Source organism: Streptomyces sp. NPDC004788, assembly GCF_053601115.1.
Window position 1 is genome coordinate 1 of record NZ_JBSGBF010000019.1, and the last position, 94,746, is coordinate 94,746.

The following is a 94,746-nucleotide window of genomic DNA, read 5'->3' on the forward strand; positions in this document are numbered from 1 at the left end:
AGATGTTCCGGACCGTGCCGCGGCTGAGGGTAAGGCTCTCGGCGCGGTCCGCTAGCGGACCGCTACCGCGCGCAGCCGGACCTCGGCGCGCCGCTCGGCGGCGGCGTCCTCGTCAGACTTCGCACGCTCCAGCGCGCGCTCGGCACGCTGGGCGTCGATCTCGTCGGCCAGCTCGGCGATCTCCGCGAGCAGAGACAGCTTGTCGTCGGCGAACGAGATGAAACCGCCGTGGACGGCGGCCACGACCGTGCCGCCCTCGCTCGTACGGATGGTCACGGGGCCCGACTCCAGCACACCGAGCAGCGGCTGGTGACCGGGCATGACGCCGATGTCGCCGGAGGTGGTACGCGCGATGACCAGGGTGGCCTCGCCGGACCAGACACTCCGGTCCGCGGCGACCAGCTCGACGTGCAGCTCAGCAGCCAAGGGTGGGCTCCTCGGGTCACCACCCGGCGGTGCTGCCGGGTGTTGGGATCAATTCTAGTGGGCGTGGAGAGGGGGGCGGGACCGATCCCGCCCCCTCTCGGAGAGCACGGGGCTCAGGAGACGCCGAGCTCCTTGGCGTTGTTCTTGAGGTCCTCAAGACCACCACACATGAAGAACGCCTGCTCCGGGAAGTGGTCGAACTCACCGTCGCAGATCGCGTTGAACGCGGCGATCGACTCGTCGAGCGGAACGTCCGAACCGTCCACGCCGGTGAACTGCTTCGCCGCGTGGGTGTTCTGGGACAGGAAGCGCTCGACACGGCGGGCGCGGTGGACAACGAGCTTGTCCTCCTCGCTCAGCTCGTCGATACCGAGGATCGCGATGATGTCCTGGAGGTCCTTGTACTTCTGCAGGATGCCCTTGACGCGCATGGCGGCGTCGTAGTGGTCCTGCGCGATGTAACGCGGGTCCAGGATCCGGGACGTGGAGTCCAGCGGGTCCACGGCCGGGTAGATGCCCTTCTCGGAGATCGGACGGGAGAGAACCGTCGTCGCGTCGAGGTGGGCGAAGGTGGTCGCCGGCGCCGGGTCGGTGAGGTCGTCGGCGGGGACGTAGATCGCCTGCATCGAGGTGATCGAGTGACCACGGGTCGAGGTGATGCGCTCCTGGAGGAGACCCATCTCGTCGGCCAGGTTCGGCTGGTAACCCACCGCGGAGGGCATGCGGCCGAGCAGGGTCGAGACCTCGGAACCGGCCTGCGTGAAGCGGAAGATGTTGTCGATGAAGAACAGCACGTCCTGCTTCTGCACATCGCGGAAGTACTCCGCCATGGTCAGACCGGCCAGGGCGACGCGCAGACGGGTGCCCGGGGGCTCGTCCATCTGGCCGAAGACCAGCGCGGTCTTGTCGAGAACGCCGGCCTCCTCCATCTCGACCATGAGGTCGTTGCCCTCACGGGTGCGCTCACCGACGCCCGCGAAGACCGACACACCCTCGTGCAGCTTCGCCACACGCATGATCATTTCCTGGATCAGAACGGTCTTGCCGACACCGGCACCACCGAACAGACCGATCTTTCCACCCTTGACGTACGGGGTGAGGAGGTCGACGACCTTCAGGCCGGTCTCGAACATCTCGGTCTTGGACTCGAGCTGGTCGAAGGCCGGGGCCTTGCGGTGGATCGCCCAGCGCTCGGAGCCCGCGACCGAGGACGGGTCCTCGTTCAGGACCTCGCCCAGGGTGTTGAACACCTTGCCCTTGGTGACGTCACCGACGGGGACGGTGATGGCCGCACCCGTGTCGGTCACCGGGGCCTGGCGGACCAGGCCGTCGGTGGGCTGCATGGAGATGGTGCGGACCAGGCCGTCACCGAGGTGCTGCGCGACCTCGAGGGTCAGCGTCTTCGTGCCGTCGCCGGACGGGTCCGGAACGTCGACGTTCAGCGCGTTGTAGATCTCCGGCATCGCGTCGACGGGGAACTCCACGTCGACGACCGGGCCGATGACCCGGGCGACGCGGCCCGTGGCGGCGGCCGTCTCAACAGTGGTCGTCATTACTTGTCACTCCCCGCGGTCGCGTCGGCCAGGGCTGCGGTGCCACCGACGATCTCGCTGATTTCCTGGGTGATTTCGGCCTGGCGGGCCGCGTTGGCAAGTCGGGTGAGGTTGGTGATCAGCTCACCCGCGTTGTCGGTCGCCGACTTCATCGCGCGCCGCGTGGCGGCGTGCTTCGAAGCCGAGGACTGGAGCAGCGCGTTGTAGATCCGGCTCTCGACGTACCGCGGCAGCAGCGCGTCGAGGACGTCCTCGGCCGACGGCTCGAAGTCGTACAGCGGACGGAGGGTGTCCGCCGGGCCGGCCTCCTTCGCCACCTCGTCGAGGCTGAGGGGCAGCAGCCGGGCCTCGACCGCCGTCTGCGTCATCATCGAGACGAACTCGGTGTAGACGATGTGGAGCTCGTCCACACCACCCTCGGCCGTGTCCTTCTCGATCGCCTCGATCAGCGGCTCGCCGATCCTCTTGGCGTCCGCGTACGTCGGCTCGTCCGTGAAACCGGTCCACGTGTCGGCCAGCGCGCGCTCACGGAAGTTGAAGTGCGCGACGCCACGGCGACCGACGACGTAGATGTCGACCGCCTTGCCCTCGCCCTCCAGCTGCTTGATGAGCCGCTCCGCCGCCTTGATGGCGTTGGAGTTGAAGGCGCCGGCCAGACCGCGGTCGCTCGTGAGGAGCAGGACCGCGGCGCGGGTCGGGTTCTCCGCCTCGGTGGTCAGCGCGTGCTTGTCGTTCGCACCCGTGGCGACCGCGGTCACCGCACGGGTGAGCTCGGTCGCGTACGGGGTCGACGCCTGCACCTTGCGCTGCGCCTTGACGACGCGGGAGGCGGCGATCATCTCCATCGCCTTGGTGATCTTCTTCGTCGCGGTGACGGATTTGATGCGACGCTTGTAGACCCGGAGCTGCGCTCCCATGAGTCAGGTCCCTTCCGTCGTCACTTCGAGACGTTGACGGCGGAGGCGTCGTCGCCGAGCAGCTTGCCGTCAGACGTCTCGAACTGCTTCTTGAACTCGGCGATGGCGTCGGCGACGGCCGTCAGCGTGTCGTCCGACATCTTCTTGCCCTCGCGGATGGAGGTCATGAGCGCCGACTTGTTCTGGCGCATGAACGCCAGCATCTCGGCCTCGAAGCGACGGATGTCCGCGACCGGGACGTCGTCCATCTTGCCGGTGGTGCCGGCCCAGATGGAGACGACCTGGTTCTCGGTCGGCATCGGCTGGTACTGAGCCTGCTTGAGCAGCTCGACCATGCGCTGACCGCGCTCCAGCTGCGCCTTCGACGCGGCGTCCAGGTCGGAACCGAAGGCGGCGAACGCCTCCAGCTCACGGAACTGGGCCAGGTCGACGCGCAGACGGCCGGAGATCTGCTTCATGGCCGGGTGCTGGGCGGAGCCACCGACTCGGGAGACCGAGATACCGACGTTCAGGGCCGGACGCTGGCCGGCGTTGAACAGGTCGGACTCCAGGAAGCACTGGCCGTCGGTGATGGAGATGACGTTGGTCGGGATGAACGCCGAGACGTCGTTGGCCTTGGTCTCGACGATCGGCAGACCGGTCATCGAACCGGCACCCAGGTCGTCCGAGAGCTTGGCGCAGCGCTCGAGCAGACGGGAGTGCAGGTAGAAGACGTCACCCGGGTACGCCTCGCGGCCCGGCGGGCGGCGCAGCAGCAGGGAGACGGCGCGGTAGGCGTCGGCCTGCTTCGACAGGTCGTCGAAGACGATCAGGACGTGCTTGCCCTGGTACATCCAGTGCTGACCGATGGCAGAACCGGTGTACGGCGCCAGGTACTTGAAGCCGGCCGGGTCGGACGCCGGGGCGGCGACGATCGTCGTGTACTCGAGCGCACCGGCCTCTTCGAGGGCCGCGCGCACGGACGCGATGGTGGAGCCCTTCTGGCCGACGGCGACGTAGATGCAGCGGACCTGCTTGTTGACGTCGCCCGAGCGCCAGTTGTCGCGCTGGTTGATGATCGTGTCGACGGCCAGGGCGGTCTTGCCGGTCTGGCGGTCACCGATGATCAGCTGACGCTGACCACGGCCGACCGGGGTCATGGCGTCGACGGCCTTGTAGCCGGTCTCCATCGGCTCGTGGACCGACTTGCGCTGCATGACGCCGGGGGCCTGCAGCTCGAGGGCGCGGCGGCCCTCGGTCGCGATCTCGCCGAGACCGTCGATCGGGTTACCGAGCGGGTCGACGACGCGACCCAGGTATCCCTCACCGACGCCGACGGAGAGGACCTCGCCGGTGCGCTGCACCGACTGCCCCTCCTCGATGCCGCTGAACTCGCCGAGGACGATCGCACCGATCTCGCGCTCTTCCAGGTTCAGCGCGAGGCCGAGGGTGCCGTCCTCGAACTTAAGCAGCTCGTTCGCCATGGCCGAGGGAAGACCCTCGACCTTCGCGATACCGTCGCCGGCCAGGCTGACCGTGCCGACCTCCTCGCGCGAGGCCGCGTCCGGCTGGTACGACTGGACGAAGTTCTCCAGCGCGTCCCGGATCTCCTCCGGCCGGATCGTGAGCTCCGCCATCTGGGTTCCCTGCTCTCCTTGTTGGGCCCGAAGTTTCTTAGGGGTCTGGGGGCGACCCCCAGGAATCTTCTGCAATCTCTGCACGGCCCAACCGGGCCGCTGGTCATGCTTGTTCAGTTCTGGCCGAGGTCAGCCGGCCAGGCGGCGGGTCGCCTCGTCGAGGCGCTCCGCGATGGTGCCGTTGATGACCTCGTCGCCGACGCGCACCGCGATCCCGCCGAGGACCGTCGGGTCCACGTCCAGGTTCAGGTGCATCTGGCGGCCGTACAGCTTGGCCAGAACGGCGCCGAGGCGCTGCTTCTGCTGGTCGGTGAGCGGCACCGCCGAGGTGACCACGGCGACCATCCGGTCCCGGCGCGCCGCGGCGAGCTTGGACAGGGACTCGAGTCCCGCTTCCAGGCTACGTCCCCGGGGCTGGGTCACGAGACGGACGACCAGGCGCTCGGTGACCACGTTCACCTTGCCGCCGAGCAGGCTGCGCAGCAGCTCGCCCTTGGCGGTGGCGGTGGCCTTCTTGTCCGTCAGCGCCGAGCGGAGCTCGTTGCTGGAGGAGACGATCCGGCCGAACCGGAACAGCTCGTCCTCGACGTCGTCGAGGCCGCCCGCCTTCTGGGCGGCGGTGAGGTCGGCGATGTTCGCCAGTTCCTCGACGCCGTCCACCAGGTCGCGCGAACGCGACCAGCGGGAGCGCACCATGCCCGAGACGATGTCGACGGCCTCGCCGCCGACCTGTCCGGCCAGGAGTCGCTGCGCGAGCTCGGCCTTGGCCTCGCCCGCCTGCGCCGGGTCGGTCAGGACCCGACGCAGCGACACCTCGCGGTCGAGCAGCGCGGTGACCGCGGCCAGCTCGCCCGCGAGCTTGCCCGCGTCCACCGACGTGTTGTCCGTCAGCGCGTCGAGGGCCTCACGTGCGGCACTCAGTGCCTCGCGGCTCGCTCCGTTCATCGCACGGCCTCGGCCTTCTCCTCGAGCTCGTCGAGGAAGCGGTCGATGGTCCGGCTCTGACGAGCGTGGTCCTCGAGGGCCTCGCCGACCAGCTTCGCGGCCAGGTCGGTGGCGAGCTTGCCGACGTCCTGGCGCAGCGTGGCGGTCGCGGCCTTGCGGTCGGCCTCGAGCTGGGCCTGACCGGCGGCGACGATCTCCTCGCGCTGGCGCGTGCCTTCCGCCTTCATCTGCTCGATGATCGCGGCGCCCTGCTCGTTCGCCTCCTGGCGGAGACGCGCGGCTTCGTGGCGGGCCTCGGCGAGCTGAGCCTTGTACTGCTCCAGCACACTCTGAGCCTCGATCTGGGCCGATTCGGCCTTCTCGATGCCACCCTCGATGGCCTCGCGGCGCTCGTCCAGAACCTTGTTGATGTTCGGGAGGAGCTTCTTGGCGAGGAAGCCGAAGACGATGACGAAGGCGATCAGGCCGATGACGAGCTCGTCGAGATGCGGGATGAGCGGAGGCTGCTCCTCCGCCGCTTCCGCAAGAAGCAGAGCGTTCACATCAGTGCCTTCCGTAAAAGAATCGGGCTGTCAGGGCCGGCTTACTTGTAGACGAAGCCCATGACGATGCCGATGAGGGCGAGCGCCTCACAGAAGGCGAAACCCATGATCTGGTTGGTACGGATCAGGCCGGCCGCCTCGGGCTGACGGGCGAGGGCCTGGGTGCCGTTACCGAAGATGATGCCGACGCCGACGCCGGGGCCGATGGCAGCGAGGCCGTAGCCGATGGAGGCGACGTTTCCGTTGACGGCGGCGAGAGTCTCGAGAGCGGACATGCCGGTTCTTCCTTCTCTTTCAAGGACCCGGTGGGGGTTGGCCACCGGACGACTGTTGGTAAGGGGGGTGGTGCTGCTGCCGGGCCGGCTCAGTGGTGCTCGGCGAGCGCGCCCTGGACGTAGCTGCAGGCCAGGAGGACGAAGACGTACGCCTGGACGGCCTGGATGAAGAGCTCGAAGGCGGTCATCACGATGACCATCACGAAGGACGCGCCGGCGTAGACGAAGCCGAGGCCGTTCATGAGGTACCAGGTGGCCAGCGAGAACATCACGATCAGCAGGTGACCGGCGAACATGTTCGCGAACAGTCGGACCGCGTGCGTGAAGGGCCGGATGAGCAGGTTCGAGAAGAACTCGAGCAGCATGATCAGCGGCAGGATCGCGCCCAGCGACTTGTCGTAGCCGAGGATGTTCTTCCAGCCGCCGACGAAGCCGTGCTTCTTGAAGGTCAGCGACACCCAGGTCACGTAGACGATCAGCGCGAGGGCCGCCGGGAAGGCGATCAGCGAGGTGACCGGGAACTGGGCGACCGGGACGATCGACCACAGGTTCATGATCCACACGAAGAAGAACAGCGAGACCATGAAGGGGACGTACTTCTGTCCGTCCTTCTTGCCGATGATCTCGTAGACGATGCCGCGGCGGACGAAGTCGTAACCGGCCTCGCCGACCATCTGCATCTTGCCGGGGATCAGCTTCGGCTTGTTGAACGCGGCCCAGAAGAAGCCGACGACCACGATCGAACCCAGGATGGCGAGCAGCATCGGCTTGGTGAACTCGAAGCTGCCCACGGTGAAGATGGGCTCGTACATGAACGTGTGCAGCCCCGGCGCCGGGAAGCCACATCCAGAGAAGATGTGGCAATCCGGGTCGAAGGCAAGCGTCTGGTCAGCACTCACCGCGGGCTCCTTCAGCGTGGCGCATAGGTACGGCAACCTCGTTGTGTCGGCGCGGCACGCAGCCGCGGGTCGGCACTGGACTGGTCTTACGGATAAGGGGGCGGCGGTTCGGCATCGAGCCTCGCGCTGGGTCAGGCGCCGCTTCGGATGCCCGCGCCCGCAGTGCCGCAGTTGGCACCGGACGATAGCAGGAAGCCGAACGCGTCTTTATCCCGGCCCTACCCTTCACGGCTTCGGCCCCGTTTTGTCGGGGTCGACATACATGATCTTGGCCTTCAGATAGGCCCGGGCCTGTGCGGCGACCCACACGATGGTGGTTCCGAGCAGCGTGAAGGCGAAGGCCTTGAAGTCGAACGCCGTGGTGTTCTTCAGCAAGGCCAAGAAGATGAAGAGCAGGAGCAGTTGGGCCGCGTAGAGCATGAGCAGCATCGGCTGGAACAACTGCGGAAGCTTCTTCGCCGTCCGCTGCAGAACCACCAGCCCGATGCCCATGAAGAGGATCACGACCGCGGTGCCGACGACGGCGCCGAGCGCGCCCTTGCCACCGGCGACCACACCGCTGACGACCGTGGCGATGACGCCGGCGGCGGCGGTGGGCACTGCGGTGAGCAGCAGGGTGCGTGCGTCGTTGGACGGCATGGCGGTGTCTCCGCTTGCTGGAGGGGGCGATGGTGTCGTCATGGACGAGCGTAAGCCCGGTCCGAGGTGGGTCTCGGGGCCTAAGGGACCGTCGCACTACGGTCTTTCGGCACTGTCGCCGGGTCTCGTGAACCGTATCACAAACTATTTGAATAGGTCTTTACCCGTGTGGTGTGCCAACTGTCACACGTGAGAGTGACCGCGCGCGTGTGTGCACGACAGGGCGTCGACTTGTCTGGTAATGGACCAGCGTGGGGCTTTCGTCAACCCCGCGCCCCGGCCTTACTCCGGTCGGAGAAACGCGAACGGTGGCCGATGGCGGTCGCTCCGTTGACTCCGGCGGGTACGGGCTCCAGCTCCTCCTCGACGCGGTCCTCCCCCGCGAGGTCCGCCGCCTCCGGCGCCTCGGGCCCGGTGTCGGGCACCGCCCGGACCCGGCGCCGGTAGCGCGGCGGGACGACCGCCTCGGCCCAGCGGGGGGCGCGCGGCGAGAAGCGCGGCAGCAGGAGCAGCACCAGGCCGACGGCGCTCAGCAGGACCACGCTGAGGACGATCCACATCGACGTCGAGTGCACCGAATAGGCCAGCGTGCCGAAGGCGATGAGCGCCGACCAGAAGTACATGATCAGCACCGCGCGGCTGTGCGAGTGCCCGATCTCCAGGAGCCGGTGGTGCAGGTGCCCGCGGTCGGCCGCGAACGGCGACTGGCCCTTCCACGTACGGCGCACGATCGCCAGCACCAGGTCGGCCATCGGGATCGCGATGATGGTCAGCGGCAGCACCAGCGGGATGAAGACCGGCAGGGCCGCGTGCGTCGCGGCCTTCGTCGACCCCTCGAAGATCTTCAGCGCGTCCGGGTCGACCTGACCCGTGATGGAGATGGCGGAGGCGGCCAGGATCAGACCGATCAGCATCGAGCCGGAGTCGCCCATGAAGATCCGCGCCGGGTGCATGTTGTGCGGCAGGAAGCCCAGGCACATGCCCATCAGGATGGCGGCGAAGAGCGTCGCCGGGGCGGCCGCCTCGATGCCGTAGCTGAACCAGATCCGGTACGCGTAGAGGAAGAAGGCCGCGGCGGCGATGCACACCATGCCGGCGGCCAGACCGTCGAGACCGTCGACGAAGTTCACGGCGTTGATGGTGAGCACGACCAGGGCGACGGTCAGCAGCGTGCCCTGCCACTGGGTCAGCGCGACCGTGCCGACACCCGGGATGGGCAGCCACAGGATCGTCAGACCCTGCATCACCATCACGCCGGCGGAGATCATCTGCGCGCCGAGCTTGATCAGCGCGTCCAGCTCGAACTTGTCGTCGAGGACGCCGATCAGCCAGATCAGGGCGGCGCCGGAGAGCAGCGCGCGCGGTTCGTTGGACAGCTCGAAGACGCTGTTGAGGTTCTGCAGGTGGTCGGCGACCAGCAGGCCCGCGCACAGCCCGAAGAACATGGCGATGCCACCGAGCCGCGGAGTCGGTTCTCGGTGCACGTCGCGGGCGCGGATCTCCGGCATCGCGCCGGTCGCGATGGCGAACTTCCGCACCGGACCGGTCAGCAGATAGGTCACCGCGGCCGTGACACAGAGCGTCAGCAGGTAATCACGCACGGGCTGCCCCACAGGAATCGCTGGCCATCTCAGCCCCACACCCTAGCCGGGCCGTCCCCATGGTCGAGGACACCCCGGGCCCGCGAACGGTTCCGCGCGGCCCGCTTTCCCGCCTATTCACCGGCCATACGGGGGAAATCGCCCGGCCAGCTCGCGTACTTCCGCGCGTACCCTCGCCGTCTCCTGCGGGTCGTCCCGCAACGCGGTGGTGAACAGTCCGGCAATTCTCGCCATCTCCGGCGACCCCATGCCCTGCGTCGTCACGGCGGCGGTGCCGAGCCGGATCCCGCGCCCGTCGCCGTACGGCAGCGCGCACGTGTCGAGCACCATGCCGGCGGCGGCGAGCCGGGCGCGCGCCGTGCGGCCGTCGACGCCGAACGGCGCGGGGTCGGCGGTGATCAGATGGGTGTCCGTGCCGCCCGTCGTCACCGCGAAGCCCTCGGCGGCGAGCGCGGCGGCCAGCACCCGGGCGTGCTCGACCACCTGATGGGCGTACGTGGTGAAGGCCGGCGTCGACGCCTCCCCGAAGGCCACCGCCTTGGCCGCGATGGTGTGCATCTGCGCGCCGCCCTGCGTGAACGGGAACACCGCCCGGTCGACGCGCTGCGCCAGCTCCTCGCCGCACAGGATCAGCCCGCCGCGCGGTCCGCGCAGCACCTTGTGCGTGGTGCCGCAGACGATGTCGGCGTACGGGACGGGGCTGGGCGCCGCGCCGCCGGCGATCAGGCCCAGGGGGTGGGCGGCGTCGGCGATCAGATAGGCGCCGACCTCGTCGGCGATGGCCCGGAAGGTGGCGTAGTCGAGGTGCCGCGGATAGGAGATGGACCCGCAGACGATCGCCTTCGGCCGGTGGTGCCGGGCGAGCGCGGCGACCTGCTCGTAGTCGACGAGCCCGGTCTCGGCGTCGAGCCCGTACGGCACGAAGTCGAACCAGCGGCCGGAGAAGTTCGCCGGCGAACCGTGCGTGAGGTGCCCGCCGTACGCGAGCCCCATGGCGAGCACCGTGTCACCGGGCCGCAGCAGCGCGGCGTACGCGGCGAGCACGGCCGACGACCCCGAGTGCGCCTGTACGTTCGCGTGGTCGGCCCCGAACAGCGACGTGGCCCGCTCGACGGCGATCCGCTCGACCGCGTCGGCGTACTCGCAGCCCCCGTGGTGCCGCGCCCCCGGATACCCCTCGGCGTACTTGTTGGCGAGCCGCGACCCGAGCGCGGCGAGCACCGCGGGCGACGTGAAGTTCTCCGCGGCGATCAGCTGCAGACTGTCCCCCTGCCGCCGCGCCTCGCCGAGCAGCACGTCGGCGACCTCGGGGTCCTGACGACGCAGTACGTCGAGCTCGTGCTCGGCTTCGGGTGGAGCGGTGACCGGCATGGGGGCACTCCGGGCGTGAGCGGGGCCTAGAAATCCACTGTAGGCACGCCTGGGCCGCCCCGCGCCCCGAGTTGGTGCACTGGGACTACCGACACGTCAAAACCCCGGCCAGACCCGCTCAGCGCTTCGCCGGGACGCCCGTCAGCGCCGTCACCACCGGGTCCAGCGCCTGCTGGATCTCGTCGCCGATCGAGCGGAAGAACGTGATCGGCGCGCCGTACGGGTCGTTCACCTCGTCCGCCTCCGCCGACGGGGCCAGGAGCCACCCGCGTAGAGCGGCGGCCGCGCGGACCAGGGCGCGGGCGCGGTCGACGGTGCCGTGGGTGCCGAGGGGGTCCGGGAGGGTGGCCGGGTCTATGGCGCGGACGAGGCGGGTGAACTCCTTCAGGGTGAAGGTGCGCAGGCCCGCCGAGTGGCCCATCGAGATGACCTGCGCGCGGTGGTCGCGGGTCGCGGTGAGGACCAGGTCGGCGCGGATGACGTGCTCGTCGAGGAGCTCGCGGCCCGCGAAGCCGGTGTGGTCGGCGCCGAAGTCCGCGAGGACGAGTTCGGCGTTGGCCTCCATCGGGGCGCCCTCGTGGCCCCAGGTGCCCGCGCTCTCCACGATCAGGCCGCCGCTCATGGGGTCGCCGAGCCGGTCGACGAGGGCATGACGGGTCAGCCGCTCGGTGATCGGCGAGCGGCAGACGTTGCCGGTGCTGACGTGGAGGATGCGGAAGGTACTGCGGTCGTGCTCGTGCCCCGCTATGCCACGCCCCTCAGGGGCGGTCAATTCGCCACCTCGAGGTCGGGTACCACCTTCCGGAGCTCCTCCGCGCTGAGCGCGCCCTGGCGCAGCAGCACCGGCACCTTGCCCGTGACGTCGACGATCGACGACGGCACGATGCCGGGCGTCGGGCCGCCGTCGAGGTACACGGAGACGGAGTCGCCGAGCATGCCCTGCGCGGCGTCGCAGTTCTCCGGCGACGGGTGCCCGGTGAGGTTCGCCGAGGAGACGGCCATCGGGCCGACCTCGGTGAGCAGCTCGATCGCGACCGGGTGCAGCGGCATCCGGATGGCGACGGTGCCACGGGTGTCGCCGAGGTCCCACTGGAGCGACGGCTGGTGCTTGGCGACGAGGGTCAGCGCGCCGGGCCAGAAGGCGTCGACGAGCTCCCAGGCCGCCTCGGAGAAGTCCGTGACCAGGCCGTGCAGCGTGTTCGGGGAGCCGATGAGCACGGGCGTGGGCATGTTGCGGCCCCGGCCCTTGGCGGCCAGGAGGTCCGCGACGGCCTCCGAGCTGAAGGCGTCCGCCCCGATCCCGTACACGGTGTCGGTGGGCAGCACGACCAGCTCGCCGCGTCGCACGGCGGACGCGGCCTCACGCAGACCCGTCGCACGGTCCGTCGCCTCGTTGCAGTCGTATCGCCGTGCCATCAGTCCCGCTCCTCCTCGTACACGTCGTGCATCTGCCTGGTCATGGGGTCGCCTTGCGCGCCGTCGCGAAACGCGGCCGGTTGTTCAGGTCGGGGTGGTCGGCGGCGTCCGCCCAGCCGGCCTCCTCGTTGAAGATCCACGGCACCTGGCCGCCCTGGGTGTCCGCGTGCTCGATGACGACGAGTCCGCCGGGCCTGAGCAGCCGGTGTGCGGTGCGCTCGATGCCGCGGATGGTGTCGAGGCCGTCCTCGCCGGAGAAGAGCGCCATCTCGGGGTCGTGGTCGCGGGCCTCGGGCGCCACGTACTCCCACTCGGTGAGCGGGATGTACGGCGGGTTGGAGATGACCAGGTCGACCTGGCCGTTGAGCTCGGGCAGCGCGGTGAGCGCGTCGCCCTGGTGCACGGTGACGCGCGAGCCCTGGGCGTTCTTCCGCGTCCACACGAGCGCGTCGTCGGACAGCTCCACGGCGTGCACGCGCGAGCGCGGCACCTCCTGGGCCATGGCGAGGGCGATCGCGCCGGAGCCGGTGCACAGGTCGACGATCAGCGGCTCGACGACGTCCATGGCCCGCACGGCGTCTATGGCCCAGCCGACGACCGACTCGGTCTCGGGCCGGGGCACGAAGACGCCGGGGCCGACCTGGAGCTCCAGGTAGCGGAAGAACGCGCGGCCGGTGATGTGCTGGAGCGGCTCGCGCGCCTCGCGGCGGGCGACGGCCTCCCAGTAGCGGGCGTCGAAGTCCGCGTCCTTGACGTTGTGCAGCTCCCCCCGCTTGACGCCGTGCACGAACGCGGCGAGCTCCTCGGCGTCGAAACGCGGTGAGGGAACGCCGGCGTCGGCCAGCCGCTGGGTGGCCTGGGCCACCTCGGCAAGCAGCAGGTTCACGCTGGTCCTCCGTGGTGCGGGTGGGGCTTTACAAGGTCGTGCGTCGTACGCCGGCTCGTCGTGTGCGGCCGCACGCGTCGCGGCCTTACGCGTCGCGGCCTTACGCGTTGGCGAGCTTGGCGGCCGAGTCGGCGTCGACGCACGCCTGGATGACCGGGTCGAGCTCGCCGTCGAGCACCTGGTCCAGGTTGTACGCCTTGAAGCCGACGCGGTGGTCCGAGATGCGGTTCTCCGGGAAGTTGTACGTACGGATCTTCTCGGAGCGGTCGACGGTGCGGACCTGGCTGCGGCGCGCGTCCGCGGCCTCGGCCTCGGCCTTCTCCTGCGCCGCGGCGAGCAGCCGGGAACGGAGGATGCGCATGGCCTGCTCCTTGTTCTGGAGCTGGCTCTTCTCGTTCTGGCAGGAGGCGACGATGCCGGTCGGCAGGTGCGTGATACGGACGGCGGAGTCGGTCGTGTTGACGGACTGGCCGCCGGGGCCCGACGAGCGGTAGACGTCGATGCGCAGGTCGTTGGCGTGGATCTCGACCTCGACCTCCTCGGCCTCCGGCGTGACGAGCACACCGGCCGCGGAGGTGTGGATGCGGCCCTGCGACTCGGTGGCGGGCACGCGCTGCACGCGGTGCACCCCGCCCTCGTACTTCAGCCGCGCCCAGACGCCCTGGCCGGGCTCGGTGGCGCCGTTGCCGCCCTTGGTCTTCACGGCGACCTGGACGTCCTTGTAACCGCCGAGCTCGGACTCGGTGGAGTCGATGATCTCGGTCTTCCAGCCGACGCGCTCGGCGTACCGCAGGTACATGCGCAGCAGGTCACCGGCGAACAGGGCGGACTCGTCGCCGCCGGCGCCGGCCTTGATCTCCAGGATGACGTCCTTGTCGTCGCTGGGGTCGCGCGGGACCAGCAGCAGGCGGAGCTTCTCGGTGAGCTCCTCGCGCTGCTTCTCCAGCTCCTTGACCTCGGCGGCGAAGTCGGGGTCGTCGGCGGCCAGTTCCTTGGCCGTCTCGATGTCGTCCGCCGACTGCTTCCACGCCTTGTACGTGCCGATGATCGGGGTCAGCTCCGCGTAACGCTTGTTGAGCTTGCGCGCGTTCGCCTGGTCGGAGTGGACCGAAGGGTCGGCGAGCTTCTTCTCGAGGTCGGCGTGCTCGCCGACCAGTTCCTCGACCGCTTCGAACATCGGGTGCTCCTGGGGTGAATTCGTGAAGGGCTGCTGCGGGAAATACTGCGGGGACGGCAAAGCGCCGGTCCGGTGCCCCCGTGCGGGAGCGACCCAGGACCGGCGCAGTGACGTGCTACTTCTTGGCCGCAGCCTTGCCGAAGCGGGCCTCGAAGCGGGCGACGCGGCCGCCGGTGTCGAGGATCTTCTGCTTGCCCGTGTAGAACGGGTGGCACTCGGAGCAGACCTCGGCACGGATGGTGCCCTCGGTCAGGGTGCTACGGGTGGTGAACGACGCGCCACAGGTGCAGCTGACCTGGGTCTCGACGTACTCGGGGTGGATCTCGCGCTTCAAGGTGTCTCCTAGTTCCGGGAGGGCTCCGGGTCGCCCGTGCGGGATGCACATGCGTGAACCGGGGCCGACGTACCAGTCTGCCAGGACCGGCCGCATCTCCCAAAACCGGGGTGGGTGCGGAACTATTCCCGGGCTTCCCCGAGCTCCCCCAGGGGCTACTTCACGAGGCCGCCGGCCTTGCCCGCGGCGGTGTCCCTGGTGGCCGACGCGGGGATCGGCCGGTCGGCCTTGAGGGCGTTCCAGACCTGCTGCGCCTGCGCCTCCAGGGGCACCACGCGGTTGGGGTCCACCGGGTCGTAGCGGACCGGCATCGTCACCATGTGGACGTCCTTGGCGCCGAGCCCGGACAGGCCCTTCGCGAAGCCCATCAGCTCGGCCGCGGAGTCGAGCTCGGAGTCCGGCGTGATGGCCTTGGTGGCGGTGTCGGCGACGTCGAAGAGCTTCTTCGGGTTCGAGAAGACGCCGACGCTCTTCACCTGGTCGATGAACGCCTTCATGAACGCCTGCTGGAGCTGGATGCGGCCGAGGTCGCTGCCGTCGCCGACGCTCTTGCGGGTGCGGACCAGGCCGAGGGACTGCTCGCCGTCCAGGGTGTGCGTGCCCGGGGCGAGGTCGAGGTGGCTCTTGGAGTCCTTGATGGCCTTGGTCGTGGTGATCTCGACGCCGCCGAGCTTGTCGATGAGCTTCTTGAAGCCGGTGAAGTCGACCTCGATGTAGTGGTCCATGCGGATGCCGGACATCGACTCGACGGTCTTCACGGCGCAGGCCGGCCCGCCGACCTCGTACGCGGTGTTGAACATGGCCCGGTGCTCACCGGCGACCTTGTTGCCCTTGGCGTCGGTGCAGCGCGGGCGGTCGATGAGCGTGTCGCGCGGGATGGAGACCACGGACGCCTTCTTGTGGCCCTCGTAGACGTGCACGACCATCGCGGTGTCGGAGCGGGCGGCGCCCTCGTCCCTGCCGTACTCGCCGTTGGCGCCGGAGCGGGAGTCGGAGCCGAGCACGAGGATGTCCATCGAGCCGTTGTCGACGTCGTCGGGCCGGTCCTTGCCGAGCTGCCCGTTGATGTCGACGCCCTTGAGGTTGCCGTTCAGCTTGACGTACACGTAGCCGAGCCCGGAGCCGCCGACGAGGACGACCCCGGCGGCGCCCCAGGCGGCGACGGTCGCGGCGCGGCGCCCCTTGGCGGGCGGCTTGCGGCGGTGACCGCCGCCGGCCCGTATTCGGCCCTTCGTCTTCTGCTCGCTCATCGCCATCCCTTAGCCATCGGTTCACCTTGGGTGACGGCGAACCACCCGAAAGGGTTGCATAGGAGGCTGTGGGGTTTCGGTGAGTGATCATCGCAAACACGACCGCGCCCACCGAGCGAACTCGGTGGGCGCGGTCGTTTGCGCAGGTCACGGCGAGGTTACGGAGGCAGAGCCTCGTGCTCTCGTGTGACGGACCTCTCGGCGTCAGTCGTTGTTGCCGCCGGGCGTCGTCTTCTGGATCTGCAGCAGGAACTCGCCGTTCGACTTCGTCTGCTTGAGCTTGTCGAGCAGCAGCTCGATCGCCTGCTGCTGGTCGAGCGCGTGCAGCACGCGACGCAGCTTCCAGGTGATGGCGAGCTCGTCGCTGCCGAGCAGGATCTCCTCCTTGCGCGTACCCGAGGCGTCGACGTCGACGGCCGGGAAGATGCGCTTGTCGGCGAGCTTCCGGTCGAGCTTGAGCTCCATGTTGCCGGTGCCCTTGAACTCCTCGAAGATCACCTCGTCCATGCGCGAGCCGGTGTCGACCAGCGCGGTGGCCAGGATGGTCAGCGAGCCGCCGTCCTCGATGTTGCGCGCGGCACCGAAGAAGCGCTTCGGCGGGTAGAGCGCGGTCGAGTCGACACCACCGGACAGGATGCGGCCGGAGGCGGGCGCCGCGAGGTTGTACGCGCGGCCCAGACGGGTGATGGAGTCGAGCAGGACGACCACGTCGTGACCCAGCTCCACGAGGCGCTTGGCGCGCTCGATGGCCAGCTCGGCGACCGTGGTGTGGTCCTCGGCCGGGCGGTCGAAGGTCGAGGAGATGACCTCGCCCTTCACCGACCGCTGCATGTCGGTGACCTCTTCCGGACGCTCGTCGACCAGGACGACCATCAGGTGGCACTCGGGGTTGTTGTGGGTGATCGCGTTGGCGATCGCCTGCATGATCATGGTCTTGCCGGTCTTCGGCGGGGCCACGATCAGACCGCGCTGGCCCTTGCCGATCGGCGACACGAGGTCGATGATCCGCGTGGTCAGCACGCCCGGGTCGGTCTCCAGACGGAGCCGGTCCTGCGGGTAGAGCGGCGTGAGCTTGTTGAACTCGGGGCGGCCGCGGCCGGACTCCGGCGCCATGCCGTTGACCGAGTCGAGGCGCACCAGCGCGTTGAACTTCTCGCGGCGCTCGCCCTCCTTCGGCTGGCGCACGGCACCGGTGACGTGGTCGCCCTTGCGCAGGCCGCTCTTGCGGACCTGGGCGAGGGAGACGTACACGTCGTTCGGGCCGGGCAGGTAGCCGGAGGTCCGGATGAACGCGTAGTTGTCGAGGATGTCGAGGATGCCCGCCACGGGGATCAGGACGTCGTCCTCGGAGACCTGCGGCTCGCCGCCGCCGGCGAACTCGTCACGGCCGCGACGGCCACGACGGTCGCGGTAGCGCCCGCGCCGGCCGCGCCGGCCGCCCTCGAAGTCGTCCTCGTCCTGCGGGCCCTGCTGGCCGCCCTGCGGACCCTGCTGGCCGCCCTGGCGCTGCTGGCGCTGGCCGCCCTGGCCACCGCCCTGCTGCTCGTCGCCCTTGCGGTCGCGCTGACGGTCCTGGCGGTCGCGGCGGTCGCGGCGGTCACCGCGCTCGCCCCGCTCACCGCGGTCGCGGCGGCCGCGGCCCTCGGCGCCGTCGACGGCGGCCTCGGCCTTGGCGTCGGCCTGCGGCTGCGCCTCGGTCCTGGCCTCGGCCGTACGGGCCTCGGTCTTGACGGCCTGCACGGCCTCGGCGGCCTTGGGCTCGGCGCCCTCCGGCGAACCGGCGGGGGCGGTGGCACGGCGGCGGCGGCGCTCGCCCGCGGGGGCGTCGTCGGCGGCCGGCTGGCCCGGGATCTCGATCTGCTGCTGGGCGACCGGCTCGGCCTTGTCGGCCTTCGGCGCGGCCTCGGCGGCGGTCTCGCCCGTACGGGCCTTGGAGGTGGCGCGGCGCTTCGGCTTGGTCTCGGCGGCGTCCGCGGACTTGGCGGACGCGGCGGCACCGGAGCCCCCGGCCTGCGCCTCCTTGATGACCTCGATCAGCTGGCCCTTGCGCATCCGCGCGGTGCCCCTGATGCCGAGGCCGGACGCGACCTGCTGCAGCTCGGCCAGGACCATGCCCTCGAGGCCGGTGCCGGAGCGGCGGCGCCGTGCGGTGGTGCCGGAGGCAGCACCTGCGGCGGGCGCGGCGGCGTCGACACTGTTGTCGGCAGTCACGCCCATCAGATCGGTGGTGTCGCTCACGAAGGGTCCTTCCCTGGAGCGGACGTCGGCCATCTGGCTCGGCGACCGGTTGTGCTGTCCGGCATCGGCCCTGCTTGGTGGGCCGTGTCGGGGCGGTGGTCCCGCCGGGTGCGGCGGAAAGAGAGAAAACGTGCTGGGTCCGGCCCGAGCGCCCCCTGCTCGGCCCTCACCAAGAGAAGAGCGAGGGGTGTCGTGCCGGTTCCGGAGCGTGCTCGAAACTGCTCAGGCAGGCTGCTCAGGCAGTGGAGGAGGCTCCCGGAAGAATTGGTGGTCCCTGATGGGGACACTCAGCACCGCGCCTTGAAGACGTCGGGTGCACAAGCTTGAGGTTAACACTACCGGCTCCAACAAACATTCCCCCTCTCCGTCACCGGCAATCCCGTGTCCGGCTCACCGGCGATCTCGTGTCCGCGCGGATCCCCGGCTCAGGAACCCGCGCGCACCGTGCGGGCCGCCCGGCGGGGACGGCCCCCGTGCGTCAGGGCGCGAGCGGCAGGACGCTCGCCCCGGAGTGGTCGAGGTCGAGCCGGTTGGCGGCCCAGCCCTCGCCCGCGAGCAGGGCGACCTTGTCGGCCGTTCCCGGCTCCGCCAGTGCGAGCACCGTGGGGCCCGCGCCGGAGATGACCGCGGGCACTCCGTCCGCCCGCAGCCGGTTCACAAGGGCGATGCTCTCGGGCATCGCGGGCGCCCGGTACTCCTGGTGCAGCCGGTCCTCGGTGGCCGCGAGCAGCAGCTCGGGGCGGCGGGTCAGGGCCTCGACGAGGAGGGCGGCCCGGCCGGCGTTGGCGGCGGCGTCCACGTGCGGGACGGTGCGCGGGAGCAGGCCGCGGGCGGTCTTGGTGAGGACGGGCTTTCCGGGGACGAAAACCACCGGAACGATGGAATCGTGGGGGTCCATCGTGATCGCCCGGGCGGCGCCGACCTCGGTCCAGGCGAGCGTGAAGCCGCCGAGCAGACAGGCGGCGACGTTGTCGGGGTGGCCCTCGATCTCGGTGGCGAGTTCGAGCAGGCCGGCCTCGTCGAGGCGGGCGTCGCCGCCTATGGTCACGGCGCGGGCGGCCATGATGCCGGCGCAGATGGCGGCGGAGGAGGAGCCGAGGCCGCGGCCGTGCGGGATGCGGTTGGCGCAGACGACCTCGAGGCCGCGCGGCTGCCCGCCGAGCAGGTCGAAGGCCGTGCGCATGGAACGTACGAGCAGGTGGCTCTCGTCACGCGGCAGGGTGTCGGCGCCCTCTCCGGCGATGTCGACGTGCAGCCCGGAGTCGGCGACCCGGACGACGACGTCGTCGTAGAGGCCCAGCGCCAGGCCGAAGGCGTCGAAGCCCGGGCCGAGGTTGGCGCTGGTGGCGGGGACGCGCACCCGTACGGCGGCGGCGCGGAACGCTGGACCGGCCATCGCTCGATGATCTCCTTGACGTGCGGGGTGACTCGAAGGAAGTACACGGAACCCGGGGGCCGTTCGCGCCTGAGGGCGACGACGGCGACAACACCGCACACATGTGGCGGGGCGGGTTCGATACAGCCTATCGAAGGAAGGTTCTGTGGCGACATAGGGCGCACAGGAGGCGCACGATGCGTGTCGCGGGGCAACCTGTGCATCTGTGTGGGTTCCTGATCGGGTTTTACCCCCGATCAAGAACCCACCCAGCGGTGCTTCGGTGGCGGCTCAGCGCCGGTTTCAGGCCAGGCCGAGGCGCTCGGCGGCGGCCGAGGCGTCGACCGGGACGGTGACCGGCTGCGGCGCGCCGGCGACGGCCCAGTCGGGGTCCTTGAGGCCGTTGCCGGTGACCGTGCAGACGATGGTCTGGCCCGGGTCCACCTTGCCCTGGGCGGCGGCCTTCAGCAGACCGGCGACCGAGGCGGCCGAGGCGGGCTCGACGAAGACGCCCTCCTGCGAGGCCAACAGGCGGTACGCCTGCAGGATCTCACGGTCCGTCACCTCGTCGATGAGGCCGCCCGACTCGTCGCGCGCGGCGATCGCGTACTCCCAGGAGGCCGGGTTGCCGATGCGGATCGCGGTGGCGATGGTCGCCGGGTCCTTCACGACCTCGCCGCGCACCAGCGGGGCGGAGCCGGAGGCCTGGAAGCCCCACATGCGCGGGGTGCGCGCGGCGAGGCCGTCGGCGGCGTACTCCCGGTACCCCTTCCAGTACGCGGTGATGTTGCCCGCGTTGCCGACCGGGAGGACGTGGATGTCGGGGGCGTCGCCCAGCATGTCCACGATCTCGAAGGCGGCGGTCTTCTGGCCCTCGATACGGACCGGGTTGACGGAATTGACCAGCGCGACGGGGTAGTTGTCGGACAGCGCGCGGGCCAGGTCCAGACAGTCGTCGAAGTTGCCGTCGACCTGGAGGATCTTCGCGCCGTGCACGAGGGCCTGGCCCATCTTGCCGAGCGCGATCTTGCCCCGCGGCACGAGGACCGCGGAGACCATCCCGGCGCGCACCGCGTAGGCGGCGGCGGAGGCCGAGGTGTTGCCGGTGGAGGCGCAGATGACGGCCTTGGCGCCGTCCTCCTTGGCCTTCGAGATGGCCATGGTCATGCCCCGGTCCTTGAAGGAGCCGGTGGGGTTGGCGCCCTCGACCTTGAGGTGCACCTCGCAGCCCGTGCGCTCGGAGAGGACCTGAGCGGGGACGAGCGGCGTGCCGCCCTCACGGAGCGTGACGACCGGCGTCGTGTCCGTGACCGGAAGGCGGTCCCGGTACTCCTCGATGATGCCGCGCCACTGGTGGGTGCCCTTGCTGGTCATGGGTCCTTACTCCCCTTCAACACGCATGATGCTGGCGACACCGCGCACGGTGTCGAGCTTGCGCAGCGCCTCGACGGTCCCGGAGAGGGCGGCGTCGGGCGCGCGGTGGGTGACGACGACGAGCGATGCCTCGCCGTCCTTGCCCTGCTGGCGCACCGTATCGATGGATACGCCGTGCTCGGCGAAGACCGTCGCGACCTGGGCGAGCACGCCCGGCTTGTCGGCCACGTCGAGGCTGATGTGGTACCGCGTCACCACGTCGCCCATGGGGCTCACGGGCAGCTGGGTGTACGCGGACTCGCCGGGGCCCGTCGCCTCGTTGAGACGGTTGCGGCAGACGGCGACGACGTCGCCGAGAACGGCGGAGGCGGTCGGCGAGCCGCCCGCCCCGGGGCCGTAGAACATGAGCTGCCCGGCGGCCTCCGCCTCGACGAAGACCGCGTTGTACGCCTCGCGGACGGAGGCGAGCGGGTGGCTGAGCGGGATCATCGCGGGGTGCACGCGCGCGGTGACGGACCCGCCGTCGGCGGCCCGCTCGCAGATCGCGAGCAGCTTGATGGTGCAGCCCATCTCCTTGGCGGAGGCGAAGTCGGCCGCGGTGACCTCGGTCATGCCCTCGCGGTAGACGTCGTCGAGGCGGACCCGGGTGTGGAAGGCGATCCCGGCGAGGATGGCGGCCTTGGCGGCGGCGTCGAAGCCCTCGACGTCGGCGGTCGGGTCGGCCTCGGCGTAGCCGAGGGCGGTGGCCTCGTCGAGGGCCTCGGAGTAGCCGGCTCCGGAGGTGTCCATCTTGTCGAGGATGAAGTTGGTCGTGCCGTTGACGATGCCCATCACCCGGTTGATCTTGTCGCCGGCGAGGGACTCGCGCAGCGGCCGGATCAGCGGGATGGCGCCGGCGACGGCGGCCTCGTAGTAGAGGTCCTGCCCGTGCTGCTCGGCGGCGGCGTAGAGGGTCGCGCCGTCCTGGGCGAGCAGCGCCTTGTTGGCGGAGACGACGGAGGCGCCGTGCTCGAAGGCGGTGGTGATGAGGGTGCGGGCCGGCTCGATGCCGCCGATGACCTCGACGACGACGTCGATGTCGCCGCGTTTGACGAGGGCGGTGGCGTCGGTGGTGAGCAGCTCGGCCGGGATGCCGGCCCGGACCTTGTCGGGCCGGCGGACGGCGACGCCGGCGAGCTCGACCGGCGCGCCGATGCGCGCGGCGAGGTCGTCGGCGTGCGTCGTCATGATGCGCGCCACCTCTGAGCCGACCACTCCACAGCCCAGCAGCGCCACCTTCAGCGGACGCGTACGCATCATCCGACCTCGTTTCTCGAACCTACTGATCCGTATCTCTACGGTTCTCTGCGTCGTATCCCCACGGGATCCCTACGGTGGAACCAGTCTCACGCACCGGACGTCCATTTCAGGGCTTTGTCCGGATGGCGAGACATGGATTCCATCACATGACTATTTTCGTCACCCGACGTCGAGACGCAGGAGATCTTCCTCCGTCTCGCGCCGCACGATGACGCGCGCCTCGCCGTCGCGTACCGCCACGACGGGCGGGCGCAGCGCGTGGTTGTAGTTGCTCGCCATGGAGCGGCAGTACGCCCCGGTGGCGGGGACGGCGATCAGGTCGCCGGGGGCCACGTCGGCGGGCAGGAACGCGTCGCGCACGACGATGTCGCCGCTCTCGCAGTGCTTGCCGACGACGCGGGAGAGCATGGGCTCGGCGTCACTGGTGCGGGAGGCGAGGACGACGCTGTACTCGGCGTCGTACAGCGCGGTGCGGATGTTGTCCGACATGCCGCCGTCGACGGAGACGTACGTGCGCAGCCCCTCCAGCGGCTTGACCGTGCCCACCTCGTACAGCGTGAACGCGGTCGGGCCGACGATGGCCCGGCCCGGCTCGACGGAGATCCGCGGCGTCCGCAGCCCGGCGGCCTCGCACTCGCGGGTGACGATCTCGGTGAGCGCCTTGGCGATGTGGTGCGGCTCGCGCGGATCGTCGTCCGACGTGTACGCGATCCCGAGCCCGCCGCCGAGGTCGATCTCGGGCAGCTCGACGCCGTGCTCGTCGCGCACCTCGGCGAGCAGCTGCACGACGCGGCGCGCGGACACCTCGAAGCCGGCCATGTCGAAGATCTGCGAGCCGATGTGCGAGTGGATGCCGATGAGTTCGAGCGAGTCGAGCGCGAGGGCCCGGCGCACCGCCTCGGCGGCCTGGCCGCCGGCGAGCGCGATGCCGAACTTCTGGTCCTCGTGGGCGGTGGCGATGAACTCGTGGGTGTGCGCCTCGACGCCGACGGTCACCCGGATCTGCACCCGCTGCCGCTTCCCCAGTGCCTGCGCGACGTGGGCGACGCGGACGATCTCCTGGAAGGAGTCGAGGACGATGCGCCCGACGCCGGCGCCGACGGCCCGCTCGATCTCCTCGGTGCTCTTGTTGTTGCCGTGGAAGGCGATGCGCTCGGCGGGCATGCCGGCGGAGAGGGCGGTGGAGAGCTCACCGCCGGAGCAGACGTCGAGGTTGAGCCCCTCTTCCTTGAGCCACCGGACGATGGCACGGGAGAGGAACGCCTTCCCGGCGTAGAAGACGTCCGCGTCCTTGCCGAAGGCGTCGGCCCAGGCCCGGCAGCGGGCACGGAAGTCGGACTCGTCGAGGAAGTAGGCGGGAGTGCCGAACTCCTCGCGGAGTTCGGCGACGCTCAGACCCCCGACGGTCAGCTGTCCCCGCTCGTCCCGGGTGACGGTCCGGGCCCAGACCTTGGGGTCGAGGTGGTTGAGGTCGGCGGGCGGCGCGGAGTAGTGCCCCTCGGGAAGGACATCGGCGTGACGGGGCCCGGCGGGGTGGGCGGAACGGCTCATGACGACTGGCTCTTTCAGATCTGGTCGGGTGCGCTGATGCCGAGCAGGGAGAGGCCACCGGCGAGCACCGTCCCGGCGGCTTCGGCGAGCGCGAGCCGGGAACGGTGGGCGGCCGAGGGTTTCTCGTCACCGAGGGGGAGGACGGTGTGCTGGAACGCGAGCAGCGCGTCGGCGACGCTCTCCAGATGCCGGGCGACCCGGTCGGGGGCGCGGAGGCGGGCGGCGGAGAGCAGGAGGTCCGGGTGGTCGCCGAGGAGGGTGAGGAGGCGCGGGGCGTCGACAGGACGCTCGTAGCGGGGGGTGACCCCGAGCTGCGCACCGTTGACCACGAGTCTGTGCGTCCGTGCGTGGGCATACCGCACCCGGAAGAGCGGATTGCGCTCGTGCTGGACGAGGAGGGGCGTGCCGGCGAGGGCGAGATGGTGCGCGGCGGGCCGGAGCAGGGCCCAGCGCGCGGCGTCGTCGCCGATGGTCTCGTATGCCTCGTAGGCATCGCAGGGCACCGGGAGTACGGGAAGCGGCTCACCGTCGGGGTCGAGGCGGGCGTCGGCACCCTGGGAGCGGAGCAGCCTCAGCACGGTCTCGGTGACCAGCGCGGCGCGGGGCTCGGCGGCGGGACGGAGTCGTGGGCGGGTGCCGGAGAGCGCGGTGGAGTGCCCGTACCGGAGGCCTTCGGCGAGTACGCGCCGGACGACGCGCGTGTCGTCCTGCTCGTCCAGGGTGAAGTTGAGGAAGCCGGGCCCGGTGATGTCGACGGCACGGATGCCGGGATGGGGGTGGAGCCGTTCCCTGAGGATCGCGGCCACGGCGCGGGCGTCGAGCCCGGCGGGCCGGGCGAGCCCGAGGGCCACACTGCTGGCGTAGTCGCCGACTCCCCCGGCCCGCGGCCGCTCGACCTTGACGCGCGGGGGCACCTCGACCCGGAGCGCACCTTCGTCGACCGCACGGCGCACGGCGTGCAGCACGGTGAGGGAGAGGTCCGCGGGGGTCACGGGACCAGCCTAGGGGAGGAGGGGGGAGGGAACGCGAACGGGTTTCGGCATGTGGGCGGTGCGGCGGCGGAGGCGGCCGTCGCTAGCCGTGCGGCCTCATGCTCCAGGCCCCCTGGCGTCCCTCTCCTGCGGCCGGCTCCTCACCGGCGTCCTGCCCACCCGCCTCGTCCCGCGGCCCGCGCCGCTCCCGCGGCTCCCGCGGCTCCCGCGGCTCCCGGTGCATGAGCTGCCGTACGACCCGGACGAGCTCGGCCGGCTCGAAGGGCTTCGCGAGGAACGCGTCGACTCCGGAGACACCGGCGCCGTCCGTCTCGTACTCGGTGCAGGCGCTGATGATCGCGACCGGCAGATGGCTCGTCCGCGGATCCTCCCGCAGCCGCGCGGCGGTCTTCAGCCCGTCGAGGCGGGGCATGACGACGTCGAGGGTGACCACATCAGGACAGACCTGATGCACCACATCCAGACACTCGGCACCATCGGCCGCGGTCACCACCTCGAACCCCTCGAGTTCGAGATTGACCCTGATCAGCTGACGGATCACCCGGTTGTCGTCCACAACCAGCACCCGCCCGGACACCCCTGACACACGTCGAGAGTAGGTCGCGGGGAGCGGCCGCGTCCGGCTTTTGCCCACTTCTGACCCGTGCGAGCGAACGCCGCCTCCGTGACGCCCCGGAAATACCTGTTCACAGGCACCCTCCGAGAGCTGGTAGTGTTCTTCCCGTCGCCGCGAGAAGCGGCGAAGCCCCCGTAGCTCAGGGGATAGAGCAACGGCCTCCGGAGCCGTGTGCGCAGGTTCGAATCCTGCCGGGGGCACTTCGCAGGAAGTGCCACACAGACCCCGTGATCAGCGGAAACGCTGGAAACGGGGTCTTGTTGTACGCGCTGCCGCCCCGGCGTTCAGGCGACGAGCGATGTACCGCATTCGTACGCGAGCCTCTGCCGCGCGAACACCCAGCGGTCTGACATCACAACTGCGTTCAGGCCCAGCCTGCGCCTTCCCATGGGGCCACAGCGCGCTTGTCGGCACCGGCCGCCAGCAGGGCGCGTGCAGCCCATGGAGCCACGGCGCCCGTATACGACCCAACCGCACGAGGCGGCCGAGGGGCCGGCGGGGCCGGGGCGGTGCTCGCGTGAACTGCTCGCACTCAATCGACCCGCATCAACCTGCATCAACCTGCACCGATACACATTCACCAGAATTGGAATCAAGCCCTCCCCTTTCTGTCACCCATCGTTTCCTTTGTGTCGGCGCTGTTTCATATCGAATGACCACCGGTAACACTTTGCCGAAAACATACTGTGACGGCCGTCACGCAACAATGGAGGGGTTACGGCCAAAGTGGCCACAACTCGCCTCCGGCGACCCTCACGTACACGCACATAACACCCCTGCGCGCTCCGACTATCGGACACCGCCCTGTGGATGATCGTCGATCGTCGTTGACTCGCCTTCGAGCTCTTGGCAAGAATGACGCCGCGTTCAAAGCCGCCACGCCAATGACCTAGTGGCGGCCCAAAGAATCGACGACCGCACACTGAATTAGCTCGAATGCCTCCGGGGCCGCCTGCGTCGGCCCGGAGGCCAGGGGGATTTCACGCATGGCGATTCACTCTTTTCCGGTCCTCAGCTACCGGGGCATACTTTCCGGTGACGTAAGTCCCGCTCAGGTCCTGGAAACACTGGCCGAGAACAGCTACTTCTATCTCGGCGACCTTGATCAGGCCATCTCGCCGCAGCTCTTCAAGAACCTTCAGAACGTCTCGCACGATTTCTTCGCTCTCCCGACGGAATCGAAGATGAGCCACTACATCGGCGACTCGGACAACCATCGCGGCTATGTCCCCGTCACCGAGAAGGGCGCGTACAGCGACGAGAGCATCCGGGCCTACGAGGCCTTCGACATCGGCTACGACTGCGACCCGCTGCCGGCCGAGCGCAGCCTCGGCTTCGAGCTCGTGGGGCCCAACCGCTACCCGGACGAGGTCGACGGCATGGCCAAGACCCTGCAGTCGTACTACGAGGCCAACTTCCGCATCTCCCGGGACATCCTGGAGCTGCTCGCGCGCGGCGCCCAGCAGGACAAGGACTACTTCGAGCCGTGGATCACCCGCCCGGCCTCGCAGCTGCGTCTGATCCACTACCTGGCCAACGACGTCCTCGTCGAGCGTGACGACACGACCATGGGCGCCCACACCGACTACGAGCTGTTCACGCTCATCCACCAGACCTCGCCCGGACTGGTGGCCTACGACCGCGCCACGCGGTCCTGGCGCGACATGCCGGTCTTCAAGAACACGCTCCTCGTGCTCGCCGGCGACATGCTGGAATTCCTGACCGGGGGGCGCCTGAAGTCGCTTCTGCACCGCGTCGCGACGACCGGCGAAGAGCGCTACAGCTTCCCCTTCTTCATGAACCTCGACTTCGAGACCGAGCTGAGCGTCCTGCCGGCCTTCGGGGAGAGCGACGAGAAGATCGTCGTGGGTCACCATCTGCTCGGCCAGCTCTACCGAGACTTCCCGTACATCAAGAAGCGTGTCGATTCCGGACAGTGGCCGGTGAACTTCGAGATCCCGGACCGCAACGTCTTCGAGCAGATCTGATCCGATTCGACACCCAGGAGAAATCCTTCATGCAAGGACTGCAAGGAAAGAACGTTCTCGTCACGGGCGGCGCCAGCGGTATCGGGCAGGCCACCGTGCAGAGGTTCGTCGAAGAGGGCGCGCATGTGGCGATCTTCGACCGCGATGTGCAGGCGATCGAAAAGACCCGGGCGGCGATCCCCCAGATCGAGACGGCGATCACCGTCGACGTCTCCGACGACGTCGCGGTGGCCGAGGCCTTCCAGGAACTGGACAAGACCTTTCCCCGGCTCGACGTACTGATCAACAACGCGGGAATCAGCGTCCGGCACGAGAGCTTCCGCTCCATCACGCCCGCCCAGTGGCGCAACGTGATCGGCACCAACCTCAACGGCGTCTTCTACGTCGCGAGCGAGGCCGTGCGGCGCATGTCCGAAGGCGTGATCGTGAACATGTCCTCGATCAACGCCCTTGCCTCGTTCCCGCACTACGCGGACTACAACGCCTCCAAGGCGGGGATCCTGGCGCTCTCCCGCACGATGGCCGACGAGCTCGCGCCGCGGATCCGCGTGCTCGCGCTCTGCCCGGGTGCGGTGCTGACGCCGATGCAGAAGGCCGAATACACCGAGGAGATGTTCGAGCAGGTCAACGCGAACATCCCGCTGGGCCGGCACGCCGACCCTTCGGAGATCGCGGCCTTCCTGGCATTCCTGGCGTCCGACGACGCCCGCTTCATGACCGGTCAGCACTACATCGTCGACGGCGGCGAGACTGCGAGGGCAGCCCTGTGACACGTACCGACACCCCCATGACGACCGTCGACCTCTCCTCGTGGTCGGACGTGGTCCGGCGTTACGCCGTACTGAGCAACCCCTACCACGAGTTCGAGCGTGCGGCGACGTTCGCCGAGGAGGCTATCGCCGCACTCGGTTACGAGGACGTCCGCGAGCTGCTCGACTTCAAGCGGAACGGTGCTCCCGGCGGCCGTCTGCTCCTGCGCAACGCCCCGGTCGACCCCGATCTCATTCCCACCACGGAGTCCACGGCGGACATCGAGAACGGGAAGGGCACCTACTACAGCGAGTTCACGCTGATCATGCTCGGCAAGCTGTTGGGCGAACCCTTCAGCTACAGCCAGGAGCGCAACGGCGCGATGATCCACAACGTGCGCCCGGCGAAGCACAACGAGACGAACATATCCTCGGACAGTTCGGCCATCGTTCTCGATCTGCACAACGAGAACATCTACCACCCGGTTCAGCCCGACTACCTGATGCTCAGCGGGCTGCGGAGGGACCCCGCCGGGGTCGCCAAGACACTCGCGATCGGAGCGGACGAGATCCTGCCGCTGCTGAGCGAGGAGGACATCGCCACGCTCGGCGAGTTCCAGTTCCGCACGAGCGTGGACTACAACTTCGGCAACAGCAACGCCGAGCGTGGCAACGGCCCGCTGATCCGCGTCCTGTTCGGCGACCCCGCGTCGCCCATGATCGCGTACGACGACGAGTACATCGCCGGCACGAACCCGCACGCCCAGGCCGCGCTCGACAGGCTGCGCAAGGTCCTGCACGAGAGCATGTACGAGGTGGATCTCGGCCCCGGAGAGATCCTCCTGCTCGACAACCTCAAGACCGTGCACGGCAGGACCGCCTTCAAGGCCCGCTACGACGGGACCGACCGCTGGCTGCAGCGCCTGCTCGTCTCCCGTGACCTGCGCCGTGCGGAAATGCTGCTCGGGGAGACGCACCGCACCGTCACTTGGAACTACGAGCCGGGGAAGTTCTATGGGTACGTCGACTACCGCTGAGCCTGTGCTGGAAGCGGAGAAGAAGACCGATCGCGTCGCCCTACTGGCGATCTTCTCGATCCCGCTCATCTGGGGCATCGGCTTCCCGCTGACGCACAACGCCGTGGCTGTGGTCGACCCGGGTCTGTACGCGTTCGCCCGCTCGCTGGTGGCCATGGTGGCCATGCTGCCGTTCGCCCTCCCGGTCGCCCTGCGGGCCAACCGCAAGGCGGTCCTCGGCGGCCTGGTGATCGGCCTGTTCAGCGCGCTCAACATCATCAGCCAGAGCTACGCGCTGCACTACCTCTCCTCGGCGAGCACCGCGTTCTGCGTGACGATGAGCATCGCGTTCATCCCCTTCATCATGCCCCTGCTCGGCCAGGGGCGGCCGTCGAAGATGGATCTCGCGTCCGTCGCCGTCGGTATCGTCGGCGCGCTGATCGTCCTCGGACCGGATCTGGACGACCTCTCCGTCGGCTATCTGTGGGGCGCGTTCGCCGCCTTCGCCATCGCCATGACCATCTGCCTGATCGGAAAGCTGACCTCCGGGCCGGGTGAGGTGAACCGACTGGCACTGGGCTTCTTCCAGATCCTGTTCGGGACGGTGGCGCTGCTCTACTTCCCGTTCCAGCGCGACCTGGAGCCGCTGACCCACACCAACGTCTGGATCGCGATCGTCTTCATGGGAGTCATGTCGACCGCCCTGGCGATCTACCTCCAGACCCGTTTCCAGCGGCGTGTCGGCAATGCGCGCACCTCCGTGATCTTCAATCTCGACCTGGTGTTCGCGAGCCTGTTCGGTCTCGTCAACCGCGAGGCGCTGGGCCTGTCGCAGATCGTCGGCGGCGCGGTCATCTTCCTCGCCTCGATGCTCGAAGGCACCCGGGACCTGCTCGTCAAGATGTTCCGGAAGGCACGCGGGCAGGAACTGCCCGGCTGAGGTGCCGAAGCGCCGAAGCGCCGGGGAAACCCGTCTCAGTGGAACACTGAGGCGGGTTTCTTCTTTCTTGCCGCCGTCGCCGCACTGCGCGGCGGGCGCGCCACTGTCGTCGAGGTCCGACGCCGGCCACAGCCGGAGAGCGGCTCGGCACTCCAACGGGGCAGCTCTGGCTGCGCGGCGGGCGGGCGGCGGGGAGTCTGGGGGGCATGGAACGCCAGGCCAGGGTCACAGTGCTTCCGCCGGACAACCGAGGGCTGCGCGAGGTGCGGGTCGGGGCAGAGACGGTCGACCGCGCGTGGTCTGTGCGGGACCTGCGGCGCATTCTGCGCAACCACGGCTACCCGCGGGACCTGGACCTGGAGGACAGGTCGCAGGTGTGCTGGTCGGGTGGCGGCAGCGACGTGTGGCCGGACCTTACGGGGCGCAGGCGCTCGACCATCGGGGTGATGGCGTTCGGGCTGGTGGCGTGCATGGCCCTGCTGATCGTCATCGGCGTTCCGGACGCCTTCGACGCGATGACGTTCGCGGGGCGGATGACGGGCTACCTGTTCATCCTCGGAGGGGTGACCGAAGGCGTGGCGGCCATCGCGACCTTCGACCACTGGGGGAAACGACGTCTGAACATCTCTGGGGCCATCGTCCTCGTCGGCGTTCTCATCGCGGTGACCGTCACGACCCTGCTCGTCTTCCTGTGGTTCCAGGAAACCGAAGCCACGATTTACACGCTGGCCTTCTTCCCGCATTTCTTCTGGTCCCTGTGGGCGCTGTGGGTGGTCGTTCGCGAGAAGGTCTGGCGTGGCACTCCGCACCCCACGAAAATCGCGACCGGGGTGGCGATCACGGCGATTCTGGCCGGGGGAAACTTCGCCTATTCAACCCTGTACCAGCCGACCGCCGCACCCGCGAACCTGGTACTGGAGGTGCACTACGGAACCCCGCGGAAAGACCTCGAACGGCCCGTCATCCACGTGCCCGTGACGCTTCACCTGAAGAACAGCGGGACCGTCCCGCTGTACATCCTTGCCGACGGCTGGAAGGTGTACGGGCGCACGGGATCGTATGCCGAGAAGAGCACCGAGCTGCAGAATCTCCAGAACGTACTGGAAGAGCGGGCGAATCCGGAGCAGGGACTGGGAGGGGACGTCGCCCGCCACGTCGAGTCCTTCGAGTGGTCGGTCCTCGGCACCGGCCCTTTCACCGGCCCCGGGTATCGGTTCGAACCGGGCCAGGAATACAGCACGCAGAAAATGGTCGAGGTGCCCAGTGCGGCGAAGTACGACGTGCTGGAAGCCAACGTCACCGCATCGGCCATGAGGAAGGACCACGGATCGGTCGACCTGGATGCCTTCGGAACCGCACACAAGTCGTGGGACAAGAAGTCGGTGTTCTACTGCGACCCGGAGGAATGCGGCTACTCGCTCTACTACCACGGTGAATTGAAGTACAGCAGCAACATGATCGCTGTTACGCGCAAGCCCCGTTACGTGACCTCGTGGTGGGGCGTCGGCACGGACGACTCCACCTGGGGCGCCTCCATTTCGACGTTCAGCGGGCAGAGGAGCTCAGAGGGCAAGGAATCCGAGCAGGAGGACCGCCGCTTCGACCTGCTTACCGTGAGGGGCCAGGCCTCCATCCCCTTCGCCGACGTCGTCCACCCGCGCGCCCCCTGACTCCCCCCTCAGCGCCCCCAACGCCCCCGTCCAGGCCGCTCAACATCCGCTCAACGGAGGCTCGACACGCGCCGTGCATGATCGGCCGGAACTTGATCGTGCAAAGGAACGAGGGGGCCGCGTTGACCGGGGGTTGGAGAAAGGTCGCCGTCGTCGGGGGCGGGCCCGCAGGGCTGTTCCTGGCGCGATTGATCCGTATGGCGAGGCCCGCCGTATCGGTCGACGTGTACGAGCGGAACGCTCCCGACGAGGCGTCCGGCTTCGGTGTGGTCTTCTCGGCCCGGACGATGTCCGAGCTGCGCAGGAACGACCAGGAGACCCACGCGCGCATCGTCGCCGCGAGCGTGGCCGTGTCGGACATGGAGCTGCGGCATCCGCGGGCCACGCTGCGGTACGGCGGGTTCGACTTCTCCAGCATCTCGCGCCGGGCGCTGCTGCTGATCCTGCGGGAGCAGGCCGCGAAGGCCGGCGCCACGCTCCACTTCGGGAAGCTCGTGGCGCCCGGCAGCCTCGACGAGGCCGATGTCGTGGTCTACGCGGACGGGGCGAACTCGTCCCACCGGGACGTGGATCCGGAGCGCTTCGGCACCTCCGTGCGGCACGGCTCGTCCCCGTACATGTGGCTGGGCACCCATGCCCCGTTCGACGCGGCGACGTTCGCGTTCGTCGAGACGGAGCACGGGCACTTCGCCGGCCACGCCTACCCGTACGCGGACGGCATGACGACCGTCGTCGTCGAGACCGATCCGGGCACCTGGAAGGCGTCCGGGATGGACCGCGCCGGGGACTTCTCGCGGAATCCGGGCGGCAGCGACGAGGAGGCCCTGGCCCAGCTCGGTGAGATCTTCGCGGAACATCTCGGCGGGCATCCGCTGATCGGCAACCGGAGCCGTTGGTCCACCTTCCGGACCGTGCACAACGAGCGGTGGTCCGAGGGCAACGCGGTCCTGCTCGGCGACGCCGCCCACACCGCGCACTTCACGGTCGGCTCCGGTACCAAGATGGCGATGGAGGACGCGATCTCGCTCGCGGCGGCGCTCCAGCGCAACACCGATCCGGGACCGGCGTTCGCCGAGTACGAGAGCGAACGCCGCGGCCCGGTGGCCCGCACCCAGGAGTGGGCGGAGCCGAGCATGCGCTGGTGGGAGACGTTCGGGCGGCGTCTGCACATGGCGCCCGCGCAGTTCGGTCTGCACTTCATGACCCGGACCTCCGCACTGTCCTACGAGGGGCTGCGCCGCCGCTTCCCCGACCGGGTCGACGAGGCCGAGGCCGCCTACCGGACGTCGGGCGGCGGCGCCGGATCCGCGCCGGCGGCGGCTGCCGGGGAGCTGCGGCCGAACGCGGTCACGGAACCCCTGCTGCTGGGTTCCGTCCGGCTCCGCAACCGTCTCGTCGAGGTGTTGCCGGAGGACTGCGGCGACCGGGAGGCGGCCCTGTGCGCCGCCGAGGCGCGGGGAGCCGCCCTGGTCCTCGCCAGGCAGCGGCCCGGGCTCTCGCTCGGCCTGCCCGTACCGCCGCACCCGGAGCCGGCTGCCGGTTCCGCCGACGGCGGCGCGGAAGGCGGTACGGAAGGGTGCGCTGCCCCGCTCTTCGGTGAGGTGGTGTGTCCCGCGGCCGACGAATGGGCGCCCGCGGGCGACGAACTGCTCGGTGCGGTACGGGCGTTGGTGGCCCGTGGCGTCGAGTGCGTACTCCTGACCACCAACCTGGAACGGCCCGTCGGCTGGCACCGGCTCCTCGGGCACGCCGGCCGGATCAGGACCGAGACCGGTGCCGCCGTGGCGGTCACGGTCCCCGCCGGGTGGGCGCTGGACCTGCCGGGGACGACCGCCGCCGACTCCTGGCCCACCCGGATCCATCTGGCACTGATCACCGGACGGATCGATCTGGTCGTCTCCTCTCCCCTGGCCGTTCCGCCGGCCGTTCCGCCGGCCGTTCCCCTGGCCTCTCCCCCGGCCGCTCCCGGCGCGGTGCTCTAGAGACCGTCGCCGTCCGGCCAGGCGCCGGGCGCCCCGGGCGGGTCCGGGTCCCCTGTCCCCGCCGCCCGGATCCCGTCCGGCCCCATCCGGCCGGCCAGGGCCCGTCCGTTCCGACCCCCACCCGTCGGACGGGCCCTGGCCGGCGCCCCTCCCACCCACGCTTCTCCTCCCGTGTCCCTGAGAACCCATGCCCTCCCTGAGGACCTGGGCCGATCGCTGATGCCCCATGACATTCGGTATGACCACATTTGACCGTAAGGATGACTTGCGCATGTCCGAGACCAAGGCACTGTCAGTCGACGAAGGCGGCAGGACCGAACCCATCGCGATCATCGGCATGGGATGCCGCTTCGCCGGTGGCGCCCACTCGCCCGAGGAATTCTGGAACATGCTCATCGAGGGCCGGGACGGCGTCTCGGAGATCCCCGAGGAGCGCTGGGCCAAGTACGTCGAGGCGAGCGCCGAGAACGCCGCGGCGCTGCGGAACACGACCCGGGTGGGCGCGTTCCTCGACGACGTGGCGGGATTCGACGCCGGCTTCTTCGGGATCCTGCCCCGCGAGGCCGAGCAGATGGACCCGCAGCACCGCCTCATGCTCGAGGTGGCGTGGGAGGCCCTCGAACACGCCGGCATCCCGCCGCACCTGCTCGCCGGTGGCGACACGGGCGTGTACGTGGGCATCGGCACCGAGGACTACGGCCGGCGGCTGATGGAGGACCTGCCGCGGATCGAGGCGTGGACCGGCATCGGCGCGGTCCACTGCGCCGCGGCCAACCGGATCTCGTACCACCTGGACCTGCGCGGTCCCAGCATGGCGGTGGACACGGCGTGCTCCGCCTCCCTGGTGGCGCTGCACCTCGCCTGCCAGGCGCTCGCCACGGGCGAGACCTCGCTGGCCATCGCCGGCGGCGTCAACGCGATGGTGCACCCGGCCGTCACGATGATCATGGACATCGCGGGTGCCTGCTCCCCCGACGGGCGCTCGAAGTCCTTCGCCGCGGACGCGGACGGATACGGCCGCGGCGAGGGCGCCGGCGCGCTCGTGCTCAAGCGCCTCTCGGACGCCGTCGCCGACGGCGACCGCGTCCTCGCCGTGGTCCGCGGCACCGGCATCATGCAGGACGGCCGCACCAACGGGATCATGCAGCCCAGCCGGGAGGCGCAGGCCGACCTGCTGCGGCACACCTACAAGACCGCCGGGATCGCCCCGGGTTCGATCGGTTACGTCGAGGCGCACGGCACCGGCACCAACGTCGGCGACCCCATCGAGGCCGGCGCCCTGGCCGAGGTCCTCAGCAGCGAGCGGCCCGACGGCGAGCCGCTGCTGATCGGCTCCGTCAAGACCAACATCGGCCACCTGGAGGCGGGCGCGGGCGTCGCCGGCGTCATCAAGGCCGTCCTGGCGCTCCAGCACGGCGAGATCCCGCCGAGCCTGAACTGCGCCGAGCTGAACCCGGCCATCCCGTGGGACACCAACGGCCTGAAGGTGGTCACCGAGCCCACCAGCTGGCCCGCCTCGGGCGAGCCGCGCCGCGCCGGAGTCTCCGGTTACGGCTTCGGCGGCACGATCGGCCACGTCATCCTGGAGGAGCCCGCCGAGGCCCCGGCCGGATCGGCGCGCTCGGAGGCGAAGGACGGCGGCGGCCGTCGGGCGCCGTGGCTGTTCCCGGTCTCCGGTGCCTCCAAGAAGGGCCTCGACGCCAACGCCTCGCGCCTCGCCGACTGGCTCGAGGAGGCGGGCGACGAGGTCTCCCTGGACGCCGTCGGCCACACGCTGGCCGCCCGCCGCACCCATCTGACCCACCGCGGCGCGGTGGTGGCCGAGGACCGTGCCGGACTCGTCGCCGCGCTGCGCTCGCTCGCCGCGGGCGAGGAGATCGCGGGCGTGACCGCTGGCACCGCCGAGGCGACGCCGAAGGACGCGGTGTGGATCTTCGCCGGGCAGGGCGCCCAGTGGATCGGCATGGGCCGCGACCTGCTCGCGGCGGAGCCCGCCTTCGCGCGGGTCATCGACGAACTCGGGCCGGTCTACCAGGAGGAGCTCGGCTTCACCGCCCGCGCGATCCTGGAGGGCGACACCCTGGAGGGCCCGGAGGTCGTCCAGCCGGTGACGTACGCCGTCCAGGTCGGCCTCGCCGCGGTGTGGCGCTCCCTCGGGGTGCGGCCCGCCGCCGTCATCGGCCACTCCATCGGCGAGCTGGCGGCGGCCGTCACGGCGGGCGGCATGCCCCTGCTCGACGGCGCCCGCCTGGTCTGCCGCCGGGCCCTGATGATGCGTCCGGCCGCCGGCAAGGGCGCGATGGCCCTCGTCAACCTCCCCTTCGACGAGGTCGCCGCGCGCCTCGCCGGGAAGTCCGGTGTCACGGCCGCCATCTCCGCCTCGCCGATCTCCACGGTGATCGCCGGCAGCGTCGCCGCCGTCGAGGAGACCGTGCGGCAGTGGGAGTCCGAGCAGGACCTCGTCGTCCGCCGGGTCCAGGCCGACATCGCCTTCCACTCCTCGGAGATGGACCCCTTCGCGGCCGAACTGCCCTCGGTGATGCACGACCTGACCGGCGGCCGGCCCGAGATCGCCTTCTACTCCACCTCGCTCGACGACCCGCGGGCCGAGGTCGACCTCGGCGCCTCGTACTGGCCCGGCAACCTGCGCAACCCGGTGCGCTTCTCCCAGGCCGTGGCCGCGGCCGTCGAGGACGGGCACCGGCACTTCCTGGAGGTGTCGAGCCACCCGATCGTCTCCCACTCGGTCAACGAGACCCTCGGCGAGCTCGGCGTCGACGACGCCACCGTGACCGGGACGCTGCGCCGCAACACGCCGGACCGCGTCACGCTGCTCGCCAACCTGGCCGCCCTGCACTGCGCCGGTGTGACCGCCGACCTCGACGCCCTGTTCACGGGCGCGGAGCTCGCCGAACTGCCGTCCGTGGCCTGGCAGCACCAGACGTACTGGAAGGACACGCAGCCCGGCGGCGGCCGGCGGGTGCTGCAGCACGACCCGAAGGTCAACACCCTGCTCGGCGGCGCGACCAGAATCGCCGGCAGCACGCCGCTGTGGCTGTGGCAGACCTACCTCGACGAGGAGAGCCGCCCGTACCCGGGCCACCACCCGGTGCACAACGTGGAGATCATCCCGGCCGCGGTGCTGATGAACACCTTCCTGGAGGCGCTGGCACAGGCCGGCGTGACCGCGCACGACGGCCGGCGCCCGGCACTGGTCGACGTGGGCCTGAAGGTGCCCGTCGCCGTCACCGTCCCGCGTGACATCCAGATCTCCTACCAGGACTCGACCCTGCGTCTTTCCTCGCGCATCAACGAGGAGGGCACGCAGGAGACCGAGGAGTCGTGGCTCACCCACACCACGGCCTCGATCGACCCGGCCGGCGGCGTCCTGGACGACCGCTTCGACCTCGAAGCGGCACGGACCCGCTGCGCCGAGGAGGTGAGCACGGACTACGTCCTGGAGCGGGTGGCCCAGATCGGTGTCGCCGGTATGGGCTTCCCGTGGGAGATCAAGGAACTGCGGCGCGGCGGCCCGCACGAGCTGTTCGCCGTGATCGACACCGGCGAGGAGGGCACGGCGACGTGGGCCTCGCTGCTCGACGGCGCCATGACGATCACCTCGGTGCTCTTCCTCGGCGAGCCGATCCTGCGGATGCCCTCGCACATCGCGCGCCTCGCGCTGATCGGCGAGCCGCCGCAGCGGGCCAACGTCCAGGTCACGGCGAGCGAGGCCGCGGACGGTGCCGACACCCTCGACGTGGTCGTCGCCGACATGGACGGCAACGTCATCGCGAACGTCACCGGGATCCGCCTCACCGTCCTGACCGGCGACCCGAGCGCCACCGCCTCGCCCCGCCAGCTGGTCCACGAGATCGTCTGGCGTCCGCTCGAACTGCCCGCCGCCCGCCCCCTGGACACGGTGGTGGCCGTCGGCGCGAACCCGGCGGCGCAGGCCGCGCTCGCCGAGGAGTGCGCGCGGGCCGGCCTGGAGTTCCACGCCGTGACCGGTCCGGACGGGCTCGACGCCCTGGGCGGACGGCTCACCGACACCACCGCGGTCCTGGTGGCCCCGGCGGCGCCGGCCGGCGAGGACGCCGTGGCGCGGGCCGCCCACGACACGGCCTGGAGCCTCGGGCGCGCGGTGCAGCGGATCGTCGCCGTCGCGGCGGGACGCCCGCGGATCTGGTCCGTCACGACCGGTGTCCGGGAGAGCGCGGACCGCGCGGCCCTGGCCCAGTCCCCCGCCTGGGGCCTCGGCCGGATCGTCGCGGCCGAGCACCCCGACCTGTGGGGCGGCATCGTCGACCTCGACCCGGCCGCGCCGGAGGCGTTCGGTCCGCTCGTCGAGGTGCTGCGCACCCGTCCCGAGGCGGACGTGATCGCGATCCGCGACGGCCTGCCGGCGAGCTCGGTCCTGCTGGCCGTGGACGGCAAGCCGGAGCGCGCCCCCGTCGAGTGCCGGCCGGAGGGCACGTACCTGGTCACCGGCGGCCTCGGCGCGCTGGGCCTGGAGGTGGCGCGCTGGCTGGCCGGCCGGGGCGCCCGCCGCCTGGTGCTGGCCGGACGGCGCCCGTTCCCGGAGCGTTCGGAGTGGGACGCCCAGCAGGACCCGACGGTCCGCGGCCAGATCGAGGCCGTACGGGCCCTGGAGGGCCTCGGCGTCACGGTGGCGGTCGTGTCCCTCGACATCTCCGACGTGGAGCAGGCGCGGAAGGTGCTCAGCTCGACCGAGCTCGGACTGCCGCCGATCCGGGGCGTGGTGCACGCGGCCGGTGTCGTCGACGGCCAGATGGTGGTGGACCTCGACGAGGACTCGCTCGGCAAGGTCCTGCGGCCGAAGGTGGACGGCGCGCTGGCGCTCGACGAGCTCTTCCCCGCGGGCAGCGTCGACTTCATGGTCCTGTTCTCCTCCTGCGGCTACCTCTTCCAGTTCCCCGGCCAGGCCTCGTACGGATCGGCCAACGCCTTCCTGGACTCGCTGGCCCGGCACCGGCGGGCCGCCGGCCACGACGACACGGTCAGCTTCGGCTGGACGTCCTGGCGCGGCCTGGGCATGTCGGCCTCGTCCGACTTCATCTCCGCCGAGCTCGCCGCGTTCGGGCAGGCCGAGATCTCGGCCACCGAGGCCCTGCGGGCCTGGGAGTACGCCGAGCGCTTCGGGGCCTCCCACTACGCCGTGTTCCGGCAGATCGCCATGGACGGCGGTCCGCGCCGGATCCCGCTGACGCGGGAACTCGCGGCCGTGGAGGACGGTTCCGAGGGCGACGCGGCCGAGGGCCAGGACTGGACGCAGTACGCGCCCGAGGAGCTGCTCGCGCTGCTCGTCGACGAGGTGCGCGTGCAGGTGGCCGGTGAGATCAAGCTGGCCCCCGAGGAGCTCGACCTGCAGCGCCCGCTGCTGGAGATGGGCCTCGACTCGGTGATGACGGTGGCCGTGCGCCGCCGCCTGGAGCGCCTGTTCCGGCTGAGCCTGCCCGCGACCCTGCTGTGGAACCGGCCCACGGTCCTCGCGATCGCCGAGTACCTGGTCGAGTGCCTCGCCCCGGCCGACTCCGCCGCCGAGGGCGACGAGGCCGCCGCGGCCGGCATACCGGCGCAGGCGGTGGCCGGCGCATGACCGCCGTGACGGAAGGGGCCGCCGGCACGTCCGGCGGCCCCGGCCCCCACAGTGCCGCCCGGCCGGCACCGGCACCGGAGCATGGAACGGCGGCGGAGGCCGGACCGGCCCCGCAGCCCGAAGCGGCGCCCCGTCCCGCAACGGCGCCGCACCCCGCAACCGCCCCGCAGCCCGGAACCGTGCCGTGGCCCGCCGAGTTCGCGGCTCGCTACCGGGCCGCGGGCCACTGGGCCGACCGGGCGCTCGGCCACTGGCCGGGGCAGTGGGCGCAGGAGTACGGGGACCGGACCGCGCTGGTGGACGGCGAGCTCCGGCTCACGTATCGCGAACTCGCCGCGCACGCCGACGCGCTGGCCGTGGCGCTGCGCGAGCGGGGCCTCGGCCGGGGCGACCGGATCCTGGTCCAGCTGCCCAACTCCTGGGAGTTCGTGGCCCTCGTACTGGCCTGCTTCCGGTCCGGCGTCGTACCGGTCCTGGCCCTGACCGCGCACCGCGAGCACGAGCTCGACTACCTGCTCCGGCACGCCGGGGCGAAGCTGCTCGTCGTACCGGACCGCTGGCGGGACTTCGACCACCAGGAGCTGGCCGCGCGCCTGGCCGCGGCCGTGCCGTGGGAGTGCGGGGTGCTCGTCAAGGGCGTCCCGTCCGACCCCGCGCACCTGGACCTGGCGCTGCTCCTGGCGCCCGGGCCCGACACCGCGGAGCGCGGCCGCGCGCTCGACGCCGACCAGCCGCACCCCGACGACGTCGCCCTGTTCCTGCTGTCCGGCGGGACGACGGGGCTGCCGAAGCTGATCGCCCGGACGCACAACGACTACGCGTACAACATCCGGCGCAGCGCGGAGGTCTCGGGCTTCGACGGGTCGACGGTGTTCCTGGCGGCGCTGCCGGTCGGCCACAACGCCGTGCTCGGCTGCCCGGGCATCCTCGGCACCCTGTACGGCGGCGGCACGGTCGTCCTGGTGCCGTCCCCGCAGCCGCGCACCGCGCTGGGCGCGGTCGAGGCGGAGGGCGTCACCGACGTGGCGGTCGTGCCGGCCGTCGCCCAGCAGTGGGTGGCGGAGGCGGCGAGCCGCCCGTACGACCTCACCAGCCTGCGCCTGGTGACCATCGGCGGTTCGGTGGTGGACCCGGAGCTCGCCCGGCGGGTGCGCGAGGGGCTCGGCGGACAGCTGCAGCAGCTCTACGGGATGGCCGAGGGCCTGCTCTGCTGCACCCGCCCGGACGACCCGGACGAGCTGGTCCTGGGCACCCAGGGCCGGCCGGTCAGCCCCGACGACGAACTCCTGATCGTGGACGAGGAGGACCGTCCCGTACCGCCCGGCGAGGTGGGAGAGCTGCTGACGCGCGGCCCGTACACCCCGCGCGGCTACTACCGGGCGGACGAGCACAACGCCCGGGCCTTCACCCGGGACGGCTGGTTCCGCACCGGGGACCTCGTGCGGCTGCACCCCGGCGGCAACCTGACCGTCGAGGGCCGGCGCAAGGAACTGATCAACCGGGGCGGCGAGAAGGTCTCCGCCGAAGAGGTGGAGAACCTCACGCGGCTGCTCCTCGGGATCGACCGCGTGGTCGCGGTTCCGGTGCCCGACGGCCGGTTCGGCGAGCGGGTCTGCCTGGTCGTGGTGCCCCGGCACGGCGTGGAGACACCCTCCTTGGGCGAGGTGCGGCAGCGCTTCGCGGGGCACGGCGTGGCGCACTACAAGCTCCCCGAACAGCTCGAGGTCCTCACCGACCTGCCGCTGACCCCGGTCGGCAAGGTCGACAAGAAGGCCATCCGCGAACGGCTCGCGACCCGCGAAGAACGCGAACGACGCGAGGAACGCGAACAGCGCGAACACCGCGAACACCGTGAACGACCTGAACGACTTGCGACAGAGGAGAAGTCATGACCGAACTGCACCCCGGTGGGGGGCTGCGCCTGGGCGGTGTCGACCACATCGCCCTCGTCACCTGGGATCCCGCGGCGACGTGCGACTTCTACACCAAGGTCCTCGACCTGCCGTTGGTCCACGCCATCACCGCGACGGGCTGGCTCAAGGAGGAGTTCCCGGACTTCGTCCACTTCTTCTTCGAGCTGGGCAAGGGCAACTACCTGGCGTTCTTCTACTTCTTCGGCCTTCCCGAGGAGGAGCCGCCCGGTGACCTCATGCACCGGTCCCGGCACCTGGCCTTCCACGTGGACACCGAGGAGGAGATGCTCGCCTGGCGCGAGAAGATCAAGTCGCACGGGGTGCGGGTCACCCACCCGATGAAGCACGAACTCCTCGAGTCGATCTACTTCGACGACCCGAACGGCATCCAGCTGGAGATCGCCCGGCCGCTCCGCCCCTTCGGCGAGGTCGACGCGCGGGACGCCGAGCTGACGCTCATGGCGCTGGGTGACGTGGTGGGCAAGCCCGACGTCACGGTGCAGGACATGTGGCGGCGCAAGGCGGAGATCGTCCGTACTCACGCGGGAAGGGAGAACAGCTGATGCCCGCCATCTACATACTCGACATCCCCGAGTTCGAGCCGATCCTGCGCACCGCCAGGATCGCCGGGATGGACCAGGAGGACCTGGACGGCTATGTGAAGGTCAGCACGTCCGATCCCGAGGTCGTCCTCGAGCGCCGGCACACCGACGTCCGGCCCGCCGTCTGGTTCGCCGCGCTGACCGGAGGACTCGAAGGGCAGATCGTGCGCTTCGACTTCGACGTGCTGCACCTTGCCGAGGTCGTCCCCTCATGACCGTCCAGCAGACCGCCGAGCGCACGGCGGCGGGGCCGCCCTGGCCGCCCGGACGGGATCCGGCCCCGCTGCTGCCCGGGCGTGCTCCGGTACGCGTGCTGGGCACGCCCGCGGCGGACGACGCGGACCCCGCCCTGCTGCGTGAGCTGCACCGGCAGCTGGTGATCGGCCGCCGGTTCAACGAGCAGGCGACGGCGCTGACCCGGCAGGGCCGCCTCGCCGTCTACCCGTCCAGCCGGGGCCAGGAGGCGTGCCAGGTGGCCGCCGCCCTGGCGCTGCGGCCGCGGGACTGGCTCTTCCCCACCTATCGCGACACCCTCGCGGTGGTGGCCCGCGGTGTCGATCCGGTGCGGACGCTCACCCTGCTGCGCGGGGAGTGGCACACCGGTTACGACCCCACGGAGCACCGGGTCGCCCCGCTGTGCACCCCGCTCGCGACGCACCTCCCGCACGCGGTGGGCCTGGCTCACGCGGCCCGGCTCGCCGGTGACGGCGTGGTGGCGCTGGCCCTGACCGGCGACGGCGGCACCAGCGAGGGCGACTTCCACGAGGCGCTGAACTTCGCCGGCGTGCTGCGGGCGCCCGTGGTCTTCCTCGTGCAGAACAACGGCTACGCCATCTCCGTGCCGCTGGCGAAGCAGACCGCCGCTCCGTCGCTCGCGCACAAGGGCGTCGGCTACGGCGTCCCCGCGGTCCAGGTCGACGGCAACGACGTGATCGCCGTCCACGGCGTGCTGTCGGCGGCCGTCGAGAAGGCCCGCGCCGGCGGCGGGCCGACGCTCGTCGAGGCGCTGACCTACCGGCTCGACGCGCACACCAACGCCGACGACGCCGGCCGCTACCGGACGGACGACGAGGTGGAGCGGTGGCGGGCGTACGACCCCGTCGTCCGCCTGGAGGACCACATGCGGGCGGCCGGTCTGCTCGACGAGGACGCCGAAGACCAGGCCCGTGCCGCCGCCGAAGCCATGGCGGGCGGGCTGCGGGCCGCGCTGGCCGGGGACCCGGACGCCGACCCCATGGAGATGTTCGAGCACGTCTTCGCGCAGCGCACACCGCAGTTGTGCGAGCAACGGAGCATGCTCGAAGCCGAGCTGGCGGCGGAATCCGGAGCGGAGCCGAGGGCCGGGGGGTGGGAGCGATGAGCGCGCCGACCACCATGGCCAAGGCGCTCAACACCGCGCTGCGCCACGCCCTGCGCGACGATCCGACCGTGCACGTCATGGGCGAGGACGTGGGCGCCCTGGGCGGTGTCTTCCGGATCACCGACGGACTGGCGGCGGAGTTCGGCGACGACCGGTGCATGGACACCCCGCTGGCCGAGTCGGGCATCCTCGGCACCGCGGTCGGCATGGCCATGTACGGCCTGCGCCCGGTCGTCGAGATGCAGTTCGACGCCTTCGCCTATCCGGCGTTCGAGCAACTGGTCAGCCATGTCGCGAAGATGCGCAACCGGACCCGGGGCCGGCTGCCGATGCCGATCACGATCCGCGTTCCCTACGGCGGCGGGATCGGCGGCGTGGAGCACCACAGCGACTCCTCGGAGGCGTACTACATGAGCACGCCGGGGCTGCACGTGGTGGCGCCGGCAACCGTGGGCGACGCGTACGGGCTGCTCCGGCAGGCCATCGCCTCCGACGATCCGGTGGTCTTCCTGGAGCCCAAGCGCTGCTACTGGTCGAAGGAGGACTGGTCGCCGGCCGAGCCGGTCGCCGCGGTGCCGTCGATCGGGCGGGCCGTCCTGCGCCGCACCGGGACCGCGGCCGTGCTCATCACGTACGGACCGAGCCTGGCGGTGTGCCTGGAGGCGGCCGAAGCGGCGCGCGAGGAGGGCCTGGACGTGGGCGTCCTCGACCTGCGCAGCCTGGTGCCGTTCGACGACGAGACGGTGTGCGCGGCGGTCCGCGCCACCGGGCGGGCCGTGGTGGTGCACGAGGCCTCCGGCTTCGGCGGGGCCGGGGCGGAGATCGCCGCCCGCGTGAGCGAGCGCTGCTTCCACCACCTGGAGGCGCCCGTGCTGCGGGTGGCCGGCCTCGACATCCCGTATCCGGCGCCGCTTCTGGAGCGGCACCACCTGCCCGGTGTGGACCGGATCCTCGACGCCGTCCGCCGGCTGCAGTGGCCGGACGCCCACCGTGGCAGCGGGAGCGGGACGCCGAGCGGTGGTGAGCGCTATGCCGTCGGTGCGTGAGTTCGTGCTGCCGGACCTCGGCGAGGGGCTGACCGAGGCCGAGATCGTGCGGTGGCTGGTCGCGGACGGTGACCTGGTCGCCGTCGACCAGCCGGTGGTCGAGGTGGAGACGGCGAAGGCGACCGTGGAACTCCCCTGCCCGTACGCGGGCGTGGTCTCCCATCTGTACGGCGGGGAGGGCGACGTCCTGGCCGTCGGGCAACCGGTGATCGCGGTCACCGTCGAGACGCCCCTGGCGGCGGCGGGCGGCTCGGGCAACGTCCTGGTCGGCTACGGGACCCGGGAGACGCCGAGGCGCCGCGGTGCGTCGGCGGCCGGGCCCGCCCGCCGGTCCGCGGGCGCGGGGCGGGTAGGCGCGCCCCCGGCGGGGCCCGCACCCGGTCCCCCCGCCCGGGCCGCCGGCGGGGGGGGCGCGGCGGCGGGGGCCGGCCCCCGTGACGTGATCTCGCCGCTGGTACGCGGGCTGGCCCGGCGGCACGGCGTGGATCTGCGCGGCGTGCCCGGTACGGGTCCCGGCGGCCTGGTCCTGCGCTGCGACGTCGAGACGGCGATCCGCCGGCAGGAGCAGGCACAGGCAGAGGTGCGGGAACAGCAGCACCACGAACAACGCCGGCCCGTGCGACAGCAGCAGGCGCAACAGCAGCGCGCGCAACGGCAGCAGGACGCCCGCTCGGACGCGCGGACGGGCGGCGTACGGGTGCCGCTGCGTGGCCGGCAGGCGGCCGCCGCGGCGAAGTTCGCCCGCAGCCGCCGGGAGATTCCCGACGCCACGTGCTGGGTGGAGGCGGACGCCACCGCCCTGGTGGCGGCCCGTGCCGCGCTGGCGGCCGAAGGGGGCTCCCCGATCGGGCTGCTCGCCCTGCTGGCCCGGATCTGCGTCGCGGGCCTGGCCCGCTATCCGCAGCTCAACGCGAGTGTCGACACCGAGCGCGGGGAGATCGTCCGGTGGTCGGGCGTGCACCTGGGCTTCGCCGCGCAGTCCGACCGCGGGCTGACGGTTCCCGTGGTCCGGGACGCCCATCTGATGGACACGGCGCGGCTGGCCGGGGAACTCGCCCGGCTGACCGCGGCCGCCCGGGAGGGCAGGCTCACGCCTGCCGAGGTCACGGGCGGGACGTTCACCCTGAACAACTACGGCGTGTTCGGTGTGGACGGCTCGACGCCGATCCTCAACCACCCGGAGGCCGCGATGCTCGGGGTGGGACGGATCGCCGACAAGCCGTGGGTGCACGAGGGGGCGCTGGCCGTCCGCAAGACCGTCCAGCTCTCCTTCACCTTCGACCACCGGGTGTGCGACGGGGCGGAGGCCGGCGGCTTCCTCCGGTACGTCGCCGACCGGGTGGAAAACCCCCTACGAATGCTCCGGGAGTTCTAGCCATGCAGGAGACACCAGGACCGTCCTGGATCAAGCGGTTCCACCCGGCGCCCGACGCGGCCGCCCGACTGGTGTGCTTCCCGTACGCCGGGGGCTCGGCCGGCTACTACCACGCCATGTCCGCCCGGGTGTTCCCGACGGCCGAACTCCTCGCGGTCCAGTACCCGGGCCGTCAGGACCGGTACGCGGAGAAGCCCGTGGCGGACATCGGGGAGCTGGCCGACGAGATCGCGGAGGCGCTGCTGCCCTGGGGCGGGGAGAAGCCGCTGGCGCTGTTCGGGCACAGCATGGGCGCGACCGTCGCCTTCGAGGTGGCGAGGCGCCTCGAACGCCGGGGCGTCACCCCGTCGGCGCTCTTCGTCTCCGCGCGGCGCGGTCCGTCCGCGCACCGGGACGAGCGGTTCCACCTGGCCACGGACGCGGGTCTGGAACAGGAGATACGGGCTCTCGGCGGCACGGGCGCCGACGTCCTGGACGACGAGGAGATCCTGCGGATGGTCCTGCCGGTGGTCCGCGGCGACTACCGGGCCGCCGAGACCTACCGTTACGCGCCGGGGACCGACGTGACCTGCCCGGTGGTCGCCTTCGCGGGTGAGGGCGACCCGAAGGCCACGCTCGCGGAGACCGGCGTCTGGGAGCGGCACACGACCGGCTCCTTCGACCTGAAGGTCTTCCCCGGCGGGCACTTCTATCTGAACGAGCACCTGCCGGCGGTCGTCGCCGCCGTGCTGCGGCAGCTCACCCCGGCCGGCGCCCTGCGGGGCTGACGGCGAGCCGCCGGCGCGGACCCGTTCCGGATCCGCGCCGGCGGCGGCTTCGCGTTCCCGGAAAACCGGACTCGTTCGTCCTTTTCCGCAAATACCTCGGCCCCTTGTTCACCATCCTGGCGAATTCCAGGAGACAAACGGTGGAACACGAGGTCGTCTTTCGCTAAATGCGCGCGGCAATCGTCTTCTCGGCGAGCCCGAGGAACCGGTCGAGGGCGGGTATGCCCTCCCGGCGGCGGCGCCAGGTCATGGTGGCCGGGACCCGGAAGTCCGCGTCCTGGAGCGGGAACGCCAGCAGCTCCCCGCGCTCGACCTCGCAGCGGACCGCCATCTCGGGCAGCAGCGCGAGCCCCATCCCCGCGGCCACACAGGCGCGCAGCGGAGCGATGCCGGAGACCTCCGCCTCCAGCTTCAGGCTGTCCGGGCCCAGCTCCGCGATGGCCTTGTCGAGCATCTCGCGGAAGCCGCAGCCCCGCTGGGTGGCCAGAAAGCGCTCTCCGCGCAGATCGGCCGCGTAGACGCGCTCCTGCTTGCTGAGCCGGTGGCCCACCGGTGCGGTGACGAGGAGCCTCTCCTCGAACAGCGCCTTGCTCGCGTACTCGTCGTCCTTGGGCGGCGCCTCGAAGGTGAAGCAGACGTCGAGGTCGCCCCGGCGCACCGAGTCGTACAGTTCTCGCCGGTTCCCCACGCCCACGGTGACGTTCACCTTGTCGTACAGCGCGCGGTACTCGGCGAGGATCGGCGGGATCGTGTGGGTGCAGAAGGTCTCCAGGCCGCCGATGGCCAGGTCTCCGGTGGGTTCCTGTGTGTCGAGGGTGCCCACCGTGGCGGCCTCGTCGACCAGCAGCAGCACCTGGTCCGCGTACTCGCGGAGCCGGACGCCGGCGCTGGTCAGGCGCAGTTTGCGGTTCGACCGCTCGAAGAGCTGGGTGCCCAACTCCGTTTCCAGCGCCTTGATCTGCTCCGTGACGCTGGACTGTGCGTAGTGAAGTTCCGCCGCCGCTTTCGTGAAACTCAAGCTTTGCGCGACGGCCCGGAATGATCTCAAATGGCGAATCTCCATGCGGCCGTGCTCCCCCCGTTCCGATGCATCGGCCTGCCCGATACCACGCATCGTAACTGCCCGCTTCCCTCAACGGCAGGAATAGGCCAGGCTCAGTAATCGAAGTCGTCCCGTATGGACGGCTTTTCTCTTGATTGATGATCAGATGCGCGATTCGCGGGAGTTACACATGGCAACGGCCACCCGGCCGAGCACACCGGCAGGTGCGCCCGGCTCGTCAGACGCCGGCGGCAGCCCGGCCCGGTCCCACCGAGGGCTCCTGGTGGGCCTCGCCCTCGGCTACTTCATGGTCCTCATGGACACCACCATCGTCACCGTCGCGCTCCCGGGGATCGGGACGAGCCTCAAGGCGGGTCTCAGCTCCCTCCAGTGGGTGTCCAACGGCTACACCCTCACCTTCGCCGCGTTCCTGCTCACCGCGGGCACCCTCTCCGACCGCTTCGGCGGCCGGCGCGTGTTCCTCGTCGGCCTCTGGACCTTCGGGCTGATCTCCGGCGTCTCGGCGCTGGCCAACTCGGTGGAACTGCTGGTGGTGCTGCGCGCCCTGCTCGGTGTCTCCGGCGCCCTGCTCCTGCCCACCTCGCTGGCCATCGTGGCGAACACGTTCGCCGACCCGGCGGCCCGGGCGAAGGCGCTCGGCAGCTGGGCGGCGATCACCGGTGTCGCCCTGGCGGCGGGTCCCCTCGTCGGCGGCGTGCTGACCGACGCCATCGGCTGGCGGGCCATCTTCCTGGTCAACATCCCGATCGCGCTGGTGAGCATCGCGATCACCGCCAAGAGCGCGAAGGAGACCAACCGCAGCACCGCCCGCGGCCTGGACCTGCCCGGTCAGCTGACCGCCATCGTGGCACTCGCGGCGCTGACCTTCGGCCTGATCCAGGGTGGTTCGGCCGGCTGGACGGCGCCCGAGGTGCTCGGCTCGTTCGTCGTGTTCGTGGTCGCGGCGGCGCTCTTCATCATGGTGGAGCGGCGCGAGGCCACCGAGCGGCACACGCCGATGCTGCCGCTGAAGCTGTTCAGCAGCAGCACCTTCTCGGCGGCGCTGTTCGCCGGTCTGCTGATCAACTTCGCCCTGTCCGGCGTGCTGTTCACGCTCTCCCTGCTCTTCCAGCAGGGCCGCGGCTACTCCGCCTTCCTCGCCGGCCTGGCCTTCCTGCCGCTGACGCTGCCCACCGCGTTCAACCCGATCTTCACGGGCCGGCTGGTCGCCCGGATCGGCCCGCGCAAGCCGGCCACGGCCGGCTTCGTCCTGATGGGCGTCGGCACCCTGGTCCAGGCGTTCACCACCTCCGGCTCGGCCGTGTCGGTGGCCGTGAGCTCGCTCGGGCTGCTCATGCTGGGCTTCGGCATCTCGTACGCGATGCCGTCGCTCGTGGTGTCCGTGATGGGTTCGGTGCCGCGTGAGCTGTCCGGCATCGCCTCCGGCGCCCTCAACTCGGCCCGTCAGACGGGCGCCGTGGTGGGTGTCGCCATCCTCGGTTCGATCCTGAACGGCGCGTCGTCGGTGCAGTCCGGCACCAAGGTCAGCGTGATCGCCTCGGGCGTGCTGCTGCTGATCGGAGCGGTCGTAGTCTTCGGGTTCGTGGGCCGGCAGAAGAAGGCGGCTGCCTAGGCAGCTGCCGGAAGAAGCACCCGCACGGGGCACCGGGAAGGCAGGGCGGCAAGGGGGCCGCTCCGGCTCATGCCGCCCGGTGCTCCGTGCGGTTCACACACGGGGGAAATTTCGATGGAAATCGGATTGCTTGGTCCGTTCGTCGTCTCGTTCCAGGGCAAGGAGGTGCAACCGACCGCCGCCAAACAACGCACGCTCCTGGCGCTGCTCGTGCTGTACGCGGGGCAGCTCGTCCTCACCGAGTCGATCGTCGAGGAGCTGTGGGGAGAGGATCCCTGCACCAGCGCGGCCGCCACGGTCCGCACGTACATTTTCCAGATCCGCAAGCTCTTCGCGCACCTGCTCGACGACTCGCGGCGTGATCCGCAGGAGGTCCTGCAGGCCGTCCCGGGCGGATACCTGCTGAAGATGCCCGACGCCGCCTCGGACGCCGACCGGTTCGAGAAGTCGGTCGCCGCCGGCCGGGAGGCCATGGCCTCGGGCGACTACGCCATGGCGGGCACCCGGTTCGAGAGCGCGCTCGGCCTGTGGCGCGGATCGGCGCTGATGGACGTCCGGATGGGCACCCGTCTCCAGGCCGCGGCGCAGCGCCTGGAGGACTCCCGGCTGGTCGTCCTGGAGCACCGGCTCGACGCGGACATGCAGCTGGGCCGCCACCGGGAACTCCTCGGCGAACTCTCCGGCCTGTGCGTGGAGCATCCGGTCCACGAGGGGCTGCACGCCACGTACATGCTGGCTCTCTACCGCTCCGACCGGCGGTGCGAAGCGCTCGCGGTCTACCAGCGGCTGCGTACGGCGATGATCGAGAACCTCGGCCTCGAACCGTCGGCCCGGATCCGCAACCTGCAGCAGGACATCCTCCGCTCCGGCGACAGGAACGAGCCCGCGCCCGAACTGACGGCGCTGCTGCGGTCGCAGTCCAGGACGATCGACGAACTCACCCTGCGCATCGCGGAGATAGAGAGCCGCCTGGGGCTTGGCGGCGCAGGGAACGCGTCGCGGGAGAGCGGGCACAGCCATGCGCGGTGAACCGAGGTACGCCTATCTGGGACCGGAGGGAACCTTCACCGAGGCGGCCCTTCGTCTGCTGCCCGAGGCGTCCGGAGCGGTGTGCGAGCCCCTTCCGACCGTGCGGTCGGCCCTGGACGCGGTGCGGTCGGGTGACTGCTTCGCGGCCGTGGTGCCCCTGGAGAACTCGGTCCGCGGTGTGGTGCCGGCGACGCTGGAGGAGCTGATCTCCGACGGCGCCCGGCTCCAGTTCGACGCCGAGATCGAACTGCCGGTGACCTTCGCGCTGATGGCGCGGCCGGGCACGCGGATCCAGGACGTCCGGCGGGTCCTCAGCCACCCGCACGCCCACGGCCAGTGCCACCGCTGGCTCGCCGAGCGGATGCCCGGCGCGGAGGTCTGCCTCTCGACGTCCACCGCCGCGGCGGCCCGCGAGATCGCGGAGTCCCCGCTGCCGCACACCCGTTACGACGCGGCGATCGCGGCGCCCATCGCCGCCGCCCGCTACGGCCTGTCCGTCCTCGCCTCCGGCATCGGCGAACGCCGGGACGCCGTCACCCGCTTCGTCTCCGTACGCGCCACCGGCCCGTCCCCGGCCCGCACCGGCCGCGACCGCACGTCCCTCGTGGTGACCGCCGACGGCGCCCGCGCGGGAGCCCTGGTGGACATCCTGGCCGAGTTCTCCACCCGCGGCGTCGGCCTCACCTGGATCCAGTCCTGGCCGACCGGCACCGCCCTCGGCAGCTACCACTTCTTCCTCGACGTCGACGGCCACATCGAGGACGCCGCCGTGGGCGACGCGATGATCGCCCTGCGACGCCGGGCCGTGGACATCTGCTTCCTGGGCAGCTACCCCCACGTGGGCGGTGAGCGAGCGCGGCCGCGCGACAGCGGTGCGGGCGGCGACGGCGAGGCGAGCCCCGAGGCCTGGCTGAGCGCGTTGCGGACGGGAGAGGTGCTGGCGGCCGGAGTGGGGTGACGCTCAGGCGGCACCGAGAGAACGGCAAGGACCGAGAGAACGGGAAGGACCGAGGGAACGGCAAGGGCCGCGCGGCATGGTGATCGCCGCGCGGCCCTCGGGTTCTACGGGTACAGACAGGTGGAGGTGCTTAGTTGACGTTGATCGCCGACCAGGCAGCGGCCACCGCGTTGTACTGGGTGCTGCCCGCGCCGTACAGGTCCTTCGCCGCCGAGAGGGTGGCGGTGCGGGCGCCGGAGTAGCCCGTGGTGGAGGTCATGTAGGTGGTGAGGGCCTTGTACCAGATCTTGTACGCGGCCTGGCGGCCGATGCCGGTCACCGTGGAGCCGTTGTACGTGGGCGAGTTGTAGGAGACGCCGTTGATGGTCTTGGCGCCGCTGCCCTCCGAGAGGAGGTAGAAGAAGTGGTTGGCCGGGCCCGAGGAGTAGTGCACGTTCAGGCGGCCGACGGACTTCGACCAGTAGTCGGCGGACTTGCCGTCCTTGCTGGGCTGGTCCATGTAGCGCAGCGGGGAGCCGTCGCCGTTGATGTCGATCTTCTCACCGATGAGGTAGTCACCCTGGTCGGTGGAGTTGTTGGCGTACCACTCGACCGAGGTGCCGAGGATGTCGGAGGTGGCCTCGTTCAGGCCGCCGGACTCGCCGCTGTAGCGGAGGTTGGCGGTGGACGCGGTCAGACCGTGGGACATCTCGTGGCCGGCCACGTCGAGCGACGTGAGCGGGTGGGTGTTGTTGATCCCGTCGCCGTAGGTCATGCAGAAGCAGGAGTCGTCCCAGAACGCGTTGACGTACGCGCTGCCGTAGTGGACGCGGGAGTAGGCGGCGACGCCGTCACCGCGGATGCCCGAGCGGCCGAGCTCGTTCTTGTAGAAGTCCCAGGTGACGGCCGCACCGTAGTGGGCGTCGGCGGCCGCGGTCTCGCGGTTGGAGGAGAGGCCGTTGCCCCACGTGTCCGTGGAGTTGGTGAAGAGCGTGCCCTGGCCGGTGGTGCCGCCGTTCAGGTCGTACGTCTTGTGGCCGCCGCGGCCGGCGTCGGTCAGGGTGAAGCCGGAGCCGCCGGTGGAGGTGCCGAGGGTGACCTGGCCGCTGTACTCGGTGTTGCCGATGCCGGTCTCGATGGCCTCGTAGGACTCGAGCTCCTTGCCCGTGTTGGCGTCGGTGATGACGTGACGCTTGCTCGGGGTGCCGTCGGCCTGCGTGCCGGTGACGATGGTCTCCCAGGCGAGGACGGGCTTGCCCGTGACGGCCCAGATGACCTTGCGGGCGGAGGAGGCGGTGGCGGCCTTGTTGCCGGCGGCGCCGGACTCGGCGACGGCGTTCTTGCCGACGGCGGCGGCGGCGAGGGCCGGGGTGGTGGAGGCCACGGCTATCTTCGCGCCGGTCGCCTTGGTGGTGGAGCGGGAGCCGTCCTTCTTCTGGTGCACGACGAGGTCGCCGCCGAGGACCGGCAGGCCCTCGTAGGTGCGCTCGTAGCGGGTGTGGACGGTGCCGTCGGCGTCCTTGACGACGTCACGGACGACCAGCTTCTCCTGGCCGGACAGGCCGAGGGCCTTGGCCGTGTCGGCCGCCGTGGCCTGGGCGTCCTGGATGGCGGCGGCGCGCTGGCTGCCGGAGAGGGTCAGCGCGGTCGCACCGGCCTCACGCTGGGCGGCGGTGTCGGCGGCGGTGGCCGATCCGGCCTGGACGCCGACGACGACCATGGCGGCGGAAGCGATCAGGGCGGCGGCGGTGGTACGACGGTGCGAGGACTGCAGGCGGGTCACGCGGGCTCCTTCGCTGTGAAGCGTGGGGGTTGCTGTGGGGGGTGGTGCGGAGGTGAGCGTGCCACTAACCAGCCCTGATTGACAGGTATGCAACAAGGATTTGACCTGCAGTTGTCCGAAGGGCGGCCAACTCCGTCCGCTATACGGGGAGGTGACCGCCTCAAGGGTCGTGCAGGGGTGCAATAGGGGTCGTGCAGGGTCGCGGAGAGGGTTTGTGAAAGGACGTTTCGGAACTCCGGCCGGCTCCTTCACGACCCCTCTCGACCCCCTCCGCGCCCCCTTCCGAGGCTCCCTCCGCGCCCCCTTCCGAGGCTCCCTCCGCGACCCCTTCCGAGGCTCCCTCCGCGACCCCCTCCGCGGCTCCCTCTGCGGCTCCCTCCGCGACCCTCTCCGCGGCCCCCTCGCCGCCCTCCCGGCGCCCTCCCGGCGTCAGTCGAAGACCGGGCCCGAGATCCGCGCCCGCTTCAGCTCGGCGAAGCCCGCCACCGACGCCGCGAGCAGCGTCGCCCGCCACAGCCGCGCCGCCTCCTCGCCCCGCGGCACCCGGGTGAGGACCGGACCGTTGAAGCCCAGCGGCTGCCCGTCCGGACCCGGCGCCGCGAGGACCGGGCTGCCGGCCTCCTCGCCGACGGCCGCCTGGCTCGCCTCGTGCGAGGCGCGCACCGCGCCGTCGTACGTGTCGTTCCTCGCGTACGGCATGAGCTCGCCGGCCGGCAGGCCCGCCGCCGTCAGCGCCTCCTCGATCACGTCGAGCTCGGGCGCCCGGCCGCCCGGGTGGTAGCGGGTGCCGAGCTCGGTGTAGAGCCGGCCGGCCGCCTCGTTGCCGTACTTGTCCTTGACCGCGGCCAGGGCCCGCACCGGGTACCAGCCCTTGGGGCCGAGCAGTTCCCGGTACTGCTCCGGGATCTGGTCCAGCCGGTCCTCGTTGAGGACGGCCAGGCTCATCACGTGCCAGCGGATCTCGGCGAGGCCCTGGCGCTCGGCCTCCACCAGCCAGCGGGAGGTCACCCAGGTCCACGGGCACAGCGGGTCGAACCAGAAGTCGACGGCGACGCGCGTCTGCTCTTCGGTGGTGCTCATTTCCGTTCCTCTCCTCCGTACGTACGACGACGGGGTCCACGTCCGCCGCGTGCCGCCGCGGCCGACGTGAACCCCTCACAACACTGCGTCAGTTCGTCGCCAGGCCCAGGACCACCGGCGCGGCGGCGAGCAGCGCCAGGACCACCGGGACCGGGGCGCCCTTGCCGTCCTTGGCGCGGATGTGCGTGATGAACGCGCCGAGGAAGTACAGGACCACGCCGACGCCGGCGGCGATGCCCAGCGGGCGGAACCAGATGCCGGCGATCAGGCCGATCGCGCCCAGGATCTCCAGGGTCGCGAGGCGGGGCAGCCAGGCGTCCGGGACGTTGACCTTCTGCATGCCGGCCACGATCTTCTCGTCGCGGACCAGCTTGCCGCGCGCCGAACCGACGAGGACCAGCGAGACCAGGATCGCCAGGACGACATATGCGATGAACACGGTTGCTCCTTGAGCGGGTGAGGGGGACGGGGATGGGGATGGGACGGGGACTGTCCAGGAGAGAGAAGGAGGTCAGGGGCGCGGGATCGCCTCGACCACGCTGCTCGGCGAGCGCGTCGGCAGGATCCGCGTGAGGGTGAAGCCGGCGGCGTCGAGCAGGGCGCGGAACTCCTCCGCGGTGCGCTCCTGTCCGCCGCTCAGCACCATCATGTTGAGGTCGATGATCTTGCTCGGCGAGAAGCCGCCGCCCTCCGGCACGACCGTGTCGACGACGAGCAGCCGCCCGTCGGCGGGCATCGCGCGCCGCACGGACTTGAGGATCTCGATGCTCGACTCGTCGTTCCAGTCGTGCAGGACCCACTTCATCGTGTAGAGGTCGGCGCCCTCCGGCACCTTCTCGAAGAAGCTGCCGCCGATCAGCTCGCAGCGGTCCGCGAGGCCCGCCTCGGCCACCCGGGCGCGGCCGTTGGCGACCACGTGCGGCAGGTCGAGGACGATGCCGTGGGCCTTCGGCTGGGCGCGGAGGATGGCGGACAGGAAGCCGCCCTCGCCGCCGCCGACGTCGACGATCGTGCCGTACGGGGTGAAGTCGAAGGCCTCCACGACCGCGTCGGCGACCATCGCCGTCAGGCCCGTCATGGCCTTGCCCAGGTGGTCGGCCAGCTCCGGCGTGCGCTCGAAGTACTCCCAGATCGGGTGGCCGTTCGCGGCCTCGAAGACCGGGGCGCCGGTACGGACGGACTCCGCGAGCAGGGCCCAGGTGCCGTGGTGGGCGGCGCCGAGCTCCAGCTGCACCAGGGAGGCGAGCGAGCCGGGGACGTCGGTGCGCAGCGTGTCGCCGAGCGCGGTGGTGGCGTAGCGGCCCTCGTCGTCGACGCTCAGGACGTCGACGCCTTCGAGGGCACGCAGCAGGCGGTGCAGGGAGCGCGGGTCGGTGCCGGTCGCCGCCGCGAGCTCGGCGGCGGTCCGGGGGGCCTCGGCCACGAGGTCGGGCAGGCCGAGCGCCGTTCCGGCGTGGACGGCCCGGGACACCCAGTAGCTGGTGACGATCTCGAACATCCGCTGGAAGTCGGGCTGCCGGTCCTGCTGCTCAGGTCCGCTGGTGCGTGCGTCCATGGGGAGGTCTGCTCCGGTGCTCGTGAAGGCGGGACAAGGGACGTGGAAGGGCGCGGGGGCGGGCGTCGGGCGCGCGACCGTACGGGGTGGCAGGGGCCACCCCGTACGGTCGTGCTGCGGTGCGCGCCGTGCGCTGTGCCGGCGCCGGTTGCTGGTACCGGTTGCTGGTAGGCCGGTGCCGCAGGTCAGGCGTCAGGCGTCAGGCGTCAGGCGTCAGGCGTCAGGCGACCGTGACGCCGATCTTGCCGACCGTGCCGGCGCCGAAGGCGGCGAAGCCCTGGCCGACCGCCTCCAGGGCGACGCTCTGGGCGATCGGCACCGTCAGGGCGCCGGAGACGACGGCGTCGGCGAGGCGCTGCAGGGTGGCCGGGTCGGGGTTGGCCATCACGGAGGTGACGGTGATGTCGAGCTCGGCGGCCGCCTCCGGGCCGAAGCCCAGGGTGGAGGCCAGCCGGCCGCCGCCGGCGACGAGCGCGGCGACCGCGACCGGGTCGCCGGCCAGGTGGGCCGCGGCGTGCACGCCGTTCGGGGCGATGGCCTTGACCTGGGCGGCCAGGTCGCCGGTGTGGTCGACGACGTGGGCGGCGCCGAGGCCCTTGACGAAGTCGGTCTCCTCGCCCGGCTTGGCGGTGGCGATGACGGTGGCGCCGGCCTTGGCGGCGAGCTGCACCGCGTACGCGCCGACACCGCCGGTCGCGCCGACGATCAGCACGGTCTCGCCCGGCTGCGGGGCGAGGGCGTCGACGACGCCGACGGCGGCCGAGCCGGCCAGGCCGAGCGCGCCGGCGTGGGCGGCGTCCAGGCCCTCGGGGGCGGCGGCGATGCCGTAACCCTCGCCCACCACCACGTAGTCGGCGAGCGCGCCGTCCTGGACGACGGGCTTCATCACGACGCCGAAGACGCGGTCGCCGGCGGCGCGCTGGACGCCCTCGCCGACGGCCTCGACGGTGCCGGCGAAGTCCTTGCCGAGGGTCACCGGGAACTTGTGCTCAAGGACGTCCTTCAGGAAGCCGTAGATGACGGCGCCGTCGAAGCCGTTGAGGGAGGAGTGGCTGACCTTGACGAGGATCTCGCCCGGCCCGGGGGCCGGCTTGGGCACCTCGGTGACGGTCGGGGCCGCGCCGAATTCGTCGATGGTCACTGCGCGCATGGGTGTTTCCTCTTTCCGATGAAACGGCGGAACGGTGAATGCGGGTGAAGCGGAAGATGAAGCGGGAGTGCGGCGGGAGGTGCGGCCGGAGGTGAACCGCTGCCCGGGTACGCCGACGGTCAGGCCACGGCCTGCTCGTACGAGGCACGCAGCACCGTCGCCGCGACCTCCAGCTCGTCCTCGTCACGCGGCGCGTAGAGCATCACGATGCTGTTCGGGAACTCCGCGCGCCGGGTGATGGGGTGGGGCTCGGTCCAGCCGAGCTCGGTGAGCGTGGCCAGCGCGTCCAGCGGCACGCACAGGTGCATGAACCCGGAGCGGTGGATGTGGCCGAACTCGTCCACCGACGGGTGCAGGAACATCTCGAACGGCCGGTTCTGCCGGTTGAGGCGGAGGGCGAGCGAGCCGGGCTCGGAGACCAGGCTGGGGCTGGTGAAGACGCCCGGCAGTTCCTGGGCACGGGCGATGAGCGCGTCGCGGATCTCCCGCGGCGAGAAGTCCTCGAGCTGGTCGTGCGGAATCTCCCGGCCGGTCGTCGCGGGACGGGTCCCCTTGCGCGGGGGCAGAACGCTCAGATCGACGGCCATGGGAATTCCTCCGGGTGCGGTGCCAGGTGCGACGAAGCCGCGCACTTTCCGTGCGCTGGTTACTTCTTGTTTCCGACTGAATTCTGGGCGATCCTTCTGCTGTGGCAGAAGACGGCACTTCAAAAATCCCTACGCACATGAATGTTCCCGAGCAGGTCGGAGAGGGTCTCACCACCTGTCAGCTACGGGATGTGCTCGACCGGGTCGGCGACAAATGGAGCGTCCTGATCATGGCGCTGCTCGGCGACGGGCCGCGGCGCTATTCGGAGCTGCGCCGCTCGATCGACGGCATCTCGCAGCGGATGCTCACCCTGACGCTGCGCAGTCTGGAGCGGGACGGTCTGGTGATCAGGACCGTCACGCCGAGCACGCCGCCGCGGGTGGACTACGAGCTGACGCCGGTCGGCCAGACCCTCTCCCGTGAGGTGGCCTCGCTCATCAAGTGGTCCGAGGAGCACCGCGAGTACATCAGCATGTCCCGGCTCACGTTCGACTCGGACTGAGCCCGTACGGCACGACGACGGCCGGCGACCCGCTCTCGGCGGGCCGCCGGCCGTCGTCGTGTCCGGTCCGCGACGTCAGGAGACGCGCATCTGGGCCATCATGCCCATCGCCGCGTGGTCGAAGATGTGGCAGTGGTAGAGGTACGTCCCCCGGTAACCGGTGAACGTGGCCTGGATCTTGACCGTCTCCCCCGGGTTCAGGTTGACGGTGTCCTTGAGCCCGACCTCCGGCCCCGAGGTGATCGGCTGCCCGTTCCGTTCGAGGACCCGGAACTGCACCAGGTGGACGTGGAAGTTGTGCGGGATGATCTTGTTGGCGTTGGTGACGGTCCAGATCTCCGTGGTGCCGTAGGCGATCTCGGTGTCGATCCGGTTCATGTCGTAGCTGGCGTTGTTGATGTAGCCCATGTCCGTGGCCAGGCCGTTCTCGTCCATGCTCAGGGTGAACGAACGGTTGACCGTGGCCGGCGGCAGGGCCGGGAAGGTGCGCATCTGGTACGGGATGGCGCCGAAGTCCTTCGCCCCCGTGCTGCCGATCCGGAACTGGAGCACCTTGGTGATCTGGTCCGCCGGGCCGCCGGGCATGGCGTCGGCCGCGTTCCTGAGCTCCACGGTGCTGTTCAGCGGGTACTCGTAGAAGTCGATGAGGATGTCGACGCGCTCACCGGGAGAGAGCATCACGCTGCTCATGTCCTGCGGCTTCTCCAGCAGTCCGCCGTCGGTGCCGATCAGCGTGAACGTACCGCTGGACAGGCTGAGGTTGAAGTACCGCATGTTCGAGGTGTTGAAGATGCGGAAGCGGTACTGCCGGCGTTCGACGTTGAAGTACGGCCACGCCTTGCCGTTGGCCAGGATGACGTTCCGGTTCATGAAGTCGTCCATGGCGTAGACGAGCTGGCCCTGGTCGTCGAAGCGGGCGTCGCGCAGCTGGATCGGCACGTCGTACGCGCCCGTCGGCAGGATGCTGTTGCTCTTCTCGACGTCGTCGGTGAGCAGGTACGTGCCGCTCAGGCCGCGGAAGACGTTCTCCGACTCCGCGTGGTGCGCGTGGTCGTGGTACCAGAGGTTCGCGTGCGGCTGGTCGTTCGGGTACGTGTAGGTCTTGGTGCCGCCGTTCGCCGCGATGAGGTCCATCGGGCCGCCGTCGCTGTCCGCCGGCACGTGCGCGCCGTGCAGGTGGACGGAGGTGGCGACGGGCAGGTTGTTCGTCTGCTGCACCACGGCCCGCACGCCCGACTTGGCGCGGATGACCGGGCCCGGGAAGCTGCCGTTGAAGGTACGGACCCGGGTGAGGCGGCCCGGCAGGATCTCGACGTCCACCTCCTTCATGGTCATCGCGTAGTAGTCCGCGGTGCCGGTGGAGGAGTACGGGGCGAGCGTCGGCGGGACCGGCATGGCCTGGGTGAACTTGGGCACGGTGGCCGGATCGAGGTCGGCCGCCTGGGCGGTGCCGCTCGCGACCGGTATCAGCAGGCCCGCGGCGCCGGCCGTACCGGCCACCGCCGCGCCCGCCTTGAGTACGTTTCGACGAGTGATCACGAAAATCCCCCATGATGCCCCCGGTGATACGGCCGAGACCGGCGTCCGGGAGTAGTCCGTCGTGAACGAGAGTCCGGCCACGGAGAATCGGGCCGGATCATGGCCATAATTCTCCGGTGGCCCCACGACTTGATCAATGGAGGAAGATTCAGGGTTACGTGCAATTCCGCAGGTCATGCACGTGCCGTGTCAGTTTTCGGCAAGCGAATGTCAAGATTCCGCCAGGACGGACCGAAGCCCGTCGGGCACCCTAGGCCGGAATTCGTCGTTCCATTGCCATGGTCTCGGCCAACGGCTCGGCGTACGAATCGGCGAACGACGCGGCGAACGACTCGGCGATCGACTCGTGGTGCCGGATGACCTCGGCGACGACGAAGCGCAGGAACTTCTCGGCGAGATCGGGGTCGAGCCGGGCCGACTCGGCGATGGCCCGCAACCGGGCGATCTGCCGGGCCTCACGGGCCGGGTCGGCCGGCGGCAGACCGTGCTCCGCCTTCAGCTCGCCGACCCGGCGGGTGTGGGCGAAGCGCTCGGCGAGCAGGTGCACGACGGCCGCGTCGAGGTTGTCGATGCCGGCCCGCAGCCGCGCGAGTTCCGCCCGCGCCTCCGCTGCTGTGGTCATGCCTGCTCCTCGCGGTGCAGGAACTCCGCGACCAGGAAGGCCAGGTCGAGCGACTGGCTGCGGTTGAGCCGCGGGTCGCAGGCCGATTCGTACCGCTCGAAGAGGTCGGGGAAGCCGAGGTCGTGGCCGCCGCCGACGCACTCCGTCACGTCGTCGCCGGTGAGCTCGACATGGATGCCGCCGGCGTGCGTGCCGAGCGACCTGTGCACCTCGAAGAAGGCGCGGACCTCGCCGAGGATGTCGTCGAAGTGCCGGGTCTTGTGGCCGGACGGGGCCTCGACGGTGTTGCCGTGCATCGGGTCGCAGACCCAGGCCACCCGGGCGCCGGACGCGGTGACCTTCTCGACCAGGCCGGGCAGCACGTCGTGGACCCGGTCGACCCCGAGCCGTACGACGAAGGTGAGCCGGCCCGGCTCGCGGTTCGGGTCGAGCCGGTCGATCAGCCGGAGCGCGGTGTCGGCGGTGGTGCTGGGGCCGAGCTTCACGCCGATCGGGTTGTCGATGCGGGAGAAGTACTCGACGTGGGCGCCGTCGAGGTCCCGGGTGCGCTCGCCGATCCACAGCATGTGGCCGGAGGTGGCGTAGACGCGGCCGGCCTCGGGGTCGTGGCGGGTGAGCGGGGCCTCGTAGTCGAGCAGCAGGCCCTCGTGGGAGACGTAGAACTCGGAGTCGTCGAAGGCGCGCGGGCTGGCGCCGGTGGCCTGCATGAACTTCAGCGCGCGGTCGATGCCGTCGGCGATGGCCTCGTACTGCTCGCGCTGCGGGGAGGTGGCGATGAAGTCGCGGTTCCACTCGTGCACCTGGCTGAGGGCCGCGTAGCCGCCGGCGGTGAACGCGCGGACGAGGTTGAGGGTGTTGGAGGACGCCTGGTACATCCGCAGCAGCCGCTCCGGGTCGGGGACGCGGGCCTCGGCGGTGAAGGCGAGGCCGTTGACGGCGTCGCCGCGGTAGGTGGGGAGGGTGAGGCCGTCGCGGGTCTCGGTGGGCTTGGAGCGCGGCTTGGCGTACTGGCCGGCGATCCGGCCGACCTTCACCACCGGCATGGCGGCGGCGTAGGTGAGCACGGCGGACATCTGCATCAGCGTGTTCAGCTTGCTGTGCACGGTCTCGGCGGAGACCCGGTCGAAGGTCTCGGCGCAGTCGCCGCCCTGGAGCAGCAGCGCCTCGCCGCGCGCGACGGCGGCGAGCCGGTCCTTGAGCCGGTCGCACTCGCCGGAGAAGACCAGCGGGGGCGCGGCGGCGAGCTCGGCGGTGACGCGGAGGAGGGCGGCGGGGTCGGGGTACTCGGGCTGCTGGGCCGCGGGCAGCCCGTCCCATGTGTTCACCAGTTCGAATTCAAGGGTCGGGGCCTGGGATTTCAAGATCTCCATGACGGAAGCTCCCGGAGAGGTGACGAGGCGGGGTGTGACGGTCCCGCCGGGCGCCGCCCGCGGAGGGGACGCCCGGCCGGGACCGCCGGGCTGCGGCGGAGGGGAGCGCCGCAGGTCTTGTGGGGTGTGGGAAGTCGGGCCGGTACGGGTCAGGCGCGCCGGGCGTGCTCGCGCGCGCCCGCGAGCGCCGCCTTCAGCGACTCGGCCGCCATCTGCTGGAAGCCGGCGAGCCGCGGGACGTGACCGGACTTGGTCATCTCGGCGTGCAGGAAGGTCAGGTCGTCCGCGAGCGCGATCATGCTGAACGCGGCCTTGAGGTAGGGCTCCTGGAAGTCGTACGCGTGCCGGGGCGTCCCCGGGCCGTACGCGCCGCCGCGCGCGGTGACCACGACGACGCGCTTGCCGGCCAGCGGGCCGGTGCCGGTCTCGGGGTCGACGACCAGCGGCGCGACGACGACCCGGTCGAGCCAGGCCTTGAACGTCGACGGCAGCGAGAAGTTGTGCATGGGCAGGCCCAGGAGGATCGTGTCGGCCGCGAGCACCTCGTCGACCAGCTCCCAGGTGATCTCCCAGCTCTCCTTCTCCTCCACCGTCCGGGCCGCCCCGCGCGCCTCGTCGAGGTCACGGACGCCGGCCGTCTCGATCCGCTGCATGACGGCCATCTGCGCCCCGTCGATGTGCGGCACGGGCGCGACCCCGAGGTCGCGGTACACGATCGTCCCGCCCTCGTGCGCGGCCCGCCACGACGCGGCGAACTCGGCGGTGACCCGGCGGGTGGTGGAGCCGAGGCGGGCGCTGGTGTCGATGTGGAGCAGGGTGGGCATGAGGTGGTCTCTCCTGACGGTCCGGTGCGGTGGGGAAAGGACGGGGCGAGGAGCACGACGCGAAGCCCGCGCCGGAAAGGCGGCACACGACCCGCCCACCGACCCGCGCGAACGCGAACACGAACGCGAACCGGCCGAGGCCCCGGCCCTCCCGGGAGGGCGGAATGCCCGGGGCCCCGAACGGGCCGAGGGCCGGGTGGCCCGAGGCCCGGGCGGGGCGAAGAGCCGGGTGGCCCGAGGCCCCGGGCGGGCCGGCTCGGCCGAGCACGGGCTCGGCCGGGCGGTCGGGGTGCGGCCCGGCGGTCAAGCCGGTCGCCGGGCCCGGAGGCGTGGAACTCCGGGCCCGGCCGAGAGGCCGAGGACCAGGCAGCCCGGAGACCGGGCCTCCCGGCCCCGGCCGGGAGGCCGGACGGAGGGTCCCAGCGGGACGGGGCCCGTCAGGCGGCCGTCCGTGCCCCCGACAAGGCGTACTGAGCGTCCGCCGACTCCGCGGTCGCGGAGCCGGCCACGGCACCGGCTCCCGGCACCGGCCCGGCGGCCGGGCCCGTGCCCGCGCCCGCGGGCGTGCCCGCGCCCGTACCGGCGCCCGCGCCCGTCCACCGCGGGTAGCTCCCCAGGAAGCGGGCTCCCGCGCCCACCGCCGGCAGGGCCGACAGGGCGCCGCGGACCGCCGGGTTCTCGACGTGGCCGTCGAGGTCGACGAAGTAGCGGTAGCTGCCGAGGCGTTCGCCGGTGGGCCAGGAGTGGATGCGGCTCACCGGGATGCCGCGGCCGGAGAAGAGGCCGAGGACGTCGGCGAGGCGGGACGGGCCGCCGTCGGGGGTGGTGACGACGAGGGAGGTGCGGTCGCGGGCGGTGCGGGCGGGCGGCAGCCAGGCGGGGGCGACCGCGACGAAGCGGGTGACCGCTCCGCCGCGGCGGCCGAGGCCCTCGGCCAGGATCCGGAGCCCGTACCGCTCGGCCGCCGGCGGAGCGGCGATCGCCGCCGTCCCGCCGCGCGCGCCCGCCGCCGCGGCCGCCGTGGAGTCGGCGGGCACGGTACGGGCGCCCGGCAGGTGCTCGGCCAGCCACCCCGCGCACTGCGCGAGCGCGTGCGGGTGGCTGACCACCTCCCGGACGTCCGCCAGCTCCGTGCCCTCCGGCGCCATCAGGGCGAAGGTCACCGCGAGTTCCACCTCGCCGATGATGTGCAGCTCCGCCTCGGCCAGCTGGTCCATGGTGGCGGGCACGACGCCCTTCACCGAGTTCTCCAGCGGGACGACGGCGACCGCGCAGTCACCGCGCCGTACGGCGTCGAGCGCCGCCGGCACGCTGGGGTACGGCCGACGGGGCAGCTCCTCCGCGTAGCCGGGCAGCCTGCGCAGCGCCGCCTCCGTGAAGGTGCCCTCAGGGCCCAGATAGGCGTATGAGGCGAAGGTCATGGCCGGGGCACCCGTCAGCTCTCGATCACCCGGTGGAACGCGACCGTGTCGAAGATGTCCTCCATGCGCACGGCCTTGCCGTCGCGGAACGTCCACGAGTGGACGAACTGCAGCGTCTCGGTGTGGCCGGAGCGGGAGGTGACGTCACGGACGCCGAAAACGACGACCCGGTCGCCGTTGTCGAGGAACTCCAGCGGCTGGAGCTTCATCCCGCCGAGCACGGTGGGGACGTGGGCCAGGAAGGCGCGGACGCCGGCGTGGCCGTGCTTGGTGCCGCCGAGGCCGTACTTGTCCATGCTCTCGGGGTGGATCCACTGCATGTCCTCGGCCATGGTCGCGACGAGCGCGTCGACGTCACGGTCGCGGAAGGCCGCGTAGGCGGCGTGGATCAGGTCCAGGTTGCTCACGGTGGAGGCCGTGCCGGAGGTCGAGGTGGGGGTCGTGGTGGTCATCTGCGCGTGCCTCAGGCCTTCTTCGCGTACTCGGGATACATGGACTCGACCGTGCGGCGGATGCCCTCGCGCCAGTCGACCTTGCACGGGCCGGTCAGCTGCTTCCGCAGCGTCGGGTCGAACTGGTAGGTCTCGCGGGTGACCTCGCTCGGCGCGAGCTTGGCCTCGACGCCGGTGAGCTCCTCCAGGTAGCGGACGCAGTCGGTCATGCCGACGGACTCGTCGCCGCCCCAGTTGGTGAGGGTGGCGGGCACGGTCGCCGCGTTCCACAGGTGCGGGACCTGCTCGATCAGGTCGTCGGTGTAGAGCAGGGAGCACCAGTTCTGGCCCTCGATCGGGACCGGGATGGGCTCGCCGGCGAGCATCCGCTTGAAGTAGATCATCGGCACGCCGCCGTAACCGCCGGGACCGTACGCGATGTTGAGGCGGGCGATGATGGTGGGCAGGCCGAGCGTCTGCGCGTACGCGCGGACCGCGCCCTCCGTGGCTATCTTGACGACCGGGTAGACCGGCAGCCAGTCGGCGACGCCGTCGACCGGGTCGGTCTCCTTGTACTTGTGGTCGAGCGTCTGGCGCTTGTAGAGCGCGCCGGTCGACACGTACAGGAACGCCTCGGCCGTACGGCAGTGGGTCATCAGGCGCCCGGCGGCAACCGTGTTGACCTCGATGGCCTTGTTGAAGTCGCCGTCCTCACCGCGGTTCACGGCGGAGTGGATGACGTGCGTGAAGTCCTCGGGCAGGCCCTTGAGGCCGTCCTCGCTGGTGTCGTTCATGTCCCAGCGGAAGGTGGTGATGCCGTGCTCGCGCAGCGCCTCCTCCGAACCCGGGGAGCCGAAGCGGCCCAGCGCCCAGACCTCGTTGTCCTTGGCCAGCGCCTTGGCGACCGGGCCGGCCACCTGTCCGGTGCCGCCGGTGACCAGGATCTTCTTGCCTTGCATGGTGGTTCGATCCCCTCAGATTGATCAGATGGTGGTACGGGTGGCCCGTGGGCCTACTTGCCGTCGCCGAGCGCCCGGTCGAGCTCCTTGCGGAGGATCGACTGGAAGCTCGCCACGTGCTGCGGACCCATGAGCGTGTAGTGCTCGCCGGGGACGTCGATGAAGTTGACGTCGTCGGAGTGCTCCTTCCAGCGGCTCAGCTCATTGTTGAGCCAGTCTTCCTTGGTCCCGCGCAGCGGGATCGCGTAGAAGACCGACATCGCGCGCACCCGGCCGGACGGGGAGTAGGTGCGGCCCAGGTTGGTGAGGCCGTCGGCGAGCTCGGCCCAGGCCGTGAACTTCGGCAGGTCCAGGTCGAGTTCGGCGAGCCGGGCCTGCGGCGCGTTGTCGATGAAGTACGCGAGCTGCTCCTCCTTCGACAGGTGGCGCAGCTGCGCCGGCAGCTCCAGCGACTGCTTCTTGTCGATCAGCGCCAGGAAGAAGGCCAGGTTGGCGGCGGTCTCGACGAAGTCGAGTTCGTCCATGCGGTACTTGATGTGCGGCGGCAGGTTGAAGCTGCCGACGAAGTCGACCTTCTCGCCCTCGGCCTCCAGGACCTTGGCCATCTCGAAGGCGACGGCGCCGCCGTAGGAGTAGCCGGCCAGCGCGTAGGGGCCGTGCGGCTGCTTCTCGCGGATGGCGGCCACGTAGGTGGAGACCATCTCCTCGAAGCTCTCGAAGGGCTTCTCGCCGGGGTTGAAGCCGCGGGCGCGCAGCGCGTAGAACGGCCGGTCGCCGACGAAGTACTTGGCGAGGTTGACGAAGACGAGGACCTCGCCGACGCCGGGGTGGACGCAGAACAGCGGCGTCTTGTCGCCGATGACCTGCATGGGCACGATCGGGTCGTACGGGCGCTCCACGACGCCGCTGGCGTCCTCGGCGAGCCGGGCGGCGAGCTGGCGGACCGTGGGGTTGGTGAGGACGGTGATGACCTGGAGGTCGTTCGCGCCGAGGCGCTGGGCGACCAGGCTGCGCAGCCGCAGGATGTCCAGCGAGGTGCCGCCGAGGTCGAAGAAGTTGGCGGTGGCGCTCAGCTTCGCCGGGTCGGTGTCGAACATCTCGGCGTAGATCCCGGCGAGGACCGTCTCGGTCTCGCCCTCGGGCGCGGTGTAGCCGCCGAGGCGGCGCAGGATGAGGTCGGCGACGGCGTCGACGGTCTCGGCGTACGCGCCGGCCTCCAGGCGCTTGCGCATCAGCGGGCGCTGGATCTTGCCGAGGCTGGTCTTGGGGAAGGCGTCCTTCGGCAGCGGCAGGATCAGCGAGGGGCGGAAGCCCCAGTGCATGACGACGCTGGAGCGGACGGCGGAGAGCACGCGGTAGAGGGCGAGTTCGTCGCCCTCCTCGGTCTCCGGGTGGAAGGCGATGACGAGCTGCTCGGTGTCGGAGCCGGGGGCGCGGGTCGGGAAGGCGGCGACGTAGGAGCGGGCGACGTCGTCGAGCTCCTGGAGCAGGGTCTCGATGTCGTGGCTGAAGTAGTTGACGCCGTTGACGATGATGCTGTCCTTGCTGCGGCCGACCAGGGTGAGCCGGCCCTCGTCGATCCGGCCGAGGTCGCCGCTGCGGAACCAGCCGTCGGCGGTGAATGCCTCCTTCGTGGCCTGCTCGTTGTTGTGGTAGCCGGGCGTGATCATCGGGCCGATGAGCTGGAGCTCGCCGACCTCGCCCTCGCCGAGCGGGCGGTCGAGCTCGTCGGCGACGCGGATCCGCAGGCCGTCGACGGGGCGGCCGAGGTTGGCGAACTCCTGGCCCTGGTCGGAGAGCGGGAACTCGCGGGAGTAGATGGAGCCGGCGCAGGTCTCGGTCATGCCGAAGGCGGGCCACACGGTGTCGCCCTTGAGGCCGTACGGCGCGAAGCGCTCCAGGAAGGTCTCGCCGGTGGCGCGGACGACGGCCTCGCCGCCGCTGATGATGTGGCGCAGCTTGGAGAGGTCCACCGGGCCGTGCTCGGTGAGCCGGTCGGCGGCGGCGTTGAGCAGGCCGAGCAGGAAGTTCGGGGTGAACGTCATGGTGACGCCGTAGCGGGAGATCAGCCGCAGGAAGTCGAGCGGCTCGCCGAGGACGACGGCGGCCTGGACGTGCAGCTGGGTGGCGCCGACGGACAGCGGCAGCAGGTGGCACTCCAGGAGCGCGGCGACGTGGTCGAAGGAGACCCAGTTGAGCGAGATGTCGTCGGCGCCGATGCGGTGGGCGCTGTTCTTGCCGGCCATGGAGGCGAGCAGGTTGGCGTGGGTGAGGCGGACGGCCTTGGAGTTGCCGGTGGAGCCGGAGGTGAGGACGAGCAGCGCGGTGTCCTCGGGCGCGGCCTCGTGCAGCGTCGCGGTGTCGGCCGGCTCGGCCGCGTACAGCGTCTCCAGGGCGGTGACGGCCAGGCCGTCGACGCGGGGAAGTTCGGCGGCGAGGGACTCGCTGGTGACGACCAGCGGGTGGTCGAGGAGGGTGTCGACGTGCCCGAGCTGGGCGGCCCAGCGTTCCGGGTCGCCGCCGAGCGGGGCCATGGGCACGGGTATGTAGCCGCCGAGGAGGCAGGCCCAGAAGGCGGTCAGGAACTCCTGCGGGCGCTCCAGGAGCAGCACGACCTTGTCCTGCGGCGCGAGGCCGCGCTCGCGCAGGGCGGTGAGGACCCGGCGGGCCTCGCGGACGAGTTCGGGATACGGCTGGAGGTGGCTGTCCTCGGAGGTGGCATCGCCCTCGTGGTAGAGGACCCCGTTGCCGGGGTGGTCCTCCGCCGCCTGGAGCAGCAGGTCGGCGACGGTCCGGATCGATGGGATGGCCACGGTCATGGCGATGTCCTCTCTTCGCTGAGTGGGGTGTACGGTGCGGGCGCTCCGCGCGAGGGCCGTGTGCACGGTTCGCGTGAGGGGCCCTGTGACGGGTCCGGAAACACGGCCGCCGCCGGCCGCGGGATGGGCGGCGCGACGGCGGCGTCGGGTTTCGTGGGGGGCGGGGATCTACCGGGCCGGAAGGGTGCTTCCGGCTGGGCTGGTCACGCGGTGGAGGCAACGCACCGGACCTTGACAACCAGCTTCTTCGGACGGGCCGCCGGGTTCAATGGGCATCGTGTCAGAGCTCTGTCGGGTTTCTCAAATCCCGGTCGGAGTGTGCGGGTTGTCGGGGATTTCGGTCGGGGACGCGAGCCGGTGGAGGCGAGGTGCCGGGGCGTCGGACCGTGGTGCGTGGACGGCGAGCGCGGCGTGGTGGCGGGGGCCGCACGGCAGGTCGTGGACGGTCCAGCCGGCCGGCTCGCCGGTGAGGTCGTCGAGGGTGGTGGCCCGGCCGAGGCCGGTGCCGATGCCCTTCAGGTACGCCTCCTTGCGCGCCCAGATCCGGCTCAGGACGGCCGCCCCGCGCTCCGCGTCGGCCGCGGCCTCGACCTCCGCCCGCTCGCGCGGATGCAGCGCGGGCAGCAGGTCCCTTACGGCCGCGGGGACTTGCGCGCACTCGATGTCGGCGCCGACCGGGACGGGCGCGGTCGCGACGAGGACGCGGCCCCGGGTGTGCGACAGCGAGAAGTGCACCGGCGGTTCCGGCACGGCGAGCACCGGCCGCCCGTGCGGCGCCCCGCAGCACGGACACGGTTCCCGCGCGAACACCAGCTCCCCGGGCCGCTCCCCCAACAACCGCCCGAGCACGGCGCGCAGCGCGACGTGCGCGGCGGTGTAGAGCCGCCGGTCCTCGGCCCGGAGGAAGGAGGCGGCACGCTCGCGTTCGTGCGCGTCGAGGGTGGCGGTGTCGAGGTCGTCGGCGGAGCTCTCGGCGAGCTCCAGAAGCCAGGCTTCGGCCTGCATGATGCGGTGTCCTCACGGGGCGGCGACGGGCGCACGGCGTCGCCCCGCCGGCCTGGTGGGCGGGCGGGGCGAGGGCGGTGCGGGATGCGGAGTAAGGGAGTTACGAAGCGGAGGCGCGACTCGCCGTCGTCGCCGGGGTGCGGCGGCGGCTGAAGGTGGTGTGGACGTCGGTTTCGGCGTAGTAGGTGCGGCCGCCGAGGTTGCGGCGGCGCCAGCGCTGTTCGCTGGCGAGGCGGTAGACAGTGCCGGTGGCCGCGCCGAAGAGTTCGGCGATGTCCCGGGCGGTGAGCCAGCGTTCGCCCGATTCGGGGGCGGCCGCGCGGCGCAGCCGGGACCAGTCGGGGGCGCCCCAGCGGTGCGCGTGGTCGGCGTCGCACTCGATGTGCCGGGCGCCGGGCGGGACCGCGAGCCGGCCCGTGCAGCCGGGCTCCACGCAGGGTCCGACCGGCACTTCGCGGGCGGGCTCGGCGCGGGCCACCCGACGGGCCGCGCGGGCCAGCCGGTGCAGCTCGCGAGTGGCGTCGGCGGCGGCCGGGTGCGCGGCGAGCCACTCGGCGCTGCGCAGCACGAAGGCCGCGAGGTGCGCCGGGTTGCGCCGGGGTGCCGGGAAGCGGCGTTCGTCGGCGATCAGCCCGCTCCAGGAGGCGAGGGTGGCGACGATCGCCGAACGCACCTCGGCCGCCGGGCCGTTGAGGGGGATCCCGGCGGGCGCCCCGCCGGTGCCGCGCCGTTCGCCGCCGCCGCGAGCGGGTCCGCCGCCGCCGAGCAGCCGCTCGCACTCGGCGTAGAGGCCGGGCAGCTCCTCGACCGTGGCGACCAGCCGGGTGAGACAACCGGGGCAGAGCCGGAGCCCCGGCCGCGCGGATCGTTTGGTGCCGCCGTCGGCGGCGTTGCGCCTGCATTCCTCGCCCACGCACATGGTCCGTGGAGGGATGTGCGTTCCCGGGTGAGTCATTTTCTTTTTTCCGTCCTGTTCCGAAGCCTGCCGAAATGCGCACTGAGCGGAATGGATGTCGAAATCCACCGGATGTCACCCGTGGCCGAGTCTGAATCCGACTCCGCGAATGGTGACGATCCAGTCAGGACAGCCGAGCTTGCTGCGCAGGCTGCTGACATGCGTGTCGACGGTCCGCCGGGACCAGGAATCCCCCCAGATCTGCTGCATGAGCTTTTTGCGCGGCACGACGTTTCCGGTATTGGAGGCGAGCAGATAAAGGACGTCGAACTCCTTGCGGGTGACGTCGATCCGCTTTCCGTCCAGACTGACCTGCCGGGCGCCGGCGTCGATGCGCAGCGGGCCCTGGTCGATGACGTCCACGGCCTGCGGCCGGGGCTTGGCGCGGCGCATGACGGCCTGCATGCGGGCCATCAGCTCGTGGAACCCGTACGGTTTGACCATGTAGTCGTCGGCACCGGCCTGCAGCCCGAGGACGCGGTCGAGCTCGGTGCCGCGCGCGGTGAGCGCGATGATCGGGGTCTCACCGGCGGCGCGGATGGCCCGGCAGACCTCCAGTCCGTCCAGATCCGGCAGTTCGAGGTCGATGAGGACGAGATCGGCGTTGCCGTAGACCTGCAGGGCGGCGCCGCCCGTCTCGACCCTGGTCACCTGGTGGCCGTGCCGGCGGAGGCCCGCCATCAGCGACTCCGCGTACGTGACGTCGCGCTCCACCACCAGGATCCGCCAGGCTTCGCCGGCCGCGGCGGGAATTACGCTTTCCGATATGAGAGGTGCAGGTTTTTCTTGCGTACGCTGACTCATCATCTCCCCCATGGACTAGTGTCCCCAGGAGTCTAAAAACCGCCGCTTCGCTTTGTCAAAGATCCCCGACGTAAACACGTCATGTCGACGGAGTAACGCGGATCATCGAATCGCTCGGGAATGTTCGGGGAATTTTTTTAATCTCCGAGGATACACGGCACGGGTGTGCGACCCGTGCTGGGCGAAGCATTCCGGACACCGTCCATGGAGCTTTGGGCAGGGCCCGGACGGTGCCGAGCGGCCGCCCGGCCGGTCAGGGCGTTGCGAGGCTCGGCCGAAAACAGTCAGGAACACGCGTGTGCGCTGCCCACAGACATGTGCGCCGAGGGCCCGTTCCGCATATGGAGACCTCCTGGAACCGGCATGGGATTCTCTTTGCCCTGGGCCGTGAACGGGTGTGTCGGGGGTCACTTCCGGCCACATTGGCGGAACCGGAGGTTCAGGGCTCAGGCCGTCCGCTTGCGCGGGGTCGCCCTCTTCGCGGCCTCCTTCTTCGTGGCCTTGGTGGCCTTCGCGGCCTGCTTCTTCGCCGCGGTGGATCCGGTGGCGGCGGACTTGGCGGCGGTGGACCTGGTGGCGGTGGACTTCGTGGCCGTGGACTTCGTGGCCGTGGACTTCGTGGCCGTGGACTTCGTCGCGGCCGGCTTCGCCGTCCTCGCCGTGGACTTCCGGGCCGGCGCCGCCGTCTTCTTCGCCGCCGTGCGGGCCGTGGACTTCTTCGCCCCGGTCTCCTTGGGCTCGGCCCGGGACGCCGCCGTCCGCCCCCGCGGCCGGAGTTCGGTGACCTCGGCCGCCTCGCCGCGGGCCTCCTTCGCCGCGCGCACGCTGCTCTCCAGGGCCGCCATCAGGTCGATGACCTTGCCGCCGCCGGCCGCCGCGGGCTCCGCGGGCGCCACGGCCTCGCCGCCCTCCGCCTTGGCCGCGATCATCTCCTCGACGGCCTCCCGGTAGTCGTCGTGCAGGCTGCTGATGTCGACCTCGCCGAGCGTCGCCATCAGGGCGTCCGCCAGGTCGAGTTCGGCCTCCCGCACGGTCACCTGGGTCTCCGGCGCGACGCCCTCCGGGGCGCGGATCTCGTCCGGCCAGAGCAGCCCGTGCATGGCGATCACGTCGTCCACCACCCGCAGCATGCCGAGCCGCTCGCGCCCGCGCAGCGCGAACTTCGCGACCGCCACCTTGTCGCTGCGCTTCAGCGCCTCGCGCAGGAGCGTGTACGGCTTGACGGCGGGCACGCCGTTGGCCGAGAGGTAGTACGCGGCGTCCATCTGGAGCGGGTCGATGTCGCCGGCCGGCACGAAGGCCACGATCTCGATCGTCTTCGCCGTCGGCAGCGGCAGCGCGGCCAGGTCCTCGTCGGTGATCGGGATCATGGTCCCGTCGGCGTCCTCGTACGCCTTGCCGATCTCCGCCTGGGTGACCTCCTCGCCGTCCAGCTCGCACACCTTCTTGTAGCGGATCCGGCCGCCGTCCTCGGTGTGGATCTGCCGGAAGGAGACCGACCGGCTCTCGGTGGCGTTGACCAGCTTGATCGGGATGCTGACCAGGCCGAAGGAAATGGCACCGTTCCAGATGGATCGCACGTTTCATCCCCTTCGTCCTGGTAACCGTGGGATTCTCATCGTATGACGCCCATCACAGAGGTGGCGGGACGGCGGATCGCCCTCAGCAACCTGGACAAGGTCCTGCACCCGGCCACCGGCACCACCAAGGGCGAGCTGCTGCACTACTACGCCACGGTCGGGGCCGCGATCCTGCCGCATCTGCGGGACCGGCCGGTCTCCTTCCTGCGCTACCCGGACGGCCCGGACGGCCAGCTCTTCTTCACCAAGAACCCGCCGCCGGGCACACCCGACTGGGTGAACACCGCCCCCGTGCCCCGGTCCGACGCGCCGGGCGCCCGGCAGGTGCTGGTCCAGGACCTGCCGTCGCTGATGTGGGCGGCGAACCTCGTGGTGGAGTTCCACACCCCGCAGTGGCGGGACGGCTCACTCGGCGTCGCGGACCGGCTGGTCCTCGACCTCGACCCGGGCCCGCCCGCGACCGTCGTCGAGTGCTGCCGGGTCGCCCTCCACCTGCGGGAACGGCTCGCGGCCGACGGCATCACGGCGTACGCGAAGACCTCCGGCGCCAAGGGCCTGCACCTCCTCGCGCCCCTGGAGCCGGCCCCGTCCGAGCAGGTCTCGGCATACGCGCGGCGACTCGCCGTCGAGGCGGAGGCCGAGCTGCCCGGGCTCGTCGTGCACAAGATGGCCAAGGCACTGCGCCCCGGCAAGGTCTTCGTCGACCACAGCCAGAACGCCGCCGCGAAGACCACCGCGACCCCCTACACCCTGCGGGCCCGCCGGCTGCCGGCCGTCTCCGCGCCCGTGACCTGGGAGGAGATCGAGGAGACCGCCGGCGCCGGTGACCCGGACCGGCTCGTCCTGCTCATGGACGACATCGCGCCCCGCCTGGAGGCATACGGCGGCGACCTGCTCGCCCCGCTCTTCGACCCGTCCGCCGCCGGAGCCCTGCCATGACCGGGGAACGGGGCCCTGCCGCGGCCGGCGGCGGGGGCGACGGCGGCGTGGTCCTGCGGCCGCCCGTCGAGGTCATGCGGCCCCGGCCCGCCGACACGATCCCGCCGCAGGGTTCCGTCCCCGGCGGCCTCCAGTACTCCCTCAAGCTCGACGGCTTCCGCGCGCTCGCCTTCGTGCTCGACGGCGGTCAGGTCTTCCTCCAGTCCCGCAACCGGCGCGACCTCGCCCCCGAGTTCCCGGCCGTCGCCGCGTACCTGGGCGAGCGGCTGCCGGCCGGCATCGTCCTGGACGGCGAGCTCTGCGCGTACCGCGAGGGCCGGCTGAGCTTCACCGACCTGCTGCGCTCGCACCGGGAGCGCGAGCGGGCCGGCATCCCCGTCTCGTACATCGCCTTCGACCTGCTCGCCCTGCCCGGCCACGACCTGCGCGGCCGGCCGCTGCGCGAGCGCTGGGAGCTGCTGGGCGCGGCCCTCGCCGGCACCGGGCCGCCGCTCCAGCGGGTGCTCGCCACCGACGACGAGGCGACGGCCCGCGAGTGGTTCGGCGCGCTGCGGGAGGCGGGTGTGGAGGGGGTCGTGGCGAAGGCGTGGAGCTCGGCCTACCGGTCCGGTCACACCTGGCAGTGGCGGAAGGTCCGGCACGCGGACACCCAGGACGCCCTGCTCGTCGGGGTGTTCGGCCCGCCGGACCGCCCGCACGCCGCCCTGGTCCGCCTCCCCGACGGGCGCACCCTGCGCACCACGCCCCGGCTGACCGGCCCGCAGGCCCGCGAGGTCGCCGAGTGGGCGGCGGGGCGGCTCGGCGCGCCGGTGACGGACCCGGAGCACGGGCCCGTGCGCCCGCTCGCCGATCCGCTGCCCGTGGAACTGCTGCTGATCCGGACCCGCCAGGACGTCGCGCGCTTCGTCCGGGTACGGGACGAGCCGTCGGACGCGGCGGCGGACGGACCGGCGGACGCGGCGCCGGACGGGTCGGCGGACGAGCCGCTGGACTGAGCGACCCGCCCCCACGCCCCCCTCCCCGCCGGCCCGGCACGTGGCCTCCGCGGGCGGAACGACACGCCGACGGCGCCGCCCCAGGCCGACAAGCGTCCACGCGGCCGAATCCCGACTCCCCCTCCGCTCCGCTCCGTTCAGGACAAACTCCCTGTGCGCCCGCCGCGCGCGCCCCGGGATGCGCCCCGGCACACAAGTGCGCCGGTGGGACGGGCGCGGAGGGCGGTCCGGATCCGCCGGAGGGGGCGTAAGGGGCGCGGTGGAGCGCCGGGCCGGGGGCCGGCCGGGGTCCCGCGACCGCGCGGACGTGGCGCAAAGCGAACGCCGGGGCGGGGCTTACCGGGCAGGCTCCCGCAGGCGGGGCCTTGTTGTCGGTGCGTTGGTGCACACTTGCGTCCTGGTACAGCGCTCACGGGGAAGGCGGCCTTGGCATGCTGACGGGGATCGAGGAGGTCGACTGGGCCTCGCTGGGTCATGCGTACGGCCCCGCGGACGACGTGCCGGAGCTCCTGCGCGGCCTCGCCTCCGACGACCCCGCCGAGCGCGAGCAGGCCCTCGACGGCATGTACGGGGCGGTGCACCACCAGGGCGACGTGTACGACTCGACGCTCGCCTGCATCCCCTTCCTCCTCGAACTCGTCGCCGACCCCGCGGTCCAGGACCGGGGCGGCATCGTCGAGTTGCTCACCAGCATCGGCGGCATCGAGCTGTCGGACGACGACGAACTGGACGAACTCGACCCGGACGACGCGGAGTTCATTCCGGCGGCGAACTACGCGATGGCCGCGGCGGCGATCGCGGCCGGCGCCGACGTCTTCCTCGGCCTGGTCGACGACCCCGATCCCGAGGTGCGGCTCGCGGCGCCCTGCGCGCTCGCGTCCCTGCACCCCGACCCGGCGCACGTGCTCGACCTGCTGCGCGAGCGGCTGACCGTCGAGCGGGACACCGAGGTGCGGCTCGCGCTGGTCGCGGCCGTGGGACGGATCGCGCTGCGGCACGAGTCGCTGCGCGCCGAGACCGTCGACTGGCTCGGCTGGCTGTCGTACGTGGCCCAGGCACCCGGCCTGCGGCTCGCCGCGCTCGCCCAGCTCGCCCGCTGCGCGCCGGCGGAGATCCCCGCCGACGTGGTGGAGCGGGTCACCACCCTGCTCGACGAGGTCCGCACGGCCCCGCCGGACCGCCCCGTCGAGACCCCGAGGGCCGCCGCCCCGACGCTGATCGGCCAGGTCCGCGAGCTGCTCGAAGAGCACTCGGCGGGCCGCCCCACCCCCTGGACCGAGGAGCTGCTCCGCACCCTGCACACCGCCCTCGACGACCGCGTCGACGACCGCATCGCGCTGATCCTGGCGCAGCTGCGCAGCCCCGACTGGGGGCAGCGGTCGGACGCGGTCTGGCTGTGTGGCGGTCTGATACGAGCCTGGCGCGGGCGGTACGAGGAGGTCGTGCGGCTCGTCGGGGAGCAGCTCGGCGATCCGGAGCCGCGCCTGCGCGAGGCCGCGACCTCCTTCCTTGAGCGGCTCTTCGAGCTCGGCGCGCCCGCCGCCGACGCGCTCGCGGCCCGGCTCACGGCGGGGCCCGTGGGCCCGCTGGGCCTGCCGGGGCCGGGTGCCCGCGCGGGGCGCGGCGGTGCGCTGCTCGCCCTCGCCCGTTCGGGTGATGCCCGCGCGATCCCGCTGCTCGCGCGCGCCCTCGACGAGGAGCGCGAGGTGCGGCGCGAGCTGCTGTACGCGGTGGACGCGCTGGGCCCGGCCGCGCAGCCGCTCGCCCCGGTGCTCCGGCGCCGGCTCGCCGAGGTCGAGCTGGACGAACTGCTGTACGACCGGGCGGCGCCGCTGCTCTTCGCGCTCGGGTCGGTGCGCGGGGCGCAGGCGCTGCCGGAGGTGCTGCGGGTGCTGCGCGAGGCTCCGCCGAACCGGCGGGACCGGGTGCGCGAGGCGTGCCTGCGGACGCTCGCCGCGTTCGGGCCGGTCGCGCGGGAGGCGCTGCCGGACGTGCGGGCGCTGCTCGGCGACGGGTCCGCGGCGGTCTCGACGGTCGCCGCGCAGGCCGTCTGGTCCCTGGACGGCTCCGTGGGCGAGGCGCTCGCCGCGCTCGAGCGCTGGCTGCGTCCCGGCACGACCTGCGCCGAGTGGTGCGCGGCCGCCCAGGCCCTCGGCGCCATCGGCCCCGCGGCGGCGGAGGCGGCCCCCGCGCTCCGGGCCGGCCTGGGCGCGCGCGACCTGTGGGTCCGGGTCCGCTCGGCGGCCGCGCTCTGGCGTGTCTCCGGCGAGGCGGGGACGGTGCTCCCGGTACTCCTGGACGCCTGGGAGGAGAACCGGCACGCCCGCGTGGCCGTGGCCGAGTGCCTGGCCGAGATGGGCCCGCTCGCCGCGGACGCCGAGCCCGCGATCCGCGCGGAGCTGTCCCGAAGACGTCGCCACAACGCCCGCGACGACGGCTCGGGCTCCCACGACGTCCACGAGGACGAGAAGCTGATCACCCTGTGCCGCGCCGCTCTGTCACAGATTGAGCACCCGCTCCGCTAATGGGCAAAAAGGACTTCCCTACGAATAAGGTCTAGGGGAAGACCGACACCCGAGCCGGAGGGAGCAGGGAGTGAGACAGCGCCGCGCCCTGCTGCTGCCCGCCGTCCTCCTCGGCGTGCTCGCCGTCGCCTCCGCCGGGCTCACCGGCTGCGGGCGCCAGGGCGGGCTCAAGAGCGCCGGCCCCTCCCCCGCCGCGATCGGGCCGGTGCGGCTGTGGCCGAGTCTGCCGCCGGCGACGAATCCGCCGTTCGACTACGGCGAGTCCGACACCGAGCGCGTGCCCGGCGTCCGGGTCCCCGACAACGACATCCGCCGGGTCGACCCGGTCGCGGTCGTGCAGGCCGAGGTGCGCGCGCACCGGAACGACCGCTCGGGGCAGGACGGGCTGTACGAGGAGACCGTGAAGGCGGTGCTCGCCTGCACCACGGACCGGGCGCACTGTCCGGTCCTGACGCCGTACTACCGCGACCTCACCGGCAACGGCCGCGACGAGCTGATCGTCGGGATCCGGATGCCGGAGCAGCAGCTCGGGGTCCGCGTCTATCTGGCCGAGAACGACGGCCTGACCCGGATCATGTCCACCGTCGACCAGGTGATCAGCGTCGACGTGGCGGGCCGTGACCTGATCGTGCGGGCGAGTTCGGCCGGGATCCCGGGTTACGAGTACCGGACCGCCTGGTCCTGGGACGAGCAGCAGCGGGCGATGCTGCCGGCCCGGGACGAGATCGTCCGGACCAAGCCGCCGGGCCCGGGCGTCTCGCTGGTGCCGGCGCCGGAATTCGTCAGCCCGAGCCCGTCCCACACCCCCGCGCCGGTGCCGCCCGCGCCCGAGGTGAGCCCGTGAGAGCGCCCCGGCTGCCCGCCTGGACCGCGACGCTCACCTGGAAGGCGGCGCTCTTCATCACGGTGATGTGCTGCGCGCTGGCCGCGCTGCTCGGCGTCCTGGTCCATGTGTCGGTGGCCGGCCAGACGGTGAAGGACTCGCGGGACAAGGCGCTGGCCCGGCTCGGCGAGGTCAGCAGGCTGTACGAGGCGGGCGAGCCGCTGCCGCGCTTCGCCGGGGTGAACCCGCCGGGTATGCCGGACCGGCTGCGGGACCTGGCGGTGCGGGGCGACCGGGGCACGATGGTGGCCGAGTTCGAGGGCCGGCCGACGATGTGGGCGGCGGGCCCGGCGGACGGCCGCGCCCTCGCCGTGCGCATCGACTACACGCAGAGCGCCGCCACCATCGACGGGCTCGACCGTTCGATCCTGGGCTCGTCGGTGCTCGCGATCGGGGCGACGCTGCTGGTCGGCGCGTTCGCGGTCACCCGGATCACCCGGCGGCTGCACGCCACCGCGCAGGTGGCCCGCCGGATCAGCGCGGGCGACCTCGACGCGCGCGTCAACGACCCCCGTACGAAGGACCCTTCGCGCCCGCAGGACGAGGTGGCGACGGTGGCGGGGGCGCTCGACACCATGGCGTCCTCGCTCCAGCGCAAGCTGCAGACCGAGCAGCGGTTCACCGCCGACGTGGCGCACGAGCTGCGCACTCCGCTGACCGGGCTGTCCGCCGCGGCCGAACTGCTGCCCGAGGGGCGCCCGTCGGAGTTGGTGCGGGACCGGGTGCGGGCGATGCGCTCGCTCACCGAGGACCTCCTGGAGATCTCGCGGCTCGACGCCGGCACCGAGCGGGTGGACCTGGCGGTGCACGACCTCGGGCCGCTCGCCGAGCGGGTGGTGCGCGGTTCGGGCACCGACACCGAGGTGCGGGTGGTGCGGGACGCGCGGGTGGAGACGGACCGGCGGCGCCTGGAGCGGGTGCTCGGCAATCTGGTGGCCAACGCGCACCGGCACGGGGCGCCTCCGGTGGTGCTGACCGTGGACGGGCCGGTGGTCACGGTCCGGGACCACGGGGCCGGTTATCCGGCGTACCTCCTGGTGTCGGGTCCGCAGCGGTTCCGCACCGAGAGCGGAGGCAAGGGCGGCCACGGTCTCGGGCTGACCATCGCGGCGGGCCAGGCGGAGGTGATCGGCGCCCGGCTGGACTTCGGCAACGCGCGCCGGACGGAGGGCGGCGGGGCGGTGGCGCGCCTGACGCTTCCGCTCGCCGACCCGGGCGAGCACGGCGACCCCGAGGGCTGACGCCGCCGACGACGACGCCGACGGCTGACCCCGACGCCCGACGGCTCACCTCGACGCCCGACGGCTGACCCCGACGCCCGACGGCTCACCGTCACACAAAAGGGACATAAGGCTTACTGCTTGCTACGTTGCGGACCATGACCGCACCGCCGCCGACCGACTCCAGGGACGCCCGAGCCGCCGGGGACGCACCCCCGCCCGGGGTGCGGATCCCCAAGCGGCGCGGTGTGGAGCTGTCCCTGCTGGTCGGCGCGGTGCTGCTCGCCGTGCTGGGCTACGCCGAGGTCGGTCTGGCCCGCAACGGCGCCGTGCCGCCGGACGCCGCGCGGTACGGCGCCGGGCTCGGCGCCCTCGCGCTCGTCGCGCACCTCGCGGTGCGCTGGCGCGCCCCGTACGCCGATCCGCTCCTGCTGCCGATCGCCGTGCTGCTCAACGGACTCGGCCTGGCCCTGATCTACCGGCTCGACCTGGAGACGCCCGGCGACATCGCCGCGCCGACCCAGCTCGTGTGGTCGACGCTCGGCGTGGGCCTGTTCATCGCGGTGGTCGTGCTGGTCCGGGACCACCGGCTGCTCCAGCGGTACGCCTACCTCTCCGTCGCCGGCGCGCTCGCCCTGATGATCCTGCCGATCTTCTTCCCGGCGGTGAACGGGGCCAAGATCTGGATCCGGATCGGCGGACTCTCCTTCCAGCCCGGCGAGTTCGCGAAGATCCTGCTCGCGGTCTTCTTCGCCGCCTATCTCGCCGCCAGCCGGCACGCGCTCGCCTACACCGGCCGCACGGTGTGGAAGCTCCAGTTCCCCACCGGCCGGGTGCTCGGCCCGATCGTGGCGATCTGGGGTCTGAGCGTCTGCGTGCTCGTCCTGGAGCGGGACCTCGGCACCTCGCTGCTGTTCTTCGGTCTCTTCGTGATCATGCTGTACGTGGCGACCGGGCGCACCGGCTGGATCGCGGTCGGGCTGCTGCTCGCCGCCGCCGGGGCGTTCCTGGTGGGCTCGCTCGAACCGCACGTGCACAGCCGGGTGCAGGACTGGCTGGACCCGTTCGCCTCGATCCGGGCGGGCGAGGGGCCCGGGCAGCTCGCGCAGTCGCTCTTCGCCTTCGCCGCCGGCGGGATGCTCGGCGCGGGCCTGGGCCTCGGCCACTCGGTGCTCATCGGCTTCGCCGCCAAGTCCGACTTCATCCTCGCCACCGTCGGCGAGGAGCTGGGCCTGGTGGGCCTGACCGCCGTCTTCCTGCTGTACGCGCTGCTCGTCGCCCGCGGCTACCGCGCCGGGCTGGCGCTGCGCGACCCCTTCGGCCGGCTGCTCGCGATCGGGCTCGCCTCGATCCTCGCGCTCCAGGTCTTCGTCATCGCCGGCGGGGTGATGGGCCTGATCCCGCTCACCGGCATGGCGATGCCGTTCCTCGCCCAGGGCGGCTCCTCGGTCGTCACCAACTGGGTCATCATCGCGCTGCTCGTCCGGGTCTCCGACTCGGCGCGCGCCCCGCGCCCCGACATGGCCGACACCGGGGTCATCGCCCCGATCACGGAGGACGCGCAGTGAAGGAGACCAGGTGATCCGGTACATCCGACGGGCCGCCGCGCTCTGTCTCGCGCTGCTCGTGGCGCTGCTCGTGAACGCGGCCCGGGTGATGGTCGTCGAGGCCGACTCGTACGACGACAACCCGGCGAACCGGCGGATCGCCATCACCCGCTGGGGCCAGCCGCGCGGCGAGATCGTCGTGGACGGCCGCCCGGTCACCGGCTCCCGGGACAGCGGCCAGCAGCTGCGCTACGAACGCACCTACACCCAGGGGCCGTTGTACGCGCCGGTGACCGGCTACGCCTCCCAGACGTACGGCACCACACTCCTGGAGAGCGCCGAGGACGGCCTGCTCTCGGGCACCGATCCGCTGCTCGCGCCGTTCCCGCTGTGGAACGACCTGAGCCGGGACCGACAGCCCGGCGGGGACGTCGTCACCACGATCCGGGCCGGCATGCAGCAGGCCGCCTTCCGCGGCCTGGACGGCAGGCGGGGCGCGGTGGTGGCGGTCGAGCCGGCGAGCGGCCGGATCCTGGCCCTGGTCTCCTCGCCCTCGTACGACCCGGGCGTGCTCTCCGGTACGGGCAGCGCGGTCACCGCCGCGTGGCGGCGGCTCAACGCCTCGCCGAACCAGCCGATGCTGGCCCGGGCGATCCGGCAGACCTATCCGCCGGGCTCCACCTTCAAGATCGTGACCGCGGCGGCGGCCCTGGACGCGGGCGTGGTCACCGACGTCGACGCGCCGACCGGGACGCCCGACCCGTTCGTGCTGCCGGGCACCCGCCAGGTGCTGCCCAACGAGGCCACCGGCTGCGAGAACGCGTCCCTCGCGTACGCGATCCAGTGGTCCTGCAACACGGTGATGGCGGGGCTCGGGGTGAAGGTCGGGCTCGCCGGGATGGTGGAGGCGGTGCGCGGCTTCGGCTTCGACGACACCGGCCTGCGCATCCCGTCCTGGGTGGCGAAGTCCAACTTCGACACGGACATGGGCGACGACCAGCTGGCGCTGTCGTCCATCGGCCAGTTCGACACGGCGGCCACCCCGCTCCAGATGGCCCTGGTCGCCTCCGCCGTCGCCAACAACGGCGAGATCGCCCAGCCCCACCTGGTCGAGCGCACCACGACCTCCGGCGGCACGACGGTGGCGACCACCGGCCGCCGCACCTACCGCCAGGCGATGTCCCCGGCCACCGCGACCCGGCTGCGCGAGCTGATGGTCCGCGCGGTCGAGGACGGCACCGGCACCAACGCGGCCATCCCGGGCGCCCTGGTCGGCGGCAAGACGGGCACGGCCCAGCACGGCCTGGGCAACGCGGGCACCCCGTACGCCTGGTTCATCGCCTGGGCCCAGGCGGCGGACTCGGCGCAGCCGGCGGTGGCGGTCGCGGTCGTGGTCGAGGACGCGGAGGCGAACCGCACGGACATCAGCGGCGGCGGCAGCGCGGCGCCGATCGCGCGGGCGGTGATGGAGGAGGGGCTGCGGCTGGAGGCGGCGGCGCGGGGGAGGTAGCTCCACCTGTCCCGTCAACGGCCCGGCTGCGCTCCGTAGAGCGGGAAGCCCGTCGTGGTGAGTTCGCCTCCGAGTTCCTCGGGGAGCGGAACGTCCTCGCCGTACTTCCCGTGGACGACCGCCTTGTACTCGCCTTCTCCGGGGCGAGTGAACAGAGACCACGTGCCCGTGCGCGGATCGATCTGCAGGAGCCGTGCGACACGTGCCGCCGCGTACCAGGCGGTCTTCTCGTTGATCCCCTTCAGCCGCTCGTTCGGCGAGATCACCTCCACCGCCAGCTCGACCGCGTCCGCCTCCAGCAGCCAGCCGTCCTCGTCCTTGAACGCGCGTGGCCCGATGGTCAGGTCCGGGATCGAGTAGTCGTCCGGATCTCCCGGCATGGGGACGGACACGTTCTCGTACGCCTCGTGTACGGCGGCGAGGCCGGGACGGATGGTGTCGCGCAGGTCGATGACGATCCCGGCGTGCTTGCCACTCGGGCTCGGGGACATCACGAGCTTTCCTCCGATGATCTCCACACGCATACCGGTGGCCTGCTCGATCTTCTCGGCGGCTTCGCGCAGATGTCCACGACGGACTGGAATGGGGCGGGGGGCCGGGCTGGCCAAGGTGTCTCCTCCTTGCCGGCATGGAGCGAGTATGGGGCCAGAACCTGATCGTGACGGATCCGCATGTCACTCTACGGCAGGGCCCGTACCGCCAACGGCTCAGCCGCCGGCACCCGCGCGGGGGCTTACGCCCCACCCCTCGGGACCAGCCATCACCAGCGTCAGATCAGACTGACAACGGCACCTGGTGCTGGCAGCATGACGCCTCATGGATCTGATCAAACTTTCGGACGGCTTCAACACATGCCGCGTTCATGTCCTTGGTCGGCACACACCCGGGGTTCTCCCTCTTCACGACCTGCTGGACGCCGAGATTCTGATCGAGACCAGCTTTGCCACCGGGAAACTCGACATCTACGTCCCGCACCGCTTCCTGGCAGAATGGGCCGATTGCCTCAACTCCCTGGAACAGGGTCGCGACGCGGAATGGCTGGACCAGGGGAATGGGCCGACACTCGGGATCGAGATCTCTGATGACCAAGAAGGGGACATCACGGTCTTCGTGGAGGACGGATCCGGAAGCGGGGTGCGGGTCTCCGTTCCCCTCGCTCTGGACAGCGACTGGATCGACGAACAGCGCGACCTGCTGAAAGACGTGATGACCGCTTGGCCGAGCGAGGTGGAGGAGACGACGCCAGGCTCATACACCTGGCGCCGTTAACGGCGATCGGGCAGGGCTTCCGACGAAGCCCTGCCCGATCAGTGGCGCCCGTCACGGATGGACGCCGGCCGATGATGCCCTACTGGAAGAAGGTCTTCACCATCGACCAACCCGTATCATCGAATGCCTCGATATGGACCGCATAGGCGACGTTGTCTCCCGGATGGTACAGCGGCGTACTGGCGTACATGATCGTTCGCCCACCACCACCGGAAACATATTCGGCGATCTTCTTTTCGAACTCATTCATGACGCCGTTGTCGATTGCCGCCGTCGTCCTCACGAAGTTTGACGGCACATTACCGGCGCCACCGAGCGCCGCCGGCAGGAGATGTCCACGAGCGTCCCCGTTGGCTCCGCTGACGAAGCCGGGAAGGTCCTTCGCCATCCTCTGCGTCGCCTTGGTGCCCGTGCCGACCATCTCGGGCGTGACGATGGCGACGATCCCGGAACGACGGCCATCGGAGTCGATCGATCCGTAATCGATCTCACCGCCACCACCACAGTTGTGGACAAGGACCGCTGCACCCCCCACCAGCACGTAGTAGGTGTGGAGGTCGGAAACCGTCAGGTTGTGGACGGTGGCAGCCTGGGCGGTCCAGTGCCGGATCGCCGTGATCTGGACCCGGGTGCCCGCGCTGGTGCGCAGCCACTCGCCGGCCTTCAGATCGGTGGCCTTGATCCACTGACGGAGCTCGGGGACCCAGAAGGGGTGGCCGTCGGTCGCGCTGACCTGGGCCGTCTTCGAGCCGGACTTGCCGTCGAGGTCGATCGTGACCGTGGTCAGGTGCTTGACGCCTTGACCCTTGATCTCGGCGGTGACCGTCTCTGTCCGGGTCTCTCCGGTCTTCGGGTCGGTGGCGACGATCTTGTCGCCGTCCTTGACCTTCTCGATCGGCTTGGCGGAGCCGTCGGCCATCAGCACCTTCGTGCCCGGCACGAAGCTGTTGTCCCGGGTCGTGCAGGAACCGCCACCGCCTTCTGCCTTGCCGGAGCCGTGGCCGCCGCTCGAACCGCCATGGCTGCGCTCGGTGCTGCCGGCCTTGCCCTCTGTCTTCCCGCCGCCACCGTGACCGCCGCCACCGCTGCCGGCGTGGGCGGAGGACTTGGGTGCGGCCTTGGCCTGGGCCGCCTTCTGGACCGGGTTACCGGTCTTCTTGGCGCGTTCGGCGGCGCGGTCGGCGATTCTCTTGGCCAGCTCTGCGGCCTTCTTCTTCGCTCTCTGGATGGCCTCCAGTTTGGCCTTCTCGATGGCCAGCTTCTTGGCCCGTAGCGCCGCTGTCTCGGCCGCCTTGGCCGCCTTGAGGACGATTTCCGCGGCGCGCTTGGCCACCTTGAAGGCCTTGATGGCCTCGATGGTGCGGTCGACGGCCTTCATGACGGCCGGGATCTTGCCGAGCTTGCCCCACGGGATCGCGTCGATGATGACGCTGGCGCAGGACCACATGTCACCGCCGAAGCAGGCGATGGCGTCGTTGATGCCGATGAAGTCCTTCAGCGTCTCCCAGGCCACGGCGAGGATCACCGAGGTCAGGGACTTGCCCTGCATCGACTGTGCCTGCGCGACCTCGGCCGCCGACAGGCCCGCGCCCGCGAGGGCCGCGGCCCGCTCGGATGCGGTGAGGACGATGGAGAGGCCCGAGGGGTCGGAGAAGGTCTCCGGGTTGTTGTTCGCGTACGCGTACCCGTTGGACTGCATCGGGTCGTTGAGGTCGAGCTTCGGGTCGGCGGACAGGAAGCGTCCGACGACCGGGTCGTAGAGCCGGGCGCCCAGCGGCTGGTAGCCGGAGGCGTCGTCCCGGACCTTGCCGAGGAAGCCCCTGTGGTTCTGCAGGTTCCCGGCGAGGGTGCCGCGCTCGTTGCCGAACGGGTCCTGCTTGCGGACGCGCACCGACATGCCGCCGTAGAGGGCGACCTCCGTGTACGCACTGCCCTGCTGATCGCCCGTCTGGGCGACCAGGGTCTCGGAGCCGGTGCCGTAGGCGTAGCGCATGACAGCGCCGCCGGGGACGGCGTAGGTGCGCTGGGTGTTGACCAGGACGCCGCCCTGCTGGACGGTGACCTCGGCCTCGCCCAGGTACAGGGTCGCCTGCTTGCCCTTGATGGTCAGCAGACGGCTGCCGTCGGGGCCGTAGATGTGACGGGTGTCGTTCTGCGGCGACCACAGCTGCGCGGCATCGGCGGCGTTACAGGTCGCGAGCACGATCGCGGTGCCGTTCGCCGTGGCCCCGCCCTGCGCCGCGAGGCACAGGTTGGAGTCCCGGTGGGTCAGCTGGCCGGCGGCGTTGCGGAGCAGCTCCTGCGCGGATGAACCGTCGCACTTCTGGATCTGCACCGCGGAGCCGACCGTGTTCGCGGTCGGCTGGAGGCACCAGTCGCCGGAGACGGACAGCGTGCCCCGGTTGGGGTCGGGCTGCGGAGTCGTGGCCGTGGCCGGGGTGGGCGTGAACTTGAAGTTCTGCGGCGACGACGCGTTGCAGGCGTACAGCTGGATCGGCTGCGCGGCGGCGGCGAGGCCGGACTTGAGGTCGAGGCACTTCTGGGCCGGACCCACGTACGGGGTCTTGCCGCCGGTGCCCGCACCGGTGATCCGGTCGACCTGGCCGTCGTAGGTCCAGGTCAGGTCCTGCTTGTCACCGTTCTCGGTCGACGTGACCGACTTGGTCTCGCCGGTGAGCTCGTAGAGTCGCGTGGCCTCGGCCGTGACGTCGGCGCCCGCGGGGGTCTTGTACTTCTTGGTGACCTTGGTCAGCGTGTGCGGCTGGTCCTTGCTGGTGCCCTTTCCGTACTCGTACGTGGTGACGGCGTTCTTGGTGGTGTCACCACTGAGGTTGTTGTCCGTCAGCTTCGTGCGGTTGCCGAGCAGGTCGTACTCGTACTCCTGCCAGTAGCCGGAGTTGTCCGTGCCCGCGGCGACCCGGAGCGAGCCGGTCGCGTCCCTGTTGAACGTGCCGTCCGGGTTCCGCGGGTTGACACAGGTCGTCTGGTCCTTGGAGGTCCAGGCGGACTTCAGCTGGCCCAACGGGTCGTAGACGAAGCACTGGCGCTCCGCGATCCCGGTGGACTTCTCCTGGATCGAGGTGACGTTGCCGGCCGGGTCGTAGGTGTACGCCCGGTTGGAGACGAGGTTGCCGCCGACGACGCTCTTGTCGGTGGCGGGGTCGGTGGCACCCTTCTCGCGGTAGACCGACTGCTCCGCGAGCGCACCGCTCGACTCGTCGAAGGTGTTCTGCGTCCACACGCGGTACGGCTGGGCGCCGAGCGTGGAGCGGAGCACCTGGCCGTACGGGTCATAGGTGGTCTCGGAGCCGTACCAGTCCTTGCCGGAGACCGAGAGCGGCTTGCCGTCCTTGTTGTAGCGGACGACCAGCTTCTCGGCATCGAACTTGCCCACCGCCGGAACGGTGGTGTCGTCCAGCATGCCCTGGTCGTTGTACGTGTAGGTGTACGTGTAGTCCTTGTTCAGACCCCAGGTGGTGGCGATGGACTGCGGGAGGGACAGCGTGGTCGCGGTCGGCTGGTAGTTCTTCGTGTAGCCGGCGACCGTCTGGGTGTACGCCAGGCCGTCCGTGTAGCGGGTGGCGGTGGCGGGCATGCCCTTGCCACCGGGGGCGGTGTCGTACGTGAATTCGGAGAGCAGCTTGCCGTTGGCGTCGTTCTCGCGCTGCTGCGTGGGCCGCGACAGCTCGTCGTAGCCGCTCCAGACCTTGACGCCACGGTCGTTCGTGACTGTCTCGATCCGGCCGAGGGCGTCGTACGTGGTGCGGACCGTGCCCGAGTCGGGGTCGGTCGCCGTCTCCACCTGGCCGTTGTGGTTGTACGTCCACGTCCACGGATGCGCCTGGTCCGCCGACGCGGTCGCCTGCTTGACCTGGCCGTGCGCGTCGTACTGGTAGCGCGTCGACGTGTAGTGCTCCTTGACGCCCGTCGGCGAGGTGTACTCGGGAGCAGCCGGGTTGAAGGTGTCCGTGCGGATGGTGCGGCCGGTCGCGTCGGTCCAGACGCGGTAGGACGAGCCGCCCTCCGGCTGGATGACCTTCGACCAGTCCTCGCCGTACTCGTAGCGGACGGCCCGGTCCTCGAACGCCTTGGAGTAGTCCTTGCCGTCGGCGGGGTCGACCCACTTCATCCACGGCGTCTCCTGCGTCACGCGGCCGAGGCCGTCGTAGGAGTAGCGCGTGATGTTGGGGATCTGGAGGTCGGAGACCGGGGTGAAGAGCTGGCCCGGCGTGGCGTCCTGGGTGAGGTAGGCGTTGTTGGTCTGGTAGACCTCACCGGTCCCGTCGTAGAGGGTGTCGGTGATCATCCAGCCGGCGTCGTTGTCGGCCTGCTCCTGTGTCTGCCGCTCACGGCCGAGGCCGTCGTAGAGGGTGACGGACTGCTCGATCCGGTCCTCGTAGCCACGCGAGTAGGTGGTGACGTAAGGAGGCTTGCGGATCTTGATGTTGGAGTCGGTCGGGTCGGTCTCCTCGGCGGGGACCGTGTAGACCGCGCGGAAGTCCGGCACGCCGCTGCCAGGGGTACGGCCCGGGGACCAGGCCTCGGCCAGCCGGCCCAGCGGGTCGTACAGGGCCTCGCTGACCAGGTTGTTGGCGTCGGTCGTCTTCACCGTGGTCGAGCGGCCCGGCTCCAGCTCCTGGATCTGGGAGTGGCCGAGCACATTGGTCAGGGTGACCTTGAAGACCTGGCCGGTGGCCGGGCCGATGGAGTCGTAGCTGATCGTGTCCGACTTCGGCGTGGGCTGGCCCAGCTGCTCGGGCGGGGTCTGCTTGACCACGCGGCCGACGGCGTCGAACTCCTTGGTGCCGGTGCTCTGGAAGCCGGTGCCGGTGCCGTTGAGCATCCACGACTCGGTGGCCAGGCCCCGGGTGTCGGAGCCGAGCGCGGTGCCGTAGGCCGTGCCGTCGTACGCGGTGCGGCTGCCGCCGCTGAGCGTCGTCAGGTCGGACCAGTTGGCGTTGGCGCACAGCGTCGGCGAGACCAGGACCTCCTTGGACAGACCGATGAGGTTCTTGGCGGTCTGGTTCAGGTAGGTGGACTTGGTGCAGGACTCGTCACCGCTCTTGCCGGTGTCGCCCTCCGACTCGACCTGGGTCGGGTACCCGTAGGTGGGGTCGTAGGTGGTGGTGGTCCGCACCTGGCGCACGGTCCGCGTGTCGTCGGTGTTGGTGCCCGACGACTTGCTGTACGCGATCTCCGTCGGCTCCGTGACCCGCCACGCCCGCAGCGGGCTCAGGCCGTCGTCGCGGTTGCGCCTGGCGAGCTCGGTGGCCTCGGGGACGGTGATCGAGCGGGAGAGCCAGTCGCTGTCGGCCTTGGAGGAGTCCGCGTACGTGAGCTCCTCGGCGATCCGGCCGGCGAACGGCTCCTCGTCGTTGGCGATGGGGGCGCCGGTGATGTCCTTGACGGACACCGTGCTGCCGAGGCCGCGGAAGAAGCGGGTGACCGCCTTGGACTGCTTCAGCTCCGGGTGCTCGGCGCTGGGCGCCTGGCCGGTGAGGACGGTGGTCTGCTCGAAGCCCGCGAACTGCGAGTAGGTGCGCGTGGACTTCTTGGTGAACTCCGCCTCGGCGAGCTTCCACGCCGGGTTCTTGTACACGTACTGCGTCTGCATCGGCTGGGCGCCGTCGACGTTCGGCGACTCCTCGATGGAGTCGACGACGTACTTGTGGAACCAGTCGATGTCCTCGACCTCGGGGTCGGGGTTCCAGAACACCGGGTAGCAGAGCCGGTTGTTGGCCTTCAGCGCCGCCGTGTCCGACTTGTCGGGCAGGTTGCCGGTGGCGCAGTCGTTGGTCTGGCCGGTCGGGTCGTCCGACTTGGGCTGCTTGTAGGTGACGAAGGTCTCGCCGCCGTACTCGTTGACGACGTGCGCGATGCGCAGCCGGGAGAAGCCGGGCCGGTTGGGGTGGACCGCCTTGACGCGGTTCGGCATGTCCTCGACGTTGGGCTCGAACCGGATCGGGTTCATGGTGACGCTGGCGTCGGTGGAGCCGTTGCGGGCGTAGCCGGTGCGCTGGACCGACTCCAGCCAGAGGGCCGTGTTGGGGCCGGTCCGCAGCTGCGCGAAGCTCTGCTTGAGCTGGTACTCGTCGACGACCTGGCGGGCGGAGGTGTCCGTGCGCCGCTGGGCCGAGGTCGTGATCTTGTCGAGGCGCTTACGGGTCCAGAAGGACGGGCCCGCGTTCCAGCACTTCTTGTTCGCGACGCAGTTCAGGTCGACCGGGGTGTCGAACCAGGGCCGGTAGTTGCCCGGGTCCTTGGACTCGAAGTTGGTGTCGGTGCAGGTGACCGTGCCGACGGTGTAGCAGCGCTCGGCGACGGTGAAGCCGACGCGGGCCGGGGCGGTCGCCGTGAAGATGTTGTTGTTGCGCTGGCCGTAGTAGATGTGGTCGAGCCAGCCGTCCCGGTCGTAGACGATCGGGGCCTTGAAGTTGAAGTTCGGCGCGTAGTAGTTCTGGGCCTTCTTCCACCACAGCGACATGGCGTTGCCGTGGACGTCCTCGACGTAGTCGAGGCCCCAGCGCCAGCCCTGCGTGCAGTAGGAGTTGGTCCAGTCGGTGGTCGTCGGACCCGCGTAGCAGGGCTCACCGCTGTGGTTGCCGTAGACGCGGACGGTGAGCACCGAGTCGGTGGTCGGGTCGTCCGGGTCGGTGCCGTGGTCGGACCAGCCGGGCAGCTTGTTCAGGCCGAAGTAGTACTTCGTGCCGTCCTTGGTGGTGACCCGCCAGTACTCGCCGTCCTTGGCGCCGTTGCCGGTGGGCTCGCCCTTGACCTGCTCGATCTTGGAGCCGTCGCCGTTGGCGGTGAACCACTTGTTCTGGGTGTCGTCCCAGACCAGTTCGGTGGTCATGCCGCCGAGCGAGAGGGTGGCGTTGTTGGAGCCCCAGCACAGGTCCGCGGTGCGGTGCGTGGAGTTGTTGGACCCGGCCTTCTTGGAGTCCTGGCGGCAGTTGGCGTACGTACGGGTGATGGAGCCCGCGTTGTAGTCCCAGCCGTCACCGATCCAGGAGGCCTGGTTGTTCGACGAGGAGGTCCGGCCGTCCACGGTCTGCGAGGAGTAGCCGAGGGACACCTTCGGCATCAGGCCGCCGGCGGTCTCCGGGACCTGGATGTCGTAGTTGTACGTGAAGGCGCCGGACGAGGAGCCCGCCGACCAGGAGCCGGAGGACAGCAGCGGCGAGGCCGTGAAGTCACCGGAGACGGAGCTGCCGGTGTCGAGCATGCCGAGGGCGGCGCCGCCGTTCGCGGCCACCGCGGGCTGGACGCCGTCCTGGTAGGACGCCTTGGTCGCCGTCTTGTCCGCGGTCGACGAGGCGAAGCCCGCGTCGAGGAGGGCGGAGACCGGGACGGTGCCGGTGACGATCTTGTGGACCGTGGCGCCCTTCGGCGCGGGGGCCTTGGTGGGCGCGTCCTTGGCGGCCACCGTCTTCACCGAGCTGCGCAGCCGCTGGAAGTGCTGCTTGCCGTTCTTGACGTCCTTGTCGCCGTCGGCGAGGGACATCGGGGTGGTGCCGCCGCCGTCCGCGCAGTCGCCGGTGGTCGGCGAGGTGTACACGCAGTCGGGCAGCAGCATCAGGCCGAAGCGGTCGGCGGCCTGCGGCCCGTAGAGGTCGGCGAAGCCGGTGGTGTCGACGCTGATCGCCACTTCGGCGTTCGGGTCGACGCCGGCCGGCGGGGTGACCTTCATGACCACGCCGGAGGCGCCCGCGTCCACCGAGGTGGTCTGTGGAGCGACGCCCACGGTCCAGTTGCCGGCGAGGGCGTTCGGGTCGCCGCCCGCGGGCACGCCGATGGCGACCGGGGTGGTGCCGACCGGCTTGGTGGTGCCGGGGGTGTCGGTCGACTGGATGGTGACCGGGAGTCCGGCCTGATCCGTGGAGTTCCACGGCGCGACGGCCGTCGGGCTGTACGGGTCGATCGGCGTCTGCGGGGCCAGGTCGAGGGTCGTCGAGGCTCCGGCGTCGCCGTCGGCCTCGCTGCTCGGCGGGATGGGCGGCAGGTCGACCTTCGCGACGTCTTCCGTGCGGTTCATGCCGGGGCCGGGCGCGGCGAGCGCCTCACCGCCCAGGCTCGTCACGGTCAGTGTCGAGGACAGCAGAAGGACTATGGCCGTGCGGCTTCGCCGCCGGCGCCTTCGTTGTGACTCTGTCATGGCTGGGCGTCCTCGCCCCAGCCATGACAGCGGACCTGAAGCACGCATACGCGTCGACTCCCACCCTGGCGGATCATTCAACGGACGAGGTGCGGAAACACCCACGGTGCGGAAACACCAAAAGGCACACGTCTGGCTCAGGCGCGTGCGTGCGCACTCTCTGTCATGTCCGGCACAGAGTTCAAGATCGGCCCGATGGCCGGAAACCCGCTCAAGGTGATCTGCGTCACGTGGCGAAACGGATCAGATCACTCCGCTAACGGCCTTTCAGATCCTTGGCCGCGAAAGGGTCGAACGCAATCATTACAACCCCAGAAATACCCTTTAAACGGACTTGCTTGATGCAACTTTGCATCGGTTCCGCTTTTGCATAACGGATTCACAACTTCGTCACGCGTAGACGTGGATCTTCGCATGTGTGATCGTGTGCGCGCCTTCTGCCCCGCGGCCTGCCGATCGGGGCTGTCTGTGCTGTCCTCAATCCGCTTGGTTCCCACGGGAGTAGACCGCCGTGACCGCGCCGCCCCGATATCTCAGCCCATTCGTGCGCACGCGCACGCGGCTGTCTCTGACCCTCGGCCTCGTGCTGGCCGCACTGACCGCCGCCCTGCTGCCCTGGTGGCACCCCGGCGGCACGACCCCCACCACCGCCGGCGGCGCCACCGACGCCACGCCCGCCTCGACCGGCCCGCGCGACGAGGCCGCCGCCGTCACCGAGGCCCTGCGCACCCACAAGCAGGTCCTCGTCGACACCGCCACCACCGCCACCAAGCTCACCTGGGCGCTGCCCGACGGGCAGTTCAAGGTCCGGATCAACGCGGCCCCGGTCCGGGCGAAGAACGCCGCCGGCCACTGGGCCCCGGTCGACAACACCCTGAAGCGAACGCCCAAGGCTCCCAAGGGCCTTGGCATCGCTCCGGTGAACGCGGCCGTCCCGGTCCGCTTCGCGAGCGGCAACGCTCCGCATCCGCGCGCCGACCGCTCCTTCACCCGTGCCGAGACTCCGGGCGAGACGCTGCTCGCCGAGGTGGAGCTCGCCGGTCACACCGTCGCGTACACCTGGCCGGGCCCGCTGCCCGAGCCGGTGCTCGACGGCCCCCGCGCCCTCTACTCGGAGGTGCTGCCGGGCGTCGACCTGCTGCTCGTCGCCCGCGAGGAGGGCGGCATGGCGCAGGTCCTGATCGTCAAGACGCCCGAGGCCGCGCACAGCGAGGCCCTGGCCACCGTCTCGTACGGACTGCGTGCCGACGACGCCGTGTTCCGCGCCGACGACAAGGCCAAGCGGGTCCAGGTGCTCGACAAGGCCGGCAAGGAGATCGGCTCGCTGCCCACGCCGTTCGCGTGGGACTCCAGCGGCCGTGACCCCGAGCTGCCCGGCGGCACCGAGCACCGCACGGCGACCGGCACCCCCGCCGATGTCCTCAAGCTCTCCGGCCTCACCGGCGTCGAGCCGGGCGCGAAGTCCGCTCAGCTGCCGATCGGCCTGGACGGCGAGGGCACCGGCACCGCCCACCTGAAGCTCGGCTTCGCCGCGACCGGCCTGGCCGACCGCAAGGACGTCGCCTACCCGCTGTTCGTCGACCCGCCGCTGAACCCGGGCTGGCAGGCCTGGACGGTGGCCTACAAGCCGTACCCGAGCACCAGCTTCTGGGACGGCACCAACTTCTCCTCCGGCACCTCCGACGCCCGCGTCGGCCACGAGAGCGAGACCGGCGGCACCGCCCGCTCGTTCTGGCGGATGGACTGGGACAGCAGCATCAAGGGCGCGGACATCACCTCCGCCACCTTCAAGGTCCTCAACAACTGGTCCTGGTCCTGCACCACCCGTGAGTTCCAGCTGTGGCGCACCGGCTCCATCTCGTCGAGCACCACGTGGAACGCCCAGCCGAGCTGGTCGGACGAGATCCAGCGCAAGTCCTTCGCGCACGGCTGGTCGACCTCCTGCCCGGACGACTACGAGGCCTTCAACGTCAAGTCCGCCGCCCAGTACGTGACGGACCACGGCTACGCGTCCCTCACCCTGGGCATGCGGGCCACCAGCGAGTCCGACGTCCAGACCTGGCGCAAGTTCAAGGCGACGACCGCGGTCGTCGAGGCCGTCTACAACCGCAACCCGAAGGAGCCCTACAACGGCTCCTCGAAGCCCGGCGGCGCCTGCACGCCCGGCCCCGGCGCGGGCGTGACGGTCGGCAAGACCAACATCACCCTGACGGTGACCGCCAAGGACCCCGACAACAACCTGAGCAAGGTCCGCTTCCGCTTCTGGAAGACCGGCGGCACGATCCCGGCCGGCACCTACGTCACCTTCGCCGCGGGCGGCGACACCAAGTCGCTGACCATCCCGGTCACCGACCCGCTGCTCAAGGACATCACGACCAACACCACCTTCTCCTGGGACGCCATGGCCCAGGACTCGGCGGGCGCGACGTCCACCACCTACCCGGCGGGCACCGAGCCCTGCCGCATCACGGTCGACCCGAGCGGCCCGTCGCAGCCCGTCGTCACCAGTGACGTGTGGCTGCCGGTCAACGCCGACGGCACGGTCTGGGCGACCCAGCCCTTCGGCACGACCGGCGCGGCCACCTTCGAGTCCCCCGAGGCGGTCAAGTTCACCTGGTCCTGGGGCGGCGTCGCCCCCGTCACGGTGAACGCCACCGGCGGCGTCGCCACCGTGCCCGACCTGCGGCCGCCGAACTCCGGCCCGAACACCCTCCAGGTGTACGCGTACGACAACCTCGGCAACCCCAGCGCGCGGACCGACTACACCTTCTACGTGCCGCCGAAGAACACCGCCGACACCCCTGGTGACGTGGGCGGCGACGGCATCGCCGACCTGCTGGTCGTCGACGAGAACGGCAACCTGAAGACGTACCCGGGCCAGACCAACGGCGAGCTGTACCAGAAGCTGTCCGCCTCGTACGTCATGGGCGCGGACGGCAAGCCGGCGCTCGACCCGGCCGGCCACTGGTACGACCCGGCCACCGGCAAGTCCGCCCTGATCGCGCACTACGCGGACGCCTACCCCGGCGACGGCACCACGGACCTGTTCGCCCGTACCCCGGACGGCGGCTTCTGGCTCTACCCGGGCGACGGCTACGGCTCCTTCGACGTCAACAAGCGCATGAAGGTCCGCCTCCCGGCCAACGCGCCCGCCCCGTCCACCTGGGACACGCTCAAGGCCGTCGGTGACATCACCGGCGACAAGATGCCGGACTTCACCGTCAAGGCCGGCACCGCCTTCTGGATCCTCTCCGGCTACAGCGGCGGCAGCATCCAGACGGCCACCCTGGAGGAGGGCACCGCCTGGGCCCGCCGCGACATCGTCAACCTGGCCGACATGAACAAGGACGGCACGCCCGACCTGCTCTGGCGGAACCTGGACAACGGCAACATGTACCTGCGCCGCGGCAAGCCGGGCACGGGTACGGGCAGCGTCGACCTCAACTCGATCGCGCTCGCGGCCAACTCCGTCGCCGGCGACGAGTCCTTCGGCACCGGCTGGGCCGACACCAACGTCAAGTACGCGATCGGTGTCCCGGACCTCAACAACGACGGCATCCCGGACATCTGGGCGCTGTTCGTCTCGGACGGCCACATGGCGATCTACAACCCGTCCACGACGAACACCAACTCCGCCGTGAAGACGGTGATCTCGTCGGGCTGGACGACGAAGAAGGCGTTCGACCACTACTGCAACGAGCTGAGGGAACTGCAGGCCTCGGTCGAGGCGTTGGAGCTTCAGATCGTGGACGGGCAGG

General features: G+C 71.0%; 72 protein-coding genes and 1 tRNA gene. 28 read left to right on the plus strand and 45 right to left on the minus strand.

Going from position 1 to position 94,746, the window contains the following annotated elements; all coding sequences use genetic code 11:
• Positions 1-51: 51 nt before the first annotated feature.
• The 24 genes from ACWEJX_RS11385 to ACWEJX_RS11500 all read right to left on the minus strand — a co-directional run bounded on the left by ACWEJX_RS11385 (position 52) and on the right by ACWEJX_RS11500 (position 25,262).
• Positions 52-426 carry a F0F1 ATP synthase subunit epsilon gene (locus ACWEJX_RS11385; RefSeq protein ID WP_359523352.1) on the minus strand — a complete coding sequence of 125 codons (375 nt, stop codon included), beginning with the start codon at positions 424-426 and terminating at the stop codon, positions 52-54.
• Between the two features lie 113 nt (positions 427-539).
• Entirely contained in the window at positions 540-1,979 is a 1,440-nt protein-coding gene (atpD, locus tag ACWEJX_RS11390) for a F0F1 ATP synthase subunit beta (RefSeq protein ID WP_451607253.1), read from the minus strand.
• Complete coding sequence (locus ACWEJX_RS11395) at positions 1,979-2,896, minus strand: F0F1 ATP synthase subunit gamma (protein WP_451607254.1); 918 nt, start codon at positions 2,894-2,896, stop codon at positions 1,979-1,981. Before ACWEJX_RS11395 ends, atpD begins: the two co-directional genes overlap by 1 nt.
• 20 nt (positions 2,897-2,916) lie before the next feature.
• The gene (gene atpA / locus ACWEJX_RS11400; RefSeq protein ID WP_403792042.1) at positions 2,917-4,512 is read right to left on the minus strand and encodes a F0F1 ATP synthase subunit alpha; all 1,596 of its coding nucleotides are present in this window, start codon (positions 4,510-4,512) and stop codon (positions 2,917-2,919) included.
• Positions 4,513-4,641: 129 nt separating this feature from the next.
• The gene (locus ACWEJX_RS11405) at positions 4,642-5,457 is read right to left on the minus strand and encodes a F0F1 ATP synthase subunit delta (protein ID WP_403792044.1); all 816 of its coding nucleotides are present in this window, start codon (positions 5,455-5,457) and stop codon (positions 4,642-4,644) included.
• The gene (locus tag ACWEJX_RS11410; protein WP_403792046.1) at positions 5,454-5,999 is read right to left on the minus strand and encodes a F0F1 ATP synthase subunit B; all 546 of its coding nucleotides are present in this window, start codon (positions 5,997-5,999) and stop codon (positions 5,454-5,456) included. Before ACWEJX_RS11410 ends, ACWEJX_RS11405 begins: the two co-directional genes overlap by 4 nt.
• 41 nt (positions 6,000-6,040) lie before the next feature.
• Positions 6,041-6,274: an ATP synthase F0 subunit C gene (gene atpE / locus ACWEJX_RS11415; protein WP_010474382.1), complete on the minus strand. Its 234-nt coding sequence runs from the start codon at positions 6,272-6,274 to the stop codon at positions 6,041-6,043.
• Between the two features lie 89 nt (positions 6,275-6,363).
• Positions 6,364-7,173, minus strand: a complete 810-nt coding sequence (atpB, locus tag ACWEJX_RS11420; RefSeq protein WP_451607255.1) for a F0F1 ATP synthase subunit A — start codon at positions 7,171-7,173, stop codon at positions 6,364-6,366.
• A 225-nt stretch (positions 7,174-7,398) separates the two neighbouring features.
• The gene (locus ACWEJX_RS11425) at positions 7,399-7,812 is read right to left on the minus strand and encodes a hypothetical protein (protein WP_451607256.1); all 414 of its coding nucleotides are present in this window, start codon (positions 7,810-7,812) and stop codon (positions 7,399-7,401) included.
• A 263-nt stretch (positions 7,813-8,075) separates the two neighbouring features.
• Positions 8,076-9,413: an MraY family glycosyltransferase gene (locus ACWEJX_RS11430; RefSeq protein WP_451607257.1), complete on the minus strand. Its 1,338-nt coding sequence runs from the start codon at positions 9,411-9,413 to the stop codon at positions 8,076-8,078.
• A gap of 117 nt (positions 9,414-9,530) precedes the next feature.
• Positions 9,531-10,784: a serine hydroxymethyltransferase gene (locus tag ACWEJX_RS11435; RefSeq protein WP_451607258.1), complete on the minus strand. Its 1,254-nt coding sequence runs from the start codon at positions 10,782-10,784 to the stop codon at positions 9,531-9,533.
• Positions 10,785-10,902: 118 nt separating this feature from the next.
• Positions 10,903-11,556 carry an arsenate reductase/protein-tyrosine-phosphatase family protein gene (locus ACWEJX_RS11440; RefSeq protein WP_451607259.1) on the minus strand — a complete coding sequence of 218 codons (654 nt, stop codon included), beginning with the start codon at positions 11,554-11,556 and terminating at the stop codon, positions 10,903-10,905.
• Complete coding sequence (locus tag ACWEJX_RS11445) at positions 11,553-12,200, minus strand: L-threonylcarbamoyladenylate synthase (RefSeq protein WP_451607260.1); 648 nt, start codon at positions 12,198-12,200, stop codon at positions 11,553-11,555. The genes ACWEJX_RS11440 and ACWEJX_RS11445 overlap by 4 nt, the downstream gene beginning before the upstream one ends.
• Positions 12,201-12,240: 40 nt before the next feature.
• Positions 12,241-13,086, minus strand: coding sequence for a peptide chain release factor N(5)-glutamine methyltransferase (prmC, locus tag ACWEJX_RS11450; protein WP_403792059.1), 846 nt, complete (start codon positions 13,084-13,086; stop codon positions 12,241-12,243).
• A 100-nt stretch (positions 13,087-13,186) separates the two neighbouring features.
• Positions 13,187-14,263 (minus strand): peptide chain release factor 1, encoded by a 1,077-nt coding sequence (gene prfA / locus ACWEJX_RS11455; protein WP_451607261.1) that lies wholly within the window; start codon positions 14,261-14,263, stop codon positions 13,187-13,189.
• A gap of 115 nt (positions 14,264-14,378) precedes the next feature.
• Entirely contained in the window at positions 14,379-14,597 is a 219-nt protein-coding gene (gene rpmE, locus ACWEJX_RS11460; RefSeq protein ID WP_046909139.1) for a 50S ribosomal protein L31, read from the minus strand.
• A gap of 155 nt (positions 14,598-14,752) precedes the next feature.
• Complete coding sequence (locus ACWEJX_RS11465; protein WP_451607262.1) at positions 14,753-15,847, minus strand: LCP family protein; 1,095 nt, start codon at positions 15,845-15,847, stop codon at positions 14,753-14,755.
• Between the two features lie 204 nt (positions 15,848-16,051).
• Positions 16,052-18,085: a transcription termination factor Rho gene (gene rho, locus ACWEJX_RS11470; RefSeq protein WP_451607263.1), complete on the minus strand. Its 2,034-nt coding sequence runs from the start codon at positions 18,083-18,085 to the stop codon at positions 16,052-16,054.
• Positions 18,086-18,563: 478 nt separating this feature from the next.
• Positions 18,564-19,481 (minus strand): homoserine kinase, encoded by a 918-nt coding sequence (thrB, locus tag ACWEJX_RS11475; protein ID WP_403792067.1) that lies wholly within the window; start codon positions 19,479-19,481, stop codon positions 18,564-18,566.
• A 282-nt stretch (positions 19,482-19,763) separates the two neighbouring features.
• Positions 19,764-20,834 carry a threonine synthase gene (thrC, locus tag ACWEJX_RS11480; RefSeq protein ID WP_451607264.1) on the minus strand — a complete coding sequence of 357 codons (1,071 nt, stop codon included), beginning with the start codon at positions 20,832-20,834 and terminating at the stop codon, positions 19,764-19,766.
• A 6-nt stretch (positions 20,835-20,840) separates the two neighbouring features.
• The gene (locus tag ACWEJX_RS11485) at positions 20,841-22,133 is read right to left on the minus strand and encodes a homoserine dehydrogenase (RefSeq protein ID WP_403792071.1); all 1,293 of its coding nucleotides are present in this window, start codon (positions 22,131-22,133) and stop codon (positions 20,841-20,843) included.
• A gap of 159 nt (positions 22,134-22,292) precedes the next feature.
• Entirely contained in the window at positions 22,293-23,684 is a 1,392-nt protein-coding gene (gene lysA, locus ACWEJX_RS11490; protein ID WP_451607265.1) for a diaminopimelate decarboxylase, read from the minus strand.
• Positions 23,685-23,698: 14 nt separating this feature from the next.
• Positions 23,699-24,676 (minus strand): ArgS-related anticodon-binding protein NrtL, encoded by a 978-nt coding sequence (nrtL, locus tag ACWEJX_RS11495; protein WP_451607266.1) that lies wholly within the window; start codon positions 24,674-24,676, stop codon positions 23,699-23,701.
• An 82-nt stretch (positions 24,677-24,758) separates the two neighbouring features.
• Positions 24,759-25,262, minus strand: coding sequence for a response regulator (locus ACWEJX_RS11500; RefSeq protein WP_451607267.1), 504 nt, complete (start codon positions 25,260-25,262; stop codon positions 24,759-24,761).
• Positions 25,263-25,420: 158 nt separating this feature from the next.
• On the opposite strand from ACWEJX_RS11500, the gene ACWEJX_RS11505 reads away from it, so the two are divergent.
• The 15 genes from ACWEJX_RS11505 (at position 25,421) to ACWEJX_RS11575 (ending at position 46,317) form a co-directional block, all read left to right on the plus strand.
• Positions 25,421-25,492, plus strand: a tRNA-Arg gene (locus ACWEJX_RS11505).
• Positions 25,493-26,278: 786 nt separating this feature from the next.
• Positions 26,279-27,280, plus strand: a complete 1,002-nt coding sequence (locus ACWEJX_RS11510; RefSeq protein ID WP_451607268.1) for an isopenicillin N synthase family dioxygenase — start codon at positions 26,279-26,281, stop codon at positions 27,278-27,280.
• Positions 27,229-28,050 (plus strand): SDR family NAD(P)-dependent oxidoreductase, encoded by an 822-nt coding sequence (locus tag ACWEJX_RS11515; protein ID WP_451607269.1) that lies wholly within the window; start codon positions 27,229-27,231, stop codon positions 28,048-28,050. Before ACWEJX_RS11510 ends, ACWEJX_RS11515 begins: the two co-directional genes overlap by 52 nt.
• Before the next feature lie 17 nt (positions 28,051-28,067).
• Positions 28,068-29,066 carry a TauD/TfdA family dioxygenase gene (locus ACWEJX_RS11520; protein WP_451607270.1) on the plus strand — a complete coding sequence of 333 codons (999 nt, stop codon included), beginning with the start codon at positions 28,068-28,070 and terminating at the stop codon, positions 29,064-29,066.
• 4 nt (positions 29,067-29,070) lie between these two features.
• Positions 29,071-29,985 carry a DMT family transporter gene (locus tag ACWEJX_RS11525; RefSeq protein WP_451607271.1) on the plus strand — a complete coding sequence of 305 codons (915 nt, stop codon included), beginning with the start codon at positions 29,071-29,073 and terminating at the stop codon, positions 29,983-29,985.
• A 206-nt stretch (positions 29,986-30,191) separates the two neighbouring features.
• Positions 30,192-31,655 (plus strand): hypothetical protein, encoded by a 1,464-nt coding sequence (locus tag ACWEJX_RS11530; RefSeq protein WP_451607272.1) that lies wholly within the window; start codon positions 30,192-30,194, stop codon positions 31,653-31,655.
• 77 nt (positions 31,656-31,732) lie between these two features.
• Positions 31,733-33,637: an FAD-dependent monooxygenase gene (locus ACWEJX_RS11535; protein ID WP_451607273.1), complete on the plus strand. Its 1,905-nt coding sequence runs from the start codon at positions 31,733-31,735 to the stop codon at positions 33,635-33,637.
• Positions 33,638-33,908: 271 nt separating this feature from the next.
• A complete protein-coding gene (locus tag ACWEJX_RS11540; RefSeq protein ID WP_451607274.1) occupies positions 33,909-39,254 on the plus strand; it encodes a type I polyketide synthase in 5,346 nt (1,781 codons plus the stop codon).
• 179 nt (positions 39,255-39,433) lie between these two features.
• Positions 39,434-41,146 (plus strand): (2,3-dihydroxybenzoyl)adenylate synthase, encoded by a 1,713-nt coding sequence (locus tag ACWEJX_RS11545; RefSeq protein WP_451607275.1) that lies wholly within the window; start codon positions 39,434-39,436, stop codon positions 41,144-41,146.
• Positions 41,143-41,730 carry a VOC family protein gene (locus tag ACWEJX_RS11550; RefSeq protein WP_451607276.1) on the plus strand — a complete coding sequence of 196 codons (588 nt, stop codon included), beginning with the start codon at positions 41,143-41,145 and terminating at the stop codon, positions 41,728-41,730. The genes ACWEJX_RS11545 and ACWEJX_RS11550 overlap by 4 nt, the downstream gene beginning before the upstream one ends.
• Positions 41,730-41,984, plus strand: coding sequence for a hypothetical protein (locus ACWEJX_RS11555; protein ID WP_451607277.1), 255 nt, complete (start codon positions 41,730-41,732; stop codon positions 41,982-41,984). Before ACWEJX_RS11550 ends, ACWEJX_RS11555 begins: the two co-directional genes overlap by 1 nt.
• On the plus strand, positions 41,981-43,129 hold the full coding sequence (gene pdhA / locus ACWEJX_RS11560; RefSeq protein WP_451607278.1) for a pyruvate dehydrogenase (acetyl-transferring) E1 component subunit alpha: 1,149 nt from the start codon (positions 41,981-41,983) through the stop codon (positions 43,127-43,129). Before ACWEJX_RS11555 ends, pdhA begins: the two co-directional genes overlap by 4 nt.
• Positions 43,126-44,175, plus strand: a complete 1,050-nt coding sequence (locus tag ACWEJX_RS11565) for an alpha-ketoacid dehydrogenase subunit beta (RefSeq protein WP_451607279.1) — start codon at positions 43,126-43,128, stop codon at positions 44,173-44,175. Before pdhA ends, ACWEJX_RS11565 begins: the two co-directional genes overlap by 4 nt.
• Entirely contained in the window at positions 44,159-45,550 is a 1,392-nt protein-coding gene (locus tag ACWEJX_RS11570; RefSeq protein WP_451607280.1) for a dihydrolipoamide acetyltransferase family protein, read from the plus strand. The genes ACWEJX_RS11565 and ACWEJX_RS11570 overlap by 17 nt, the downstream gene beginning before the upstream one ends.
• Before the next feature lie 2 nt (positions 45,551-45,552).
• Complete coding sequence (locus ACWEJX_RS11575; RefSeq protein WP_451607281.1) at positions 45,553-46,317, plus strand: thioesterase II family protein; 765 nt, start codon at positions 45,553-45,555, stop codon at positions 46,315-46,317.
• Between the two features lie 163 nt (positions 46,318-46,480).
• Here ACWEJX_RS11575 and ACWEJX_RS11580 read toward each other — a convergent pair whose 3' ends face one another.
• Positions 46,481-47,431: a LysR family transcriptional regulator gene (locus tag ACWEJX_RS11580; RefSeq protein ID WP_451607282.1), complete on the minus strand. Its 951-nt coding sequence runs from the start codon at positions 47,429-47,431 to the stop codon at positions 46,481-46,483.
• Between the two features lie 118 nt (positions 47,432-47,549).
• Here ACWEJX_RS11580 and ACWEJX_RS11585 point away from each other — a divergent pair, with 118 nt between their 5' ends.
• The 3 genes from ACWEJX_RS11585 to pheA (ACWEJX_RS11595) all read left to right on the plus strand — a co-directional run bounded on the left by ACWEJX_RS11585 (position 47,550) and on the right by pheA (ACWEJX_RS11595) (position 50,979).
• The gene (locus ACWEJX_RS11585) at positions 47,550-48,992 is read left to right on the plus strand and encodes an MFS transporter (RefSeq protein ID WP_451607283.1); all 1,443 of its coding nucleotides are present in this window, start codon (positions 47,550-47,552) and stop codon (positions 48,990-48,992) included.
• A gap of 114 nt (positions 48,993-49,106) precedes the next feature.
• Positions 49,107-50,021, plus strand: coding sequence for an AfsR/SARP family transcriptional regulator (locus ACWEJX_RS11590; protein ID WP_451607284.1), 915 nt, complete (start codon positions 49,107-49,109; stop codon positions 50,019-50,021).
• Positions 50,011-50,979 carry a prephenate dehydratase gene (pheA, locus tag ACWEJX_RS11595; protein ID WP_451607285.1) on the plus strand — a complete coding sequence of 323 codons (969 nt, stop codon included), beginning with the start codon at positions 50,011-50,013 and terminating at the stop codon, positions 50,977-50,979. Before ACWEJX_RS11590 ends, pheA (ACWEJX_RS11595) begins: the two co-directional genes overlap by 11 nt.
• Positions 50,980-51,109: 130 nt before the next feature.
• On the opposite strand, the gene ACWEJX_RS11600 is transcribed toward pheA (ACWEJX_RS11595), so the two are convergent.
• The 6 genes from ACWEJX_RS11600 to ACWEJX_RS11625 form a co-directional block, all read right to left on the minus strand.
• Positions 51,110-52,741: a M4 family metallopeptidase gene (locus ACWEJX_RS11600; RefSeq protein ID WP_451607286.1), complete on the minus strand. Its 1,632-nt coding sequence runs from the start codon at positions 52,739-52,741 to the stop codon at positions 51,110-51,112.
• Positions 52,742-53,170: 429 nt separating this feature from the next.
• Entirely contained in the window at positions 53,171-53,821 is a 651-nt protein-coding gene (locus ACWEJX_RS11605) for a mycothiol-dependent nitroreductase Rv2466c family protein (protein WP_451607287.1), read from the minus strand.
• A gap of 88 nt (positions 53,822-53,909) precedes the next feature.
• Positions 53,910-54,260: a DoxX family protein gene (locus ACWEJX_RS11610; RefSeq protein ID WP_451607288.1), complete on the minus strand. Its 351-nt coding sequence runs from the start codon at positions 54,258-54,260 to the stop codon at positions 53,910-53,912.
• A gap of 72 nt (positions 54,261-54,332) precedes the next feature.
• Positions 54,333-55,376 (minus strand): methyltransferase, encoded by a 1,044-nt coding sequence (locus tag ACWEJX_RS11615; protein ID WP_451607289.1) that lies wholly within the window; start codon positions 55,374-55,376, stop codon positions 54,333-54,335.
• A gap of 220 nt (positions 55,377-55,596) precedes the next feature.
• On the minus strand, positions 55,597-56,526 hold the full coding sequence (locus tag ACWEJX_RS11620; protein WP_451607290.1) for an NADP-dependent oxidoreductase: 930 nt from the start codon (positions 56,524-56,526) through the stop codon (positions 55,597-55,599).
• Positions 56,527-56,645: 119 nt separating this feature from the next.
• The gene (locus ACWEJX_RS11625; protein WP_403792098.1) at positions 56,646-57,113 is read right to left on the minus strand and encodes a luciferase domain-containing protein; all 468 of its coding nucleotides are present in this window, start codon (positions 57,111-57,113) and stop codon (positions 56,646-56,648) included.
• Between the two features lie 137 nt (positions 57,114-57,250).
• Between ACWEJX_RS11625 and ACWEJX_RS11630 the strand changes: the two genes are divergently transcribed.
• Complete coding sequence (locus tag ACWEJX_RS11630) at positions 57,251-57,616, plus strand: winged helix-turn-helix transcriptional regulator (protein WP_451607291.1); 366 nt, start codon at positions 57,251-57,253, stop codon at positions 57,614-57,616.
• A 75-nt stretch (positions 57,617-57,691) separates the two neighbouring features.
• Here ACWEJX_RS11630 and ACWEJX_RS11635 read toward each other — a convergent pair whose 3' ends face one another.
• The 12 genes from ACWEJX_RS11635 to ku all read right to left on the minus strand — a co-directional run bounded on the left by ACWEJX_RS11635 (position 57,692) and on the right by ku (position 71,945).
• On the minus strand, positions 57,692-59,155 hold the full coding sequence (locus tag ACWEJX_RS11635; protein WP_451607292.1) for a multicopper oxidase family protein: 1,464 nt from the start codon (positions 59,153-59,155) through the stop codon (positions 57,692-57,694).
• Between the two features lie 250 nt (positions 59,156-59,405).
• Positions 59,406-59,777: a chorismate mutase gene (locus ACWEJX_RS11640; protein ID WP_451607293.1), complete on the minus strand. Its 372-nt coding sequence runs from the start codon at positions 59,775-59,777 to the stop codon at positions 59,406-59,408.
• A complete protein-coding gene (locus ACWEJX_RS11645) occupies positions 59,774-61,147 on the minus strand; it encodes a class II 3-deoxy-7-phosphoheptulonate synthase (RefSeq protein ID WP_451607294.1) in 1,374 nt (457 codons plus the stop codon). The genes ACWEJX_RS11640 and ACWEJX_RS11645 overlap by 4 nt, the downstream gene beginning before the upstream one ends.
• 149 nt (positions 61,148-61,296) lie before the next feature.
• On the minus strand, positions 61,297-61,971 hold the full coding sequence (locus ACWEJX_RS11650) for an FMN-dependent NADH-azoreductase (RefSeq protein ID WP_451607295.1): 675 nt from the start codon (positions 61,969-61,971) through the stop codon (positions 61,297-61,299).
• Between the two features lie 437 nt (positions 61,972-62,408).
• Positions 62,409-63,392, minus strand: coding sequence for a prephenate dehydratase (gene pheA / locus ACWEJX_RS11655; protein WP_451607296.1), 984 nt, complete (start codon positions 63,390-63,392; stop codon positions 62,409-62,411).
• A gap of 14 nt (positions 63,393-63,406) precedes the next feature.
• Positions 63,407-63,844, minus strand: a complete 438-nt coding sequence (locus ACWEJX_RS11660; RefSeq protein ID WP_451607297.1) for a nuclear transport factor 2 family protein — start codon at positions 63,842-63,844, stop codon at positions 63,407-63,409.
• 11 nt (positions 63,845-63,855) lie between these two features.
• On the minus strand, positions 63,856-64,782 hold the full coding sequence (locus ACWEJX_RS11665) for an NAD-dependent epimerase/dehydratase family protein (RefSeq protein ID WP_451607298.1): 927 nt from the start codon (positions 64,780-64,782) through the stop codon (positions 63,856-63,858).
• Between the two features lie 53 nt (positions 64,783-64,835).
• Entirely contained in the window at positions 64,836-67,601 is a 2,766-nt protein-coding gene (locus tag ACWEJX_RS11670; protein ID WP_451607299.1) for an alpha/beta fold hydrolase, read from the minus strand.
• A gap of 300 nt (positions 67,602-67,901) precedes the next feature.
• Entirely contained in the window at positions 67,902-68,606 is a 705-nt protein-coding gene (locus tag ACWEJX_RS11675; protein WP_451607300.1) for a 4'-phosphopantetheinyl transferase family protein, read from the minus strand.
• A gap of 100 nt (positions 68,607-68,706) precedes the next feature.
• Complete coding sequence (locus ACWEJX_RS11680) at positions 68,707-69,519, minus strand: helix-turn-helix domain-containing protein (RefSeq protein ID WP_451607301.1); 813 nt, start codon at positions 69,517-69,519, stop codon at positions 68,707-68,709.
• 117 nt (positions 69,520-69,636) lie between these two features.
• Positions 69,637-70,275, minus strand: a complete 639-nt coding sequence (locus ACWEJX_RS11685) for a response regulator transcription factor (RefSeq protein WP_451607302.1) — start codon at positions 70,273-70,275, stop codon at positions 69,637-69,639.
• Positions 70,276-70,811: 536 nt separating this feature from the next.
• Positions 70,812-71,945, minus strand: a complete 1,134-nt coding sequence (gene ku, locus ACWEJX_RS11690; RefSeq protein ID WP_451607303.1) for a non-homologous end joining protein Ku — start codon at positions 71,943-71,945, stop codon at positions 70,812-70,814.
• 42 nt (positions 71,946-71,987) lie between these two features.
• Here ku and ligD point away from each other — a divergent pair, with 42 nt between their 5' ends.
• The 7 genes from ligD to ACWEJX_RS11725 all read left to right on the plus strand — a co-directional run bounded on the left by ligD (position 71,988) and on the right by ACWEJX_RS11725 (position 81,564).
• Complete coding sequence (ligD, locus tag ACWEJX_RS11695) at positions 71,988-72,884, plus strand: non-homologous end-joining DNA ligase (RefSeq protein WP_451607304.1); 897 nt, start codon at positions 71,988-71,990, stop codon at positions 72,882-72,884.
• On the plus strand, positions 72,881-73,879 hold the full coding sequence (locus tag ACWEJX_RS11700) for an ATP-dependent DNA ligase (protein ID WP_451607305.1): 999 nt from the start codon (positions 72,881-72,883) through the stop codon (positions 73,877-73,879). The genes ligD and ACWEJX_RS11700 overlap by 4 nt, the downstream gene beginning before the upstream one ends.
• Positions 73,880-74,310: 431 nt before the next feature.
• Positions 74,311-76,404, plus strand: a complete 2,094-nt coding sequence (locus ACWEJX_RS11705; RefSeq protein WP_451607306.1) for a PBS lyase — start codon at positions 74,311-74,313, stop codon at positions 76,402-76,404.
• 70 nt (positions 76,405-76,474) lie between these two features.
• Positions 76,475-77,248, plus strand: a complete 774-nt coding sequence (locus ACWEJX_RS11710) for a hypothetical protein (RefSeq protein ID WP_451607307.1) — start codon at positions 76,475-76,477, stop codon at positions 77,246-77,248.
• Positions 77,245-78,528, plus strand: a complete 1,284-nt coding sequence (locus tag ACWEJX_RS11715) for an ATP-binding protein (protein ID WP_451607308.1) — start codon at positions 77,245-77,247, stop codon at positions 78,526-78,528. Before ACWEJX_RS11710 ends, ACWEJX_RS11715 begins: the two co-directional genes overlap by 4 nt.
• 137 nt (positions 78,529-78,665) lie before the next feature.
• Positions 78,666-80,075: an FtsW/RodA/SpoVE family cell cycle protein gene (locus ACWEJX_RS11720; protein ID WP_451607309.1), complete on the plus strand. Its 1,410-nt coding sequence runs from the start codon at positions 78,666-78,668 to the stop codon at positions 80,073-80,075.
• A gap of 10 nt (positions 80,076-80,085) precedes the next feature.
• On the plus strand, positions 80,086-81,564 hold the full coding sequence (locus tag ACWEJX_RS11725; RefSeq protein WP_451607310.1) for a penicillin-binding transpeptidase domain-containing protein: 1,479 nt from the start codon (positions 80,086-80,088) through the stop codon (positions 81,562-81,564).
• A 14-nt stretch (positions 81,565-81,578) separates the two neighbouring features.
• Here the strand turns inward: ACWEJX_RS11725 and ACWEJX_RS11730 are convergent, their stop codons facing one another.
• Complete coding sequence (locus ACWEJX_RS11730; RefSeq protein ID WP_451607311.1) at positions 81,579-82,172, minus strand: Uma2 family endonuclease; 594 nt, start codon at positions 82,170-82,172, stop codon at positions 81,579-81,581.
• Between the two features lie 208 nt (positions 82,173-82,380).
• Between ACWEJX_RS11730 and ACWEJX_RS11735 the strand changes: the two genes are divergently transcribed.
• The gene (locus tag ACWEJX_RS11735) at positions 82,381-82,833 is read left to right on the plus strand and encodes a DUF5959 family protein (RefSeq protein ID WP_451607312.1); all 453 of its coding nucleotides are present in this window, start codon (positions 82,381-82,383) and stop codon (positions 82,831-82,833) included.
• A gap of 79 nt (positions 82,834-82,912) precedes the next feature.
• On the opposite strand, the gene ACWEJX_RS11740 is transcribed toward ACWEJX_RS11735, so the two are convergent.
• Positions 82,913-90,913, minus strand: coding sequence for a ricin-type beta-trefoil lectin domain protein (locus tag ACWEJX_RS11740; protein WP_451607313.1), 8,001 nt, complete (start codon positions 90,911-90,913; stop codon positions 82,913-82,915).
• 586 nt (positions 90,914-91,499) lie between these two features.
• Between ACWEJX_RS11740 and ACWEJX_RS11745 the strand changes: the two genes are divergently transcribed.
• A partial coding sequence (locus tag ACWEJX_RS11745; RefSeq protein ID WP_451607314.1) for a DNRLRE domain-containing protein occupies positions 91,500-94,746 on the plus strand: 3,247 nt, incomplete at its 3' end.

What these genes read in the sequence shown, in the direction of transcription:
- ACWEJX_RS11700 (WP_451607305.1), top strand. Translation starts at nt 72,881, where the DNA reads ATGACCGGGGAACGGGGCCCTGCCGCGGCCGGCGGCGGGGGCGACGGC.
- pheA (WP_451607285.1), top strand. Translation starts at nt 50,011, where the DNA reads ATGCGCGGTGAACCGAGGTACGCCTATCTGGGACCGGAGGGAACCTTC.
- ACWEJX_RS11585 (WP_451607283.1), top strand. Translation starts at nt 47,550, where the DNA reads ATGGCAACGGCCACCCGGCCGAGCACACCGGCAGGTGCGCCCGGCTCG.
- ACWEJX_RS11605 (WP_451607287.1), bottom strand. Translation starts at nt 53,821, where the DNA reads ATGAGCACCACCGAAGAGCAGACGCGCGTCGCCGTCGACTTCTGGTTC.
- ACWEJX_RS11620 (WP_451607290.1), bottom strand. Translation starts at nt 56,526, where the DNA reads ATGCGCGCAGTGACCATCGACGAATTCGGCGCGGCCCCGACCGTCACC.
- ACWEJX_RS11640 (WP_451607293.1), bottom strand. Translation starts at nt 59,777, where the DNA reads ATGACCACAGCAGCGGAGGCGCGGGCGGAACTCGCGCGGCTGCGGGCC.
- ACWEJX_RS11395 (WP_451607254.1), bottom strand. Translation starts at nt 2,896, where the DNA reads ATGGGAGCGCAGCTCCGGGTCTACAAGCGTCGCATCAAATCCGTCACC.
- ACWEJX_RS11520 (WP_451607270.1), top strand. Translation starts at nt 28,068, where the DNA reads ATGACGACCGTCGACCTCTCCTCGTGGTCGGACGTGGTCCGGCGTTAC.
- ACWEJX_RS11555 (WP_451607277.1), top strand. Translation starts at nt 41,730, where the DNA reads ATGCCCGCCATCTACATACTCGACATCCCCGAGTTCGAGCCGATCCTG.
- ACWEJX_RS11735 (WP_451607312.1), top strand. Translation starts at nt 82,381, where the DNA reads ATGGATCTGATCAAACTTTCGGACGGCTTCAACACATGCCGCGTTCAT.
- ACWEJX_RS11615 (WP_451607289.1), bottom strand. Translation starts at nt 55,376, where the DNA reads ATGGACGCACGCACCAGCGGACCTGAGCAGCAGGACCGGCAGCCCGAC.
- ACWEJX_RS11590 (WP_451607284.1), top strand. Translation starts at nt 49,107, where the DNA reads ATGGAAATCGGATTGCTTGGTCCGTTCGTCGTCTCGTTCCAGGGCAAG.
- ACWEJX_RS11720 (WP_451607309.1), top strand. Translation starts at nt 78,666, where the DNA reads ATGACCGCACCGCCGCCGACCGACTCCAGGGACGCCCGAGCCGCCGGG.
- ACWEJX_RS11465 (WP_451607262.1), bottom strand. Translation starts at nt 15,847, where the DNA reads ATGAGCGAGCAGAAGACGAAGGGCCGAATACGGGCCGGCGGCGGTCAC.
- ACWEJX_RS11535 (WP_451607273.1), top strand. Translation starts at nt 31,733, where the DNA reads ATGATCGGCCGGAACTTGATCGTGCAAAGGAACGAGGGGGCCGCGTTG.
- ACWEJX_RS11660 (WP_451607297.1), bottom strand. Translation starts at nt 63,844, where the DNA reads ATGACCACCACGACCCCCACCTCGACCTCCGGCACGGCCTCCACCGTG.
- ACWEJX_RS11625 (WP_403792098.1), bottom strand. Translation starts at nt 57,113, where the DNA reads ATGGCCGTCGATCTGAGCGTTCTGCCCCCGCGCAAGGGGACCCGTCCC.
- ACWEJX_RS11550 (WP_451607276.1), top strand. Translation starts at nt 41,143, where the DNA reads ATGACCGAACTGCACCCCGGTGGGGGGCTGCGCCTGGGCGGTGTCGAC.
- atpA (WP_403792042.1), bottom strand. Translation starts at nt 4,512, where the DNA reads ATGGCGGAGCTCACGATCCGGCCGGAGGAGATCCGGGACGCGCTGGAG.
- atpE (WP_010474382.1), bottom strand. Translation starts at nt 6,274, where the DNA reads ATGTCCGCTCTCGAGACTCTCGCCGCCGTCAACGGAAACGTCGCCTCC.
- lysA (WP_451607265.1), bottom strand. Translation starts at nt 23,684, where the DNA reads ATGAGCCGTTCCGCCCACCCCGCCGGGCCCCGTCACGCCGATGTCCTT.
- ACWEJX_RS11665 (WP_451607298.1), bottom strand. Translation starts at nt 64,782, where the DNA reads ATGCAAGGCAAGAAGATCCTGGTCACCGGCGGCACCGGACAGGTGGCC.
- ACWEJX_RS11435 (WP_451607258.1), bottom strand. Translation starts at nt 10,784, where the DNA reads ATGCCGGTCACCGCTCCACCCGAAGCCGAGCACGAGCTCGACGTACTG.
- ACWEJX_RS11445 (WP_451607260.1), bottom strand. Translation starts at nt 12,200, where the DNA reads ATGGCACGGCGATACGACTGCAACGAGGCGACGGACCGTGCGACGGGT.
- atpD (WP_451607253.1), bottom strand. Translation starts at nt 1,979, where the DNA reads ATGACGACCACTGTTGAGACGGCCGCCGCCACGGGCCGCGTCGCCCGG.
- ACWEJX_RS11405 (WP_403792044.1), bottom strand. Translation starts at nt 5,457, where the DNA reads ATGAACGGAGCGAGCCGCGAGGCACTGAGTGCCGCACGTGAGGCCCTC.
- prfA (WP_451607261.1), bottom strand. Translation starts at nt 14,263, where the DNA reads ATGTTCGAAGCGGTCGAGGAACTGGTCGGCGAGCACGCCGACCTCGAG.
- pheA (WP_451607296.1), bottom strand. Translation starts at nt 63,392, where the DNA reads ATGACCTTCGCCTCATACGCCTATCTGGGCCCTGAGGGCACCTTCACG.
- pdhA (WP_451607278.1), top strand. Translation starts at nt 41,981, where the DNA reads ATGACCGTCCAGCAGACCGCCGAGCGCACGGCGGCGGGGCCGCCCTGG.
- thrC (WP_451607264.1), bottom strand. Translation starts at nt 20,834, where the DNA reads ATGACCAGCAAGGGCACCCACCAGTGGCGCGGCATCATCGAGGAGTAC.
- ACWEJX_RS11575 (WP_451607281.1), top strand. Translation starts at nt 45,553, where the DNA reads ATGCAGGAGACACCAGGACCGTCCTGGATCAAGCGGTTCCACCCGGCG.
- ACWEJX_RS11670 (WP_451607299.1), bottom strand. Translation starts at nt 67,601, where the DNA reads ATGACCGTGGCCATCCCATCGATCCGGACCGTCGCCGACCTGCTGCTC.
- ACWEJX_RS11705 (WP_451607306.1), top strand. Translation starts at nt 74,311, where the DNA reads ATGCTGACGGGGATCGAGGAGGTCGACTGGGCCTCGCTGGGTCATGCG.
- ACWEJX_RS11565 (WP_451607279.1), top strand. Translation starts at nt 43,126, where the DNA reads ATGAGCGCGCCGACCACCATGGCCAAGGCGCTCAACACCGCGCTGCGC.
- ACWEJX_RS11650 (WP_451607295.1), bottom strand. Translation starts at nt 61,971, where the DNA reads ATGCCCACCCTGCTCCACATCGACACCAGCGCCCGCCTCGGCTCCACC.
- ACWEJX_RS11425 (WP_451607256.1), bottom strand. Translation starts at nt 7,812, where the DNA reads ATGCCGTCCAACGACGCACGCACCCTGCTGCTCACCGCAGTGCCCACC.
- ligD (WP_451607304.1), top strand. Translation starts at nt 71,988, where the DNA reads ATGACGCCCATCACAGAGGTGGCGGGACGGCGGATCGCCCTCAGCAAC.
- ACWEJX_RS11630 (WP_451607291.1), top strand. Translation starts at nt 57,251, where the DNA reads ATGAATGTTCCCGAGCAGGTCGGAGAGGGTCTCACCACCTGTCAGCTA.
- ACWEJX_RS11485 (WP_403792071.1), bottom strand. Translation starts at nt 22,133, where the DNA reads ATGATGCGTACGCGTCCGCTGAAGGTGGCGCTGCTGGGCTGTGGAGTG.
- ACWEJX_RS11580 (WP_451607282.1), bottom strand. Translation starts at nt 47,431, where the DNA reads ATGCGTGGTATCGGGCAGGCCGATGCATCGGAACGGGGGGAGCACGGC.
- ACWEJX_RS11510 (WP_451607268.1), top strand. Translation starts at nt 26,279, where the DNA reads ATGGCGATTCACTCTTTTCCGGTCCTCAGCTACCGGGGCATACTTTCC.
- thrB (WP_403792067.1), bottom strand. Translation starts at nt 19,481, where the DNA reads ATGGCCGGTCCAGCGTTCCGCGCCGCCGCCGTACGGGTGCGCGTCCCC.
- ACWEJX_RS11540 (WP_451607274.1), top strand. Translation starts at nt 33,909, where the DNA reads ATGTCCGAGACCAAGGCACTGTCAGTCGACGAAGGCGGCAGGACCGAA.
- ACWEJX_RS11530 (WP_451607272.1), top strand. Translation starts at nt 30,192, where the DNA reads ATGGAACGCCAGGCCAGGGTCACAGTGCTTCCGCCGGACAACCGAGGG.
- ACWEJX_RS11570 (WP_451607280.1), top strand. Translation starts at nt 44,159, where the DNA reads ATGCCGTCGGTGCGTGAGTTCGTGCTGCCGGACCTCGGCGAGGGGCTG.
- ACWEJX_RS11675 (WP_451607300.1), bottom strand. Translation starts at nt 68,606, where the DNA reads ATGCAGGCCGAAGCCTGGCTTCTGGAGCTCGCCGAGAGCTCCGCCGAC.
- ACWEJX_RS11645 (WP_451607294.1), bottom strand. Translation starts at nt 61,147, where the DNA reads ATGGAGATCTTGAAATCCCAGGCCCCGACCCTTGAATTCGAACTGGTG.